86 protein-coding genes and 2 tRNA genes (1 of these 88 running past the window's edge) are annotated in these 115,343 nt (G+C 38.8%); 70 read left to right on the top strand and 18 right to left on the bottom strand.

The features are described from left to right. The 8 genes from ssb to H5S10_RS01310 all read left to right on the top strand — a co-directional run. Positions 1–161, top strand: the 3' end of a protein-coding gene (ssb, locus tag H5S10_RS01345; protein WP_004562487.1) for a single-stranded DNA-binding protein. The gene continues 403 nt to the left of window position 1, outside the view; only the last 161 of its 564 coding nucleotides appear in the window; the start codon falls outside the window, past its left edge; its stop codon occupies positions 159–161. Between the two features lie 33 nt (positions 162–194). Continuing rightward, the gene (gene rpsR, locus H5S10_RS01340) at positions 195–431 is read left to right on the top strand and encodes a 30S ribosomal protein S18 (RefSeq protein ID WP_003665240.1); all 237 of its coding nucleotides are present in this window, start codon (positions 195–197) and stop codon (positions 429–431) included. A 215-nt stretch (positions 432–646) separates the two neighbouring features. Next, positions 647–2,665, top strand: a complete 2,019-nt coding sequence (locus H5S10_RS01335; protein WP_182588464.1) for a DHH family phosphoesterase — start codon at positions 647–649, stop codon at positions 2,663–2,665. A 5-nt stretch (positions 2,666–2,670) separates the two neighbouring features. Beyond that, complete coding sequence (gene rplI, locus H5S10_RS01330; RefSeq protein ID WP_003665243.1) at positions 2,671–3,123, top strand: 50S ribosomal protein L9; 453 nt, start codon at positions 2,671–2,673, stop codon at positions 3,121–3,123. 33 nt (positions 3,124–3,156) lie between these two features. Next, positions 3,157–4,548 (top strand): replicative DNA helicase, encoded by a 1,392-nt coding sequence (gene dnaB / locus H5S10_RS01325; protein WP_035152014.1) that lies wholly within the window; start codon positions 3,157–3,159, stop codon positions 4,546–4,548. Between the two features lie 121 nt (positions 4,549–4,669). Beyond that, the gene (locus H5S10_RS01320; protein ID WP_182588463.1) at positions 4,670–5,872 is read left to right on the top strand and encodes an MDR family MFS transporter; all 1,203 of its coding nucleotides are present in this window, start codon (positions 4,670–4,672) and stop codon (positions 5,870–5,872) included. Positions 5,873–5,884: 12 nt separating this feature from the next. Next, a complete protein-coding gene (locus tag H5S10_RS01315) occupies positions 5,885–6,211 on the top strand; it encodes a hypothetical protein (RefSeq protein ID WP_182585935.1) in 327 nt (108 codons plus the stop codon). Positions 6,212–6,309: 98 nt separating this feature from the next. Beyond that, positions 6,310–7,194 (top strand): PPK2 family polyphosphate kinase, encoded by an 885-nt coding sequence (locus tag H5S10_RS01310; RefSeq protein WP_182588462.1) that lies wholly within the window; start codon positions 6,310–6,312, stop codon positions 7,192–7,194. A 94-nt stretch (positions 7,195–7,288) separates the two neighbouring features. On the opposite strand, the gene H5S10_RS01305 is transcribed toward H5S10_RS01310, so the two are convergent. After that, positions 7,289–7,361: transfer RNA gene (locus tag H5S10_RS01305), tRNA-Lys, on the bottom strand. 149 nt (positions 7,362–7,510) lie between these two features. Here H5S10_RS01305 and H5S10_RS01300 point away from each other — a divergent pair. After that, on the top strand, positions 7,511–7,945 hold the full coding sequence (locus H5S10_RS01300; protein WP_182588461.1) for a MarR family winged helix-turn-helix transcriptional regulator: 435 nt from the start codon (positions 7,511–7,513) through the stop codon (positions 7,943–7,945). Positions 7,946–8,032: 87 nt separating this feature from the next. Beyond that, entirely contained in the window at positions 8,033–9,754 is a 1,722-nt protein-coding gene (locus H5S10_RS01295; RefSeq protein WP_182588460.1) for an ABC transporter ATP-binding protein, read from the top strand. 94 nt (positions 9,755–9,848) lie between these two features. Here the strand turns inward: H5S10_RS01295 and H5S10_RS01290 are convergent. Continuing rightward, positions 9,849–9,921, bottom strand: a tRNA-Lys gene (locus H5S10_RS01290). 175 nt (positions 9,922–10,096) lie between these two features. Between H5S10_RS01290 and yycF the strand changes: the two genes are divergently transcribed. The 12 genes from yycF (at position 10,097) to H5S10_RS01230 (ending at position 21,356) form a co-directional block, all read left to right on the top strand. Next, entirely contained in the window at positions 10,097–10,804 is a 708-nt protein-coding gene (gene yycF, locus H5S10_RS01285) for a response regulator YycF (RefSeq protein ID WP_182588459.1), read from the top strand. A 13-nt stretch (positions 10,805–10,817) separates the two neighbouring features. After that, complete coding sequence (gene walK / locus H5S10_RS01280) at positions 10,818–12,683, top strand: cell wall metabolism sensor histidine kinase WalK (RefSeq protein ID WP_182585929.1); 1,866 nt, start codon at positions 10,818–10,820, stop codon at positions 12,681–12,683. Beyond that, the gene (locus H5S10_RS01275) at positions 12,661–13,956 is read left to right on the top strand and encodes a YycH family regulatory protein (RefSeq protein ID WP_182585928.1); all 1,296 of its coding nucleotides are present in this window, start codon (positions 12,661–12,663) and stop codon (positions 13,954–13,956) included. The genes walK and H5S10_RS01275 overlap by 23 nt, the downstream gene beginning before the upstream one ends. A 12-nt stretch (positions 13,957–13,968) precedes the next feature. Further along, positions 13,969–14,811, top strand: a complete 843-nt coding sequence (locus tag H5S10_RS01270; RefSeq protein WP_134907211.1) for a two-component system regulatory protein YycI — start codon at positions 13,969–13,971, stop codon at positions 14,809–14,811. Positions 14,812–14,828: 17 nt separating this feature from the next. Further along, positions 14,829–15,635, top strand: coding sequence for an MBL fold metallo-hydrolase (locus H5S10_RS01265; RefSeq protein ID WP_182585926.1), 807 nt, complete (start codon positions 14,829–14,831; stop codon positions 15,633–15,635). 103 nt (positions 15,636–15,738) lie between these two features. Continuing rightward, positions 15,739–17,025: a S1C family serine protease gene (locus tag H5S10_RS01260; protein ID WP_182588458.1), complete on the top strand. Its 1,287-nt coding sequence runs from the start codon at positions 15,739–15,741 to the stop codon at positions 17,023–17,025. A 102-nt stretch (positions 17,026–17,127) separates the two neighbouring features. After that, positions 17,128–17,625, top strand: a complete 498-nt coding sequence (locus H5S10_RS01255) for a phosphatidylglycerophosphatase A family protein (protein ID WP_375138882.1) — start codon at positions 17,128–17,130, stop codon at positions 17,623–17,625. 256 nt (positions 17,626–17,881) lie between these two features. Beyond that, positions 17,882–18,046 carry an ABC transporter substrate binding protein gene (locus tag H5S10_RS01250; RefSeq protein WP_225359314.1) on the top strand — a complete coding sequence of 55 codons (165 nt, stop codon included), beginning with the start codon at positions 17,882–17,884 and terminating at the stop codon, positions 18,044–18,046. Between the two features lie 468 nt (positions 18,047–18,514). Then, the gene (gene rlmH, locus H5S10_RS01245) at positions 18,515–18,994 is read left to right on the top strand and encodes a 23S rRNA (pseudouridine(1915)-N(3))-methyltransferase RlmH (RefSeq protein WP_011953354.1); all 480 of its coding nucleotides are present in this window, start codon (positions 18,515–18,517) and stop codon (positions 18,992–18,994) included. 143 nt (positions 18,995–19,137) lie between these two features. Beyond that, a complete protein-coding gene (locus tag H5S10_RS01240; protein WP_094501663.1) occupies positions 19,138–19,350 on the top strand; it encodes a hypothetical protein in 213 nt (70 codons plus the stop codon). 73 nt (positions 19,351–19,423) lie between these two features. Then, complete coding sequence (locus tag H5S10_RS01235) at positions 19,424–19,966, top strand: NADPH-dependent FMN reductase (protein ID WP_182588457.1); 543 nt, start codon at positions 19,424–19,426, stop codon at positions 19,964–19,966. A 217-nt stretch (positions 19,967–20,183) separates the two neighbouring features. After that, positions 20,184–21,356, top strand: coding sequence for an iron-containing alcohol dehydrogenase (locus tag H5S10_RS01230; RefSeq protein ID WP_182588456.1), 1,173 nt, complete (start codon positions 20,184–20,186; stop codon positions 21,354–21,356). A 72-nt stretch (positions 21,357–21,428) separates the two neighbouring features. Here H5S10_RS01230 and H5S10_RS01225 read toward each other — a convergent pair whose 3' ends face one another. Beyond that, positions 21,429–22,205: a VOC family protein gene (locus tag H5S10_RS01225; protein WP_182588455.1), complete on the bottom strand. Its 777-nt coding sequence runs from the start codon at positions 22,203–22,205 to the stop codon at positions 21,429–21,431. 1 nt (position 22,206) lies between these two features. Then, positions 22,207–23,019 (bottom strand): pyrroline-5-carboxylate reductase family protein, encoded by an 813-nt coding sequence (locus H5S10_RS01220; protein WP_182585920.1) that lies wholly within the window; start codon positions 23,017–23,019, stop codon positions 22,207–22,209. Positions 23,020–23,318: 299 nt separating this feature from the next. Between H5S10_RS01220 and H5S10_RS01215 the strand changes: the two genes are divergently transcribed. The 11 genes from H5S10_RS01215 (at position 23,319) to H5S10_RS01170 (ending at position 35,702) form a co-directional block, all read left to right on the top strand. Continuing rightward, positions 23,319–24,692, top strand: coding sequence for an NAD-dependent succinate-semialdehyde dehydrogenase (locus H5S10_RS01215; protein ID WP_182588454.1), 1,374 nt, complete (start codon positions 23,319–23,321; stop codon positions 24,690–24,692). 329 nt (positions 24,693–25,021) lie between these two features. Further along, complete coding sequence (locus H5S10_RS01210; protein ID WP_182588453.1) at positions 25,022–26,104, top strand: efflux RND transporter periplasmic adaptor subunit; 1,083 nt, start codon at positions 25,022–25,024, stop codon at positions 26,102–26,104. A 1-nt stretch (position 26,105) separates the two neighbouring features. Continuing rightward, complete coding sequence (locus tag H5S10_RS01205) at positions 26,106–26,804, top strand: ABC transporter ATP-binding protein (RefSeq protein ID WP_094501669.1); 699 nt, start codon at positions 26,106–26,108, stop codon at positions 26,802–26,804. Beyond that, positions 26,791–28,026 carry an ABC transporter permease gene (locus tag H5S10_RS01200; protein WP_182585917.1) on the top strand — a complete coding sequence of 412 codons (1,236 nt, stop codon included), beginning with the start codon at positions 26,791–26,793 and terminating at the stop codon, positions 28,024–28,026. Before H5S10_RS01205 ends, H5S10_RS01200 begins: the two co-directional genes overlap by 14 nt. Before the next feature lie 139 nt (positions 28,027–28,165). Continuing rightward, on the top strand, positions 28,166–28,825 hold the full coding sequence (locus tag H5S10_RS01195; RefSeq protein WP_182588452.1) for a hypothetical protein: 660 nt from the start codon (positions 28,166–28,168) through the stop codon (positions 28,823–28,825). Positions 28,826–29,015: 190 nt separating this feature from the next. After that, positions 29,016–30,410 carry a L,D-transpeptidase family protein gene (locus H5S10_RS01190; RefSeq protein ID WP_182588451.1) on the top strand — a complete coding sequence of 465 codons (1,395 nt, stop codon included), beginning with the start codon at positions 29,016–29,018 and terminating at the stop codon, positions 30,408–30,410. Between the two features lie 310 nt (positions 30,411–30,720). Continuing rightward, entirely contained in the window at positions 30,721–30,852 is a 132-nt protein-coding gene (locus H5S10_RS10380; RefSeq protein WP_267866487.1) for a hypothetical protein, read from the top strand. After that, positions 30,849–32,162, top strand: coding sequence for a GHKL domain-containing protein (locus H5S10_RS01185; protein WP_182588450.1), 1,314 nt, complete (start codon positions 30,849–30,851; stop codon positions 32,160–32,162). The genes H5S10_RS10380 and H5S10_RS01185 overlap by 4 nt, the downstream gene beginning before the upstream one ends. Before the next feature lie 7 nt (positions 32,163–32,169). Then, the gene (locus tag H5S10_RS01180; protein WP_182588449.1) at positions 32,170–32,940 is read left to right on the top strand and encodes a LytR/AlgR family response regulator transcription factor; all 771 of its coding nucleotides are present in this window, start codon (positions 32,170–32,172) and stop codon (positions 32,938–32,940) included. A 195-nt stretch (positions 32,941–33,135) separates the two neighbouring features. Further along, positions 33,136–33,294 (top strand): hypothetical protein, encoded by a 159-nt coding sequence (locus tag H5S10_RS01175; protein ID WP_182588448.1) that lies wholly within the window; start codon positions 33,136–33,138, stop codon positions 33,292–33,294. Positions 33,295–33,551: 257 nt separating this feature from the next. Further along, entirely contained in the window at positions 33,552–35,702 is a 2,151-nt protein-coding gene (locus tag H5S10_RS01170) for a peptide cleavage/export ABC transporter (RefSeq protein ID WP_182588447.1), read from the top strand. Between the two features lie 197 nt (positions 35,703–35,899). Here the strand turns inward: H5S10_RS01170 and H5S10_RS01165 are convergent, their stop codons facing one another. From H5S10_RS01165 to H5S10_RS01150, 4 genes are all read right to left on the bottom strand, one after another. Next, complete coding sequence (locus H5S10_RS01165; RefSeq protein ID WP_182586128.1) at positions 35,900–36,085, bottom strand: hypothetical protein; 186 nt, start codon at positions 36,083–36,085, stop codon at positions 35,900–35,902. 153 nt (positions 36,086–36,238) lie between these two features. Then, positions 36,239–36,667: an OsmC family protein gene (locus tag H5S10_RS01160; RefSeq protein WP_182588446.1), complete on the bottom strand. Its 429-nt coding sequence runs from the start codon at positions 36,665–36,667 to the stop codon at positions 36,239–36,241. Positions 36,668–36,734: 67 nt separating this feature from the next. Further along, a complete protein-coding gene (locus H5S10_RS01155) occupies positions 36,735–37,730 on the bottom strand; it encodes an NAD(P)-dependent oxidoreductase (protein ID WP_182588445.1) in 996 nt (331 codons plus the stop codon). Position 37,731: 1 nt separating this feature from the next. Further along, on the bottom strand, positions 37,732–38,919 hold the full coding sequence (locus H5S10_RS01150) for an aminotransferase class I/II-fold pyridoxal phosphate-dependent enzyme (protein ID WP_182588444.1): 1,188 nt from the start codon (positions 38,917–38,919) through the stop codon (positions 37,732–37,734). A 505-nt stretch (positions 38,920–39,424) separates the two neighbouring features. On the opposite strand from H5S10_RS01150, the gene H5S10_RS01145 reads away from it, so the two are divergent. Both H5S10_RS01145 and H5S10_RS01140 read left to right on the top strand, forming a co-directional pair. After that, complete coding sequence (locus H5S10_RS01145; RefSeq protein ID WP_003669553.1) at positions 39,425–39,646, top strand: hypothetical protein; 222 nt, start codon at positions 39,425–39,427, stop codon at positions 39,644–39,646. Positions 39,647–39,763: 117 nt separating this feature from the next. Then, a complete protein-coding gene (locus H5S10_RS01140) occupies positions 39,764–42,001 on the top strand; it encodes an ATP-dependent Clp protease ATP-binding subunit (protein WP_220480914.1) in 2,238 nt (745 codons plus the stop codon). A gap of 67 nt (positions 42,002–42,068) precedes the next feature. Here the strand turns inward: H5S10_RS01140 and menC are convergent, their stop codons facing one another. Further along, a complete protein-coding gene (menC, locus tag H5S10_RS01135; protein ID WP_182588443.1) occupies positions 42,069–43,172 on the bottom strand; it encodes an o-succinylbenzoate synthase in 1,104 nt (367 codons plus the stop codon). 810 nt (positions 43,173–43,982) lie between these two features. Between menC and H5S10_RS01130 the strand changes: the two genes are divergently transcribed. After that, positions 43,983–46,916: a hypothetical protein gene (locus tag H5S10_RS01130; protein ID WP_182588442.1), complete on the top strand. Its 2,934-nt coding sequence runs from the start codon at positions 43,983–43,985 to the stop codon at positions 46,914–46,916. Between the two features lie 59 nt (positions 46,917–46,975). Here H5S10_RS01130 and H5S10_RS01125 read toward each other — a convergent pair whose 3' ends face one another. Beyond that, positions 46,976–47,560: a GNAT family N-acetyltransferase gene (locus tag H5S10_RS01125; protein WP_231795636.1), complete on the bottom strand. Its 585-nt coding sequence runs from the start codon at positions 47,558–47,560 to the stop codon at positions 46,976–46,978. A 139-nt stretch (positions 47,561–47,699) separates the two neighbouring features. Here H5S10_RS01125 and cls point away from each other — a divergent pair, with 139 nt between their 5' ends. The 16 genes from cls (at position 47,700) to H5S10_RS01045 (ending at position 71,752) form a co-directional block, all read left to right on the top strand. After that, the gene (gene cls, locus H5S10_RS01120; RefSeq protein WP_182588440.1) at positions 47,700–49,163 is read left to right on the top strand and encodes a cardiolipin synthase; all 1,464 of its coding nucleotides are present in this window, start codon (positions 47,700–47,702) and stop codon (positions 49,161–49,163) included. 114 nt (positions 49,164–49,277) lie between these two features. After that, positions 49,278–53,060: a PD-(D/E)XK nuclease family protein gene (locus H5S10_RS01115; protein WP_182588439.1), complete on the top strand. Its 3,783-nt coding sequence runs from the start codon at positions 49,278–49,280 to the stop codon at positions 53,058–53,060. Continuing rightward, the gene (addA, locus tag H5S10_RS01110) at positions 53,060–57,238 is read left to right on the top strand and encodes a helicase-exonuclease AddAB subunit AddA (RefSeq protein ID WP_182588438.1); all 4,179 of its coding nucleotides are present in this window, start codon (positions 53,060–53,062) and stop codon (positions 57,236–57,238) included. The genes H5S10_RS01115 and addA overlap by 1 nt, the downstream gene beginning before the upstream one ends. Next, positions 57,239–58,174: a LacI family DNA-binding transcriptional regulator gene (locus tag H5S10_RS01105; protein WP_182586137.1), complete on the top strand. Its 936-nt coding sequence runs from the start codon at positions 57,239–57,241 to the stop codon at positions 58,172–58,174. Between the two features lie 63 nt (positions 58,175–58,237). Next, the gene (locus H5S10_RS01100; protein WP_182588437.1) at positions 58,238–59,416 is read left to right on the top strand and encodes an acetyl-CoA C-acetyltransferase; all 1,179 of its coding nucleotides are present in this window, start codon (positions 58,238–58,240) and stop codon (positions 59,414–59,416) included. A gap of 311 nt (positions 59,417–59,727) precedes the next feature. Beyond that, the gene (locus tag H5S10_RS01095; protein WP_182588436.1) at positions 59,728–61,077 is read left to right on the top strand and encodes an SLC45 family MFS transporter; all 1,350 of its coding nucleotides are present in this window, start codon (positions 59,728–59,730) and stop codon (positions 61,075–61,077) included. An 88-nt stretch (positions 61,078–61,165) separates the two neighbouring features. Further along, positions 61,166–63,418, top strand: coding sequence for a glycoside hydrolase family 65 protein (locus H5S10_RS01090; protein WP_182586140.1), 2,253 nt, complete (start codon positions 61,166–61,168; stop codon positions 63,416–63,418). Positions 63,419–63,436: 18 nt separating this feature from the next. Beyond that, on the top strand, positions 63,437–64,099 hold the full coding sequence (gene pgmB, locus H5S10_RS01085) for a beta-phosphoglucomutase (RefSeq protein ID WP_182586141.1): 663 nt from the start codon (positions 63,437–63,439) through the stop codon (positions 64,097–64,099). A gap of 76 nt (positions 64,100–64,175) precedes the next feature. Beyond that, positions 64,176–64,658, top strand: a complete 483-nt coding sequence (locus H5S10_RS01080; protein ID WP_182588435.1) for an Lreu_0056 family protein — start codon at positions 64,176–64,178, stop codon at positions 64,656–64,658. Between the two features lie 87 nt (positions 64,659–64,745). Further along, a complete protein-coding gene (locus H5S10_RS01075; RefSeq protein ID WP_182588434.1) occupies positions 64,746–65,366 on the top strand; it encodes a GTP pyrophosphokinase in 621 nt (206 codons plus the stop codon). Position 65,367: 1 nt separating this feature from the next. Next, positions 65,368–66,030 carry a response regulator transcription factor gene (locus H5S10_RS01070; RefSeq protein WP_182586144.1) on the top strand — a complete coding sequence of 221 codons (663 nt, stop codon included), beginning with the start codon at positions 65,368–65,370 and terminating at the stop codon, positions 66,028–66,030. Positions 66,031–66,044: 14 nt separating this feature from the next. After that, positions 66,045–67,292 (top strand): sensor histidine kinase, encoded by a 1,248-nt coding sequence (locus H5S10_RS01065; RefSeq protein ID WP_182588433.1) that lies wholly within the window; start codon positions 66,045–66,047, stop codon positions 67,290–67,292. 2 nt (positions 67,293–67,294) lie between these two features. Continuing rightward, positions 67,295–68,476, top strand: coding sequence for a chloride channel protein (locus H5S10_RS01060; RefSeq protein ID WP_182588432.1), 1,182 nt, complete (start codon positions 67,295–67,297; stop codon positions 68,474–68,476). A gap of 69 nt (positions 68,477–68,545) precedes the next feature. After that, the gene (locus tag H5S10_RS01055) at positions 68,546–69,412 is read left to right on the top strand and encodes an aldo/keto reductase (protein ID WP_182588431.1); all 867 of its coding nucleotides are present in this window, start codon (positions 68,546–68,548) and stop codon (positions 69,410–69,412) included. 11 nt (positions 69,413–69,423) lie between these two features. After that, positions 69,424–69,720 carry a cupin domain-containing protein gene (locus H5S10_RS01050; protein WP_182588430.1) on the top strand — a complete coding sequence of 99 codons (297 nt, stop codon included), beginning with the start codon at positions 69,424–69,426 and terminating at the stop codon, positions 69,718–69,720. Positions 69,721–69,964: 244 nt separating this feature from the next. Continuing rightward, complete coding sequence (locus H5S10_RS01045) at positions 69,965–71,752, top strand: glycerophosphoryl diester phosphodiesterase membrane domain-containing protein (RefSeq protein ID WP_182588429.1); 1,788 nt, start codon at positions 69,965–69,967, stop codon at positions 71,750–71,752. 52 nt (positions 71,753–71,804) lie between these two features. Here the strand turns inward: H5S10_RS01045 and H5S10_RS01040 are convergent, their stop codons facing one another. Further along, a complete protein-coding gene (locus H5S10_RS01040; protein ID WP_182586150.1) occupies positions 71,805–72,302 on the bottom strand; it encodes an ECF transporter S component in 498 nt (165 codons plus the stop codon). A 268-nt stretch (positions 72,303–72,570) separates the two neighbouring features. Between H5S10_RS01040 and H5S10_RS01035 the strand changes: the two genes are divergently transcribed. Then, positions 72,571–73,920 (top strand): FAD-dependent oxidoreductase, encoded by a 1,350-nt coding sequence (locus tag H5S10_RS01035; RefSeq protein WP_182588428.1) that lies wholly within the window; start codon positions 72,571–72,573, stop codon positions 73,918–73,920. Between the two features lie 206 nt (positions 73,921–74,126). On the opposite strand, the gene H5S10_RS01030 is transcribed toward H5S10_RS01035, so the two are convergent. Then, positions 74,127–75,101, bottom strand: a complete 975-nt coding sequence (locus tag H5S10_RS01030; RefSeq protein WP_182586152.1) for a GMP reductase — start codon at positions 75,099–75,101, stop codon at positions 74,127–74,129. Between the two features lie 195 nt (positions 75,102–75,296). On the opposite strand from H5S10_RS01030, the gene H5S10_RS01025 reads away from it, so the two are divergent. The 3 genes from H5S10_RS01025 to pyrR all read left to right on the top strand — a co-directional run bounded on the left by H5S10_RS01025 (position 75,297) and on the right by pyrR (position 78,199). Then, entirely contained in the window at positions 75,297–76,595 is a 1,299-nt protein-coding gene (locus H5S10_RS01025; protein ID WP_153704811.1) for an adenylosuccinate synthase, read from the top strand. Between the two features lie 110 nt (positions 76,596–76,705). After that, complete coding sequence (locus H5S10_RS01020; RefSeq protein WP_182588427.1) at positions 76,706–77,491, top strand: immunoglobulin-like domain-containing protein; 786 nt, start codon at positions 76,706–76,708, stop codon at positions 77,489–77,491. A gap of 171 nt (positions 77,492–77,662) precedes the next feature. Then, positions 77,663–78,199: a bifunctional pyr operon transcriptional regulator/uracil phosphoribosyltransferase PyrR gene (pyrR, locus tag H5S10_RS01015; protein WP_035151889.1), complete on the top strand. Its 537-nt coding sequence runs from the start codon at positions 77,663–77,665 to the stop codon at positions 78,197–78,199. A 99-nt stretch (positions 78,200–78,298) separates the two neighbouring features. Here the strand turns inward: pyrR and H5S10_RS01010 are convergent, their stop codons facing one another. Continuing rightward, positions 78,299–78,685, bottom strand: a complete 387-nt coding sequence (locus H5S10_RS01010) for a hypothetical protein (protein WP_182586155.1) — start codon at positions 78,683–78,685, stop codon at positions 78,299–78,301. Between the two features lie 138 nt (positions 78,686–78,823). Here H5S10_RS01010 and H5S10_RS01005 point away from each other — a divergent pair, with 138 nt between their 5' ends. The 3 genes from H5S10_RS01005 (at position 78,824) to H5S10_RS00995 (ending at position 82,068) form a co-directional block, all read left to right on the top strand. Further along, positions 78,824–79,555: a gamma-glutamyl-gamma-aminobutyrate hydrolase family protein gene (locus H5S10_RS01005; RefSeq protein WP_182588634.1), complete on the top strand. Its 732-nt coding sequence runs from the start codon at positions 78,824–78,826 to the stop codon at positions 79,553–79,555. A 5-nt stretch (positions 79,556–79,560) separates the two neighbouring features. After that, positions 79,561–80,955, top strand: a complete 1,395-nt coding sequence (locus H5S10_RS01000) for an APC family permease (protein WP_003669609.1) — start codon at positions 79,561–79,563, stop codon at positions 80,953–80,955. A 471-nt stretch (positions 80,956–81,426) separates the two neighbouring features. Continuing rightward, the gene (locus H5S10_RS00995) at positions 81,427–82,068 is read left to right on the top strand and encodes a TetR/AcrR family transcriptional regulator (protein WP_153707116.1); all 642 of its coding nucleotides are present in this window, start codon (positions 81,427–81,429) and stop codon (positions 82,066–82,068) included. A 65-nt stretch (positions 82,069–82,133) separates the two neighbouring features. Here the strand turns inward: H5S10_RS00995 and H5S10_RS00990 are convergent, their stop codons facing one another. After that, entirely contained in the window at positions 82,134–82,538 is a 405-nt protein-coding gene (locus tag H5S10_RS00990; RefSeq protein WP_094504370.1) for a hypothetical protein, read from the bottom strand. Positions 82,539–82,676: 138 nt separating this feature from the next. On the opposite strand from H5S10_RS00990, the gene asp1 reads away from it, so the two are divergent. The 5 genes from asp1 to H5S10_RS00965 all read left to right on the top strand — a co-directional run bounded on the left by asp1 (position 82,677) and on the right by H5S10_RS00965 (position 91,038). Beyond that, positions 82,677–84,218: an accessory Sec system glycosyltransferase Asp1 gene (gene asp1, locus H5S10_RS00985; protein ID WP_182588426.1), complete on the top strand. Its 1,542-nt coding sequence runs from the start codon at positions 82,677–82,679 to the stop codon at positions 84,216–84,218. Position 84,219: 1 nt separating this feature from the next. Further along, positions 84,220–85,722: a glycosyltransferase gene (locus H5S10_RS10470; RefSeq protein ID WP_182588425.1), complete on the top strand. Its 1,503-nt coding sequence runs from the start codon at positions 84,220–84,222 to the stop codon at positions 85,720–85,722. 111 nt (positions 85,723–85,833) lie between these two features. After that, complete coding sequence (locus tag H5S10_RS00975) at positions 85,834–87,771, top strand: fibrinogen-binding adhesin SdrG C-terminal domain-containing protein (RefSeq protein ID WP_182588424.1); 1,938 nt, start codon at positions 85,834–85,836, stop codon at positions 87,769–87,771. A gap of 181 nt (positions 87,772–87,952) precedes the next feature. Continuing rightward, entirely contained in the window at positions 87,953–89,635 is a 1,683-nt protein-coding gene (locus H5S10_RS00970; RefSeq protein ID WP_182588423.1) for an alpha-glucosidase, read from the top strand. Positions 89,636–89,652: 17 nt separating this feature from the next. Next, a complete protein-coding gene (locus H5S10_RS00965; protein WP_182588422.1) occupies positions 89,653–91,038 on the top strand; it encodes an SLC45 family MFS transporter in 1,386 nt (461 codons plus the stop codon). A gap of 398 nt (positions 91,039–91,436) precedes the next feature. Here the strand turns inward: H5S10_RS00965 and H5S10_RS00960 are convergent, their stop codons facing one another. The 3 genes from H5S10_RS00960 to H5S10_RS00950 form a co-directional block, all read right to left on the bottom strand. Continuing rightward, complete coding sequence (locus H5S10_RS00960; RefSeq protein WP_182588421.1) at positions 91,437–92,810, bottom strand: SLC45 family MFS transporter; 1,374 nt, start codon at positions 92,808–92,810, stop codon at positions 91,437–91,439. Between the two features lie 160 nt (positions 92,811–92,970). After that, a complete protein-coding gene (locus H5S10_RS00955; RefSeq protein WP_182586163.1) occupies positions 92,971–93,981 on the bottom strand; it encodes a LacI family DNA-binding transcriptional regulator in 1,011 nt (336 codons plus the stop codon). A gap of 88 nt (positions 93,982–94,069) precedes the next feature. Then, positions 94,070–94,978 carry a LysR family transcriptional regulator gene (locus tag H5S10_RS00950; RefSeq protein ID WP_182588420.1) on the bottom strand — a complete coding sequence of 303 codons (909 nt, stop codon included), beginning with the start codon at positions 94,976–94,978 and terminating at the stop codon, positions 94,070–94,072. A 114-nt stretch (positions 94,979–95,092) separates the two neighbouring features. Here H5S10_RS00950 and H5S10_RS00945 point away from each other — a divergent pair, with 114 nt between their 5' ends. Continuing rightward, the gene (locus tag H5S10_RS00945; protein WP_182588419.1) at positions 95,093–96,553 is read left to right on the top strand and encodes an FAD-dependent oxidoreductase; all 1,461 of its coding nucleotides are present in this window, start codon (positions 95,093–95,095) and stop codon (positions 96,551–96,553) included. Positions 96,554–96,588: 35 nt separating this feature from the next. Here the strand turns inward: H5S10_RS00945 and rlmD are convergent, their stop codons facing one another. Beyond that, on the bottom strand, positions 96,589–97,992 hold the full coding sequence (gene rlmD, locus H5S10_RS00940; RefSeq protein ID WP_182588418.1) for a 23S rRNA (uracil(1939)-C(5))-methyltransferase RlmD: 1,404 nt from the start codon (positions 97,990–97,992) through the stop codon (positions 96,589–96,591). 255 nt (positions 97,993–98,247) lie between these two features. Here rlmD and H5S10_RS00935 point away from each other — a divergent pair, with 255 nt between their 5' ends. The 5 genes from H5S10_RS00935 to H5S10_RS00915 all read left to right on the top strand — a co-directional run. After that, positions 98,248–98,820 carry an NADPH-dependent FMN reductase gene (locus tag H5S10_RS00935; RefSeq protein WP_182586165.1) on the top strand — a complete coding sequence of 191 codons (573 nt, stop codon included), beginning with the start codon at positions 98,248–98,250 and terminating at the stop codon, positions 98,818–98,820. After that, positions 98,820–100,070, top strand: coding sequence for an NAD(P)H-dependent oxidoreductase (locus H5S10_RS00930; RefSeq protein WP_182588417.1), 1,251 nt, complete (start codon positions 98,820–98,822; stop codon positions 100,068–100,070). The genes H5S10_RS00935 and H5S10_RS00930 overlap by 1 nt, the downstream gene beginning before the upstream one ends. A gap of 2 nt (positions 100,071–100,072) precedes the next feature. Next, complete coding sequence (locus tag H5S10_RS00925; protein WP_182588416.1) at positions 100,073–100,999, top strand: FAD:protein FMN transferase; 927 nt, start codon at positions 100,073–100,075, stop codon at positions 100,997–100,999. Between the two features lie 228 nt (positions 101,000–101,227). Further along, the gene (locus H5S10_RS00920; RefSeq protein ID WP_182588415.1) at positions 101,228–111,004 is read left to right on the top strand and encodes a Rib/alpha-like domain-containing protein; all 9,777 of its coding nucleotides are present in this window, start codon (positions 101,228–101,230) and stop codon (positions 111,002–111,004) included. Between the two features lie 371 nt (positions 111,005–111,375). After that, the coding region (locus H5S10_RS00915) for a Rib/alpha-like domain-containing protein (protein WP_182588414.1) at positions 111,376–115,343 on the top strand (3,968 nt) is incomplete at its 3' end.

Here is a 115,343-nt window from a genome sequence, read left to right as displayed (position 1 = left end):
GCAGTCAACCACAACCCGGAAATAATGCTCCTCAAAGTAATCCGTCACCAAGTATGGACAATGGTTTCGATCCCAATCAAAATGCTGGCAACCAGTTCCCTGGAAGCAGTGATGATGGTGGTCAATCCATTGATTTAGCTGATGACGAATTACCATTCTAAATAAATTTTTACTCAGAATAGGAGGGTAATTTCATGGCACAACAACGTCGAGGCGGACGTCGTCGTCGTAAGGTCGACTTCATCGCCGCAAACCACATCGAATACATCGATTACAAAGACACTGATTTATTACGTCGGTTCATTTCTGAACGTGGTAAGATCTTACCACGTCGGGTTACTGGTACTAGTGCTAAGAACCAACGTAAGTTAACTATCGCTATCAAGCGTGCACGGATCATGGGTCTTTTGCCATTCGTTGCAGAAGACTAGTTTCCGCAAGAATAAAAATAATAAAGAGGCCGAGGTTTACTCAGCCTCTTTATTATTTTAAATTATTGTTACCTTTTCTAGAGTTTTTCGACTGCTATATTAATATTCTTATGTATTAATAATCATTAGATGATATAATCTATTGACTAAGTACTTGATGTGATATGATAGATTTATCCAATTAATAATTTAAAGCTATTTTTAGGAGGACTAGCATGCGAAAAATTTTCAGTCGTGAGAACTGGGAGTTTTATTTTGAACACCCAGCCGTTCGCTGGAATGTCTGCTATATAGTGCTTTTAACAATTATTGGGCTTATTTTAGGGTTTATGGATAACTGGGTTATTGGACTAATTGTTTTAATAATCGCAGTTACTGGTGGAGCTATTAGTATTCGGCGGTTAAGAAAATTAGTAGTCGATGCTCATGAATATTTAAATGAATTAACGTATAAAGTCCAACGTGGGCAACAAGAAGCATTACTGGAAATGCCCATGGGAATGATTATGTTAAATAAGCGTCATGAAGTTGAATGGATTAATCCATATATGGCGCGTTATTTTAATCTTGAAATTGTTGTAGGAAAGCCGATTGCAGATGTTGATGCAAAATTAGCGGAATTAATAAAAAATCATGCGGATGATAAGCAAACGCAAGTAGTAACCTGGTGTGACCATCAATTTGAATTTTTGGTTCAGCATCACGGACAGGTAGTTTATTTATTAGATATTACAAAATATGAACAGATTAGTGCACAATATAAGGATGAACAAATCTTTATTGGTAATATTTACCTTGATAACTATGATGAACTGATTCAAGGAATGAGTGATTCTGATGTCTCTAATCTTCATAATTACGTAACTTCACAAATAAGCGATTGGGCAGTTGCTAATCACTTATTGATGAAGATCATTGATGATGATAACTACTTGATTATTGGTCATCAAGCTTCATTAAAAGAACTTGAAAAGCAGAAATTCAAGATTCTTGATGTTATCCGTGAAAATACATCTAAGCAAAATTCGCCAGTTACCCTTAGCGTAGGAATTGCTTATGGCGAAAATGATTTGATAAAACTTGCTGACACAGCGCAAAATAACCTTGACCTCGCATTAGGTCGTGGTGGAGACCAGGTTGTTGTTCGTGCTCAAGATCAAGAAGCACGTTTTTATGGTGGAAAGACTAACCCGATGGAGAAACGGACCCGGGTACGAGCACGGATGATTAGCCAAGCATTGCAAGAATTAATGGCCCAATCAGACCAATTGTTTGTGATGGGCCACACCAATCCAGATATGGATTCGATTGGTGCTTGTTTGGGGATTCGACGGATTGCGGAAATGAATGGTAAAGAATGTTGGATTGTGATTGATGACGAACATCCACACTCTGATATTCAACGTTTGATGCGTGAGATTGATAATTATCAGACAATTAAAGACCATATTATTTCACCGGTCGAAGCGTTAGAAAAAGCGACGAATAACAGTTTATTAGTGATGGTTGATCATGCTAAGCGGGGAATTACCATTGCCCCTGAATTATATGATAAAATGCAAAACAGACTTGTTATCATTGACCACCACCGTCGCGGCGAGGACTTTCCTGAAAATCCATTGCTTGTTTATATCGAACCATATGCGTCATCAACTTGTGAGTTAATTACGGAAATGTTTGAATACCAACCACGCGAAGGAAAGGGACTTAACAAGCTTGAAGCAACGGCAATGCTAACAGGGATTCAGGTTGACACAAAATCATTCACCAAGAGTGCTGGTACGCGAACTTTTGATGCAGCTAGTTACTTGCGTTCTGCTGGTGCCGATGGTTTAATGATTCAATCATTTATGAAAGAAAATCCAGAAACTTTCATGATGCGTAATCATTTGATTTCAAGAGCAGAAATAAATGATAAAATAGCATTATGTACGGGCGAAGAGGGACAGGTTTATGATCCTGTCACGGCTGCCCAGGCTGCTGATATGTTGCTCCAAATGAGTGGAATTGAAGCTTCATTTGTAATTTTTGAACGTGCTGATAACAAGATCGGAATTTCAGCACGCTCAATGGGAAACGTCAACGTCCAGGTAATCATGGAAAAAATGGGTGGTGGCGGTCACCTTGCAAATGCTGCTACACAAATCAGTGATAAAGATATTACGCAGGTCAAGCAAGAGTTAGTCGATATTCTAACTAAATCTGATAAAGAGCAAGACGATACAGAGGAGTGATCATAATGAAAGTTATTTTTACACAAGATGTACGGGGCCGTGGTCAACGTGGTCAAATTAAGGAAGTTCCAGATGGCTATGCTCAAAACTACTTAATTAAGCGTGGATTAGCAAAACAAGCTACTAAAGCGGCGATGAGCCAACTAAAGGGTCAACAGCGTGCTGAAGAAAAACATGCTGCTGAAGAATTAGCTGATGCCAAGCGGATGAAGAAGATTCTTGAAGATGATAATACAGTTGTTGAATTAAGCGGAAAAGCCGGTACAGATGGCCGGATGTTTGGTTCAATTTCAACAAAACAAATTGCAACTGCTTTACAAAAACAATTTGACCTAAAAATTGATAAGCGAAAGATTGAGCTGGCAGCCCCAATTAAGGCGCTTGGTTACGTAAATGTGCCAATCAAACTTCATCCAGAAGTAGAAGCTCAAATTCGTGTTCACATTGCTGAAAAGTAATGAGGGTTAATAGATTTAAGGAGCGGTATCGTCATGGATAATGCACCAGTGCAAGAAGAGCCACGCGATATTGAAGCAGAAAAAGCAGTTCTTGGAGCTGCTTTTTTAAGTAAAAACGCGTTGGCTGATGCGATGGAATATCTTGAGCCGCAAGATTTTTACCGGAAGGCTCATCAAATCATTTTTGAAAAGATGGTCCAACTAAATGATGCGGACCAGCCAATCGATCCGTTAACGATGAAAAATGTTCTTGATCAGGATAATCAAACGGAAAATGTTGGTGGAGTTGCTTATATTGCTGAACTTGCAACAGCGGTTCCGACGGCTGCTAATGTTGTCTATTACTCAAAGATTGTTCATGATAAGGCAATTTCACGACGGTTGATCAATACGGCAACCAAGATTATCAATGATAGCTATGCAGGAAATGACAAAATTGAAGATCAACTTGACCGGGCTGAGCAAGAAATTATGTCAGTTTCGGAAAATAGTCGTCAAACTGGTTTTAAAAGTATTAGTGACGTTTTACAAGAGTCGATTAATCATGTTAGTGAGCTCTCTAGTCAAGATTCAGAGATTACTGGACTTTCAACTGGGTATGCTCAATTAGATGAGATGACGACTGGTCTTCATAAAGACGAGTTGGTGATTATTGCGGCGCGGCCTGCTGTTGGAAAGACCGCCTTTGTTTTGAATATTGCCCAAAACGTTGCAACTAGAACCGATAATACGGTCGCAATTTTCAGTCTTGAAATGGGTGCGGAGTCCTTAGCAAACCGGATGCTCTGTGCTGAAGGAAACATTAACGCTAACCACTTACGAACTGGACAGCTTACGCAAGATGAATGGCAAAGTTTATTTATTGCTACTGGAGCCTTGAGTAATGCAAGTATCTATATTGACGATACACCGGGAATCAAGGTAGCAGAAATTCGGGCTCGTTGTCGACGCTTAGCAAAGGAAAAAGGTAACTTAGGATTGATCGTAATTGATTATCTTCAGTTGATTGAAGGGAGTAATCCTGATAACCGGCAGCAAGAAGTTTCAGAGATTTCTCGACAACTAAAGAAGCTGGCAAAGGAATTAGAAGTTCCGGTTATTGCCCTATCACAGTTGTCACGGGGAGTTGAACAACGACAAGACAAGCGCCCGGTTTTATCTGATATTCGTGAATCTGGATCGATTGAACAGGATGCAGATATTGTTAGTTTTCTTTATCGTGATGACTATTATGAGCACGATGAAGATTCAGATGATAATAATAACCAGGGAAATAATCAGGATGACGATGGATCAAATGCCAGTGAAGTTGAAGTCATTATCGAAAAGAATCGTAGTGGTCCACGGGGGACAGTTAAATTATTATTTGCAAAATCCTATAATAAGTTCACTTCGATTTCTTATATCCCTGAAGATAATAATTAAAAACTAAATTTCTAAGAGGGCATTTCAGTAAAAACTGAGGTAGCCCTTTTAGTGCGCTTAAGACATTAAAAATGTTTTTAAAAAAATAAACGGTATGATAGTAATTGAGGAGGCGTAAACAATGAACCGTCAAGGCGTAGAATTAAAATGGCTTTTATTCGGAATGTTCCTTGGAAGTATTGGGAATAGTTTTGTCTGGCCATTAACAACAATTTATATTCACGATCAGTTGCATGAGTCATTAACTGTATCAGGAATTGTTTTACTCTTTTATTCGGGAGCAAATGTTGTCGGAAGTTATATTAGCGGAATGTTATTTGACCGAGCTAACCCGCGGAAATTAATGATTGGCGGGACACTGCTAGCGACCATCGTAATGGCTATTATGATTTTCTTCAATGGCTGGCCGATATATGGAATTCTTTTAACAGTTATTGGATTTTTTAATGGTTGGATTATCACAATGGTTAATTCTTTTGCGACCCGTTCAGGCCGAGATGGACGTTATGTCTTTAATATGTTGTATTTTGCCAATAACTTGGGAATGGTAATTGGAACTACTATTGTCGGTCCGCTTTATCAGTATGCGGATGGCAATGTTTCACCAATGTTTTTGATTACCACAATCCTTTATACAATGTTCTCACTTGTTGTTATCTTTTTCTTTAAGGATAGTCAACAGACAGTTGCAAAGACGGAAGATGTAGAAGATAAAGAAGAGACCAAGACAGGTAATATTAAGATGCCTCAAGCTAACTTATGGATTAACTGGATCTTCTTCATTGCTTTAGTTGTAATCTGGACAATGTATGAACAATGGGCAAGTAACTTATCAGTTTTTATGACTGATCAAGGAATCTCAATGACGAAATATAGTCTTTTGTGGACATTAAATGGGATTTTAATTGTTGTTTTCCAATTAGGAATTACCTGGCTTAATCGCTGGGTTAATCGGCCATATGCGCAAGTGTTTATTGGGATGTTTACAATTGGTTTCTCCTTTGTTCTATTACTTTACGCCCACTCATATAGTTGGTTTGTGGCGGCAATGGTCGTTTTGACAATTGGTGAAGCCACTGCTCTGCCAACGATGCCTGCCATTGTAAACAGCCTTTCACCGGTTGCTGTTAAAGGAAAGTATCAGGGAATTTTGAACGCATTTTCTTCTTTGGGAAAGGCAATTGGTCCTCTATTTGGTGGATTGATGATTGAAGCGACCTCTTATCATATCCTCTTTATTATTTGTGCGATTTCGATTTTTGTAATGGAAATAATAGTAGTCTTTGTTATTAAGATAAAGCGTGCCAAAGCAGTTGAATATTAAAGAAGTGATCAGATGTTTTACAATAATTTTGATAATGTACATGGTGAAGACCGTTATGGAATGGTAGGAAAAACAGGAGATCCTTTTAGGGAAGAATGTGAACTAGGAATTTCTTGTTATCAGTGCCATGAACAGCCATTAGTAATTGCAGAAAGAAATTGGATGGATACGAATAATGATGACTCGCAACGGTACCAAATTGTGGTAGTTTGTGAGCATTGTGGGGCTGTTGATGAATTCATTGTTAATGATGGGCACGAGCATCAAATTAGCAAATTGAAATGTAGTAAATATCAGCCAACAGAAAAGAATATTATAAATAATGGAACTGTGGACTAAAATGTTCATGGTTCTTTTTTTAAATCCGTTTTTATTAACCAAAAACTGAGAGATTTGCTATGATGGTAGTTGAAATCAAATTAAAAGTAATGAGGTGAATGTTGATGAAAACTAAGAAATATCGTTATACTGGAAAAGACTTTGATATTAAGGCAGCACCAACTAAGGTAAAAGATTCTGCTGATGATCTTAAGAAGATTAAAAAGAAGATCAAGAAAAATGTAAAGTCAATCAAGAATGCACAAAAGATGATGTATGCTCGGCGCCATTATGGTGTTTTAGTAGTATTTCAAGCAATGGATGCGGCGGGAAAAGATAGTATGATTTCGCATATCTTTGCAGGTGTAAATCCAGTTGGGTTTAAGGTAGCTAATTTTAAACAACCAACAGGCCGTGAATTACGCCATGATTATCTTTGGCGAATTAATCGTGAATTGCCAATGCGTGGTGATATTGGTGTTTTCAACCGTTCATATTATGAAGATGTTCTTGTTTCACGCGTTCACCCGGCTTTAATTTTACAATCTAATATTCCAGGGATTGAGTCTATCCATGATGTTAATAACAAATTCTTTGATAGTCGCTATGAAGATATTCGCCAGTACGAAAACTATCTAACGCGGAACGGTTACTTAATTGTAAAGTTCTTCCTCCATGTATCAAAGGAAGAACAGAAGAAGCGGTTCTTAGCGCGGATTGATACGCCGGAAAAGAATTGGAAGTTCTCTGCAGCTGATATCCGTGAACGTCAATATTGGAACGATTACCAAAAGGCATATGAGAAGGCGATTAATGCTACCGCTACAAAGGAAAATCCATGGTATGTTATTCCGGCTGATGATAAGTGGTATTCGCGTTTAATTGTATCTGACATTTTGACAAAGAAGATTAATAGTTTGCCATTAGCTTATCCCGAAGTTTCACCAGAACAAGAAATGAGTTTACGACAGGCAAGAAAAGAACTAATAGCAGAAGACAAGTAAAAAAATCGTGTAATACAGCTCAGTCTGCATTACACGATTTTTATAAAATATACGAAAAAAGACCACCGATTACTCGATGGTCTTTTTAATATGATGGGCAGTCAGGGGATCGAACCCTGGACCCACGGATTAAGAGTCCGTTGCTCTGCCAGCTGAGCTAACTGCCCATGTCTTTGACAACATAAATAATAATATCAACTTCCGATCATTTTCGCAAGTGTTTTTCTAAATTTATTTAAGAAATTTTCAAATCCATATTTTAATTAGGTATCTAACTGTTATAATTAATAATAAAATTAAAATTGGGAGTAATTTCATGACATTAAAAAAAGATAAATTTGAGCAAATGAACCGTTTATTGCGGAACTATATGATTAACATGAAGCATTTTTATACTGAACTTGCCCCTGAATTAGACATAACTCCACAGCAAGCTCATACGCTTTTTTATATAGAAAAACACGCTGGTCTTATTCAACGAGAATTAGGTGACCATTTCCATTTACGGAATGCTAGTGTTACTAGTATGGTGAAAAATCTTGAACGCGACGGGTATATTATCCGGAAGGCGGATCAAGAGTCAGCACGAATTAAGCGGATTTTTCTTACCAAAAAAGGTGAAGAAAAGACTAATGAGGTTAAAGAAATATTTGATAAAGCTTATTTTCAGATTATTGCCCGCCTCAATGAAAGAGATATTGATGCAATAGTTAAAGGGATGACTAATATTAATAACAATCTAAAAGAATAACTTAGACTCTTGACAGTTAGACATCTATGTGTTTAAATATTCATCATCATTAAAAGTTAGATATTTAACTGTTAGGAGGCTTATGCTTTGAACAGAAATAAATTTAGTTTTCGAAGTTTCTTTAGTTTAATAAATCAATTACATCCGCAGTACATTAAGCTTTTTGTGGGAATTTTACTAGGCTTTATCTCCACAGGTGCTAACCTATTTGTTCCTCAACTAGCACAAAAGCTAATTAATAATTTTAAGAGTATTAGTCCAACGTTGGCAATTTTAACAGTTGTAATTTTTATAGCAGGATTAATTACAAGTGCGTTATCGGGATTATTATTAGGAATTTTTGGTGAAAATGTTGTTTCTAAATTACGGAAACAATTGTGGCAAAAACTACTAAAAATGCCTGTAAAATATTTTGATGATGTTAAAACAGGTGAAATTAGTTCACGATTAGTTAATGATACGTCACAGGTGAAGGATTTACTTGCTTCAACATTACCAAATGCAATGACATCGCTTTTACAATTCGTTGGTGCACTGGTTATTATGTTAGCAATGGATTGGCGGATGACATTGTTGATGTTTGTGGCAGTTCCTTTAGTGATCTTAGTTATGCTACCAGTGATGAATCAGTCGCGTAAGATTGGTCGGGTTCGACAAGATGAATTAGCAAAATTTGCTAGTGATTCAACCGATGTATTGGGTGAGGTCCGATTAGTTAAGTCTTCAAACGGTGAAGAACATGAACTGGCAAAGGGAAATCACCGTATCGACAATTTATATCATGTCGGTAGAAAAGAAGCGTTGATTAACTCAGTAACGCAACCAATTACAAACATGCTCATGATGATAATGTTTCTGGGAATTCTTGGCTACGGAGCAATTCGTGTTATGAATGGTGCAATGACTATGGGTGCCTTAGTCTCATTCTTAATGTATCTTTTCCAGATTATTAGTCCTGTTGTTGTAATTAGTCAGCTCTTCAATAATATGGCAAAGACTAGCGGAGCCACGGAACGTATCCAACAAATCTTAACTGAACCAGAAGAATTTGCTACTGACAAAGCAGAAAAAGATATTGCGAACGCACCATTGAGATTTGAGAATGTTGATTTTGCTTATGAGGAGGGTAAGTTCGTCTTACGAGATGTTAGTTTTGAAACCAAACCTAATGCAGTGGTAGCTTTTGCTGGTCCATCTGGTGGAGGAAAGTCAACTATTTTCTCGTTGATTGAACGATTCTATCAGCCAACAGGTGGGAAAATTTTAATCGGTGAAGAAAATATTGAAAATGTAGACTTAGCCAAGTGGCGTGCACAAATTGGTCTCGTAAGCCAAGATGCCGCGGTAATGCCAGGAACTATTCGTGATAATTTAACTTATGGGTTACGAAGAGAAGTCTCAGATGAGGAGCTTTGGGACGCATTAAGAATGGCTTATGCAGATGGCTTTGTCAGTAAAATGGAAGACCAGTTAGAAACCGAAATTGGTGAACGAGGGATCAAACTTTCTGGAGGACAACGACAACGAATCGCAATTGCTCGAGCTTTTCTCCGTGATCCAAAAATATTAATGCTTGATGAAGCCACTGCTAGCTTGGATGCTGAATCAGAGGCAATGGTTCAAAAAGCACTAGGAGACTTAATGCAAGGAAGAACAACGCTAGTAATTGCTCATCGCTTAAGTACGATTGTCGATGCCGATAAAATCTACTTTATCGAAAATGGAACAGTATCTGGCGCAGGAACCCATCAAGAATTATTAAAGACAACACCACTATATGCACAGTATGTAAAAGATCAATTTAAATAAAATAAGGACTGCGAAAAGATGAGATTTCCGCAGTCTTTATTTTAAGTATGAAAAAAGCGACTGAGATAAAATCTCAGTCGCTGTAAACCTCTGATGGGCAGTCAGGGGATCGAACCCTGGACCCACGGATTAAGAGTCCGTTGCTCTGCCAGCTGAGCTAACTGCCCATATCCTTTAACAGAATACTTAAACAGTTTAACTTGTTATTGATCAAATGTCAAATATTTTTCATAAGTTTTTAGAAAATATTTATGGAACTTTTCCCTGTGCTATAATAGAGGCACTGATATATAGCAGATTTAAAGTAATTAATCAATTAACCCAACGGAGGGAATCATTGATATGGCAAAGAAAATTTTAGTTGTTGATGATGAAAAACCAATTTCTGATATCATCAAATTTAATCTTGAAAAAGAAGGATATGAGGTTGTCGTAGCCTATGATGGCGAAGCAGCTTTAGAACAAGTTGCAACAGAAAATCCTGATTTAATTATTCTCGATCTGATGTTGCCGAAGATCGATGGACTTGAAGTAGCCAAGCGGGTGCGGGCTAAGCATACCATGCCGATTATTATGGTAACCGCTAAAGATTCTGAACTAGATAAGGTGCTAGGTCTTGAACTTGGGGCCGATGATTATGTTACTAAGCCATTCTCTAACCGCGAACTAGTGGCACGAGTCAAAGCTAATTTACGGCGTCAAGCAACTATAAAGGCACCAGCAGAAGAAGAAAATAATACTGATATCCAAATCGGTGACCTTACGATTCATCCTGAAGCCTACACAGTAACTAAGCGGGGCGAAAATATCAATTTAACGCATCGTGAATTTGAGCTTCTCCATTATCTAGCTCAACATATTGGACAAGTCATTAACCGTGAACACCTTCTTCAAACTGTATGGGGTTATGACTATTTTGGAGATGTACGGACAGTTGATGTGACCGTTCGCCGACTTCGTGAAAAGATTGAAGATAACCCGAGTCACCCACAATGGTTAATTACCCGGCGTGGTGTTGGCTATTACCTAGCAAATCCTGATCAGAATTAGAGGCTGAACCATTGTGAACAGCAAGTTAAAATTTTATCAATCGATTCGCTTTAAAATCGCTCTCGTATTCGTGTTAATTTTGATGTTAACACTTGAATGTGTTGGGGCGGTTTTTGTGCGTCAATTAGAGCATCAGAACCTTAATACGTTTAAGCAAACCATTGAGTTACCGTCTTATGTTGATAATTCTTTAGCAGAGCAGTTATCACGATCAAATACTAAAAAAGCAAACAAACAAATTAACCAAATTCTTTCAGAAGTTAATAATAATAATATTTCTGAAATTCGGGTGGTTGATAGTAAGAGTATTGTGCGGGGAACCAGTAACGCTGATAATCGGAGTGCAATCGGTCAAAAAACAACTGATCAAGCTATCAAAGCAACTTTATTAAATAATAGGTCACATACCGAAAATTTGTACGATAATTCAAATCACACGCGCTATTATGTAAATGTTATTCCCCTCGTGGATAACAGTAATAATAATGTTGTCGGAGCTGTTTACCTGCGAGCTAGTCTAGAAAGTGTCTACTCTAATATTAATAATATTACTTTGGTATACCTATCTGCGGCGATGATTACCATTGTCTTGAGCTTGATCTTGGCAATTATTATTTCCCAGGAAATTACCCGACCAATTGAAGAAATGAGGAAACAAACATTACGGATTGCGCGGGGAGATTACTCTGGCCAAGTAAAAGTATTGGGAAATGACGAGTTAGGACAATTAGCAGGGGCAGTTAATAATCTTTCTGTCCGGGTTGAAGAGGCACAGGAGTCGAGCGATTCTGAGCGACGGAGGCTTGATAGCATTTTGTCCCATATGTCAGATGGGGTTTTAGCTACTGATCGTCGAGGGAATGTGACAATTGTAAATAATATGGCGTTACAGTTATTAGGTGTCGAAAATGAAGATGATTTAATTGGTAAGTCAATCATTGATGTGTTGGATATTCGTCATGACTATACCGTTCGGCAACTAGTAAATGGGGAACAACGCGAGATGATTATTGATATGTCAAATTCTGGCAATAATTTGATCTTAAACGCATACTTCTCGCCAATTCAACGTGAATCTGGCTTTGTCAGTGGGCTTGTCTGTGTCCTTCATGACGTAACGAGCCAACAAAAAGAAGAACGTGAACGGAAGCAATTTGTTTCAAACGTCTCGCATGAATTGCGAACCCCATTAACAAGTGTCCGAAGCTATGTCGAAGCATTAAGTGATGGTGCTTGGCAAGATAAAGAAATTGCTCCCAAGTTCTTAAAAGTTGTCCAAGATGAAACAGACCGGATGATTCGGATGATCAATGACTTGTTAAGTTTATCGCGGATGGATGCAGGGACAACGAAACTCAATCTGGAATACGTAAATATTAATGAGTTATTTAACTACATTTTGGATCGTTTCGATATGATTATTAAAAAAGAAGAAGATCCCAAAAAGAAAAAATATACGATTGAACGATACTTTACTAAGAAAGATTTATGGGTTGAGATTGATACCGATAAGTTTACCCAGGTAATTGATAATATTATGAATAATGCGATTAAATATTCTCCAGACGGGGGTGTGATTACAACACGCTTACTGGAGACGCATAATCATGTGATTTTAAGTATTTCTGACCAAGGCCTAGGTATTCCACGAAAAGATCTTGGGCGTATCTTTGATCGGTTCTTCCGCGTTGATAAGGCAAGAAGCCGGAAGCAAGGAGGTACAGGTCTGGGATTAGCTATTTCCAAGGAAGTTATCAATATGCTTGGTGGACAAATTTGGGTTGATAGTGTAGAAGGCAAGGGTTCAACATTCTATATTTCCTTGCCATATGTACCTTATGAGGAGGAAGACTGGGATGATGAAGAAACTGAAAAGTAATTGGCAAGCAATCGCCTTAACGGTTGTTGTGCTTCTTAGTTTATTCATTTCATGGATTGTCTGGACCAACCCATTTCCTTTTGAGGGAGCACGACACGAAAATTTCAATAATAATCAATCTCAACAATATACGCCACAATCAATGGGAGATGTTTATCTTCCAACCAAAGCAGTTGAGACGAATAAAAAGGGAACTCAGAATCAACTTTATAGTCCTAAAGCTAATTTAATTCTGAGTGTGAAAAAAGAATTAGAGGATTGGAAATTAGGTCGGACAAATGTTGTCAAACAAAATAATAGTGATGTTTACTTGAGCTATTTGCGGCGACGGAACTCGTTAATGCTGACATATCCTGATGAGGTACCAAGTTCAGTTTTCAATGAAACCTTTTCTCAGTCAATTGATACTGACCGGGTTAATCAAATTAACCATATTGTTATCCCATTAAACGGGCAACATGAGATTTACTTACTTGGTGACCATCATTATAGTGTATACCGAGTACGGGTAGAGCAAGGAAAATTCAACCATATTCGGCAGCTCTTAAAGTCAATGGACCAGATCCCGGTTGACCATAAGATTATTAATGGGGTAGCAGTAATGATGTATCCGCGATCCTTTGAACTACCAGCACTAGGATATCAAATCACTACGCAAAATATTGATACCCTTAGTGCTAGTCTAATGAGTACTAACCAGCACACAACAATTACGGCAAATCGGAATGGCAACGAGACTACCTATACGGATGGAACCAATCGTCGGCTGATATTTAATCGTCAAGATGGAACTCTTAAATACGAAAACTATCTTAGTAAGGACGATCGAGAATCGACAAGCCAGATTTTTCCTCACTTCTATAATAAGTTGACGACAATTGGAATCCCGCTTGATAATTTACGCTATGATGAGGTAAGTGAGCATGGTCGACGGTTAAACTATCGTGCTTATGTTAATAGCTTTCCAATTTTTAATAGCGATGGTTATGGGGAAGTAACCCTTGAATCTACAAGCGGTGGTAATGAACGTTTCTGGCTAAGTCTTTATAGCCTTCAAGTGCCATTACCAATTGACCACCAGATGGTTAAACTCCCATCAAGCGCAGATGTGATTAACCAATTACATGCAACTAACCGGATGCGTGACATAAAGGACTTGCGTGTCGGATATATTTGGAAAACTGATAAAGATAGTCATGTTGTAAAGCTAGTACCAACATACTTTATTAAGTATCGCGGCCACTGGGTTGAATATACCGAGTTAGAAAAGTAGGAGGGTTAAAGAATGAATTTTAAACGTATTCAGTGGATCTTTATCCTTGCCTTTTTACTTTTTGATATCTTTGTTGGAAGTTCATTAATCTTAGAAACTAGATTTACAGTTTCTAATGGTCAGCAAAATCGCCAATCAACAGTGTTAAAAGAAATGCGCAATGACTCGATTAGTTATGGCGACCTTTCTAACAAGCAGCAAACCGGATATTATATTGCTGGGAAAAAATCATCTGATGGTGGAGTCCTAGAGCAGGAAACCGGAAAATTACGTAATCAAAACTTTCGCCTTTCTTCAGGAACATTGACTAGTGAGTTTGATAAGCCAATTAAAATCACTGAAAGTAATAATATTCGGCGGGTCGATCGCCTATTAAAAAATAAAAAAATGGTAAGCTTGGGAAATCATTATCGCTATAACAAGGAATTATCTGATAAAAATACCCTTGTTTATACGCAAATGCTAGAAGGAAAGCCACTATTTTCAAATGATGGGCAAATTCGTTTTCGAATAAACTCTGACCATGAGATAACAGGTTATACGCAGACTTACTTGCAAGATGTTGAAATCCTCCGGCAACGGTCAAATACGATTAGCCAGCGCCGAGCGATTACATGGTTGTATAAACATAATCAGATTCCTAATAACTCCCGCATTAGGTGGTCGGTACTAAGTTATTCTAAGCTCCTTAACACTACTACTGATGATAAAGCAGTTTATGTGCCAACGTGGACTGTTGAAATCAAGACTAAAAACTCAGGAGCAATTCAACAATTACAAGTTAACGCATTTAATAGTACAGTTATGAAGGAAACACCAGATAGTGTAAATACGAACTCGTTAAATAATAAGTAATTGAGGAGGAACTTTAAGTGACAGAAACGGATCCATTACGTTATAGTGTACTTGCGAGCGGAAGTACAGGGAATGTAACTTATTTGGAAACGCGCAACCACCGAATCTTAATTGATGCTGGTTTAAGTGGAAAGCGAATTGAAAATTTAATGAAGAAGATTGATCGATCATTAAAGGATGTCGATGCAATTTTTGTAACACATGAACACAGTGATCATACGCATGGTGTTGGTGTCTTGGCACGCCGTTATGGGATGGATGTTTATGCCAATGAAGGTACCTGGCAGGCAATGGCTAATAAAGTTGGTAAAATCCCATTAGCACAAAAGCATATTATCGCACCAAATACTGTTAAGGACTTGGGAGATATGGATATTGAAAGTTTTGCGGTATCCCATGACGCGGCGCAACCACAATTTTACCAAGTTCACCACAATAATAAGACTTTCTGTATTATTACGGATACTGGTTATGTTTCTGATCGAGTTGAGGGAACTATTCGAAATGCAGATGCTTATGTAATGGAATGCAATCATGATACAGAAATGCTGCGGATGGGTCCTTATTCATGGCCATTAAAACAGCGGATCTTGGGGGATGAGGGCCACCTTTCCAATGAAGAAGGTGCGGATGCATTGATGAGTGTTGTTGGCCGGCGAACCAAAGAGATTTTCCTTGGTCACCGTAGTCAACATAACAACATGCGCTCACTAGCCCATTTAACAGTTGCAAGTTTAATGGAGCAGCATGACTTTGGTGTTGATCATGATTTTAAATTGCAAGATGCTGAACCAGAAGAACCAAGCAAGCTAATGACGTTATAATAAAAGAGATATCACGGTTTTTATCGACTTTATTCAATGATTTTTCATATTTAAATTGTAATTTGAAGATAGTGATTCTTTAACTTAGTGGAGGGTTTAATTGATGAATAGGATAAAACAAGCTTTTAAAGATCGTTTGTGGCTAGGCGTAATTATTGTCGGCTTATTTGCTGGTCTTATTGGTGGTGGAATTGCCTTAGGAATTAATAACCTGGTACAACACCATGAAGAAGTAACAAGTACACGAGTTCCAGCTGGATCTAATAAGTCTGGTGGTACGAAGGTTAATAAGAATAAGGCCGACTTAAACGGAGAGGCATCCCAAGCTTATAAGTCCGTTCAAGGAGCCGTTGTTAGTGTTATTAATAAACAAAAAGTTCAGCAATCAAGTGGGACTCTAGGGATTTTTGGTTATGGCAACAGTAGTAACGGAAGCAGCAGCAGTGATTCTTCTAGCGATAATAAATTAGAAACAGCTAGTGAAGGATCAGGAGTTATTTACAAGAAGAGTGGAAATTCGGCTTATGTTGTAACTAATAACCACGTTGTCAAAGGTTCAAACGCGCTCCAAGTAATTCTAAGCAATGGTAAAAAAGTTAATGCTGATTTAGTTGGGGCTGATTCTGCAACTGACTTAGCTGTATTGAAGATTAACGCTACAAATGTTAAGGCAGTTGCATCCTTTGGTAATTCTAATTCGATTGTTCCTGGTCAGGATGTGCTAGCAATCGGTTCACCAATGGGAAGTGAATATGCTAATACAGTAACGAAGGGAATTATTTCTGCAAAAGATCGGACATTAAAAGCCGGTACTGATGGCACTTTGACATCGGTTATCCAAACAGACGCCGCTATTAACTCCGGTAATTCAGGTGGTCCATTAATTAATATGGCAGGTCAAGTTATCGGAATTAATTCAATGAAACTTGCTTCTGATACACAAGGCTCTTCAGTTGAGGGAATTGGTTTTGCCATTCCAAGTAATGAAGTTGTGACAATTATTAACCAGTTAATTAAAAATGGTAAAATAACCCGTCCATCACTCGGAATTAGTATGGTGGATCTTAGCAATGTTACTTCAGATCAACAGCAATCAGTCTTAAAACTACCAACAAGCGTAAGCAAAGGGGTAGTGATTATGGATGTAAATAGTGGTTCAGTTGCTGATACTGCTGGATTGAAAAAGTATGATGTCATTACAAAGCTTGGTGATACTCAAGTTACAGATGCGGGTTCATTAAAGGCGGCCTTGTATAAATACAAGGTTGGTCAAAATGCTAAAGTAACTTACTACCGTGATGGCCAGCAGCATACCGCAACATTGCATTTAACCAAGAGTGCTGATACAACATCAACTTCAACTGATGACTCGCAGCAAGATAATAATTAATGAATTAAGATCGGGATGAACATTCCTGATCTTTTTTCATTAAAAGCCTCTTAATTAAAAGGGGTATAATATTAGTTATCAATATAAAGGATGGTGGGTAAAATGAATAATCCACGGTTTAAATACCCAGATACAAAGGCATATGAATTTGTAGTACATCGTTTAGAAGAACGCGGAGTAAACTTAGAAGAGCTTGCGAAGATTGTGTATGAGACGCAAAAGAGCTTTGAGCCAGATTTGACGTTAGAAATATGTCAAAAGTTCTTAATTGATACGATGCATAAGCGGGAATTACTAAATAGTGCAATGGTAGCACTTGAACTTGATCGGTTAACCGAAGAAGGAAAAGTAGATGAACCTTTAGCAGGTATTATAAGAAATGATGCTGGGGTGTTTGGGGTAGATGAAACCCTCGCGTTACAAATTGCTAATATTTATGGAACAATTGGCACGACAAACTTCGGTTACTTTGACCGGGTTAAGAGTGGGATTATTGCCAAGTTTGACCATGATAAGGTTCATGTAAATACATTTATTGATGATATTCTTGCGGCGATTGTGGCGGCTGTTTGTGGAAAGATTGCCCACCAGTACGCTTGATTAAAAATTAAATACTTTTATCATTAAAAGGAACATAATTTGTTTAGAGGAGTAAAGCAAATGAGTTATCAAACTTTTCAATTAAATCATAGTTGGCAAAGCCGATAACTCAGGGAAGCTGTAGTACAGATATGGCCTGGATTTATTCACAGATTATATCTGTACTGGCTGCTTTATCATGTACAAATAAGGCCTGTACGGATTTCAAGTACAGGCTTTTTCTATTCCACTGGATAAATAGTGGAAGTACCGAAAAATGGCAGCCCGTATTTTGAAAGGTGAAAGACCAGGGCAGATGGCTGTTAATAATTACCATCAGGGAGAACCGGTTCTTAATTTAAAGCAGGCTTGTAAATTAGGGATAAAAGTTCCAGCAGATTTTCAACGAGAAGCAGAACAACACGGAACAGTCTTTAAGTAAGACAATGGGAAATTTCCGAATAATAAGAAAAATTAAAGAAGATAACATTCGCTAGGTAACATTCCGTTGTATATTTACCACAGATTGTGTTGTAAATAGTTAGAAATACGTTAAAATAGTAATGTGAAATTGCTTGTGGATAAGTCGGTGGATAACTACCAGTAAATTTAAAGTAATTTTATAAATGTTGGTATATCAATAAAATTTGTTGTTCAAAACTTATCCACAAGCTAAATGTTGGTTTGTGGATAAGTGGAATTCTTTGGATTTCTTAATCGGTGATGCCTACGGGCACAAGGGATAAAAGGATTGTGGCTGAACGGTTGTTCCTGTAGATAACTGTGGATAAGTAATTTTTAAGAAAACGCTTTTTCAATAAAAAATTAACCGAACATTCGGGAAAAGAGGAAAAAATAATACTGGCCTGTGGATAACTTTGTGGATAAACTGTGGAAGGTAGTGGATATCTTGAATATAAAAATTATTGGTGTGGGTAAGCTAAAAGAAAAGTATTTTAAAGCAGGAATTGCGGAATATGCTAAACGACTTGGACGTTATTGCAAATTTGAAATTGTTGAAGTTCCTGATGAAAAAGCACCTGAATCTTTAAGCCAGGCAGAAATGGATGAAGTAATGGCAAAAGAAGGGGAACGGATTCTTGATAAAATCAAAGATCGTGAATATGTATATGCTTTAGCGATTAAAGGTAAAGAGCGATCTTCTGAAGAGTTCGCAAAAGAGATCAATAAATTAACAACTTATGGTCACAGTGATATTACTTTTGTGATCGGGGGTTCGTTAGGCTTAAGTCCAGCAGTATTAAAACGAGCAGATGCACAAATCTCGTTTGGACGTTTTACCTTGCCTCATCAATTAATGCGTTTGGTTTTAAGCGAACAAATTTATCGTGCTTTTACCATTATTAACGGGCTTCCATATCATAAATAAAGAATTTCTTGAGTTTTGGCTAGATTATTATTTATTGTTGTTGGCGATGGTATAGTATTAATTATGAAGTGTAATGGCATAAGAATTAAAGGATTTGATTTAAGATAGGCATACGAGGTTCTCAAATAATTCTTTTAGTGGTAATAGCCAGCTTATGCATTTTTATGATGCAAGGAAAAGCAAGTGCAAGGATAGTGAATGAATCACGACTAACATTACCTAATGAAAAAAGAATTGAGCATGATGAATTTGAACGTTACCAGTTTCGTGCAAAACAATTACGAACTTGGTGGCAATTCAAGCGACCGAAATATAAAATTGATTGGTCATTTTATCATAAGAAACGAGGATACTGAGATTAGCTCAGGTCCTCGTTTTTCTTTCACCTTTACAAAAAAGCTATTAAAATGAAGGTATTAAAAGGAGGCAATGATAATGAAAAAAGTTGGAATTATTGTTGGCAGCGTTCGTCCAAATCGGCGGAGTATGCAAGTAGCAAATTGGTTAAAAGTTCAATTAAAGAAAAGTACAAAAGTGCAATTTGACATCATCGACCTAAAAGAAGTTAATTTACCAATGATGGATGAACCTAAAATTCCTTATTTGGGATTATATGTTCACGAAAAAACGCGTAAATGGAGTGAATTAGTCCAAAGCTATGATGGTTTTGTGTTTGTTTTTCCGCAATACAATTGGGGCTATCCAGCAGTTTTGAAGAATGCCATTGATTACTTAGGAAAAGAATGGCAAGGAAAGCTGGTTAGTTTAGTAACATTCGGTGGACATGGCGGCTCGCAAGCACAAATTGCAATGAAATTAGTTGTAACTGGTTTAAAGATGGCAGCTCTTCCTGTTAATTTACAAATCAACTTGTTGCCAGATGATTCAACTGCGACCGCTGACCGGAAGTTAAATACTTATAATACGCAAGCAGCATTGTTAAAGACTGCTTTTGAAAATGAGCTAAAGTAGTTTGTGTTAAAGTAGCAAATTATTGTGGAACACTAATAGAAAATTGGTTCAGTTTGTGAAAATCATGACAAACATCGTGATATTGCAGCAGATTAGGCAAGATTATTATTATAAATTAGGCGATAATGAATAAAAAATCAAAATGTTTCTATTGCAAAAATAAAACGCTTGCACGATAATGGAATCGTATTCAAATGCCATGAGGAGGGTGTTTTTAATGAATAGACAATTTGATTTCTTAATGCCAAGCGTTAACTTCTTTGGTCCTGGTGTTATTGCTAAAATTGGTGATCGTGCAAAGATGCTCAATATGCACAAGCCACTGATTGTTACTACTGAAGGTTTATCCAAGATTGATAATGGCCCTGTAAAACAAACCATTGCTTCATTGGAAAAGGCTGGCGTTGACTATGCCGTATTTACTGGCGCTGAACCTAACCCTAAGATCCGGAACGTTCAAGCTGGTAAAAAGATGTACCAAGATGAAAATTGTGACTCAATCATCACTGTTGGTGGGGGTTCTGCTCACGACTGTGGTAAGGGTATCGGTATTGTTTTAACTAACGGTGATGATATTTCTAAGCTTGCTGGAATTGAAACATTGAAGAATCCACTTCCACCATTAATGGCTGTTAATACTACTGCCGGAACTGGTTCTGAATTAACTCGTCACGCTGTTATTACTAACGAAAAGACTCATTTGAAGTTTGTTGTTGTTTCATGGCGTAACATTCCATTGGTATCATTCAACGATCCAATGCTGATGCTTGATATTCCAAAAAACATTACTGCTGCTACTGGTTGTGATGCTTTTGTTCAAGCTATTGAACCATACGTTTCTGTTGACCATAACCCAATTACTGATAGTCAATGTAAAGAGGCTATTCAATTAATTCAAACTGCTTTACCAGAAGTAGTTGCTAATGGTCACAATGTTGAAGCACGGACTAAGATGGTTGAAGCTGAAATGCTTGCCGGAATGGCCTTCAACAATGCTAACTTAGGTTATGTTCACGCAATGGCTCACCAACTCGGTGGTCAATATGATGCTCCTCATGGTGTTTGCTGTGCCTTGCTCTTGACCACTGTTGAAGAATATAACTTAATCGCATGTCCAGAACGGTTTGCTGAATTGGCTAAGGTAATGGGCTTTGACACTACTGGTCTTACCCTTTACGAAGCAGCTCAAAAGTCAATTGACGGTATGCGTGAAATGTGCCGGCTTGTTGGTATTCCATCATCAATCAAGGAAATCGGTGCTAAGCCAGAAGACTTTGAAATGATGGCCAAGAATGCCCTCAAGGATGGTAATGCCTTCTCTAACCCACGTAAGGGTACTGTTGAAGATGTTGTAAAGCTTTACCAAAAGGCTTACGATGGTATTTACTAATAAGGTAAGTAAATAATTTAAAACGAAAAATCCATGGAAAGATTCACCTAGATCTTTCCATGGATTTTTTGCTCACTCTTTATCGGTTAGTTCAAAACGAATTTGTCCAAGTTGGAGTTTTTCAGGTTGCTTTGCGCCGTGAAAGATAAGCTTAAATAATCGATTTTCAACGCCAGCCGTGAAGATAAGTTGCTTATTTCCAATATTGATTGTATAGGTATCACCCTCGCTAACTACTTCTGCTTGTAAGAGGGATGACCATTGCTTAGCTGCTTCTTCGGGGTCACTAACATTAAAGACAGCTTGTTTAACAAAGAGGTCGCCAGCTGGGTGGAAGTTGATTAATCCCTGTTTCTTTAGGTCTTCGCGACGTTTATCATCATCTTCACTCCATTGAATAAAGAATGGGGCCGGCAAATGATTAACAAGTTCGTCATCGACATAGAAAATCTTCCATTGAATGAGTTTGCCAGCAGGATCAATCCGTTTTCCATCGGTAATATCACCGACATTAAGGCCCAGTCCCTTTAATCGCCGGTGGGTTTCTTCGATGTTATCAGTTCGAATGGCAATTGTTGTGATTCGCTGAATACCAGCAAAATAATCTTCAACAGCATCATGAATTGCTGAGTTATTTTCATATGGAAATGCCTTAGCTTTTTCCTTATTAGCGACTGCTAAGAGTTCGATATAGTTAAGTCCAAAATAATCTAGTGCGTTTTTGGTTCCCCAATATTCATGATGTCCACCAGGGGTAAAGGCTAGCCCTTTAGAGTTAAAATAATCAATTGCATCTTGCAGATTAGTTACATCGACCATTGTATGATCCCAATTTAACGTTTCTGTCATTTTAATCACCCTTATTCTGTTTGCCTAATTCCTTTGTTCGTTTAACAGCAGCAAGGACAGCATTTTCGATTCCGGCTGAAAAAGAGCTTTTGTCTAACTCGTGCTGAGCTGTGATACCCACTCCGCCAGCAGAATTATTAATATCAAGTAATTCGGCAGGGTGTTTACCACTTTGTTCTACAAATGCAGCGGCTGCGCGTAGATTCTCAAGAGCAAGTTTGTTTGCTTGTTGGCGAGGCATTCCGGCAAGCACGCCTGCGTTTGTAAAACTAATTAAAAAGTTATAGATATAGTTTGGTCCAGCCACGCCATATCCAGTAAATACATCTAGCAAGGATTCATCAATGTAATCGACTTTTCCAAAACTATTTAGAAAGTCTTCAATGACAGTTTGATTAGCTCGATCGTTTTTAACGACGCCACTATAACCCATGGCAACATCAGTCAAGGTATTGGGGATGATTCGTGTAATTGCAAAAAGATCTTCCTGTGATGAAAGTTGCGTAACTGTTACGCCGGCAATAATTGAAAGCACGTCCTTTTGGTAGTGGTGGGCGACAAGTTCTTTCATGATCTCTTGCCAGTTATCTTGTGGACGCACGCCTAGAATAACAAGATCAGCATTCTCAACAGCAGTCCAATCAGGTTGTTGACTTGCTTGAATATGATAAGTATCCGTCAAATAATTAACTCGATCGATCGAAATATCTGTTACCCCAGCTGTTTCAGGAGTAATTACTTCTTTCTTCAGTGCAGCCCGCAGCATTGCTTCCACCATTTGACCACCACCAAATGAGTAAATCTTAAGTGTCATTGAAACATCATCCTTTCTATATGTACCTAACCTAATCGTAGCGTATTTCAAACTAAGACGCTAATTTAAACACTTCTTTCAAAAAATAAATTCACAAATTGGTATACTTGAAATCAAATTAACAAGAAAACGTTTGCTGTATAATTAAATTATTAGTTGGAGAGAGAATAAAACAGCTTTTATTTGTTAAAAAATAAACTTTTCAATATGCTGTAATTGGATTTTCGTAGAGTGATATTAGTTGAATTGGTCTATGAAACAGTTGTAAAATGTAAGCGTTTATTTAAGGAGGAACCATTATGGCATATCAAAGTATCAATCCATTTACTAACCAAGTAGAAAAAACGTTTGAAAATACAACTGATGAAGAATTAGAACAAACATTGACTACGGCACATCAATTATATTTAGATTGGCGGAAATATAATGACCTTGAAGAACGGGAACGTCAAATTTTAAAGTTAGGTCAAATATTACGTGAACGGCGTGTTGAATATGCAACTATTATGAGTAAGGAAATGGGGAAATTAATTAGCGAAGCAGAAGGCGAAGTTGACCTTTGTGCTTCTTTCTGTGATTATTATGCAGCCCATGCAGATGAATTTCTGCAACCAAAAATTATTGCGACAACGAGTGGACGCGCCAAAGTTTTGAAGCAATCATTAGGAATTTTAGTTGCAGTTGAACCTTGGAATTTCCCGTTTTATCAAATTGCCCGGGTATTTATTCCCAACTTTATTGCAGGAAACCCCATGATTTTGAAGGATGCATCGAATTGTCCAGCATCAGCCCAAGCATTTGCCGATGCCGTTAAGGAAGCTGGTGCGCCAGCTGGCAGTTTAACTAATTTATTCCTTTCATATGACCAAGTAAATAAGGCAATTGCTGATAAGCGGGTAGTCGGCGTTTGTCTTACTGGTTCTGAACGTGGTGGTGCAACCGTTGCTAAAGAGGCTGGTGCTAATTTGAAGAAGAGCACTTTGGAACTTGGTGGTAATGATGCCTTTATTATCTTAGACGATGCAGATTGGGACCTTGTCGAAAAAGTTGCCCCAGCAGCTCGCCTGTATAATGCCGGACAAGTATGTACATCATCAAAACGTTTTATTGTCCTTGAAAAGGATTATGATCGTTTCTTAAAGATGATGAAAGATGCGTTCTCGAAAGTTAAAATGGGTGATCCGCTTGATCCATTAACAACTCTGGCACCACTGTCATCCAAGAAGGCGAAAGAAAAGCTCCAACAGCAAGTCGCTACAGCTGTAGAAAATGGGGCCAAAGTTTACTATGGTAATAAGCCAGTTGACATGGAAGGACAATTCTTTATGCCAACGATCTTAACTGATATTACTCCAGATAACCCAATATTTGATACGGAAATGTTTGGGCCAGTGGCTTCGGTTTATAAGGTTAGTTCCGAAGAAGAAGCAATCGAACTGGCTAATAATTCAAGCTATGGGTTAGGAAACACTATCTTTAGCAATGATTCCGAACATGCGGAACGAGTAGCAGCGAAGATCGAAACTGGAATGAGTTGGATTAATGCCGGCTGGGCTTCATTACCAGAATTACCATTTGGCGGTGTTAAGAATTCAGGTTATGGTCGTGAACTCAGCAGTTACGGAATTGATGAATTTACTAATAAACATCTAATTTACGAAGCACGACAATAGAAGATTAGTTAAACGACATGATTAAAGAGGCTGGGAGAAAACTTTGTTTTCTCTCAGCCTCAACTGTTTTCGTGAACAATAGCAAGATAACGTGGAAAATAATCACAAGGCTCGAGTCTAAGTACGAATGATAATCAGCCCGTGCCGTGCTAATTATCGCTCTAGCTTAGCCCACCGCCTTGTCGAGGAGATTATTTCCCCCTCCCTTTAGTGTTACCTGGGAAATTATTGAATTCTTTTCAATACAATCTTGCAATATTGTCTTACTGCTTATATACTTAGTTGCATAAGTAATTAACTGCAAAATTGCTATTTGGAGGAACATTCATATGACTGCGAAAAGAAACAGCCATCATAAATCTCGATTACGACAATTATTTGCAACACGTCGACGTCGGTGGATTGGCATCGGTGGCCTAATTGTAATTATAATTCTTGTATTAGTTTCAATTCGACATGCAAGTGAGGAAAAAGCAACAGAAAAAAATGAATATAATATTCTACGAGTTACTGCGCAATCAGATTTTAATCTGACAGGAAAGATTGAACCAGTCCAGACGCAAACACTAACCTTGCCATCTGGTAATCTGCAAAATCTTAATGTGAAAAATGGGGATCACGTTGCGCAAGGAGAAGCACTTTTGACAGTGCATAATGATAGTACACAAGATAGTGTTACTGAACTGCAGGGGGACCTTAGTAAAAGTCAGCGTACAATGAATGCCCAACAACAGACGATCAATAATTTACGTCAACAGTTAAATGGGATGGGGCAAGGTGATGAAGGATACAATGACCTGCGCAATCAGCTTACCGAGGCACAAAATGCATATGCAGACGCACAAGCAAGTGTTGCTGCTACTCAACAACGGCTTAACACCGCTTCAAGCAAGGTTAATCAAACATTAACAGCACCTTTTGCTGGTTATGTTACGGTTGACCAATCAAAGCAAAATGCTCCTGTAATTACCCTTTACTCGGATACGCTTCAATTTGTCGGTCAAGTCTCGGAATATGATTATAGTAAACTTCATCAAAGTGTTGATCTAAAGGTGAAGGCCTTAGCAACGAACCGGACTGCTAATACTCAGGTAAGTTATCTTTCAACAATTCCAACTAAAAATAGTGGAAATAATACTAAATATGAAGTAACTGCTAATGTTAGTGCTAATAAATTTATGGCCGGGCAGACAGCAAAAGCTTCTATTAAACAAGATGGAGTCCAAATACCTAAATCTGCTGTTCGTCATGGAAAGGTATTTGTTGTTGATTCAGACAACCGAGTTCGCGAGACAGATGTTAGTGGCCGGGCAGTCAACAGTTCTTATATTGTGACTGATGGCGTTGATGCTGGTGATCGAATTGTGACTAACCCTAACAGTAAGTTGAAAAATAATGCAAAGGTTGATTAATATGATCAAGCTAAAGAACATTAATAAATATTATCGTCAAGGTAGCCAGCGTTTTCATGTTCTTCATGATATTAATGTTGACATTGAGCAAGGTGAATTAGTCGCAATTATTGGTGAATCTGGATCAGGGAAATCAACTTTGATTAATATTGTGGGCTTTCTTGATGATGATTTTGAGGGAACATACTTCTACCAAAATCACCCAATCCATGATTATTCGCGAAAGCAGTTTTCAAATTTGCGAAATCAAAATGTCGGTTTTGTTTTTCAAAATTTTAAACTGCTACGTGGATCAACCGTTGCCGATAATGTTGGATTACCCTTGCTATATGCAGGAAAACGACGCCGTGAAATTGGCAAACGGGTTTCTGAAGTCTTAGAGCAAGTTGGTTTAGCCGGATATGAAGATCAATTCCCTAAAAATATGTCTGGTGGTCAACAACAAAGAGTATCTATTGCCCGGGCAATATCAACGAACCCGAAATTTTTAATTGCTGACGAACCAACGGGAGCGCTCGATACGGAAACAAGCCAAGAAATTATGAATCTTTTTAAGCGATTGAATCATGAAGAAGGAACAACGATTATTATGGTTACCCACGATCCTCATGTCGCTGAACAATGTGACCGAGTAATTAAAATTATTGACGGTCGAATTGTGAGTGACAGCAAAGGCGGTGAATATCATGCAGACAATTGAGTTGGTAAAATCAGCTATCCAGTCATTAAAAGCAAATAAAAAGCGGAGTTTCCTAACGATTATTGGAATTATGATTGGTATTGCTGCGGTTATTGCTATCCTTGGAATTGGGGACGGGATTACGAAAACGATGTATGATAAGTTCGGTAATAATGCTAAGCAAGGCCAGCAAACGACCGAAATCGTCTATAATCCTGATAATGTTAATTCGACAGTCAATGGATTCACTCAAGAACAAGTTGCTGATATTAATACTCAATTTGGTGGTGAAATTAAAAAGGCTGAGATTGAGCAGGAATCAGATAATCTTTCAACACATGCAGATATTGGTGACACGACTAAATCAGTGACACTAAGCTTATTAAAGAAACCAACCCATACAGTAAAACTTATTGCTGGTCACAACTTTAGTAAACGAGCTTTTGAACTAGAGGAAGCTAATGTCCTAATGAGTGAAAAAGTAGCTAAGCGACAATATGGTTCAGCACAAAATGCGCTTGGCACAACTGTAATAATTAATAATGTCACCTATAAAGTTACGGGAGTATATAAGACGCAGGCACAATTTACTGATGATGGAAATCAAAACTCATACGGGGTTGATTTATTATTACCGAAAAAAGTTTACTATCAAGGAGATAGTGCTAAAGAAGGAAATACGCTTAAATTAACCTTTAGCCAAGGTGTAAATGCCAGCGCTATTTCCCGGAGAGTCGCAAAGTACTTAAAAAATAATAGTTCAGCAGCGACTCAAGGAACCTATGAATATCTAGACATGGAAAAAGCCCTTAAGCAATTCTCTTCTCAAATGAGTATTATTACTACTTTCATTAGTTTTATTGCGGCGATTTCTCTTTTTATTGCCGGAATTGGGGTAATGAACATGATGTATATTTCAGTTTCTGAGCGGACGCAAGAAATCGGAATTCGCTTAGCTGTGGGGGCCACACCATTTAACATTATGATGCAATTTTTAGTGGAAGCAGTAATTCTTACCATGACAGGTGGATTATTAGGCTTTTTAGGTGGCGCAGGATTAGCGCACTTACTAGCACCGCTTTTATCAAGTGTGATTGGTGGTGGTGGCATTCATATTCACGCTCATATTTCGCTTAATGCTTTCTTGTTGGCATTTGGAACATCGGCAGCTGTTGGTTTGATTTTTGGGATCTTGCCGGCTCGCCAAGCAGCCAATAAGAATTTGATTGATATCTTAAGATAAAAAAATCCTCAGTTTTTTGCTGAGGATTTTTAACGAATTCTGCAAAAAACACTACGAATTCTGCAAAATGTAAAAAATATCAAATTATCGAGTATAATAAAAAGATAAATTAAAATGAAATATTAGGAGATAGGAAAAGATGAGTAAAAATAGGGGTAAATTAACGGTTATTTCATTGCTAGTTGTAATTATTGTGGTATGTGGCGGATACATGTTACTACACCCATCTTCATCAAAGAAGGTTGCTAGTGAAAAGGCTACTAAGACAGAGACGATTACAAGTAGCTCATCTAAAAAACATAAAGCAGCCAAAGAAGATAGTTCAGATAAAGTTAAAGATGATGATTCTGATGATTCGTCTTCAGTAGCTGATACTAATGATAGTGAGGCAACTTCTGCATCTACCGCAGTAACTAGTGGTAATCAAACAGCTCAACCTGCACAAAGTCAAAAGACAACCCAAGCAACGGCGGTAAGTAATTCTGGTCAAACTACTAGTCCTAAAGCTGCCACGAATAATTACAAGGGAACCCGCAGTGTCGCCAACACAAACAATCGGCGGACAGGAAGCCGAAATACAACCCAAGCTGCATCAACACAACAACCTGTAATAGTGGAAGATGGGATGAACTTTAGCTACCGGGCTGCGCAAAAAGCGGGTGTGATTGATAACAAGACATCTGTTGAAGAGTTTTACAAAAATGCCAAGGAAGGTAATGGTTCTGTAACCTACAACGGTCAAACTATTTACTACAAAGCTAAGGGTAATAATCAATATCAAGTTACAACCGCTAAATAGTTTGGTTACTAAAAAAGTGTCCGGTATTTTTGCCAGACATTTTTTTAGTAAAAAATACTGTGAAAGATGTAAGATATACTAATTGTTTGCGCTTTAGTATATAATGAATGAGCGTGAAGAATATAGTTATTAAGTGATTATTCAATGTAGAAGCCTCACTTAAAGATTTGGATGTTATTGGAGTACTTTTATGCAAAAACTATCTATTAAACAACTAATAATAATCACATTGTGCTTATTAGTACTGGTGGTTGGCTGCATGACTATTCACCAGCGTCGTCATTTTAATAAGAACGTTAAGATTGATAATGTATCGGTTGGTGGATTGACTGCTAAGCAAGCATTAAAGAAGTTACAAGATAATCCACAATCACCAAAAATTTATGTTAACAATGAGTTAGTATTTACGGATAAGCAATCGGTAGCAAAGTTTAGTAGTGCTGACGAACAAAAAATTAAAAATGCATTACATAGTCAGTATACTTTCTTCCCATCATCTAAGGCAAAGAACATTGCAATTAAGCCTCAAAGCATTAACCAAAATGAAGTATCAAAGATTGATCAAGCAGTCAGTCAAAAGGTAACAGAATTAAATAATGGTCGAAAGGCTCCTGTTGATGCTTACGCTGTATACGAAAATGGCCGAGTGCAGATAAAACCAGCAGTTGGTGGTACTCAATACAGTTTAGATGGTTTGCATAATAAAGTTGAGAATGAGATTGCTGGCGGAACTATTTACTTGAAGCCAGTATACAAAGCTCCGCTTTCTGCAAATAGTAAAACTGTTCAGAATGAAAAAGCAAAGCTCGAAGAGTTATCAAAACGATCTGTAACATACCAAGTACAAAACAAAAAGTATCAGTTAAATTGTGGTGAGATTATTACCAGAGCAACCTATCAAAATGGAAAATACCACTTTGACACTGGAGCAGCTGATTCAAAGATTGATGAAATTAATAATACCCAAGCAACTCTTGGCAAATCATTTGAATTCAAAACCCATAATGGATCAGTGATCAAAACAACAGATGCTGGCTCGTATGGTTGGAAGATCAGTAAGAAACAAGCTGGAAAGACTCTTACGAATGCACTGGTTGCAAATAAGCAAACAGTAAATGCCAAAAATGATATCTATGGTAAGGGATATAATCAGCATGGAACAGGTTATGGAACTACAACTAATAATGGCATTGGTAATACCTATGCCGAAGTTTCGCTAGCCGACCAACATGCATGGTTCTATAAGAATGGTAAATGCGTTCTTAGCACTGACATTGTTAGTGGGACTAATAACAAAGATAATGAGACGCCAAAAGGAGTCTGGTATATCATGTACCAGCAAACACCGTCTGTTCTTCGAGGACTTAACGATGATGGTTCGAAATATGCAAGTAAGGTCCAATATTGGTCTCCTTTCACTGATAGTGGATGTGGATTTCATGATGCAAGTTGGCGTCATGACTGGTCGAAACAAGCCTATCTCGCTAAAGGTGGCGGATCGCATGGATGTATCAACATGCACCCAGATGTTGCTGGTCAAGCCTTTCATGACTTACAGAAAAATGAGCCTGTAATTATTTACTAAAGGAGAATTTATTATGCGCCCAAGTGCTGAACGCTCAATAATGATTGCGGTTGTTTGTTTCATATTAACAATTATTATTTCATTCGCCTTGTCTGAGGGATGGATAAAGTAAGGAATTTGACTATGGACTTAGAAAAGAAGAAAAATTTGGTAATCGTTAATCTGTTTTATGTTGGATTAATTTTGATTTACTGCATTTTGCATGCAGGGCCACTGAATTTAATGGTATTTTTGATAATGCTAATTATTGCGAATTTAGTAGGAATATTAAGTAATAATTAATTTTAAAATGTTATGGGAGGATTTAGTCATGTTAGAGAAAAAGTATAAAATTTTAACAAAAAAAGAGCTACTCAAACTATACGGTGGTTGGGGATATTCACTTGCTTTTAGAGATACTCGTTCATGGGAAAGAGCAGTTTTAAAATGGATTAAAAGATGATTAAATTAACTGTTGGGCAAGGATTAGCATCATCTATATCAAATATTATTGAAATTATTTTTATTTATCGATTGGTAACAAAAAGCTTATCATTGAAATTAATAACACTTGACTCTTTAGCTGTTTTGATGATGATATTCTTTTCGGTAATATTTATGATGCTAGGCTCCCTTTATCCAGTACTTATAGTATTTTATTTATGGTTAGTTGATAGAATAAAATCTAACTCCTGTATAGCTATAAATAGCATTCTTGCGATATGTACTAGTATCATAATGTCATCTTTATTTGATTTAGTGGATCATTATACTTATATATTTTTCGTACAAGGAAAGGCACATATATCACTTTTAGGTTGGTTAATTCCGTTGAATGATTGTATTTTAACATTTATAGTAAGCGTATTTGTAATCAAGATTATTTATCCTGAGATAAAGTGGGTTTATATTAAATTTCCCAACCCTATTCAATTATGGAAAATAACTGCTATCTATTTTGTACTTTATATTTGGTTAACTACTATTGCAGAAAAAGAAGAAATTGCTGATAAATACGCTTCATTACTGTTAATCATGTATTCTATAATCATAATAGTATCTGTTACCGGCTTCCTTACTTTTGTTAAAAATAATGAACAAACTCAACACCAACAGAGATTAATCAATGATTATCAATCGCAAATTGCTAATGCCCACAGAATAAATAAACATTATAATGAAATTCGGCGTGAACGTCACGATACACGTAATATGCTTCTCAGTATTCAAGGATATATTCGTGATCACAAAGATAAGGAAGCGGAGGAATTACTAGCAACGTTTCTTCAAAATGATACAGTTGAAAAGCATTATGGTGAAATTGATAATGCATTAGATAAGATTAAAATTTCAGGGTTGCATAATCTTATTAAGGAAAAGGCTTATAAAATAGTAGAAAAAGGTATTCCGTTTTCGTTTGAAGTTAATGCTGAGATCGACAAGTTACCAGGTTCCGAAATAAAAACTGCTAGAATTATCGGAATTTTAATGGACAATGCAATTGAAGCAACATTTAAGCAAGCTAAACCATATATCCAATTTGCGTTGCTTAAGCACAGTCCAGAAGTTTATGAATTGGTAATTGCTAATTCGATTGAGCAAAAACTTAATATTAATACTGCACTAAAATTTGAACATTCAACTAAAGAAGGGCATCAAGGAATTGGTCTTTCAAATATGACACAGTTGGTAGAAAATGATGACCATTATTCTTTTTCAGCGGAAGTTAAAGATAAGGTAATTATGATGACTTGTTTTATTCAGGGAAAGTGAGAATAAAATGTTAAAGGTAATTATTTTGGAAAATGATGATTATCAAGCTGATTATACAGAGCGCCTCGTTTCTCAGCGAAAATTGATTAATGCTACTCCAAATAGTTATGACATAGAATTATATTTGCGGACAAATGATCCGCAAAAAGTGATCAACAGTATCAAAGATGACGCTTATTTAGCGATTTTAGACATTGAGCTAGACAATCAACTTAGTGGGATCGATGTTGCTGAGCAGATCCGCAAAAAAGCTGAATTTGCCGAAATTATCTTTGTAACTGCTTATCAAGAATATTTACCTTATACTGTTTCGCGCCGAATTGAGCCATTCGACTATATATCAAAAGGGAAACAGATTGAATCGATTGCGGATCGACTCCGGATTGATATTGATGAAGCATATGCTCGCTATCAGAATTACATGAACAGTAATCAAAAACATCAAGAAAAGTTTACTTATGAACCGACTCATGGAGTAAAAAGGCAAGTTGATTTTGAAAACCTTTATTATATTGAATCAGTAAAAAATACAAATCGACGGTTACGGATTGTGGGAAAAGATATTCGGATTGAATATCATGGCGAGTTAGGTCAAGTTAATAACAAGCATTTGTTGAAAGTAAATCAAAGTACGCTGATTAATCCTAAAACAATCCAAGAATTTAATCGTAAAGAACGTATAGTTTACTTTGGTGCGAATCGAGAACTTAAAGTGACTGTTAGTTATCGAAAAATAAAATCATTAGTTGATTTTCTCGAAAAGGATAATAACGGTTGATAGAGTTCAAAAGAAACTGTGACCAAAAGTGGTCATAGTTTTTTTATTATCAGATATTTTTCAGTAAACGTTTTCAAAACTTTTACTACGAATTCTGCAGAAAGGCTTACGAATTTTGCAAAATGACACAGAGAGAATTTTTACTTATATACTAATGTTAAAATCCTAACTTTATCGTATTAGGAGGTAATTAAAATGACTTATCGTAAATTAAACTTCGATGAATTAAGCAAGGTTTCTGGTGGATGGAGTCTATCTTCACAGGTTAATGAACTAGTTAAAGATGTTGTTAATTCCTTGAACAAATGGGTTCAATCTTGCTACGCAGGCTATAAAGATAGTCCATTTCACTAATAGTTTATAACTTAATGATTATGAAATTTAACCACGATTTTTATATCTATATTATAGTTACATTCTTCTGGGTCTTAGCAATTCCCAAAGCAGGTAACATTTATGAAACAATTATATGTATAGCTTGCACAATCATTGGTATTTTTGCGGCTCTACGAATTTTATTTAAAAATAAATAGTATCTTATAAGAATATGAAGCCCAGAATCAATATTAATTTTGGACTTTATTTCTTTGTCTAATTAGAAAGCAAGGTGAATGAAAATCAATTATCCTCATTATGTAGCTCAAGTTGATGAGGCAGATTGCGGAGTCGCCGCTTTAGCAATGATTTTGCACAATTTTGGGTCTGTTTATCCAATCGCAAAATTACGTGACTTAGCACGGACGACTAAGCAAGGAACTACTGCCTTAGGACTTGTCAAAGCAGCAAAGCATCTTGGATTAGACGTTACTCCCATTCAAGCAGATATATCTTTGTTTGATGATCCTGAAATTACTTACCCGTTGATCGCGCATGTGATTAAGGATGATTTACTTCATTACTGTGTTGTCTTTAAGGCTGATCAAGATTACATCTATGTAGCTGATCCAGATCCTGCTACGAAAGTACAAAAAATGACTCGGGATGAATTTGGTCGTTTATGGTCAGGTGTAAGTTTACTTTTTTCGCCTGCTAAGGGATATACGCCACAAAAAGAATCGTTAGCTGGATTAATGACGATGTTTCGACAATTAACTAATTATAAAAAAGATATATCAGGAATTGTCATTGCGGCATTATTAATTACCTTCATCAGCATCGTCGGTTCATACTATCTTCAATTAATTATCGATCGGTTTATCCCCTCGAAAAGTATTAATGGCTTAGCGATTCTTGCTGGTAGTTTATTGGTAGTCTATGTGTTTAATTCTCTTTTTAATTATCTGCGAGATGTTCTCTTGACTAGGCTGGATCAAAAACTAACGTCACAAATAAGTCTTAGATATATTCACCATGTTTATCGTTTACCGATGAGATTTTTCTCCACAAGAAAAACGGGGGAAATAACTTCGCGGTTTAATGATATTAATAAGATTATTGATGCTTTATCAAGCACTATTATTTCAATGTTCTTAGATGTTGGCGTGATGGTGATTATTGGCATTGTTCTCTTCTTGTATGATCGGTCATTATTTTTAACTACAATTAGTACCATTCCGATTTATGTCATTATCATTTATGCCTTTAATAAGCGCTTTGCTAAACTTGATCAGGAACAGATGGAGAGTAACGCTCAATTAAGTTCTGCCATTATTGAGGATTTAAAAGGCGTAGAGACGTTGAAAGTGCTGCAACTTGAAAATATCCGTTATAAAAATGTTGAAAAACAATTTGCGAATTTCTTACGAAAGAATCTAACATATGTCAAAACTAAATCTTTTCAGGATGCAATTAAAATGTGGATTCAATACGGTTTAGTAACAATCATTCTTTTTCAAGGAGCGGTTTTAGTAATTCAGGGTTGCTTAAGTATTGGAATATTGATGGCCTTTAATGCATTATTGGCCTTTTTTATCAGTCCATTACAAAATATTATTAATCTTCAACCTAAACTCCAAGAAGCTAAAGTAGCGAATAATCGATTAAATGAAGTGCTGCAAGTTGACACCGAAAAGTCTGATACAAATTCTCAGGATCAAGCAGATTTGGTAGGTCCGATAAACATTCAACATGTTGATTATTCATATGAATATAGTCGTCCAATTTTACAGGACATCAATCTTCAAATTGGTCGTAATGATAAATTGGCAATTGTAGGATTGAGCGGTTCTGGTAAATCGACCTTGGCAAAGTTATTAGTTGGCTTTTATTTACCTACTCAAGGACAGATAGAATTTAATCAGCATAAGACAACAGAGATTAATCTTTGCGATATTAGACAATATGTGCATTACTTACCCCAATCGCCACAATTATTTTCGGGAACAATCAAAGATAACTTGCTAATGGGATTAGACCGTGAAGTATCTGCTGAAGAAATCGATAATGCATGTAAATTGGCATTAATTTATAACGATATTCAAGAGATGCCCTTAAAATATGAAACAAAACTAGATGAAGAAGCAACCGCATTATCTGGTGGTCAAAAACAACGCTTGACGATTGCACGAGCACTCCTAACTTCTGCGCGTGTTTTAATTTTCGATGAATCAACAAGTAGTTTAGATCCGATTACTGAAAAAAGAATCGTTGAGCATTTGCTAGAGATTGAAGACCGCACAATGATTTTTATTGCCCACCGTCTTTCAATTGCTAAAAAGGTCAACAAAGTAGTAGTAATGCGCGACGGAAAAATCATTGAACAGGGTACTCACCAAGAACTTTTGAATCATCATCAAGAATACTATGATTTATGGAATGCATAAAAGAGGCTGGGAGAAAACTTTTGTTTTCTCTCAGCCTCAACTACTTGTTATGAACAATAGAAAGATAACGTGGAACTAGCTTCGCGTCGCCACAAGGCTCGAGTCTAAGTACGAACGATAATCAGCCCGTGCCGTGCTAATCATCGTCCTAGCTTAGCCGACCGCCTTGTCGAGGAGGTTATTTCCCCCTCTTTTTTTCAGTCTTTATTAAACATAATTGCGAGCATCGAACCGATAGTAAAAATTATAAAGAAGATACATAGTAGTGACTCATCTAATGGCAGCGAACCATCTGAAAATGGTGCAATCCAGAGAAACAGGAGTAATAGGTACACATAAAAGAAACCATCCCGCCAAAAGTCCTTATTGAAATGAATTTTCATTAGTTCTCCCCCCCTAAGATAGTATGTGTATCTTATTATAAGGAAAGATCTAATTTAAAGAACACTTTGCAAAATTCGTTAAGTTTTTTGCAGAATTCGTATAGGTTGCCTATTTAGAAAAACGCCCTGGGAAATTCCAAGGCGTTTTTTCAACTAATCAACTTTTACAAATCCATCTTGAACAAATTTTGTTCCGTAGGTCAGGGTGTTTTCCACGGGACACTTTGCGGCAACGTCAGCGAGGAACTTCTTGATGTCTTCATCAGACTCGCTGCTGCGAAGGTGTGGTTGGTAACGGATCTCAGTAAACTTGCTGACATTTTTATCACCAGCAACATCTTCACGACCAAGATCACCCTCGATTGTTACCCAAAAAGCTCGTAAATCAAAGTTACGCTTTTTAGCTAATGCTTGGGCAGTGATTGCCTGGCAGGCACCAAATGATGCAAGGAGAATTTCGACTGGATTCATCCCCGTATTTGTACTTTCAGGTTCATCAAAGGTAATTTCAAAACCACGGGTACCGGCTGAAACTTGCATCCCTGTTGTTGTCTTAGTTGCTGTTACTTTATATTTACTCATAACCGTTCCCTCCTTTAATACCCATAGTGTAATCGAGACGATACTTTTGGTCAATGAGGGTGCTCAATTATAAGGTGATTTCATGTGGTGATTTTCCTCCATTAAGGATTGTCATCACATCATCAAGTGAAATATCCACCATATTTTTGACCGCTAAATTAGTAAAGAAGGCAATGTGAGGCGTAAGAATAACATTATCCATTTCGTGTAATTCTTTAACAAGGGGCTGATCATCAAGCCCTTTTTCTCGACGATTTGTGGCCGCCACCGTTTCTTCACCTTCAAAAGTATCAAGGGCGGCAGCTGCAATTGTTCCCTTTTTTAATGCATCAACGAGGTCTGCGGTATTAACAACCGAGCCACGACTAGCATTCACTAGTCCAGCGGTTGGTTTCATTAGGACAAAATCTTTAGTAGTAAGCAGTCCTTTTGAAGTCGGGTTTAAGTCAACATGTAGACTTACGATATCGGCACGTTTTAGCAGTTCATCTTTAGGAACGAATTGTACAATCCCATCTAAATCAGTTCGTGGGTTTGTGTCATACCCAAGCACGGTTGCGCCAAGTGCTTTTAATAATTTAGCAAGGGTCCCGCCGATTCGTCCGACACCAATAATACCAATTGTAGCGGTATGAATTTCAACTGATTGTTCGTCGCTAAACCAACGATAATCATTCTGTGCGACTTGGTGGTCAAACCGGTAAGATTTCCGCAGTAACCGAAAAATCTGCATCAACGCAAATTCAGCGACACTCCGCGGCGAGTAGGCTGGAACATTAGTCACTGTTAAACCATTGGCATTGGCTTCCTTAATATTGATCATGTCAAAACCGGCAGTCCGTGTGGCGATTTGTTTAAGACCATTTGCACGGAGCTTAGCGTAGATATCTTCGGGGAGTTTGCTGCGTTGCTGGATTACTAATCCATCGACATCGGTAGTGAGGTCAACAGCCTCATCGATCAATTTCGGTGTTGTAATGATTTCAATATTATTTTTCTGTGCGTAATCCTTAATGGCAGCTTGCTCATCATCCCGCACACTTGTCAGTAAAATTTTAGTCATTTTAGTCCTCCTTATTAATGAACTCAGCGATATTAATCATTGCCTGCTTTAATGTGTCCATGCTAGTAGCGTAACTAATTCGAACATAACCCTGACCGCCAGCACCGAAGAAGGAACCGGGAATCACAGCAACTTTTCCTTCATTGGCAAGATCGGTCGCAAATTTAAGGTCATCATTACCATATTGTGCAGGAATCTTAGCAAAAACGTAGAAAGCCCCTTGAGGATTAATCAGCCGGAACCCTAATTTTTGGAGGCTGTTCACAACAAAGTCTCGCCGTTGCTCATAGGCTTCTTTCATTTCTTGAGTAGCTGTTTTTCCTTCGTCAGTGTCAAATGCGGCGACTGCAGCGGCCATTGCTGGATTAGAAGCAGCGGTTACTAACATCGCGTGAATGGCACTGACCGATTTCATCAATTCTTGCGGACCAGCGATAAAACCAATTCGGTAACCAGTCATTGCATGTGACTTTGAGGCACCATTTAAAATTAGCGTTTGTTCGGGGATGTAATTGGCGATTGAAGTATGAGTAGCTCCGTAAACGAGTTCAGAGTAAATTTCATCGGCAATTACAATCAGGCTAGTTGATTTAACCGTATCAGCTAGTGCTTTAATTTGATCTTGGGTGTAAGTAACACCAGTTGGGTTAGAGGGGTAGTTAAGAACTAGTCCCTTGGCGTTAGGATGTTCTTCTAGTACGCTTTTGAGTCTTTCTGGTGTGAGGACAAAACCATCGCTGCTTGTATCAACTTCAATCGGGATTCCACCAAGAATCTTTGTGACAGCCATGTAGAAGGGGAAAGTTGGGGTTGGAATGATAATTTCGTCGCCAGGATTAATAATAGTCGAAAGAGAAGCGAAAATTCCTTCTGTTGCGCCAACTGTAACAGCAATTTCGTTTTCCGGATCGTAGTCAAGCTGGTAACGATCTTGCATGAAGTGAGCGATTGCTTGGCGGAGTGCTAAGGTCCCATTTCCCGGAGCATAGTGTGAATCATTGGCATTGATGCTATCGATTGCGGCCTGCTTCATCGCGGCTGGCACATTAAAGTCTGGTTCGCCTAATGTTAGTTTAATGATGCCAGGGATTGAGCTTACCTGATAATCAAATTCGCGGATTCCACCAGGAGTGAGTTTAGCAAAATTATTGTTAAGACGACTAAGGATTTCTTTTTTAGTAGCTGGCATGATAAATTCCTCCTATATAATATGTAGATTTAGAAATAAAAGAAGCCCTGAATGCTATAGAAATAACATCCAGGGCTTCTTGATCAGATTGGAATGAGTATAAAAGAGGCTCTCGGATGTTTGGGGGTCATCCGGGAACATCACAATGATAAAATCACTGCTGGTTAGCGGACGGTAATCGCGCTAAACCAGAAGACATACGCTTGATTCAAGTGAATTGTCGCGGTGATCATCATTGTGTCCTCCTTTTGATTAACTGATTATTAACAATTCTAATTGTTTTTTAATTTTTGTCAATGATAAATTGAGAAATTTTATTAATTATAAAAGTAATTATTAATTACAAATGTAGATATAATAAGAATTCCAAAAATTAAGAGTTATTAATTCAACCTTAATTAAGCGTTGTGTTTATATTCTACAATTTTTTTTATTTTTTAGCGCCTTTTTTGTTGTGTTACTCCACAAATGTGATATAATATTAATCGTAAAGGAAGTGGGTAGCATGCGGATCGACATTAAACATTATTTGGAAGTTAACCACTTGACCATTTATCAAGTTTCCAAGCGTTCCGGTTACGGCTACACGACTTTACACAAATCGTTTAACAAACCACAGTCTAGTTCGACCTCGCTTAACCTGCGTGACCTTGATGCCTTGGCTCGCGCTCAAGACAAGAGCATGTGGGAGGTCCTTAAAGAACTAGAAGAGCATTACCTCGAATGAGATTGTGGCATTGCTGTAGCCACAGGAGGTCAAATGCATTAACTTTTGACTTCTAGAATACTTAGACTACGAAACTTAGAAAACAAAATATTATATTTAATTGAGGAGGGATTGCATATGGCTCAAAACCCAATGAATCCATTTGACAACGACATGAATGACATCTTTAATCAATTAATGGGTGGCATGAATGGTTTCAATTCTGATAATCGGCGTTACCTAATCAATGGTCGTGAAGTAACACCAGAAGAATTTGCTGAATATCGTAGAACTGGTCAATTGCCAGGCGGTGCAAATCCTCAACAAGGTGGCCAACCTGGCCCTCAACCTAACGCTGGTAAGGATAGTATCTTACACAAGTTAGGTCGGAACTTAACTCAAGAAGCTCGTGAACATGAACTTGACCCTGTTATTGGTCGTAATAAGGAAATCCAAGAAACAGCTGAAATTTTAAGCCGGCGGACAAAGAACAACCCTGTATTAGTTGGGGACGCTGGTGTTGGTAAGACTGCTGTTGTTGAAGGATTAGCACAAGCAATTGTTTCCGGTGATGTACCAGCTGCAATCAAGGACAAGGAAATTATTAGTATTGATATTTCTGGCCTTGAAGCAGGTACTCAATATCGTGGTAGCTTTGAAGAAAACATGCAAAAGTTGGTTGATGAAGTCAAGAAGGCTGGAAACATCATCCTCTTCTTCGATGAAATTCACCAAATTATCGGTGCCGGTTCAACTGGCGATTCTAGTGGTTCTAAGGGTATGTCTGACATCATTAAGCCAGCATTATCCCGTGGTGAACTTACAGTTATCGGTGCAACTACTCAAGATGAATACCGGAACACGATTATGAAGGATGCTGCATTGGCACGGCGGTTCAATTCTGTTACTGTTAATGCTCCAAGCAAGGCTGATACAGTGGCCATCCTTAAAGGCATCCGTGACTTGTACGAACGTCACCACAATGTAAAGTTACCAGATGACGTTCTCCAAGCTGCTGTTGATTACTCTGTTCAATACATGCCACAACGTGCATTACCTGACAAGGCTATCGACTTAATCGATATGACCGCTGCTCACTTAGCAGCAAAGCACCCAGCACGGGACGCTAAGGCAATTGAAAAAGATATCGAAGCAGAAGAAAAGAAGCAAAAAGCTGCTGCTAAGAAAGAAGATTACAAGGCTGCTCAAGATGCCAAGGAAAAGATCGCTGACTTGAAGAAGCAATTGAGCGAAAACTCTGAATCTGAAAAGGTTACTGCTACTCCAGAAGACGTTGCTAAGGCTGTAGAACAAATGACTGGTATTCCAGTTTCTAAGATTGGTGCTAGTGACGTTGAACGTCTAAAGGACATGGACAAGCGGCTTGAAGGCAAGGTTATTGGCCAAGATAAAGCTGTTGAAGCAGTTGCTCGTGCTATTCGTCGTAACCGTGCCGGATTTGACGAAGGTGATTCACCAATTGGTAGCTTCCTCTTTGTTGGACCTACTGGTGTTGGTAAGACTGAACTTGCTAAGCAATTAGCCCTTGATATGTTTGGCAGCAAGGATGACATCATTCGGTTAGATATGTCTGAATACTCTGACCGAACAGCCGTATCTAAGATGATCGGTGCTACTGCTGGTTATGTTGGTTATGAAGACAACGGTAATACCTTGACTGAAAAGGTTCGTCGTCACCCTTATTCAATTATTCTTCTTGATGAAATTGAAAAGGCTAACCCACAAGTTATCACCCTCTTGCTTCAAGTACTTGATGACGGTCGGTTAACTGATGGACAAGGTAACACTATTGACTTTAAGAATACTGTTATTATTGCTACATCAAATGCCGGCTACTCCAACGATGCTCCAGTCAAGATGGGTCGGAATGAAGATGAAGAAGACTTAATTAAGAAGTTGACTACTTACTTCCGTCCTGAATTCTTGAACCGGTTTAACGCTATTGTTGAATTCCACAGCTTGACTAAGGAAGACTTGAAGCAAATCGTTGACTTAATGCTTGCTGAAGTTAACCGGACATTGGCTAAGAAGGGCATGGATGTTAAGGTTACTGATACTGCAAAGCAATACCTTATTGATGAAGGGTACGATGAAGCCATGGGTGCTCGTCCTCTTCGTCGGGTTATCGAACGTGAAATCCGTGATAAAGTAACTGATTACTACCTTGACCACCTCGATGTAAAGAATCTTGTTGCTGAAATGAAGGATGGCCAACTTGTAATTGTTGATGCTAAGGACGCCTCAAAAGACGATAGTAAAGAATATACTTCACCATCTGAAAAGAAGGATGAAGAAAAAGACGATAAGAAGGAAGAAGACAAGAAGTCTAACGAAGATAAGAAAGACGAAAAGTAATTTTCCTTCATTAATAAAGAATAAAAAGCATGAATTAACTTATAGGGTTAGTTCGTGCTTTTTTTGGTTAAAGTTTGTTTTCTTTGATGGTATAGCGAGAAATAGTGTCCCAATCTAATTTGAATCCAAGACCTGGGATAGTGGGAACTTTTACTTTTCCGTTACTTAAATTAATCTCGGGTTTAATAATATCATGAGCAAAGTACCGTTGAGAGGCAGAGATATCATTGGGGAGCGTGTAACCAGGTAAAGTAGCAGCTGCAATATCGACAGCGCGAGCAACTCCTGAGCCTAGCATTCCACCACACCAGCAATCTATATGATGCCTTTGGGCGAATGCTTGAATTTCTTTTGCTATGGATAAACCACCGACTTTACTAACTTTAATATTAATTATTTGTCCACTGCCGAGTTGGTACATTGCTTGGGCATCTTTAAGGCTATTAATGCTTTCATCTAAACAAATTGGGGTGGCTAATTGTTGTTGAAGTTGGGCGTGATTGAGCAGGTCACCACTTTCTAAGGGCTGCTCAATCATTAGTAACCCAAGTTTATCAAACTGTTTTAAATGGTCAGCATCTTTTAATTGGTAAGCAGAATTAGCATCAGCCATTAGCATGAGCTGTGGGAATACATTGCGCACTGCTTTAAGGTATTGATAATCGGCGCCTGGTTTGATTTTTACTTTGACTCGCTGATAACCAGCTTTTACTGCCTGCTGAACCTTTTGAACTAATACTGTTGGGGAAGGCTGAATCCCAATACTAATACCTGCTAGCACTTCTTTTTTATTGCCTCCAATTGCCTCTGCAAGTGATCGGTGGCTTTTTTGAGCATATAGGTCCCACATTGCAGTATCAATTGCTGCTTTAGCCATGTTATTCCTTTTAATTGCGCAAAAAAGATTTGTTAGTTGGGCGGGAGTAGTTATTTCTTGCCTGAGCAATAGCGGAATGAGGATATCTTTTAATAAGAGATAGGCACTATTTCTGAATTCCTCAGTATAAAAGGGGACACTAAAAGCAGAACATTCACCGTAACCAGTGCGACCATCTTCATCGTGGAGGGCAACTAGTATGAAGTCCTTTGTTCTCATTTGCCCAAAACTCGTCTTAAAAGCTGATTGAAGAGGAAGATTAATCATATAAAGATTTGCAGACGTAATTTTCACCAAATATCAACTCCTTAAGTAATCATTCAGTTTTAGTTTGCGATAAATAGTGAAGATTGTAAATGATAATATGCATAAAATGATTGATGATTGGTGAGAAGTTACCGTTAAAAAATGACTAAAAAAGTGGCAAAAATAGGTGAAAATGAGGGTGAATTTAAGCTGAATCTAGTGTTGACTTATCAACTCATTTGCTTAACCGTAAAAAAGATATGATAAAAATCACTTTTTATAAAACAGAAGTTGAATAAGCCTTTATTTATTGGTGCTTATAGGGATTAACACGTGTTAAATAAGAGGTTGGGATCAGCAAAAATAATGAAAAAAACAACTATATCTTTAGTCGATAATCGTCCAATAATAAGACAAAATTGAATGAGTGTAAGAGCTGAATTAACTAATTTTTGTGTTAAATAATGAGTGGTTTAATGGTCTATAATTATCACGGGAATGGTTTTAAATTTTTTTAACTTTTTTTTGAATGTAAATATTATTAAAAAAATGAAAATTTGGTTTTATAATATTACTCTTTCACTAATCGTGTAATTAGTTTACGAATATTGAAAAATTAACTTCTAAGCCATAAATTGAAATTTGTTCACACGATTAATAAATGGGGATTTGGCTTATAAGGATGAACACTTAACAGGTGAATAGCAAAACTTTGAAAACGAGCGTTTGGAAATTCGCCTCTCTTGTAATCCTTCAAAACCTTGATATAGTAGGAACTGTTAAGTCATTAAGCAATAAACCTTGCATGAATAATTTATTTTCTTTTGAATATTTTTTCATAAACGGGGGTTTATTAAAATGAGAAATTCGAATACTAATAATTGGCGTTCAACTGCTTTGGTTGCGGGGGCAATCTTAACAGCAGGTGTCGTTACTACCACTTCAACGACAGATGTACACGCTGATAATAGTCAAAATAATGCACAAGTAAGTAATGACCAAGTTACTTACGACCAAGTTCGGGCAACTGCTGATCAGCAACTTGCACAATTGCAATCAGCAAATGATAGTAAAGAAGCTCAACAAGCTACGGCCAATGAGCAATCAAATGCTGCGGATCTTGCACAAACCAACGCACAAATTGATCAATTAAAAGCTAGTCATGCTGCCTTAGAACAAGAACAAGCTGGTGCTATTGCACAAGCACAAGCTTCCACTGCTGCTTCTATTGAAGCACAAACTTCAGCTGCTAATGCTGAATACCAACAACTAATTAACGCACAACAACAAAATGAAGCCACTCAACGTGTAGCTAATGACCAACAGTACGCACAAGCTGTTAGTCAAGCTGCTGCAAGTCAACAAGCTGTGTCTGATATAGAAGCACAATATCAGAAGTCAGTAAATGAAGCCGCTAGTGTCCAAACAAGTCAAAGCCAGGCAGCTTCAGATGATTACAATGCCGCTGTTGCTAAAGAAAATGATACTTACCAAGGTAAAGTATCTGCACAACAAGCTACTAATGCTGAAAATATTAAAAATGCTGAAGCATCTCTTGCAACCGCAGCTGCTAATGCTAACAAGCCTTATGAAGTCGCAACTACTAGTGATGTTGCTGTTACTGGTCGAGTTGCTAAGCCACAAATAGATGTTAAAGTTCCTGATTATGTAACAAAATATGGGATTCATTTAGAAGTTCGTGGTTATAATGGTGCTATTCCTGTATCTGATTATACTTATCCTGAATTTGCTAATACTTACTATGGGGAATATCCTGATGGTTCGGTAATCACCAACAAGGCTGCTGAGTCAACTCCACACGATATTTCAGAAATGCCATTAGATTTTCAACCGGGTCTATTAAGTTATGATGCTAAAAATGATCATTCTGAAAAAGTTTCCGCTGATGGATTAACAGCTGATCAAATCCAAGTGTTACGGGCATTAGCTCTTTCGTGGGAAAATGGTTTCCGGAATAATGTTTTCCAAAATTACCGTGAATTTTACAATGCGGTAAACAAGAATAATGGCTTTGCTAACGTTGCTCCAACAGATATTGTAAGTACTGATATTACTGACCAAATTGCTGATCAAGTTGTAGCAAATCGGACAAAGTATAACGTAGATAACAATAGCCATACAATTCAACAAAATGGTATGCCAAAGGATGCTACTTATTCTAGTGTAATTAACAATACAATTAGCGGTTTACAAAATAGCTTAACAAAGGAATTTAGTGGTAAGGTAATTTACACTGATACCAATGAAAACCTAACTACTATGCAAGCTGGAAATCCTACTCTTCTTAACTATGCTATTAATCTTTACAACTCTATGCAGGGTATGTACTATGGTGAATTAGTAAATCTAACTCATATCGGCGGACACGCAAATAACCTTCTTCGGGCTGGCGTTCATATTGTTGGTATTGGTTTCCAAAAGCTAACTGATGCAATGACTTTCAAACAAGGCTCCGGAGTATCAGATCATCAGAACCCTTCGTACGCTGTAACATTTGACCACACTGGTTTTAACATTGATCATGATGTTAACTTAACAAAGGAAGTTCAGAACCGTAATGTTTGGGGAACTTCAACAGTTGATACACAATTAAATGCTATTAAGTCTGCTCAATATCATGTTAATAAAGTGTCAGGTACAAAGACCATTACACCAACAGCTGCTGATGTTCAAAAAGCTACTGCAGGTGAACAACAAAACTTAGCTAATGTTAAAGCACAAGCACAACAAGCCCTTGATACGTTGGCTAGTGAACACCAAGCTAACTTGAACAAGCTTGAAAAACAATATAATGATGCTAAGGCTCAAGTAAAGGCTAACTACGATAATGCAGTTGCCAAGGCTGAAAACGTTCGTGAAGAGGCTCTTAAAGCTACTGGAACTGTTGATCTTCAAGCTTACAAAGCTCAATTAGATGAAGCTTACCAAAACATGGTAAAGGCTGACCAAGCAGCTGCTCAAAAATTTGCTGCTGATCGCGATGCCAAGGTTGCTAATATCAAAGCAACTGAAAATGCAAAACTTAATGCAAAGCTTGCTGCATTAGTACCAAGTGTTGAACCACAAATTCAACAATTAGAAGCACAGCACCAAGCAGTTGTTGCTCATGGGGATGAAGTTCTTGCAACATTGAAGGCTGAAAATAAGGCTGCTTACGACAAACTTGCAGAAAAATTCAATACTAAATTAGCTGCACTTCAACAACGTGAAGATATTGAAAAAGCTAATAAAGTACGCCTAGGTAATAATACTGTTGTCCTTCCATCACCTGTTAAAACGGCAAATAATACTGATGTTACACCAGTTGCTTTCCCTACAGCTACTAGTCGTTCACAAGTACGAACAGTTTCAGCTCCAACAATTGTACGGACAGCTACTCAAACACCAGTCGCTTCTGCACCAGTTGTTGCTACAATGAATCGTGGTGCTGGAAATACTGTTAATAATAGTAGTGCAAGTGCAACACAAGCTCCAGTAGTAACTCAAACAGCTGCTGATACTGCAACTAATAACAATGGAACTCCAGTAACAAACAATGCTGCCGTTCAAACACCGATTGCTGCTACCGCTGATAAAGCCACTAAAGCGGATAACAGTAAAAAATCAGCTACAAAGGCTGATACAACTGTTGCTAAGAAGCATGCATCTGCTAAGAAGAGTGATTCAGCACAAAAGGTAAATCAATCTTCTATGTCAATTGTTGCTTTAGCCGCCACTGCATTACTTGGTACCCTTGGTATCACTTACAGTTCAAAGAAGCGCCACAACTAATCCGAAACGGTTAATAAATAAAAAAAGAGATTGGAATTATCCAATCTCTTTTTTGCATCCTATAGTTTATCGATAAGGGGTTGCATAAAATTATTATTGATCCGCGTAAGCTTATGGTGGCGACCTAAGTTTAATTCATATGCTAATCGTTCAGGATCATTTCGATCGTTAATTTTAATGATTCCTCGTTTCTTAAAGTTAAAACTTTCAACAATATGCTGCATTGCTTTATTGCTACGGTGAGTATCAACCCGAAAGTTCTTAATTCCTTGCATTTGACCAACAGTTAGCAAGTTAGAAAATAGCAACTTACTAAGTCCTTGTCCCCGATAATTACTGCTGATGGCGACCCGGTGGATGGTAGCATAAGGCTCATCTGGTTGTTGCCACTGTCCTTGTGTAATATTACGGTAGGTCAGTTCTGGTGTAAGCTGAAGAGTAGCAGTTGCCGCTACTTGATTACCATTAATTAATATCCAGTTTGTTTGCATCGCAATGTCTTGAGCAAAAGTTTTCTGATCTGGATAACCGTTTTGCCATTGTGGACTCCCGTTTTTCTTTAGAAGATCCTTTGCATCATCAATTATTTTAATGATCGTCGCTAAATCTTGAGTCTGAGCGCGGCGTAAATATATTTCTGTCATTAGTATCCTCCCCTGATTAATAACATTTCTATTGTACGACATTTAGCTTTATTCAGCGGATAAAATAGGCGAGATTATATTTCAGAAAGAAGTAGTTTGCGTTAGAATGAAAAGCAATGATATGAATGGAGGATAAGCGATGGCATTAACATGGACAATTATTTGGTGGTGTTTGCTACTGGTTATTCTCGTCAATGAAATTGCTGCTATTTATACCGTTTTCCGTGAAAAGCGAGATATTGCTGCAACTTGGGCATGGCTGTTGGTGTTAATGCTGATTCCTGGTTTTGGTTTTATTCTGTATGCTTTCTTTGGGAGGAAATTACCGCATAAACAATTAGCTCGAATAAAATCGCAAACGCAACTAAAATTAAAACAAGCATTAGAAAAGCAGAAGCAACAATTCATCAATATGCCGAAGCCCCAAGACCAAACTGTCCAGATTTATCGACGAACCATCATGCTTTTTCAAAGTATTGATGACTCGTTTTTGACGCGGCACAATACCGTTAATATTTTTACAAATGGTAATGTGCTTTTTAAGAAAATATTTGATGATATTGCAGCAGCGAAAAAGAGCATCCATATTGAGTTTTATACTATTTATAATGATCAAATTGGTAATGAATTACGGACTTTGCTTGAACAAAAGGCTGCTGAGGGAGTAGAAGTGCGAGTTCTCTACGATTCATGGGGATCGATGGGGGTTTGGCCAAGTTTCTATGATCATTTACGTGAAGTCGGTGGTTATGCGGCTCCGTTCCTGATGTCACGAAGTAATTTTTTTGATTTTCGGATAAATTACCGGGATCACCGGAAAATCGTTGTTATTGATGGTGAGATTGGTTATGTTGGTGGCTTTAATATTGGGGATCAATACCTAGGGCGTGTTCCTAAATTTGGTCCATGGCGTGATACCCACCTTCGAATTATCGGCGGTGGCGTTTATGGGCTTCAGCGACGGTTTATCGGCGACTGGAATGCATCGATGAAAAAGGATAAAGATAAGATTATTCATTATCATCCTTACTTCCAACCAATTAGAGTTCATGGGGATGCTGCGTTGCAGACTGTTTCTAGTGGTCCTGAAGCGCCATTGGAAAAAATTAAAATGGGGTATTTACGTTTAATTAATGCAGCGCAGGATCATATTTGGATTCAAACTCCTTACTTGATCCCCGACGATAGTATTTTGGATGCGTTAAAAGTAGCGGCTCATTCAGGAATCGATGTACGGATAATGATTCCTTCAATGCCTGACCATGCCTTTGTATATCGGGCAACGCAATATTATGCTCGTGAGCTTGCTAATCATGGTGTAACAATTTATTACTATCAAAAGGGTTTCCTTCACGCTAAGACAATGATGATTGACGGTCGAATGGCTTCAGTCGGCTCTGCTAACCTTGACTTTCGGAGTTTTAAATTAAACTTCGAAATTAATGCCTTTATTTATAATCAAAATACGGTAGACGATCTTGAGCAGATTTTTGTTAATGATATTCGCGACTGTCGCGTAATTACACCTGCAATGTTTGCAGAGCAACCGCGCTGGTTAAGAGTTAAGCAAACAGTGTCACGTCTGCTGTCCCCAATTTTATAATGATAAAACGAGTAGGAATGAAATACATGCCTACTCGTTTTTAGCTAAAGAATATATGTTCGTTTTATGATAAAATTAGAGGAGCAATTTAAGTGATAGAAAGGATTAAAGATTATGGGAACACTGGGATTTGTTTTAGGAACAGCAGCGATGGATCATCAGCAAGTGTTGATTGATCAATTAGTTGACCAGATAAAGAATGCATCTGCTGATGAGAGCTTTTATTATTTGGTGCCTAACCATATTAAGTTTGAAACTGAAATTAATGTCCTTGCTGGTCTTCGTGATCGTCAAGGACTTAGCGGAAGTGACCGGTTTGCCTCTTCACGCGTACAGGTACTTTCGTTTAGCCGGCTTGCTTGGTACCTTTTACGAGATACTCCAGCATTTCAAAAACAACACCTTTCTAAAATTGGGATGGCGATGCTAACTTCCCAAGTTGTTCAAGAACAGGCAAGTGAGCTCCGTTTATATGCGAGCGAAGTAAAACAAGCTGGATTTATTCAAAAGATGACAGCCCAGCTTGAAGAATTAAAAAATGCCAACATAACCGCTGACGACTTAACCGATATTATTTCCCGGGTGAAGTCAGCGAATGATCCAGCAGCTAATCAGGCGTGGCTAGCTAAAATGCATGATGTTGAAATTATATATCATGCCTATGAAGAGCGGTTGCGTGACCGATACATTGGTAATAGCGAGTTGTACCGGCAATTAGTGTCTTACCTTCAAAAATCACCAGAAGTTGCTAAGATGCACTTCTTTATTGACCGTTTTGCTCAGTTTACTGCAAATGAACAACAGGTAGTGGATGCATTAATTACGAATGCCGCATCGACAACTATTTCTTTAACTCTTGATCGTGGCTACCCAGACCAGAATCATCCAAATCCCCAGGAACTTCCTCCTAAAAATAATTTATTCTATTCCTCCGCGATGCAATTTCACCGTTTATGGAAATTTGGCCAAATGCATCAAAAAGAAGTGAAGGTTTTGCAAAATGTAGCGTTTGCGACGACTCCTCGCGTTGATGTGGAATTACAACAAGTTGATTCGTATTTTAAGCGTTATGCAAGCGAACCAATTGGCCCCGGCGAGCGGGAAGAACTTTCTTGTCCCCAAAATCTTCAATTTATGACAACCACCAATCGGATGACTGAATTGAATAATGTGGCTACCCAGATTCGCCAATTAGTTGCTAGCGGTAAATATCGTTATCGTGACTTCCTTATCCTTAGTCGCCACCTTGACGGCTATCAGCCAATGATTGAACCGGTTTTTGCGGCACATAATATTCCAGTTTTTAATGACCATGAACGCTTGATGGATAATCATCCGCTAGTAACGCTCCTCACAACATTATTAGAATTACCGCAACGAGGCTATCGAACAGCAGACATCATCCAATTGCTTAAGACATGGTTACTTGTTCCACGGACAGGCACTGGTGATCTGATGGGACTAAGTGATTTCCAAGCAGCAGTTTTCGCTACTGAGAATTGGTGCCTTAAGCAGGCAATTGAAGGAAAAAATGCTTGGACAACTAATGATCCAGAAAAGATTAAGCAATTATGGCAGGCGTCAGGAACGAACCTGACAGATCTAAAATATGAACAGTCACGTTTAAAAAAATTAAATGACCAGTTAGCTCTTGTAAAAGATTTTGTTGCAAACCACTTACTGCCAGTTTTCGACCAGTTTAAACAAGCACAAACAGGACAAGAACTTGCGACTGCGTTATACCAATTCTTAGCTGCTATGGGAGTTACAGACCGGTTATACGCTTGGCAGCAATACCAAAGTACTCGGGATTTAGACCTCGCGCGCCAACCACAACAAGTCTGGGCTACCTTTTGCCAAATTCTCCAAGAATATGTAGAAATTTTAGGCCAACAGGAACTGCGGAACGGAACTAGTGAGGTTCTTGCAGATTTTAGTGAATTGCTCCAGGCAGGGTTTGCGGCGGCCCAGTATTCCCAGATCCCGGCAACGTTAGACCAAGTAGTAGTCTCTGAAACTGGAATTGTCCAAAGTGAAAACCGAAAAGTAGTTTTTATGATTGGGTCAACTGATGATGTGATGCCAGAGATGCAAGAAAGTGATAGTTTGCTAACGGACCAAGATAAGGATATTTTGAGTGCTTATCTTGATGAAGATTTCCAATACCTTCCTGGAACGGCAATTGACCAACTGATTGACGAGCCATTTGTTCACTATACTGGTTTTATGAATGCTAAGGAACAGTTGATTTTCTCGGCACCGCAAACTGATAGTGATGATAAGGAACTCGGTATATCGCCATATATGCACGATATGGCTCGCTACTTTGATCAACCGGTTCGTGAATATCCATTAGCTACTAGTAAGGCCGGACAAGAGAATGCTATTGATTTTGTTAGTGCTCCGCTTGCAACAATAAACCGGTTAGTTGAAGTTAGCCGGCAAATTCGTGATGAGCAAGGGGTTGGCATTGATCGTCAACCAGTCATGCCCGTTGGGTGGCAAACAGTTGCTGAATCGTTGGTTAAGTTAGCTAAGCAATGGCAACAATCAGCGGATGCTAAGGTTCAAGCAGAAGGAATATTACTAGGTCAGCGTCTATCTTTAGTTGCTGCTGGTTTCCATTATCAAAATAAGATTGATTCCCTGGGAAATAAATTGGCTCAGGCACTTTATCTCCGGGCAACTCCAGATGATGAGCACGGGCGGGTATTATATGCCTCGATTTCGCAGTTACAAGATTTTTATATCAATCAGTACGAATATTTCCTTAAGTATGGCTTGCGGTTGCAAAAACGAGATGAGTTAACCCTATCTAATGACCGTATCGGTACCTTCTTCCATAAAGCAATGGAGACTTTTGTTACAACAATTCGAGAAAATAATTTGTCATTTGCAAACCTTGCCAACAAAGATAATCAGATACAACGTGACCAGCTGATTGATCATGCATTAGTTGCAGCTCAAGAGAATCAGCCAACTTTATTGCGTCTCATTAATTCTTCAGCCCAAGCCCAATTCCAATATCAGCAATTAACCGCAATTGTTAAAACAATGTTGATTACATTATGCCGTCAAGCTGAATATACCGGCTCACAGCCAGTTAAAACCGAAGTTCAGTTTGGACGAATTGGTAACCAACAGCCGGGCAACCTTGGTTCTCTTGATTATCCGCTTAAAGATAATCATCATATTTATCTGCGGGGACGAATTGACCGAATCGATAATCTTAAGCAAGGAAACGATAATTTCTTGACGGTCGTTGACTATAAGTCGAGTAATCATCTTTTTGACCTCACTTCGGCTTATTATGGACTCTCTCTCCAACTTTTAACCTACCTTAACGGGTTACAGGCAAACTTAACTGAATTGGAAACGAGTAACCCACGACTGGCAGGGGCATTATATCTTCGTTTGAATAATCCGACAATTAAGGCTGCCGAGTTAAAGAAAAGTTCCCTCGATGATTTGAAATTAAAAGAGCACCAATACAAGGGAATCCTCTTGAATGATCCACAATTATTGCGGGAGTTAGATAAGAGCTTAGATAAACAAGCATTTTTATACCCACTTAAGGAATATAAGAATGGAAAAATCAAAGCTAATAAAGAAGCGCTTCTCGTTACGCCGCAACAACTTGATTGGCTGCAAAACATGAATAAGGAACTTGTAATTAATGCGGGTAATCAAATCTTGAGTGGTGACTTGAAACTAAATCCTTACCGGTTATTAACTGGAAGCAACCGCCGTACAGGACTTGATTATAGTGACTTTTTAGACGTATTTCAGTTTGATAATATGCTTGACCAGCAAAACTACCGCGACCTAAACCCTAATTTAGCAAAAGAAGCATTTGATAATGTAGTCCAAAACGATGATGAGGAGGATAAGAAGTAATGGCTGGATTTAAACCAACGCCTGCTCAATCCAAGGCGATTAATGACCGTGGCGAAAATATTCTAGTTTCAGCTTCCGCGGGATCAGGAAAAACGGCTGTGCTAGTAAATCGGACAATTGAATTAATTAAAGAAGGGCAAAGCATTGATCGAATGCTGCTCGTAACATTTACAGACGCGGCAGCAAAGAATATGCGGGATAAAATCAGGACAGCCTTGCAGAAAATAGTACAAGATTCCGCTAATCCCAAAGATTTACGTGACCGGATGAGTAATCAAATTAATCGGCTTGCGGCTGCAGATATCAGTACAATTCATGCTTTTTGTTTAAAGTTAATAAAACGCTACTACTACTTGATTGACCTTGATCCACAATTTCGGCTCTTAACTGATGAAACGGAGCGATTGTTACTTCAAGAAGATGTCTGGCATGAAGTTAGCGAAGAACTCTATAAAAATGCTGAAGAAAAAGTTCCAGGAAGAGCTTCCTTTAGCGAACTAGTTCTCAACTTTTCTAGTGACCGTGATGACCAAGGACTCGATGACTTGATTTTACGGTTATATGAAATTGCTAATGCCCAGCCTGACCCCGAAAAGTGGCTCCAAAAATTACCAGATAATTATGATTTGGGGTCTGGCTCACTATTAGAATCTAGTTTTTATCAACAACAGCTAAAGCCCCTGGTCATCGAAAAACTCAATCAGTTCATTCAAGATTATCGTGAATTAGCAACAAGAGCTAACGATAACGGACTGGACCAAGCAGCCGAGGTTATTAAGAGTGATGAAGAGTTGATGCACCAACTTCTTTCTTCACTAGGGGGTATTACCGTCAGTGATGTTTGCCAAATGATGGTGCAACAAAAGTTTGGTAGTTTTCGGGGACGACCAGCGGCAGATGATCCACGGATTAATGTATTTAAAGATATTCAGAAGCAGCGTAATCAGCTAAAGAAGCAGTGGGAACAAACAGTTAGTACTTACTTGGGAAAGCAGGAAGCACAGGAACCAATCGCAAAAGAAGAATTGTTAACTGAGCTAACGACTTTCCGTGATCAATTTACAGCCCTGTTAAGCAAAGCAACTAAAAGTCAATTAGACGCTAAAACTGTTGCTTCATTGCAAAAAGACCAGCAGATGATGCAGGAGCTTTTAGACTTATTGCGACCACCTACCTGGAATACTATTCGGGACTTATTTGCTAATGCTAAATTTGCACGAATGGGTGGCAAACCGAAAGACGATGAGCTAGCTGAAGAAGTATATAAATCACTGGGAAGTGCTCGAACCGGGATAAAAAAGCAATTTGATCAGTTAGTCGATCGCTTCTTTAATTATCGTGAAGACCAATTTCGATTAATTTCAACGCATGCTCAGGAACTTTTATGCGAATTGAGTGCGGTAACGATTAATTTCCGTCGGCGGTATCAACAAACCAAGTTAAATCGGCATGTTCTTGAATTTAGTGACTTGGAGCACTACGCGTACGCTATTTTAACGCCACCAGACGACCAGCCAAACTGGCAAACCCTCGTCAAAGATCTGCAAAATCATTATCAGGAAATTATGATTGATGAATACCAGGATACGAACCGCCTTCAGGAAAGTATTTTGATGAAATTGACATCTCCTGAACGCAAGAACCTATTTATGGTGGGGGATGTTAAGCAATCGATTTACCGGTTCCGTGAAGCTGATCCAACATTATTTCTTGGGAAATATCAAAACTATCGTCAAGGTAACGACGGGGAAGCGATTGTTTTAGGGGAAAATTTCCGGTCGATGACTAATGTGACAAGCTTTACTAATGTCCTTTTCGAACAACTGATGGATAGGGGAGTTGGTGAAATTGATTACGACGAAGATGCCCATTTAAAATATGCGGCAACTTATTACGAAGAAAATCAAGATAATAAGGTTCAACCAACGGAAGTGTTGTTGTATGACGCCAATGCTCTTGATCCAGAAAAGGAAAATATTGAACACGAGGATGATAAGTTAGCTGGAGAATTTCGGATGATCGGGATGCGAATTAAGCAGATGGTCGAAAATCAGGAGTTAATTTTTCATCCAGAAGATGGGCAGATGCATCCGATTCAGTATGGTGATATTGTTTTGCTTGAACGGACAAAGGCAATCAATAATTCATTGATGGAAGAGTTTAATAAACTTAATATTCCATTGACGGTTCACGATGTTGAAAGCTATTTCCAAGCTACCGAAGTGCGAGTAATGATGTCCTTGTTGAAGATAATTGATAATCCACAACAGGATATTCCATTAGCTGCGGTTTTACGGTCACCGATTGTCGGGTTAACTAACCAAGAATTAGCTTTTATCCGTCTTCAGAATCGATCTGCCGATTACTACGCCGCCTTGCAAACATTCATGAGTAATTACCAGCGAAAGGCTCTTCGCCATCAATCGCTCCTTACTTCTGAACAGGTAAATGCCCTTTATGAAAAAGCAGATCACTTCTTAGGTTTGCTTCGTGTCTTTCGACAAACAGCTCAGCAACAAACCCTTGTTGACTTGATTTGGCAGATCTATGACCAAACAGGTTACCTTGATTATGTCGGAGCAATGCCAGGAGGCCACCAACGGCAAGCAAACCTCCATGCCCTTTACCAACGTGCTCATTCCTATGAACAAAGCAGTTTTAAGGGCCTTTACCAATTTATTCGCTTTATTGAGAAAATGCAGGAACATGATAAAGATTTAGGAGTAGCACCGACACAGTTAACTGCAAATACGGTTAATGTTATGACAATTCACGGAAGCAAAGGTCTTCAATTCCCCGTGGTCTTTCTAATTGATGCCACGCATGGTTTTAATAAAGGAGCAGCTCGTGAGAATGCAGTTGTTGATGCCGTTGCCGGAGTAGGAATTCGTTACATGGATGATCAACGGGTCATTTATGATACGCCACAACGACAAGCAGTGATTGAAGAGATTCAGCGCGGAGAACGGGCAGAAGATCTTCGAGTTCTCTATGTTGCATTGACTCGGGCGGAACAGCGATTAGTTATTACGGGATCCTTTAATGAAGAAATGCGGACACAAAGTCTTGCTGGTTCATGGCAGCGATGGCAGAAAGCTTATCAGAGTAAGAATTTACTAATTGGCCCGCAGCCACGGATTACTGCAAATTCATTTATGGACTGGGTTGGCCTTGCCTTGGCTCGTTATCCAGGATTCAATGCGCAACAATTGAGTCGTGGAAATGTCAGACTAGAAGACAGTACTCTTGCGGATACTAAAGTCACTGGCTTAGCGCTTAATCCTCACTTTATCGCAAAGACATATACCGCACTTGATGTTAGTGATGGCTTGACAAAAATTGGACAAAATGCAAGTACTAATGTAACGGAAAAGAATAATATGGTAGCAACTGATGCGTCTGAACAAAAGATTGGTCAAATTTTGCGCTATCGTTACCCCCATCTTGTCGCTACTCAAACAACTGCTTACCAATCCGTTACAGATGTTAAACGAGTCTTTGAAGATCCTGACACGCGTGATATGGCGCGGTGGGATTATGATCAACAACAAAAGGTCAAGACGCAAGGGATTTATTTAAATAATAACTTTGATGTTCCAGCTTTCATTCAGCAGACTACTCATGAACCAGCGGCAACAGAAATCGGAACAGCAACTCACCTGGTTTTCCAAAAACTACCACTTAATGAAGGCCCAATTAATGTTGAGTTTGTTGATCAGGAAATTCAAAAATTAGTAGGAGAAAAATTGATTAATCCGGTTGTGGCAGCGCAGATCAATCGTAAAGGAATAATGGCCTTTTATCAGACTGCTGTTGGTCAGAAGATCTTAAAGCATCCGGCAGACTATCATCGTGAAGTACCATTTTCGATGATTATGAATGGTCACGAACTATTTAAGGGAGTAAATGTTAGTGATGATGAACGTATTTTAATTCATGGAATCATTGATGGTTACTTAAAAACTAACGAGGGAATTATTCTAGTTGACTATAAGACTGATCACCTTAACAAAGATTACCGCGACTTTGATTTGGCACGGATAAAGGACCGGTATCGGGGACAATTAGAGCTCTATAAAGAAGCTTTGAACTTAATGGAAGGGATTCCAGTTGTCCAAATGGGACTTTACCTGTTAGAATTAGGAGAGTTTGTGTTATTTACAAAAGAGGGTGATTAGTTGGCGACAATTAAAGATATTGCACAAAAAGCCGGGGTATCGGTTTCAACTGCTTCTCGAGCTTTAAACCATAATCCACGAATTAGTGAAAAAACACGGCAACGAATAGCAATGATTGCTAAAGAGTTGGGATATCAACCAAATTACAATGCACAGAACCTAACACGGGGCGAATCAAACATGGTCGGAATAGTTTTTCCGGTAACCAGTGATACTGCTCCTGCCAATCCTTTTCATATTGATTTATTACGGGGAATCAGCGTGGCATTAAAGCCGATTCACTATGAAATGGTTGTGGCAATTGCGCCAACTACGACCGACCTTTTACAAAGTGTAAAATCAATGGTCGAACAGTCAAAGGTGCATAACTTTTTAGTGCTTTATACTGTTAAAGATGATCCAATTACTAATTACCTGCGCCAAAATAACCTTAATTTTGTGGTAATCGGTCATCCAGATAAAGCCCAAGATCGTTTTGTCGACAATGATAACGTAGCAGCAGGACAAGCGGCAACTGATTATTTAATGGATCATCAGCGGGTCAGTCATCCCATATTTCTTCAATCTGCAAGCAATTGGGTATTTGAACAGGATAGATATCAAGGTTATGAGCAGAGTATGCAAAATCATCAACTTCCTGCTCTAAGTTGGCGATATTCACCAACCGGGATCACTGTTAAAGATTTTATTAAACAACATCCGCAAATCGATTCAATTGTTTGTGCTGATGACTTGTTGCTGGTACGATTAATACGGCAACTACAAGAATTTAATTTACCAACTATTTGTTTTAACAATAGTCGGTTGATGGGGATGTTAATTAATCAAGAAGAAAAGGTTGACTTACAACCCCGCAAATTAGGTCAGCAAGCGGTCGAATTGCTTTTTAATCCAGAAGAGCAATTCCGAATCGTTGATTTTAAAATAAATAGTTGATAGAAAGGACCACGGAATTACTTGCCACGGTCCTCTCTTATTTTTACATGGAGGGAAATCGGAATGGAGAAGGTTTACATTGTTGCTGCTCAGCGAACACCAATCGGTAAGTTTAATGGTCAGTTAGCTTCAAAGTCTGCGGTTGAATTAGGAGCGATTGCAATTAAAGCGGCTGTTGAAAAGGCAAAGCTCAGTGGAAATGATATTGACCAAGTATTAATGGGGAATGTTATTCAAGCAGGAGCTGGACAAAATCCAGCTCGTCAGGCATCGATGGCGGCTGGATTAGGTGAGCAGGTTCCGGCAATAACGATTAATGATGTCTGTGCATCAGGAATGTCCAGTGTTGACTTAGCAGCAAGTTTGATTCGCGCAGGGCAGGCTAATGTAATTGTTGCCGGAGGGATGGAAAGTATGTCCCAAGCTCCTTATGTTCTTCCCAAAGCGCGGAATGGTTATCGGTTTGGGAATGGGACCTTGCTTGATGCAATGCAAAGTGATGCTTTAAATGATGTTTACGGCGGTTATCCGATGGGAATTACTGCTGAAAATATTAATGAGAAGTACCAGATTACTCGTCACCAACAAGATGAATTTGCTTTGATGAGCCACCAACGTACAGTAAAGGCTCAAAAAGCAGGCTATTTTGATTCAGAAATTGTACCAGTTGAAGTTAAGCAGAAACGAACAACCGTGACTGTAACTGTTGACGAAGCTCCACGGCCAGATACTTCACTAGCGGCTTTAGCGAAATTAAAACCAGCTTTTAAATCTGACGGAAGTGTGACTGCGGGGAATGCCTCGGGAATTAATGATGGTGGAGCTGCCTTGGTTCTTACTTCTGAAAGTGCAGTTAACCGATTAGGATTAACTCCATTGGCTGAGTGGCAAGGATCTGCAGTTATTGGTCTTGATCCAGCATTGATGGGTTTGGGACCATATTATGCAATCAATAAACTCTTAGAAAATCAGCAGATGTCGGCAGATGATGTAGATACTTACGAAATTAATGAGGCGTTTGCGACCCAGGCCCTTGTCTGTCAGAACTTGCTTCATCTTGATCCTAGTGCTGTCAATCCTTGGGGTGGGGCAATTGCATTAGGCCATCCTGTTGGGTGTTCAGGAGCACGAATTATCGTCACGATGATTAATGAAATGCATAGGGATAATCATGAACTCGGCATTGCTTCGCTGTGTGTCGGAGGCGGAATGGGTGAAGCGGTTCTGCTTAAGAAAATTTAGTACCAAGAATAACTTTCATCGTAAAAGGCAAGTACTTGAGGAAACTTGAAGTTTTTCTCTATTACTTGCCTTCTTTATTTTATTAAGCTGAGTATGTTTTAAATAATTAATTATAATAATCCCACTTCTAAGTTTAGTCATGGTAATAACTTTAAATTGCAAAAATCTGCAACCGTTTTCTAAAATTTTGCGCAAGCGGTTGCACAAAATTTCCAAATTTGATATTATTAATATTGCAATAATGTATGAAGCGCTTACAATAATCATAAGTGTCTTTTAGAACTATTTTATAAGTTAAGGAGTTGTTAGCAATGAGTCAAGAAAAGTCCACGGGGGCTGGATTACCTACTCTCTCAAAGAGTACCATCTGGATGATCAACTTTGGATTCCTTGGTGTTCAGACAGCTTTTACTCTGCAGAGTTCTCAAATGAGTCGGATTTTCCAAACTATTGGGGCCGACCCTAACAACCTTGGCTGGTTCTTCATCTTACCACCATTAGCTGGTTTGATTGTTCAACCAATCATTGGTTATTATTCAGACCGTACATGGGCACCAAAATTAGGTGGTCGGCGGTTACCATACTTACTATTGGGAATGATTGTTGCTGTTATCGTTATGATTTTACTTCCTAATTCAGGAAGTTTCGGTTTCGGGTATGGTTCGCTTGCTGCGCTTTGGTTCGGTGCAATTACTGTTGCTTTGCTTGACCTTTCATCAAATGTGGCAATGCAGCCATTTAAGATGATGGTTGGTGACATGGTTAATGATGATCAAAAGAGTTATGCCTATGGGATTCAAAGTTTCTTATCTAACACAGGTGCGGTGTTGGCTGCTGTTTTCCCATTTATCTTAACTGCTTGGTTTGGAGTTCGTAACACTGCTAAACGAGGAGTTGTTCCAGATTCCGTTATTATTGCCTTCTACGTTGGAGCAGCATTGTTAGTTGTTACTAGTTTGTTTACAGTTTTCCGGGTTCATGAATATGATCCAGCAACTTACGCAAAGTACCATGGTATTACTGAAGATGATAACAAAGAAGGTGGAAACTGGCTTACGCTTTTGAAGCACGCTCCAAAAGCATTCTGGACAGTTACCCTTGTTCAATTCTTCTGTTGGTTTGCCTTCCAATACCTCTGGACATACTCAGCTGGTGCTATTGCCAAAAATGTTTGGAATACTGTTGATGCTACTTCTGCTGGTTACCAAGCTGCTGGTAACTGGTACGGTGTTCTTGCTGCTGTTCAATCAATCGCTGCGGTTATCTGGTCATATGTTTTAGCTAAGGTACCAAACAAATACCACAAGCTCGGTTATGGTGGTAGCCTTCTTCTCGGGGCCCTTGGATTTATTTCCGTCTTCTTTATTCACAACCAATGGGTATTAATCATTTCTTACACATTAGTTGGTATTGCTTGGGCTGCGATGAACACTTATCCATTAACAATCGTCACAAACGCATTGACTGGTAAGCACATGGGTACATACCTTGGATTATTCAACGGTTCAATTTGTTTACCACAGATTGTTGCTTCATTATTGAGTTTTGCTTTATTCCCATTATTTGGACACTCACAAGTTCACATGTTTATCCTTGCTGGTATTGTAATGGCTCTTGGTGCTCTTTCAGTAGCTACCATCAAGGAAACTTATGCTGAATAGGAGTTATTTAATAAAACAAATTAATTAAGTTATAATAAAGGCAGGTTAAAGACTACCTTTATTTCAGATGAAAGGAATTGAGATTTCAATGAAACGAACATTTGATATTGCCCCTTGGCATGTTGCTACTCACAAATGGGACCCACAAGACAAGCGTTTACAAGAATCAATGACTAGTTTAGCCAATGAAAATCTTGGTATGCGTGGCTTCTTTGAAGAAGGTTACAGTGGTGACCACATGGAAGGTATCTACCTCGGTGGAGTTTGGTTCCCTGACAAGACTCGTGTTGGTTGGTGGAAGAATGGTTATCCTAAGTACTTTGGTAAGATGATCAACGCTGTCAACTTCATGAAGTTAATCATTAAGGTTAATGGTGAACAACTCGACTTAGCAAAGCAAACACCAAAAGACTTTAAGCTTGATCTTGACATGAAGCGTGGTGTCTTAGAACGGCGCTTTACTGTTGAAATTGGTGGTACTGAAATGTACTTCAATTTTGAACGTTTTGTTAGTGTTACCCAAAAAGAATTAGTTGGTCAACGTCTCCACATTAAGAACCGTGGCAACAGTGATGCTAAGGTTGAAATTACTAGCATGATTGATGCTGATGTATACAACGAAGACGCTAACTACGATGAACAATTCTGGAACGTTTTAGGCAAGTCTGCTGATGGCGAACATGCTGAATTAACTTCTATGACTAAGAAGAATGATTTTGGTACTCCACAATTCATCGTTGGAATGAAGACTACTTCAAAGACTAACCTTGACCACGTGGGTGACGGCACTGACGAAAAGCACGCTTACAACACATTTGCTGGTACTGTAGCTGCTGGTAAAGAAGTTAACTTTGAAAAGCGTAGTATCGTAATGACTTCTCGTGATTACGATTCCCAAGCAGATATTGAAAAGAACTTGGAAGTATTGAGCGACCAACTTGATAATCAAAGTTTTGACGATTTACTTGATCCACATATTAAAGAATGGGCAGATCGTTGGGTTAAGTCTGACGTTGAAATTGAAGGTGATGAAGGAGCTCAACAGGGTATTCGTTTCAACCTCTTCCAACTCTTCTCCACCTACTATGGTCAAGATTACCGTCTTAACATCAGTCCAAAGGGATTCACTGGTGAAAAGTACGGTGGTGCTACTTACTGGGATACTGAAGCTTACTGTATTCCAGTTTATCTTGGGGTTGCAGATCCAGAAGTTGCTCGGAACTTATTAATGTACCGTTACAAGCAATTAGACGGTGCCTTTGTTAACGCTAAGGAACAAGGACTTGATGGTGCATTATTCCCAATGGTTACCTTCAACGGTATTGAATGTCACAACGAATGGGAAATTACCTTTGAAGAAATCCACCGTAACGGAGACATTGCCTTTGCTATTTACCTTTACACTAAGTACACTGGCGACAAGTCATACGTTCTTAACGAAGGGGCAGAAGTTCTTACTGAAATTTCTCGTTTCTGGGCAGACCGTGTTCACTACTCCCAAAACAAGAACAAGTACATGCTTCATGCCGTAACTGGTCCTGACGAATACGACAACAACGTAAACAATGACTGGTACACTAACCTTCTTTGTCGTTGGACTCTTCAATACACCCTTGACATCTTAGACCAAGTAGATGAAAAGGTAGCCAAGAAGCTTAATGTTTCAGAAGACGAAAAGCGTAAGTGGAAGGGTATTGTAGACAACATGTACCTTCCTTACGACAAGGAAAAGGACATCTTCCCAGAAAACGATGGCTTCATGGACAAGGACTTGACTCCAGTTTCTGAAATTCCAAGTGACCAATTACCACTTAACCAACACTGGTCATGGGATAAGATCTTACGTTCACCATACGTAAAACAAGGTGATGTTATCCAAGGTCTCTGGGACTTTATTGATGACTTTACTAAGGAAGAAAAGAAGAATAACTTCGACTTCTACGAACAATTTACTGTTCACGAATCAAGTCTTTCTGCTTCAGTTTACTCAATTATCGCTGCTGATATTGGTTACGAAGATAAGGCCGTTGAATTGTATGAACGTTCAGCACGTCTTGACCTTGATAACTACAACAACGATACTTCTGATGGACTTCACATCACTTCAATGACTGGTTCATGGCTTGATATCGTTCAAGGATTTGCTGGTATGCGGGTTCGCGATGGTCAATTGCATTATGCACCATTCTTACCTAAGAAGTGGGATTCATACCAATTCCGTCAAATGTTCCGTGGTCGGATCTTGAAGGTTAAGGTTGATAAGCATGGTACTAAGATCGATCTTGTATCAGGTGATCCAATTACTATCGATCTTGACGGTAAGAAACTGGAATTAAAATAATTCTTGGAGGCATTTGAGATGAAGTTTGAAGATTTGAAAGGTTTTGCATTTGACCTTGATGGTGTTATTGCTGACACTGCTCGTTTTCATGGTCAAGCATGGCACCAATTAGCTGACAAGGTTGGGACTAAATGGACTCCAGAATTGGCTGATGCATTAAAAGGTGTTAGTCGAATGGATTCTTTGGAATTAATCTTGAAGGCTGGTGGCCATGAAAATGACTATACTCAAGAAGAAAAAGAAGCTTTGGCAACTGAAAAGAATGATAACTATATTAAATTAGTTGAAACGCTAACACCTGCCGATATTCTTCCAGGAATGAAAGACTTCTTAGATGAATTGAAAGCTAACGGTTACCATATTGTATTAGCTTCTGCTTCGAAAAATGCGCCAAAGGTTCTTAAGTATTTGCAATTAACTGATTACTTTGAAGGAATCGTTAATCCAGCAAACTTAAGCCATGGTAAGCCAGATCCAGAAATTTACCAAGAAGCAGCTAAATTAATGGATCTTCCAGCTGACCAAGTAGCGGGACTTGAAGATGCCCAAGCCGGAATTGAATCAATTAACCGTGCTGGTGAATTATCAATTGGTTTTGGTGCTGATTTGCAGGATGCTGATGTTAAGTTCGATAAGACTGGCGACGTATCCTTAGCTGCTATTAAAGCGCAAATGAATTAAGATCCAATTTCTCTCTTTTAACAATCCGTAAAGACGTACTTAGAATAATCTAGGTGCGCCTTTTTTATGTGAAATTATGAAAAGAAAAGTAATTATAACAATCATTATTTTAATTAGTTGCTTATGGGTAGTAGTTACAATTAACTTTAATCGGCCTTCCCCTCAGCAAGTTCAGGATGAAACACAGTCAAGTCAACAGCTGCGGCCAAAATTTACCGACCAGCAAATTGGTGTTTTAGCGGGCTTAGCAATATCTCCCGAGTGGCTAAAACAAAATATTGTTGCAAATCAACTCGTTTATGGAATTGTTAAGCCATCTGACACCGTTCCAGCGGGGGTAGATGACTATAGCTATCTAGTAGCAGCTGATGACCAAGATGGGACGGTGATTTTCTTTAAAGAGGAAGACCAAACCGTAATCATAAAATACACTTCTCAGCACAATACAAAACTAAAAACAAAGAACTTAACCTTGACTCAATTAAGCAAAGAATTCTACCAAACTGGACCACAAAAAAAGCAAGTAGATGACTATGTGGAAAGATTGCGGACTGAGTAAAATTTAAGTCATCTTAAAAATGCTATTCTTAGGGTATTCTTTAGTAGTAAGTACTGTATAATATTCAAATTAAAGGAGGAAAATGTGATGTCAATTTATGGCCCATATGAGCAGATTTTGTCAAATATTCTTTCCCTCACAACTGACCGAATCAAGGAGCTAAATCAGCAAACAATACAGGATAAGCAACCGAAACTTTATGAACATCTAATTGCCAGGGTAAAGACTTCCGAGAGTATGGAAGAAAAATGCCAACGAAAAGGTTATCCGGTCTCTACTGAATCAGCTTTACGAAAGTGTCGCGATGCGGTGGGAATCAGAGTTGTTTGTAACTTTATCGATGATATCAACCGTTGCCTTTACCAATTACGGCAAGCTGATTGGTGTGAGGTTATTAAGGAAAAAGATTATATTACAAATGCAAAGCCAAATGGATATCGGAGCTATCATGTCATTATTGATGAAACAGTTCCATATCAAGATATTGAAGGAAATAATCCTGGACATTTTTATGTTGAAATTCAGTTACGGACGATCGCAATGGATTCATGGGCAAGTCTTGAACATGAGATGAAATATAAACATAATATTAAAAATCCAGAGCGAATTGGCCGCGAACTTAAACGTTGTGCTGATCAATTGGCATCATGCGACGTTCAAATGCAAACAATTCGGCAATTAATTAATTCTAGTGAGGAAGGCGATTAAGATGCGAATCCTTGTAGCAGAAGATGAACAACAGCTATCTCATGTATTGAGTTCAGCAATGACGGCGAGTGGTTATCAAGTTGATATTGCTAATAATGGTCAAGAAGCCGTTGATCAGGCGAAAGAAAATGCTTATGATGTCATAATTTTAGACATTATGATGCCTGTTAAATCAGGATTGGAAGCATTAAAGGAAATCAGAGCGACTGGTAATCGAACTTATATTATGATGTTAACAGCAATGGGTGAAGAAGATGATAAGGTCACTGGTCTTGATGCCGGTGCTGACGATTACTTGACTAAGCCATTTTCCTTAAAAGAACTACTCGCCCGTTTGCGTTCCCGTCAACGGCGAGATGATTCTTACCAAGTAGATGTTCTTGAGTTTGGTGACTTGACCCTTAATGGTAATGATCAATCACTTGAAAGTCATAATTCGATTAGTTTAACAAATCGGGAAAATCGCTTACTTCAGTACTTTATCTTGAATGCTAATAAAGAATTATCGACGAATGAACTTATCAATCATGTTTGGGATGAGAATGAAACTGCTGATCAAGAAGATCTCTGGATTAATATCTGTTATTTACGACAAAAATTACAGGCAATTCAATCTCAGGTAACAATTAGTGGTGAAAAAACTGGACCGTTTATGATTGCGTGATAGGGGGTCAAGGAATGATTCAACGTTTTCGCTATAAATTTATTGCAATCGCAACCGCTGCGTTATTATTTGTAATTTTGACAATTGTTGGCAGTATTTGTACCCTTACTTACTATCAGTCACACCAAGAAATTGAACGGGTATTAACGATTTTGGTAAATAACGATGGCCAAATTCCCCGAAAAGGGATCAGTACTGCTGACGATAATCAACCTCAATTTTCACGTGAAGGCCTTCATCAATATCGTTATTTTGCTGTACTGGTCGATAGTAAAAATCAAGTAACGGAAGTGCAGGATGATCATATTGCAACCGTTACGCCGCAGGATGCACGGGCAATGACAGACCGTCTTATAAGAAGAAAGGTCCATAGCGGACAGTTATTGTATCACGGGGTCAATTATGCTTATAAGATTCGTAATAAAAACGGCGAAAAAGTAATTGTCTTTCTTGATGAATCACTTCTTATGGCTCGGACGCGATCACTAATGCATACGGGGTTGATCTTGAGTATAATTGTTTTAGTTCTATATACCATTGTTTTAACCCTTTACTCGCGTCGGGCAATTCGACCGATCATTGAAGCAGAGCAGCGACAAAAAGAATTTATAACTAATGCGAGTCACGAACTAAAAACGCCATTGACCGTTATTTCAGCGAACAATGAAATGCAAGAGATTATAAATGGTGAAAATGAATGGACGGCAAGTACCAAACAACAGGTTACCCGTCTGACAAAGTTAATTAATAATTTAGTATCACTTGCGCGCATGCAAGAACAACCGACATTAATGGTGGTACCGGTAAATGTAAGCCAAATTGCCCAGAATGTGGCTAGCAGTTTCAAGAGTGTAATTTCAACTGAGCAGAAACAGTTCAATGTGCAGATTGATGAAGGTTTGGTAGCAAATGCTGATGAAAATTTAGTACGGGAACTGTTAAATATTCTTCTTGATAATGCAAATAAGTATTGTGATCCACAGGGCGAAATTGACTTTACAGTGGCCTCACCTAATCATAGTAAAAATATAATTATTACAGTTGCGAATAGCTATAAAGATGGTAAAAGTCTTGATGTTAAAAAGTTTTTTAACCGCTTTTACCGGGTTGATGAATCGCACACTCAAGGACAAAAAGCTGGTTTTGGAATTGGGCTTTCCATGGCGCAATATATCGTTAAACAATTGAAAGGGAAAATTACAGCGAAGTATACAAATGGTAAACTAGCTTTTATCTTAACGTTAAAAGAAGTAGGGAAGTAAGAATGAGATTTTGGCGACTTAATATTGGGATATATGCTGTGGTTTGGAGCCTAATAATTGGCATGCTGACAGCGGCATATTTAAACTTAGTTAACTGGGTAATTGATTTAGTTTGGCATCAATACCTTGATATGACAGTTGGTAGTAAATGGTATCCGTTTTTAGTGTGTATTCCATTAGGATTTTTGATTGGTTTTTTGAATAAACGATGGGGTAATTACCCATTAACGATTGAACAAGTGCTGACTCAAGTAAGGATGAAGGGGTATTTAAATTATCATAATTGGTGGAAGTCTTTTATTCTTGGTTTATTAGTCCTCGGAGCTGGCGGAAGCATCGGACCAGAAGCTTCTACAACAGTCTTAACTAGTAGCATGATTAATTGGCTTGGTGATCGTTTGCGCTGGGCAGTTTCAACGCGCCAGAAGGTTTATCTTTGGCATGGTAAAATGCAAACGCAAGATTTAGTCCGTGCTCCTAGGTTTGGTCAGCTTTTTAAAAATAAATATCAACGAATTTTTGTTATTTCAGGATTGGTTGGGATTGGAATAATAGGCGCGGCAATTGTGTTTAAACTTTTTCCTGAAGAAGGCGTTTTTGGGATTCACCATCGGGTTATTAATTGGGAATGGATCAATGTATTAACGAGTATTCCGACATTTATCATCGGGATTGCTTTTGGGTGGCTGTTTGTTCACTTAGAAAATTGGGCTGCACTAATAATTAACACAAAAATAAGCAAAGTTTGGCAAGGTGGGATTTTTGGGCTGATTTTGGCGGTTAGCTCGTTAATTACAAGCGATATTTTGTTTTCCGGGGAGTTTAGAATAGTTCCTTTTACCCACGAAGCCTTTAATCGTTCAATCACCTTCCTATTAGTTGTAGCGCTTGTAAAAGCCGTAATGAGTAATCTGGGGTTTGCAATGGGATGGCGGGGAGGAACTATTTTCCCGGCTATTTTTTCGAGCGTCGCAGTAGGAGCTGCCTGTGCGATGATGTTGCCAGGAGATGTACGGGTAAATGCGATTGTTGTGATCACAGCCAGCCTTACCTTTATTTTAGAAAAACCGTTATTGACAATTATCCTATTGTTATTATTAGTTCCGATTGAACTAGTGCCAGTTATAATCGTAGTTGCGCTTTTAGTAGGTCAATTAGTTAAACGCTTTCCTAAATTTGATTGATTATATTGTTCTAGTGAGTTATCCAATCTGAAAAAAGATATAATAGAAAATGAAGGAAGGGATACAAAGATGCTTGAATTAACTAATATTAACTCAACATTCAACTTAAATAATGGGGTCAAGATTCCTTGTGTGGGATATGGTACATTTAGGACTCCAGCAGATATAGCTGAGCAGGCCGTGAAAGAAGCAATTGAAACTGGTTATCGACACATTGATACTGCTGCTGTTTATGGAAACGAAGAAGCAGTAGGTAAGGGTATTAAGGATTCGGGAATTAAGCGTGAAGACCTTTTTGTGACTAGCAAGCTATGGAATACTAATCGTGGCTATGAACAAACGAAGAAGGCTTTTCAAGAAACGCTTGATCGTTTACAGATGGATTATTTAGACCTTTATTTAATTCACTGGCCGGCTAATGAAAAGCAGTTTGGTGATGAGGCTGCCAAGATTAATGCTGAAACGTGGCGTGCAATGGAAGACCTTTACAATGAAGGTAAAATTCGGGCAATTGGGGTAAGTAATTTTATGCCTCACCATATTGCAGAATTGATGAAAACAGCCAAGGTAGCACCAGCAGTTGATCAAATAGAAGTTCATCCGGGATGGCCACATACAGAAGAAGTTAAATACTTACAAGCACACAATATCTTAGTAGAGGCATGGGCTCCCTTAGGTGGTCAAGGTGCTAAAGTATTAACTAATCCAACAATGATTCAAATCGCTGATAAGTATCAAAAAACGCCAGCACAAGTCTGCTTACGTTGGGTTCTCCAACAAGGGATTCTTCCATTACCGAAGTCTGTCCATAAAGAACGGATGATAAGCAACCAAAATATATTTGATTTCGAATTAACGGATGAGGATATGCGCAAGATTAGTTTATTACCAAATCTTGGTGGACAATGTGCTGACCCGGATGAGGTTGATTATTGAGGATTAGAGACATGAAATTTATTAAAACTGATACAGATATTAACCTTTTTGAAAATATTATTGAAACAGAATCCCAAGTGGTAACTCATCTAGTGGTTCCTGCTGGAAAAGATGTTCCGGAACACTTCGTTGATTATGATGTAATTGTGGTTCCAATTAAGGGTAAGGCTATCTTTGGGGATGTTGCCGAGAAACGTGAAGAAGTGGTAGTACCAGGTGATATTGTCCAACTTCATCCTAATGAACATCATTATTTAAAAGCAATCGAAGATACCGAGGTCATGGTAATTAAATCAAAGTTAAAATAGCAAAGTTAACTGAAGAGGCTGGGAGAAAACTTTTGTTTTCTCTCAGCCTCAACTACTTTTATGAACAATAGAAAGATAACGTGGAAAATAACCACGAGGCTCGAGTCTAAGTACGAACGATAATCAGCCCGTGCCGTGCTAATCATCGTCCTAGCTTAGCCAACCGCCTTGTCGAGGAGGTTATTTCCCACTCTCTTTTTTGGTATAATCTTCTTAACTAGTTTCGGTGGGAGAGTTAAAAAAGATGAAGAATGCTTATCGTGCGTTTATACAATATTCACGTCAATTCAGGAAAAATTGGTTGGAATACTTAATATTATTTGGTGGCCTTGATATTGTAAATCAATTTGCAGTGATTCCTTTTTTTCGCTGGATAACAACCTTTGTGTTACAAGCCGGAGAAATTCCGTTTGTGTCATGTCAAAATTTAATAACTATTTTGATGAAGCACCCATTAGTTGTTATTAGTTTGTTGATTGAATTAGGATGTTTACTAATTATTATCTATGGGGAATTTATGCTCTTGTTGACGGGATTTCGCGAAATAGGCTTGCCTAATTTTCGATGGCAACGAATATTTAAGCAGACTCGTGAAACGTTATCCTTACTAAATCTTGGATCACTAATTTTATTATTAGGGTACTTTCTGCTAGTAATTCCATTCGCGGATATTATTTTTCGTACGCCGTTATTAGCAAAGATTCAGATTCCACAATTTATTATTGATTATTTGACGCGTAATGGATGGTTAATTAGCGGTCTATTGTTGTTCTATGTGTTGATGACGGTGCTCGGAATTCGCTTAATTTTAACAATGCCGTTGATGGCTTATCAACACCTTCACTTAAGGACTGCAATGCATCGCAGTTGGCAAATGACAAGTAAGTTCAAATGGGCAACGCTTTTTGAACAAATAATTTTTGTAACAATCCTTACCAGTATCTTTACAGTTTGTTTCTATGTATTAATCTATCTGTTTCAATTAGGATTAGATTTATTACCCGGGAAATTACCTCTTCTTACTGCAATTTTTAACCTATCTTTCTTACAGTTAGGTGGCGAATTACTTGCAATCTGGGCCGGGACGATTATTTTATTGGTGGTTGTTAACCCGCTAGTTAAAATAAGTGAGCTTTCAGTTGCTCCGGAGCATGTGTCACGGGGCTTAATAGAAATTTTCACTTTGATATTACTTGTAATTGGGCTAACGACAATTGCCAATAATACTTTTTACTTGTTGGGCCACGGAATAAGACGACCAGTTACGATTTCGCACCGTGGAGTAGCCGAAGAAAATGGCGTCCAGAATACAATTCCGGCGATGGAAAAAACGAGTAAACTTAGGCCTGATTATGTTGAAATGGATTTGCATGAAACAAAGGACCACCAGTTTGTTGTGATACATGATGAAAATTTGAAAAAACTTACTGGAGTTGATAAAACACCGCATGAATTAACGCTTAACCAATTAACCCAGCTAACAGCACATGAAAATGGCTATCGTGCTAAGGTAGCGAGTTTCGACCAATATCTTGCAGCTGCTGAAAAACGTCATCAAAAATTATTAATTGAAATAAAATCCACTCCCCGTGATTCTAAAGAAATGCTTCGAAACTTTAATGCGCGTTATGGAAAACGAATCTTGCGTGACCATGATCAAATTCATTCGCTTGACTATAGTGTAGTGACCAGCTTGAAGAAAATTAATCCAAAGTTAAAAGTTTTATATATTCAGCCTTATAATTTTGGGAATCCACAGGGAGCAGCAGATGGGTATTCGATGGAATATTCTACTTTAAACCAAGATTTCATCACCCAGGCTCACTGGCAGCGGCAGCCGGTATATACGTGGACCGTTAATGAAGAAGGTATTATGAAACAAGCAATGTATAATCATACTGATGGAATTATTACTGATAACCTTAGGGAATTAAATGCAGCCATTAAAGATTTTACTGGTAAGCAAAGTTATGCTAATCGAATTTTAAACTATATTATTGTTATTCCTACAAGTGGAGGAATTGAACCATAAAAAACACTCGAGAACAGATAAGCCGTTAAGGCGATTAGTTCTCGAGTGTTTTTTATTCAACATGATGCTTCTTCAATTGTCTAATAACAATTAACGCTACTATTCCACCGATCATTCCTTGGATAAAGTTTGAACCTAAACTCAAAAAACCGGTAATTACGTGGTACATAACGGTATTGCAGATAAAGTAGATGGCGATCATTATAATTGTTCCTGCTACGATTGCGGTCCATTTGCCCCAGGTGGTGTTGCCGTATTTCTTATAAATCCAACCGCTGATAAATCCTTCTAAACCGTGGGCTGCAAATGAAAATAAGGCATCCTGTGGAAAGCCGGAAATAAGATCGAGAAACATTCCGCCAAAGCCCCCAACAATTGTTCCAGCTCCTGGACCTAAAAGCATAGCTGCGATGAACACCCCGGCATCACACAAGTTGACGTTACCGTGTGTCCATGGAATAGGGATAAGAAAGAACCGGCCGAGGACAAGTGTTAGTGCTAGTAACATTGCAGCAACAATTGAGCGCCGTAACCGAAAAGTAGATTCCATATTAAAACTCCTAACATAGTCAATTGTGAGTAATTTTACAATAATTTTTAAAAAATTTCAGAAGAAAAATGTGGCGTTATTTATCTGTCGATATAAATAAAAATCAACTTAATATCTTATACGATAATAACTGTATTGGAATTTTATGTAATAAAGGCGATAATTGATTATCAATTGAAAATCAATATTCCTATTTTATATATTGATTAAATAGGAATTGTGCGTATAATAAATTGTGAAAATTGGAACATGATATGAGGTGTGTTTTATGAAGGTTATTATCGTTGGTTGTACACACGCGGGAACGATTACCGCTACCCAAATTTTGCAAAATCATCCAGAAACAGAAGTCACAATTTATGAACGGAATGATAACGTTTCATTCCTCTCGTGTGGGATTGCTGTTTACTTGAGCGGTGATGTGGGTGATCCAGATGCGATGTTTTACTCCAGTCCTGAACAACTTGCTGCTATGGGGGCAACAGTCCATATGCAACATAATGTAACTGATATTGACCCTAAGACTAAGACGGTCACAGTGACGGACCTTGTGACAGGCGAAACAAAGACTGATCATTACGACAAATTAGTAGATACTACTGGTTCATGGCCAGTAATTCCACCAATTGAAGGTGTAGATGGTCCTCATGTTTATTTATGTAAGAATTACCACCACGCTAAAGAATTATTCAACGTTGCTAAAGATGCGCAACGAATTGTTATAATTGGTGGAGGCTATATTGGGGTTGAATTAGTAGAAGCTTACACTCGTCAAAACAAGGATGTAACACTGATTGATGGTTCGCCACGGATGCTCCATAAATACTTTGATCGCGAGTACACTGAGCGGATTCAACAAGAATTTGTTGATCACGGAGCTAATTTTGCCTTTGACCAACGTGTAACCGGATTTGAAAACCACGAAAATAGTGTAACCGTTAAGACGGATAAGGGCAACTACGAGGCAGATATTGCTATTCTCTGTGTTGGATTCCGTCCTAATACTGATCTCTTAAAAGGTAAAGTTAAGATGCATGATAACGGGGCAATTATTACGAACGAATACATGCAATCATCTGATCCAGATATTTACGCTGCCGGAGATTCAACGGCTGTTCACTATAACCCAACTGGCAAGGATGCATACATTCCATTAGCTACTAACGCTATTCGCCAGGGGACGATCGTAGGGACCAATCTTTTTGGTAATACGATGCGCGATATGGGAACCCAATCTAGTTCTGGCTTAAACTTATATGGAACAACGATGGTATCATCTGGCTTAACTTTGGAGAATGCAAAAGAAGCGGGCTTTGATGCAGCTGCGGTGACAGTTGAGGACAACTACCGTCCAGAATTTATGCCGACAACAACACCCGTATTAATGACATTAGTGTGGGATAAGAAGACTCGGCAAATTCTTGGTGGACAGTTTATGAGTAAGCATGATGTTTCTCAATCTGCTAACATCATTTCCTTATGTATCCAAGATAAGCACACGATTGATTATTTAGCGTTTGTTGATATGCTTTTCCAACCACACTTTGATCGGCCATTTAACTATGTAAATATTCTTGGTCAAGCGGCCGTAAAGAAGCAAGCTGAATTAGAAAAATAATCATAAAAAACCGAGGAGGCTGGGAGAAAACTTTGTTTTCTCCCAGCCTCCTCGGTTTTCGCGAACAATAGCAATATAACGTGGAAAATAATCACAAGGCTCGAGTCTAAGTGCGAACGATAATCAGCCCGTGCCGTGCTAATTATCGCTCTAGCTTAGCCCACCGCCTTGTCGAGGAGATTATTTCCCACTCCTTTCCATTATTTTTAAAAATCGCCGTTCATAATTGAATCTTTTACAATCATATAATCGACCTTCCGAATAGCCTCAAGGTCACGACCACCGGAGTAAGAAATAGAAGATTGTAAATCTTCCTGCATTTCATTTAAGGTGTCTTTGATGGAACCGCGATAAGGAACAAGCATCTGCTTTCCTTCAACATTTCGATAAGCCCCTTTTTGAACTTCAGATGCAGAACCCCAGTATTGTTTGTATTGTTTTCCATCAATGTTAATAACATGTCCTGGTGATTCGAGATGACCGGCAAGCATTGAGCCAATCATTACCATTGAAGCGCCAAAACGAACAGACTTAGCAATATCGCCATTATGTCTGATGCCGCCGTCAGCAATGATTGGTTTCCGCGCAGCTTTAGCACACCAACGAATAGCGGATAATTGCCAGCCGCCAGTACCGAAACCAGTCTTTAGCTTAGTGATGCAGGCTTTACCGGGACCAACCCCAACCTTAGTAGCATCTGCCCCTGCATTTTCGAGGTCGCGAACAGCTTCGGGAGTTGCAACGTTCCCCGCGGTTACAAAGGTATCTGGGAGCTTTTCTTTGATGTATTCGATCATTTTGATCACAAAATCAGAATGACCGTGGGCAACATCAATCGTAATATACTCAGGATTTAATTGTTCGGATTTTAGTTGATCAATAAACTTATACTCATTATCTTTAATTCCGACTGAAATCGAAGCAAATAATCCTTTTTCATGCATCATTTTAATGAAAGCTGCTCGTGTCGCTGGATTAAAGCGGTGCATCACGTAGTAATAGTCATTTTGGGCAAGCCAAATCGCTAAACCTTCATCGATGACACTTTCCATGTTTGCAGGTACAACGGGAATCTTGAATGTGCGCGGTCCAAACTTGACGCTTGTATCTGCCTCCTTGCGGCTCTTGATCACACATTTATTTGGGACCAATTGAATATCATCATAATCGAATGTTTTCATTAGGGCAGCTCCTTTTTAAAAATTTACCGTCATTATTATGCGCTAAAATAGATGAAGCGTCAATGAAAATAGCGTACATTTGCTGAATGATACCAAAAAATAGTTCGATAAACTGTTGACGACAAGAAATTAATCCGGTAAAATGGCGAAGTAAAAACGTTAATTTTAGAAAATATAACTATGAGGTGAAAATAAATGTCATCAGTTGTTATTGTTGGTAGTCAATGGGGCGATGAAGGAAAGGGTAAGATGACCGATTACCTAAGCCAAGAAGCGGACGTTGTTGTTCGTTCACAAGGTGGTAATAATGCCGGTCATACAATTGCGTTTGATGGTAAGAAGTTTGCCCTCCGTTTAGTACCATCGGGGATTTTTGCTAAAGACAAGTTAGCAGTGATTGGTAATGGAGTAGTTATTAATCCACCAGCATTATTAAAAGAATTGCATTATCTTCAAGACAACGGAATCGACATTTCTGGTTTACGAATTTCAAGTCGTTCACACATTACATTCCCATACCATATTCTTCTTGATAAATGTCAAGAAGAGGCAAAAGGTGATCACAAGGTGGGAACAACCAAGAATGGGATTGGCCCTACTTACATGGATAAGGTTTCCCGAGTTGGTATCCGGATGTGTGACTTGCTTGAAAAAGATACCTTTAAGGAAAAACTTGAACGTAACCTCGCTGAAAAGAACGAATTATTCACTAAGTTATACCATGTTGACCCAATTAGCTTTGACGATATTTTTGAAAGTTACTACGAATATGGTCAAGAATTAAAGCAATACGTTACTGATACAGCTCAAATTGTCAATGATGCCCTTGATCAAGATAAGAAGGTCCTCTTTGAAGGGGCACAAGGGGTTATGCTTGATGTTGACCAAGGAACCTATCCATATGTTACTGCCTCTAACCCAATCGCGGGGGGAGTATGTACTGGTGTTGGCGTTGGCCCTAATAAGATCGAAACAGTTGTTGGAATTTGCAAGGCTTACTCTACGCGTGTTGGTGCTGGTCCATTCCCAACTGAATTAACTGATGAGATTGGTGATCAGATTCGTGAAACAGGTCATGAATACGGAACTGTTACTGGTCGACCACGGCGCGTTGGTTGGTTTGATAGCGTTGCAATGCGTCACGCACGACGGGTTTCTGGAATTAGCTGCCTTAGTCTTAACTTGCTTGATGTCTTGACTGGTTTGAAGACCGTTAAGATTTGTACCTCATACAAACTTGATGGTAAGCAAATTGATTACTACCCAGCTAGTTTGAAGGAACTTGAGCGTTGTGAACCAGTTTATGAAGAACTTCCGGGATGGGACGAAGATATTACTGGTGCGAAGAAGTTTGAAGACTTACCAATCAATGCTCAAAATTACTTGAAGCGGGTAAGTGAATTGTCGGAATCACCACTTGCAACTGTTTCTGTTGGTGCTGACCGGATTCAAACGATTATTGTTAAAGACCCTTGGGAATTAGCACATAAATAAAATAGATGAAAGCTTCTAATGTTTGAATAATATTTAAGCATGGGGAGCTTTTTATTTTCCTTGTCTCCTCTATGGTATAATCGAGGCAAATAAACGTTATAGGAGGCAAGATGATGACACAGCCAACACTAACAGTAGAAAAACATTATTTAAATTGGCCACTTAACCGTCCTTTAAATCAAACTGACATAATGCATGAGTTGGGTGTGCATGCATCCGATGAAAAAGGCCAAGATTTAACGAGTAAGGTGATGATGAACCTAACTCAAGTAGATGTTAACAAAGCAGGAGAATACCCTGTGATGTTAAGTGTAATGGATAATAACGGACAAAGTACTCAGGTAAGTATCAATTTAAATATTCAACCGATGCGGACACAGAATGCATCTCAAGGAACTGCAACGCCTCAAAAATCAAGACGGGGATGGCTATGGGTCATTATCGCAATTGTTGTTATCTTATGTGCATGGTGGGCAATTAGTTCTCATAACCGTCAAGCGGCCAACCAAGCGGCCACTGATAGCCAGCAAAGTAGTCAAATAAGCAATAATTCAAGCAGTATCAGCGATTTAACAAAAGATAATCAACGTCTCGCTAACCAAGTGGCAGAACTTAAAGGGGCAACTCAACAATATCAAAAGGACCATGACCAACAAGCACTAGAAAGTCGCCTTGATAAGATTCAAAGTCAAATTCAAGATTTGCAAAATCAAGTTCAAAGTAACAACGTGAAGCAAGATTTAAACCAAGTTAACGAAACGGTTAATGAAGTACGGGAAAACCCAGCGAATGGGACGAAAATTGTTAACAACCTAAAGAATAAGGGTGATTTTCAAGAAATCTGGGGAAATATTAGCCAAGAAGTGCAGAAGTGGCTAGATGAGTTTGCCAATTAGTGAGTTTGACAGCGACAAGATAGACCCTTAAAATGGTAATAATAATTAGCGAGCTTTCCCGTTAAATGTTAGGGATGAGGGAAAGACTCAAGTAAATGCTGGATCCTTCCTTAGATTAGCGGAGGGTCTTATTCTTTTGAAAGATTTTAAATTAATTAAGGAAGTGACATGATGGCTCATGAGATCTTAGACGGCTCAAGTATGCAACGTGCATTGACCCGGATTACTTATGAGATTATCGAACAAAATAAGGGTGTCGATAACTTAGTATTTGTTGGAATTAAGACGCGGGGAGTATATTTAGCAAAGCGCCTCGCCAAGCGACTAAATCAGTTGGAAAATGTAGAAATTCCTGTGGCAGCACTTGACGTCTCTCTTTACCGTGATGACCGTCATGTACCAGATCATACTCAAGAACCAACCGTAAAAACTGATCAATTAGATATTGATATTACTAACAAACATGTTATTTTAGTTGATGATGTGCTCTTCACTGGACGGACAGTTCGGGCGGCCTTAGATGCTTTAATGGATATGGGTCGGCCAAACCGAATTTCATTAGCGGTCCTTGTTGATCGGGGACACCGTGAATTACCAATTCGACCAGATTTTGTTGGAAAGAATATTCCAACAGCAATGAATGAGACTGTTCATGTAGCCGTTGAAGAATATGATGGCCATGAAGATGTAACAATCGAGCATAACTAAAAGGGGAACGGGGCAAAAGCTCCCATACAACAATAGGCCTCCATCGTTCGGTTTTACCGAGCGGTGGAGGCCATTAATTACTCATTATGGAATCCCCTTTTATCTTATCTTACGCCACCAATCCACCGTTGAATGTTCATTAAATACCCGGGTACCAAATTTTTTTTGAAACCACCGGACTTGTTTGGGAGTAAATCCCCGGAATACTAATGGTAAGTTTTTCCAATGAGAATAAAGGGCATAGAGAAGAAGAATGTATTGTTCTTTACTAATCTCATCTATTGAAATCTCACTAACCATAGTCATTGAAATGCCTGTTCCTAGGGCGGGAAAAGTATCAAGGCTAATCTTGTAGATTGGGTTATTGCTGATGTTAGTAGTAAATACTATTAACGCTTGTTTCTGTCGCGGACGATAAACTTTTTCGATCCGCTTATTAATCTTATGGACTTGGCGTTTAGTTGGATTAAGAATTATATTCCGCATATGAAAGCCTCTGATCGAACATCTGTTTAGGAAATAGTATATCATATCAGTAAATGGGATCAATTAAAAAACGTTATTTACTTATTTTTTATAAACATTTATCATAAATCTTATGAAAATTAGGGAAGGAGAAAAATGATGACAAAACCGATTATTGGAATATCAGGCTCACGGATTATTGATCAACAAGGGCCATTTCCTGGTTATCGCCGGAGCTATGTAAATGAAGATTATGTTAATGCAGTGATTCAAAATGGCGGAATTCCTTATATTATTCCATTTAATGAAGATCCAGAAGTGACAATTGCACAAGTTACAACCGTTGACGGGCTTATCTTGTCTGGTGGCCATGATATCGATCCACGTCTATATGGCGAGGAATCATTGCCTCAGATTGGCGAGATTTGGCCACAACGGGATGCGTTTGACCTCTTATTGCTTAAAGAAGCGGAAAAACGCCATAAGCCAGTTCTAGGAATTTGCCGAGGAGCACAGTTGCTCAATGTCGCTCATGGTGGTTCGCTTTATCAGGATATTAGTTACCGTGACGAACCAACACTTAAGCATAGTCAGGGACACACTACTAACCTTGAAACCCAGACAATCATCCTTGCTTCTGACAGTTACCTTGCAAGCTTATTTGGTGAAGAGCAGCTGAGCGTTAATTCTTTCCACCACCAATTAATTAAAACAGTGGGGAAAGATCTTTATCCAGTTGCCAAAGCAAAGGATGGAGTAATTGAAGCAATTGAAAATGGGGATGGGTCAGTGCTTGGCGTTCAGTGGCATCCAGAAATGCTTCATTCTAGTGATCAGCAAATGAATAAATTATTTAGTGATTTAATAACTAAATCGATGAAAGAAGGTTAACAAGCATGACAAAAACTAAATTAGGTTTTTGGTCAATCGTATTATTAGCGATCAATTCAATCATTGGGTCGGGGATTTTTCTGACACCGGGCTCGGTTGTTTCAATGGTTGGAACTAAGGCGCCACTTGCTTACTTTTTTGCGGCAATTTTTGCTTCAATCTTAGCCATCACGTTTGCGGCGGCAGCAAAATATGTAAATAAAAGCGGGGCGGCCTATTCTTATGCAAAGGCTGCATATGGTGAAAATATGGGCTTTTACATGGGAGTGGTGCGATTCTTCTCAGCATCTGTTGCGTGGGGAGTAATGGCTGTTGGGGTTATCCGGACTACCTTTTCAATTTTTGGCTGGAATCAATCGTTTGGCAATATCACCTTAGGATTTGTGGTGTTAATGCTGATTATCATGGTAATTAATATGATGGGAAGACGGATTTTTACAATCATCAATGACCTATCGACAGTCGGGAAATTAGGAGCTTTGGCATTAATTATTATTGCTGGAGTTATTATCCTTCTTAAGACTGGTGAAAATCATTTTAACGAACTTAATCATTTAACTGATAGTACGGGAAAGTCCTTGATTCCTGCGTTTACAACGTCTGGATTCGTTATGGCCGTTATTTCAGCATTCTATGCTTTTACTGGATTTGAAGCGGTAGCAACTGGTTCTGAAGATATGAAAGATCCAGAAAAAAACCTTCCACGAGCTATTCCTCTTGCTATCCTAGTCATTGCAATTGTCTATATTTGTACGATTGCAGTAGCGATGATGGTTAATCCTGCTGCAATGGTAACGACGAAGCAGGTAGTTGCCCTTGTTGCAATTTTTCATAATAAAGTTTTGCAAGATGTGATTTTAGTTGGTGCCATTATTTCAATGTTTGGAATTAACGTGGCATCATCCTTCCATACTCCCCGAGTTTTGGAAGCGATGGCTAACGAAAATCAAGTCCCCCAATTTATTGCGCGACGGACAAAACGGAACTTTCCGCTAGTATCCTTTATCATTACTTTAGTATTAGCGGTTGGAATCCCAATGGCTTTTCAATATAACTTGCCAACAATCATTGTGATTAGTGCAACGGTGCGGTTTTTTGAATTTATTGTTATTCCACTTGGGGTGATCCGATTTTATCGGGGAACAAATCGTGAGAAAATTTTACCAGCTCATAAAAATTTCTTTACTGATGTAATTTTGCCAATCCTTTCCGTTGTAATTACACTATTCTTATTAATGCGGTATGATTGGATTAGTGAGTTTAGTATTAATCGTGCAGGACATCTAATGCCAAATTGGTTTGCAATTTTTGGAATGGTTTTTGGATTTGTGATTTTACCGTTAATCTTATTCTGGTTAACGCGTCGTGAGCGAGCTGAAAATGATGAACGAGTAAAATAGAAGAATAGAAAAAACGCTCAATGACTGCACAAATCATTGAACGTATTATTTTAGGGAATAATAGTAGCCGATATCGCACATTATCTGCTACTAGTAAAATGTTAAGTCTAATTGAGGCGAATAACTAAAAACAATTATTGGCACCACCCTAGAAGAAAGAACAATTTAATCTTGGGAGTTTATTCGATTCTTGTCCTTTAGTAAAATGAGAAAAAGTTAAGGACATTCTAGAAGTCATTAAGCAATAAAATTGATCTCTTCATGTAATTGTTTTTGGTGTTACAGCTTCAATTCATTGATATTTTACCAAGTAATTTATCAATAGTTAATAGTTTTACGAGATTATGCACTCACTGTGTACAAGTAACACCAAGAATATACTTTGTTCTAATAAGAGTGTTATTTTACTATATTTTTACTAATTGTTTATACTAAGATAATATAGTTTGGAGTTTATATAGGAGAAAAAAGATGGATATTCGTAAAATTAATACGTTAAATAGAATTAAGGAAGGATTTATTACTGTTTTAGATACTAAAAAGTTATCAGAATGTACTACTAATGATATTGTAGATAGCGCTGAAATTAGTAAGAAAACTTTCTATAATTATTACCAAAATAAACAAGATCTTCTTCATGAAATTGAAAATGATCTCTTGGAAGGTCTGAAAGAAGCTCTCGTAATTGATCGGGAGAAACTAAAAGATGTCAAGCATTTACCAGGTGCAGATGAAATTAAGGAATTAGCAGAAGTTGCGTTTAATCATACGTTGGCTTTTTGTAATGAGAATAAGCATGCGTTATCAAACTTGCTTTCTTCAAATGGCGATATGCAGTTTTATCAAATGATTGTTGAATTAGCAAATGCAGAGTTTGATGTGCGAGTTCCATATTTATTTGGTGATATAAATATTAAAGAAGCTAATGTAAAGTCACCATTGCCATTTTCATTTATTAAAACCCTCTATATCAATACAATTGTTAATTTGTTAATGCTTTGGGGTGCCGCACCAGATTCTTTAAGCATTAACGAAATTAAGTCAATTGCTGGTCTCGTGCAAACGAAATCACCAGTAGAATTGATTCAAATTTATAAATCATATTTAAACTAGAAAATGAGGAGCCGAAAAAATTTTCTCGGTCTCCTCATTTTTCATTATTAAAAATTATTTTTAAATTAATTACCTTTCCAATAACGGGCCCGGGTAAGCAGTTCCCGTGAACGTTGGTCAGCTGGTCGATATCCCTTATTAAATAGGTGTCGGAAGTACATCATATTATAGAAAAAGCCAAAGAAAACAGAAGGCCATGGGAATTGGAGCAGGCTGTTAAATCCAAAAAAAAGAGCTACCAAAGCATAATCGAGGGTTAATACAATCATTAAAATGAAATTATAGTAATCCGCGCGAAAAAGTGCTGGCAGGGGCCCAAACCAAAGAGTTGTCCAAGAAAAGCCGACTTTGGCGATTCGGATATCCCCCTGGTCATTAACGATTTTAGCGTAGTTTGGTGGGAGGGGGAGATTATTTAAGTTAAACGGATTTTGGTTATCATTATTGTTATTACCAAATGGGTTTTGCATATCTCGTCCACTTCTTTCTATAAATATTAATATTAACACATTGAGTAGGTGTTAGGAAATGCCTCTATTATGCTTTCAAGGAATATTAACAATTATATGGTAAACTCAAAGTGATAACCATGAAAGGGGAAATAGAGAATGCTTTTTTTCCTAAACGATAATATTCAACGAAATAAATCAGGAATTGAGCATGCGCAAATTAAGCGTCTGCATCTGTTTGAAAAATATCATCAACCGGCGAAGATTGTTACTCGGCAATATTCCAATGAATTACACTTGGTAACAGCAGAAGCAGGGATTGATGATCGTAACTTTATTAACTTGTTTGATTATTTTCAGGAGGCTTGTGAGGTTCCGCAAAAGGATATTCGGATTAAAGATATTCCGGTTAACCCCCACTGGGAACGCAAGGTTGACGGGATTAATTATAATTATTATCAAAATGGCAAACGTGTTCTCTATATTCGTCGGCGCAGTGATGCTGATCGGCGGGTAATTAATATTCAATATTTTGACCATTATGGAAAATTGCTAAAGGTTAGTTGGTTTGATAGTCGCGGTTTTATCTCGGTCGAACAACTTTATGACTGGGATGGGAAAATGGCAACGGAAAACTATTACCGACCAGATGGTACCTTAGCAATCCAGCTAGCCCACCAGCAAGATAAGCGCGGCAAGGAACTTAAAACTTATCATCTCTTTAATTACCATGGTCATGACTACCAATTTAGTGACTTTGACCAGTTAACCCGCTTCTTTCTTGATGAGTTGGTCACTGACAAGCAAATCTGTGGTGAAGGTCCGGTTGGTTTTATCGTTGACCGGGTTTATGAATTAGGCTGGGCAGTTCTGCACATGAATCACCGGGTTTTTCGTATCCTTCAATTACATAATGACCATGTCAATAATCCTGATGATATGCTTCATTCTACCCTTAATTATAACTATGATTGGGGACTTAAGCATCTTCAAAATTGGGATGGGATCATTGCCTTAACTCCGCAACAACAAAAAGATCTTCAAGACCGGTTTGGCAAGTTTGGCGTAAAAATCTATCGGATCCCTGGCCCGATTGTTCCTGCAGCAGTTATTAATAAGCGTCATGTTCCATTTAAAAAACGAACGAAAAAGCAGGTTGTCATGGTCGCCCGCTTGTCTCCTGAAAAGCAGCAAGATCATCTATTGAAAGCATGGCCACAAGTCCTAGCGATGGTTCCAGACGCCAAACTCGATTTTTGGGGTTATGCTAATGATGATTTTGACAAGACGCTTAATAAGATTGTAAAGGATGAACAAATCAGTAACTCAGTAACCTTCCATGGGTATACGGATGATGTCAATTCGGTTTACGAAGATGCGCAATTACTCATTTTACCGAGTCGAGCTGAAGGATTACCGCTATCCTTAGTGGAGGCCCAGTCTCATGGGTTGCCAATTATTGCTAATGACATAAAATATGGGCCATCAGATGTGGTGATTGATCAACAGGATGGGTTGCTGACTAAGAACGGCGATATTGATGGATTAGCTCAAGCGATCGTTCGCTTATTGCAAGATCAAAAGCAATTAGCACAGATGAGCGAAAATGCTTATGCTGATAGTGAGCGTTATTCTGAACCAAATGTGATGAAGCTATGGAATGAATTAGTTGCTGACATGAAGGAAAAGGGGGAAGAGTAAAGTGTACTTTTTTGTAAATCAATACTTATTAAGCAGCAATTCCAGTGTTGAACATGCTGAATTAAAACGACTAGCCCTATTTAAAAAGCATGGCGGAAAAGCTAAGTTAGTGACTCGTGACTTTGACCTCGTTCTTCATGATACAATTAAAAAATTTGGTCTAACTGACGAGCAGGTTGTTAATATGTATGATTTTTTTGCGAATACGACTGATTACCAAGGCAAAAAGCTCCATACTGAGGATTTGTCTTTACCGATTGACTATCAAGTTGGAACCGGAAATAACTATCGCGAAGTAAAGGACGGTGACCGCCTCGTTTGCGAAATCCACTTTGCAGCGGGAACGATTGGGCAAGTTAACCATGTTGATTACTTTGATATTGCCGGTAATATGACTCTTCGCCAACAATATGATATTCGTGGCTTTAAGGCAGCTGACGAATTCTTTGGTGAAGACGGACAGGAATACTATGTTCGTTATTATCGTCCCAATGGTGAAGTATATCTTGAACGTTATTTTGTAAAATCAGTTGAAAACACCCCAATTAATTCTCTAAACGTCTTACGTAATTATCAGGGGCAGGATCGCTTCTTTGACTCTTTAGAAGATCTCTTTATTTTCTTTTTAGATGAATTGAATAAGGCGAATGGTGAGAACAATGTGTTTATTGCTGATCGACCAGCTGTTGCGATCAAACCGGTTCAATCAATGATGACAAAAGCAAAGAAGTTCTTGTGGCTGCCGATGAATCAGGTTAATGATGGTCAGGACTTAATAAATGGTCCCTTAAACTCTATGCTACAAGGTCCTGTTACTACGGATGCAGATAAGTGGGATGGCATAATCGTCATGACTGTTAAACAAGCTGAGATCCTTCAGCAACAAATTCACAACGCCGTGCCAATTTATGTAATTAACGGGACCCCAGTTCTTGCTAATTATGCACGAATTAATGAAACTGATCGGACCCCAGGACAGTTGATTTACGTTGGGAGATTGGCAGAAGATAAGCAAACTAGTCAATTAATTAATATGTTTGCGCAGATTCATCAACAAGTCCCTGAAAGTAAACTGACTTTCTATGGCTATGGCACTAGCGAAGATATGGATAGCTATAAAAAGCAGGTTAAGGATCTCAACTTAGCGGGCACAATTGAATTTGCCGGATATCAGGTGTCATTAGATGAGGCATATGATCAAGCTCAACTGTTTGTCGATGCAAGTCGAATCGATGCACAGCCATTAGCGATGGGCGAGGCCTTAAACCATGGTGTCCCAGTTGTTTCTTATGATTACCTTTATGGACCACGTGAAATGGTAACTTCAGGCGAAAATGGCGAGATCATTCCTTTAAATAACCAACCTCAGTTTATTCAAACCGTCATCAAATTATTACAAGATCAAGATGAACTACAACGATTGAGCACTGGTACCTATGACAATCTAGATCAATTGGCAGAAGAAAAAACTTGGAAGCAATGGCAACAACTATCAGCTATTTAGTTAAAATTGGTTATAATATATTCAGAAGACGAAAATTAGAAAAGAATCAAATGTTTTTGAAGCCTTTGGTCGTTATCTTTTGATAATCTAAAGACGGAAAATGAGGGCGGAATGATGGATAATTATCAAGCAATGAATTTTTACTATGGACTTCTTAATTTGCGTGCTGGTTTCTTTAAGGCTAACTTATGTGAAATACTAATGGCGGTTGCACAAAACGTACCTGATGAAAATCAACAATCAGCAACGGCATATCATACGGTGGAAGAAGATTTAAGCCAAGGCCATAAGCAGTTAAATCGCAATCAAGTTGAATTTGGGTCATTTTATGAAGATGGTCATATTTTACATAATGTCAAAATTAATACACAATCAGACTTTTTCCTCGATCCGACCCGGGAAGATACTGTCGAGTGGCATGTTAGTTTTACGGTTGCTAAAGATGTCCGACCAGCCGACCAATTTACTGTTCAACTGTCATCAAATTTGATGGTTGCTCCTAATGGTCATCCTGAAAAGCCAATTCCTGATTTTAGTGATCAAGATGGGATTGTTATTGCAATGGGGGCCTATGACCGTGATAAGCACGAACTTATCTATACCTTTACTAATTATGTAACCGAGCATCGTCAAATAATTGGTGAATTAGAGGGAGAACTAGCAATTGATCCCCTAACAACTCCAGAGAACGAATTTGGCTTGGAATGTTTTATAAGTGTTGATGATTACCGGAAGGACTTTACCATTGATATCGACTATCCAGATCTTGCTAACGACATGTTTCTTGGGATTTCTAGCCGGATGATGCATTTTGATAAGGATCAACAGCTTTTTGAGGACATTATCTATGTTAATCCAGCACAAAAAGATCTTAAGCATGCCTATATTGTCTTTAATACGAGTGATCTAGTGGAAGAATTATCGAATGCCATCGTCAAACCGTCGACAATGCGGATTGAGATTTATCGTAATTCACGGGGATTAAAATTGCCTCAATCATATGGGGTAAACCTTCAGCGACTACGGGATATTACTAATCGATTCCCGATAGTGGAAGGCGATCACCTTGTCGAGACACCATATACGATGTCCTTTGCTGATAACAAGATGCGCTTGAATTTTGGTATAGATCAGACTAATGACTCCTATATTATTAGGGTGGTCAGCCAATATAATAATGAACTTGATGGAACAGTACGATTGCGAGCGCGCTTATTTGGAATGGACCAGCAAAATGTTTATATGAGTAATTCTACGGCAGCAACAGCCACTGGAACTTCGATGGTCGCAAGTGGTCATGCTATTTCTAAGAAGGAATTAGCGGAGTCGGTAGTGCGCACAACAGAAGAATTGAAACAAGACGAACATTTTGTCAATGTGGAAGAACCTCTTGAATTTTCATCAGTTGAAGGAGCAAAAGAAGAAGTTGATATTCCATTTGCTTCTGATAGTCAAGAACAGGTATCTAGTTCTCAATTGGCAGAAAAGGAAACACCGGTCGAAGAAAATTTGGAGGATATCCCGTTTAATGATGCTGAGGAAGAAAAGCAAGTTGAACCGCAAGATGATTTCGCCCAAAGTACAGTTTCGGACGATGCAGCCGTTGAAGAAGAATCTGATTCGTCAGCTTATATAATTTCCTTTGCCTCAGATGATGAAGAAAAGTCAGTAGCTACTACTGAACAAGAAGAAAATCAGGCGGAAGCTCCTGCAGTCAGTGCAGCAGTCGGCGGGGATGAATTATCAATCTCCTTTGACGTCACCCCTCAAGCGGCACCAACAGAGACTAACGAAGATCTTACGGAAGAAACTGAATCTTCAGATGAGAAAGAGGAACTTACTTCATCTGAGGAATTAGGAGCAGAACCTGCTCAATTATTATCTGAAGAAGTTGTAGTCCCTGAGCCTGCTGTTGAAATTAAAGTTAGTGAAGAGGAGACAAGCGCAGCACCATTGCCAATGCCAGGACGACGACCACCCCGCCGGCACAGTCGTTTTCAAAATACAACCCGGTCGAATCATTCGTTGCGTCATTTGCGGAGATTCTAATAGCAAAATAAAGTGTCAGGAGAGATTATCCTGGCATTTTATTTTTACTAAAATGTAATCGTTTACATGAAATGCTTGCAATTAAAAATGTAGGTGTTAATATTTAATTGAAGTTAAGTAAACGTTTACATTAATAACCAAAGGAAAAATATAGTAGTTTTATGGAGAGAGGTTTTATTTTATGGAAAATAATCATTGGTGGAATAAATCCGTTGTTTATCAAATTTATCCCAAAAGTTTTCAAGATACCAATCATGATGGGGTTGGTGACCTTCGTGGAATAATTGATCGTCTTGATTACATTAAAAAATTAGGCGTTGATGTTATTTGGCTAAACCCTATTTATGAGTCGCCACAAGTTGATAATGGTTATGATATTAGTAACTATGAAGCAATTAACCCAACTCTTGGTAACATGGAAGATTTTCAAGAATTGATTGATGGCATTCATGAACGTGGAATGAAATTAGTCATGGATTTAGTTGTTAACCACACATCTGACCAACATGACTGGTTTAAGGAATCACGAAAAGGCAAAGACAATCCATACCGTGATTATTATATTTGGCGTGACGGTAAGGATGGTGAAGAGCCCAATAATTGGGGGTCGTATTTCTCTGGAGCTGCTTGGAAATATGATGATGAATCCGGCCAATATTACCTTCATTTGTTTGCTCCAGAACAACCAGATTTGAATTGGGAAAATCCTAAAGTTCGGCACTCTGTTTATGACATGATGAACTGGTGGGCTGCCAAAGGTGTCGATGGCTTTCGGATGGATGTTATTAACCTCATTTCTAAGCCAGATGGATTGCCGGATGCTAAAAAGAACGAAGATGAAAAATACGCCAATGTTGAACCATTAGTATCAAACGGTCACCGCATTCATGAGTTCTTACAAGAAATGAACAAGAATGTTATGAGTAAGCATAAAATGGTGACAGTTGGTGAAACGCCCGGTGCTACACCAGAAGATGCCGAGAAATATGCCAGCCTTGATAATAAAGAATTAAATATGATTTTTCAATTTGAACATATGGGCCTTGATAGTAACCCTAATCCAGCCCTTGGTAAGTGGGATGATCGCAAGACGAGCCTCAAAGATTTACGGGCGAACTTAACGAAGTGGCAAGAAAAATTGTATGGTAAGGCGTGGAATTCGCTTTATTGGAATAACCATGATCAACCACGCGTTGTATCAAGATTTGGTAATGACCAGACCGAAGATTATCGAGTTAAATCTGCCAAGATGTTAGCAACCATGACCCACATGATGCAAGGAACGCCATATATCTATGAAGGGGAAGAAATTGGCATGACTAACGCCTATTTCCCAAAGCTTGAAGATTACGTCGATCTTGAATCAATTAATGCCTATCACCAACTTGTTGATGACCAGCATTTACTTGATGGCAAGACGATGATGAAGTACATTGCGATCCATTCACGTGACAATGCGCGGACGCCAATGCAATGGGATGATAGCGAGTATGCAGGATTTTCCGACCATACCCCGTGGGAAAAGGTTAACCCAAATTACAAGCAGATTAATGTCAAAAACGCATTAGCCGATAAGAATTCGATTTTCTATTACTATCAAAAATTGATTGAACTACGACACACGATGCCAGTAATTACTAATGGAAAGTATGCATTAGTTCCTGGTAATGAAGATGATGAGCAGATCTTTGCATATACACGACAAGATGATGATACTACTTTGTTGGTAATCTTGAATTATACTGATGAGACTGTCAATCGCCATTATAGTGTGCCATCCGATGCGAAGTTACTAATTAACAATTATGAGGATGATCAAAACGATACTATCCGACCATACGAAGCTAAGGTTTATCAATATTAGAGTGGGGATGAATAATCATGGATAAATCACTTTCTAATTCGAAACAAAAAGTTGAAACGAAACAGGTTGATCTGGATACAGGGATGCCAGATTTACCAAAGAAAGAGCTATTTGCGATTACATTTGCTTTTCTGGGAATAAACATGGCTTTCTCACTGCAGAGTTCCCAGATGAGTCGGATCTGTCAAACGATTGGGGCCAATCCTAATAACTTAGGCTTCTTCTTCATTTTTCCACCATTGATGGGGATGATTGTACAACCGATTATGGGAAAGATGTCAGATCGGACCTGGAATCGTTTTGGTCGCCGATTGCCCTACCTATTATTTGGGACACCAATTGCGGCATTGGTTTTGATCATGTTACCGTTCTCCGGTTCCCTCGGCTTCGGCTATGGTTCAATGGCCGCGATGATTTATGCTGCGACGGCGGTATGTTTGATGGACTTATTTAGTAATATTTGTATGCAGCCATCACGGATGATTGTCGGTGACATGGTTAATAACAAGCAGAAGAACTTTGCTTGGTCATGGCAACAAGTCTTTTCCAATGGCGGGGGAATTTTAGCAACGATCTTACCATTTATCTTTACGATGTTTGGAATGTCCAATACTGCTAAACGAGGAGTAGTACCAAATACAGTTATCTGGTCATACCTTTGTGCAGCTGCGGTTCTCCTGTTCACTGGATTATGGACGGTCTTTAATGTTAAGGAATATGATCCGGAAACATATGCAAAATACCACCACATTGATCCTGAAGAACAAAACAAGTCAGTCAGCCTTTGGAAATTGATCAAGAAGGCACCGCGCGCTTTCTGGGAAATTAACCTAGTTCAATTATTTAGTTGGTTTGCGATCATGTATGTTTGGACATACACAACTGGCACCTGTGCTCGTAATATTTGGCATACGTCTGATGTAACTTCTGCTGGTTATCAGGCTGCTGGTAACTGGTACGGGATTTTAACTGCCGTTTACAGCATTGCCGGTATTGTCTGGGGCTTGATTTATGCCCATGCCAAGGCTGGTTCACGGAAGAAGTGGTACACGTTTGGAATGATTGTTGGCGGCTTAGGATTAATCTGGATGACTTTTGTAACAACTAAGACTACCTCAATTATCGCAATGATTATGTTTGGGATTGGTAACTTTAGCATCAACACGATTCCATTTACCCTTCTTACTTCATCTTTGAATGGTAAAAATGAAGGTGCCTACCTTGGACTCTTCAATGTTGGGATCTGTGTTCCACAAATTGTTGCCTCGTTATGTAGTTTCTTCCTCTTTCCCCTTGTTGGTCATAATCAACCAATGATGCTTTTGCTTGGTGGGATTTCCCTTCTTATTGGGGCTTTAGCTGTCCAAGCAATTCATGAAGGGGTAACGGTTAAAGAAGCATAACACTAATTAAATCTCCCCTTAAATATAGAATAGTTGAAAAGCGGGACTGGAAATCTATCCGGTCTCGCTTTTAATGATTATTTGATTGTTAAAAAGAAGGCAGTTATTATTTATGCCATTCTTCATCCCGCACAATATACTATATTAACGGAGCTCCAATGTATCAATTCCTTTGATCACAAAAAACGGACTATGTCAATAAGTCGGTTACTTCCATAAGAGGCGAATAACGCAGTACAAAATAATGACCTCCATTGCCCGGTAAAATAAATCGAACACTGAAGGTCTATTATTGCTTATGGAGGCTTAACTGAAGTCGCGGATTACTTTGTTTGAACTCCCATCAAAAAGTGGATATTAGATTAGAAATGCTGGAATAGATATTTTGTTGGTCATAATTAAGCTTGGTAAGTTTCCTTGATAAAGAGAACTGAAATTGCACCTAAGAGGGCAGAAATCCCAGTAATAAGCATCATGTTGACTTGGGAACTACCAAGTAATGGGAAGAGACCAAAACTAAGTAGGGAGGCAACCATTTGTGGTACACAGATTGAACCATTAAATAGGCCAAGGTAGGTACCCATGTGTTTACCAGACAAGGCATTTGTAACCATCGTTAATGGGTAGGTGTTCATTGAAGCCCAAGCAATTCCGATCAAAACGAAGGAGAAGATAAGGGCGTTTTGTGAATGGATAAAGAAGATTGATGTGTACCCAATAGCCCCGAGTAAAAGACTGAAAGCATAGCCAGCTTTGTGGTGGTTATTAGGAACTTTAGCTAAAACATATGACCATACAACGGCCGCAATTGATTGAACCGCAGTCATAACACCGTACCAGTTACCGGCAGCTTGGTAGGCAGCTGAAGAAGCATCAGTTGTTAACCAAACATTCTTAGCGATGGCCCCAACTGCATAAGTTGAAAGATATTGGAAAGAGAACCAGCAGAAGAATTGAACTAATGCGACATTCCAAAATACCCGTGGAGCGTGCTTTAAGAGAGTAAACCAGTTTCCGCCTTTTTTATTATCTTCCTCTGAAATGCCATGGTAACGAGCATATGTTGCGGGATCATATTCGTGAACCCGGAAGATAGTAAAGAGACAGGTGATAACTAGAATAACAGCTCCAACATAGAACGAAATTACAACTGATTGAGGAACAACACCCTTTTTAGCAGTATTTGATACACCCCACCATGTTAAGAGGAATGGGAAAATAGCTGCTAAAACGGCACCGGTATTACAGATTAAACTTTGAATCCCATATGCGTAACTCTTTTGGTCATCGTTAACCATATCACCAACCATCATCTTAAATGGCTGCATCGCCATATTTGATGAAAGATCAAGGAAGGCAACGGTAATAGCACCAAACCAGAGAGCCGCTAACGAACCGTATCCAAATCCGAAACTTCCGGAATTAGGCAGTAAAATCATAACGATAACGGCAATGACCATCCCGATTAACAGGTAAGGAAGACGTCGACCACCAAGCTTGGGCGCCCATGTTCGGTCAGAATAATAACCGATGATTGGTTGCACGATTAATCCTGCAAGCGGTGGCAGTAGGAAGAACCATCCTAAATTATTAGGATTAGCACCAATTGTTTGGAAAATCCGGCTCATTTGCGAACCTTGTAATGTAAAGGCGATTTGAACACCAAGGAAACCAAAGTTAATCATCCAGATGGTACTCTTTGGTAAGATTGGTAATCCACTCGTCGAAGTTTCTTGGTCTTGGTTAAGTACAACAGACTCATCTTGACTCATGAACAACAACTCCTAACGAAAAATGTATAAAATAATTGCAGTTTGAGCTAATGTAAGCTCTTACATGAATAATATAACAAACTTCTTATTTTTGTGCAACCGCTTGCAAAAAAATAAGAATAAAAAGTCGCAATCTGATTTAATGAAAGATAGCGACTTTTTAACGTTCTAATGATTTTTTGCCGAGGAGCCTTACACTATTTCGTGGTGTGATATGAACTGGGATAAATTGGGAGTCGTCATCGTTCAAGAGGCTCCTAACCGCGATTAGCCCCATTTGATAAAAGTCCTGAGTTACGCTTGTAATGGTTGGGATGGTGATATCACAGAGAAAGGTTCCGTCGATACTAATAAACGATAGGTCTTTCGGAATATTGAGTCCTAGTAAATGAGCCTCTCTGATCATCCCCACGGCCACCATATCGCTAGCGGTGATAATCGCATCAAGATCCTTGTTCATTAGTGTTTTGAGCATATTTTGTTGAGGGCCAAAACTGTAATCGCCATATTCAACCCAGTCCATCCGCGGTATCAATCCGTGTTCAGTCATTGACCGTTGGTAGCCGTGGAGTCGCTGCTTTCCAGTTGAGGAACGATCAATACCCGCTAACCCAATTCGGGAATGACCACGTTCAATTAAATAGTTAGTGGCTAAATAACCAATTTCCTCGTTATTTGAACTTGTAAATTTAAATCCAGTATACCGGGGATCAGCTTCGTCATAGACCGATACTAATCGGCAAGGGGTACTGCTTTCGCGTAAGGTACGAGCAGCTTGTTCATCGAGGGAGGTTGCAACCAACAGAATGCCGGCAACATGTCGTTCGAGGGCAACGCTAATTGCTTGATTAAGCAATCGAGCGTCATGATTCCCAGCGTAAAGGATGAACATTTGGTACCCCGCTTTGTCCGTTTCTGCTTGGATAGCGGCGATAATATCATTTGAAAAATTCGTTTGAGTATTATTTAAGATAACGGCAATTAACATACTACTGTTAGCAGCTAGTTCCGCCGCTGCAAGGTTTTTCTTGTATCCTAAGTCTTTAGCGATTGCTTCAATCTTAGCCGCAGTTTCGGGACGGTAGGATTTCGCCTTTTTGGATAAAACACGAGAAACAGTGGCCGTTGAAACATGGGCCCGTTGAGCAATATCTTTAATTGTTGGCTTCATAATCGGGCTTCCTTTATTATTTTCCTTATTAAATCTATTATAAGAAAACAACAACTTTTTGTAAACGTTTTCAAACAGGGCTTAATTATTATTTAAGCATATTAATCAAGAATGTTCGATAATATTGAAGACCGTTAATGTTGTTATCAGACCGATATATTAATCGAATAACGTATTTCTGTGACGAGATATTTTTAGAACTATGGAGACGACGAAATACAATCCACTCATTTGAAAATAGAGGAAGATTTTGTGGATAAAAAGCGATTGCTTGACCGAGTGCAACGAGGGTTTGCATTTGTTCAATAGTTCCGACTCGTTGAACGTTATATGCGTGGTTATGAGGAAGGGTGGCTAAAAAGGCGGATTGCAAATAAGTAGAACTTTCATTGCTATAGTAAAGAATTGCTTGTCCTAAAAGATCTTCAGGAGATATGTCTTCTTTTACTGCAAGAGGATGATCTTTACTCATTCCTAATACCATTTCTCCTTCTATTAAACTAATGTTATTCAATTCAGTATTAAGGAGATGTTCATGTGTTCCGTAATCGAGAATATAAGCACAATCAAGGATTCCCATTGTGACGTCGGCAATCAAATGTTCGACGCTTGCTTCTGTAACATGGAAATTGATTGGCTTATTTTTTGCTAATTTTTGGTACTTCTTGAGATGACTCGTGAGCAACCGTCCTTCAAAAGGAGAGAAGTACCCAATACGCAAATGCTGGAGATTGTTATTCGTTATGTCGTGCAGCTTGCCAATGCTATCGTTTAATTGATTAATAAGTTCGTTTGATCGTTGGGCAAAATAAATTCCTGCTTGGGTAAGCAAAATCTTGTTGCTTCCACGAAAGAAGAGTTTAATCCCAAGTTCATTTTCTAAATTAGTCATTTGTTTCGATACTGTTCGCTGTGAAATAAACTTTTGATCTGCTGCTTTTTGAAAACTCCCTAGTTGCGAAACGGCTAAAAAGGTTTCAAGTTGCTCGATCTCCATTTGCAAGGCCTCCTACCCGAAATATTATTGCGGCTATCATCTATATTACTCATATTAACATTTTCACAAAGGTTTTATAATAAAAATATAAAACAAAGTAAGAGGATGAAAACAATGCGAAATAAGAAAAAAGATTATGATGTTGTAATTGTCGGGTCAGGAGCAGCAGGAATGGCAGCCGGACTGACAGCAGTTCAAGACGGCCACTCAGCACTTTTACTCGAAAAAGGGAAGACAACTGGTGGAAGTACAAATTATACTGAAGGATTATTTGCGATTAACTCCTATTTACAACAAGAAAAGGGAATTAATATCAAAGCAACTGATGTATTAAGTGAAGAAGTAAACTATTCAAAATATAAGGCTGATTCCCGAATTTGGCGTAATTACATCAATAATAGTGCTGAAAATGTCCAATGGCTCCATGATCAAGGGGTTGAATATGAGGGAGTCCAAGCGATGGGTGCGGGTGAAGCAACTTGGCACATCTATAAGGGAATGGGCTTCGGCGTAATTCACGATGTTCTCCAACCTAAATTTGAACAAAACGGGGGCGAAGTACTTACTCTTGCACGCGCTGTTAACTTAGCTAAGAAGAACAATGGTGAATTTGAAGTAACCATTAGAGATAATAAAGCCAAGGAACGGTATAGGGTTAATGCCCGGGCAGTTGTTTTGGCTTCTGGTGGATATCTCAATAATTCACGTTTGATTAAAGAAGAAACTAGCTATGACATTAATCGACTTGTTCCAGTAAGTTCCGGTAAAGGCACTGGTGACGGACTAGAAATGGCTTGGCACATCGGGGCTCAGAAAAGCGGTCTTGGAATGGCAATGTTGTTTGGGGGTTACTTGAAAGATAAAGATGAACCTTCCTACAAGATGATGCCTTCACAGATGAATACCGCTGCTGGACAACAACCATTATTATGGGTTAACGAAAATGGGGAACGGTTTGTCAATGAAGAAGTTGTTTATAACTTCTCATTAGCAGGAAACGCCCTGTATACTCAAGCAAAAGTATTTAGCATTTTAGATCAGGCCGTCATCGATAAAATGGTTAATAATGGTAATTTTATGGGTCTTGGAATTTATGTGCGGCGTGGTCAAAAGATGGATAAACTTCAGGCAGAATTAGATAAAGCAGTTGCTGCAAACAAGTCATTTGTTTACAAGGCTGATACAATTGAAGAATTAGCAATAAAAATGGGTGTTCCAGTTGATAACCTTCAAAAGACAATCGCTCAATATAATGAATTTGCAGATAAAAGAACTGACGAAGATTTCGGAAAAGATCCACAATACATCCAAAAAGTGGCAACTGGTCCTTTTTATGGCTTTGAGTTAAACGTTGGTGCTTTCTGTACAATGGGTGGATTAAGAGTAACACCTGCTAATGAAGTGCTCGATACCAATTACAAACCAATTAAGGGCCTTTATGCGGCCGGTAATGATGCTTCAGGGCTAGTCGGCGATACTTATGGTCCCAATATGCCTGGAACTTGTGTTGGTTATGCATTCTACTCTGGTCGTAACGCAGCTCACCATATCAACGACTATTTAAAACAAAAATAGACCGAAAGAAAAATTCCTTTCAGCCTACCTAGCTACTATTTATTTCCGTTTCGTAAGGATAATTTTACAACTGCTTCACAACGAGCCGTTTGGGGCATCATGTCAATTGGTTGAATGTAGTCAACGTGATAGACACTAGTTAACCGCCGTAAGTTACGAGCGAGAGAAGCCATACCACATGAGACGTAGGCAAACTTTCGCGGCTTAACTTTTAAGATTTGCTTGATTAATTGGTCATCCAACCCTGTTCGTGGAGGATCAACAACAAGGGCATCAAAGTTGAGTCCTTCTTTTTGCCAGCGAGGAAGAACTTCTTCTGCTTTGCCAACTTCATATTTAGCATTAGTAATATTATTTAGCTTGGCATTTTCGTTAGCGTCAGCGACTGCCTCGGGGATGATTTCCATTCCGCGAACAGCTTTTACCCGCGATGCAAGGGAAAGACCGATTGTCCCGATTCCAGCATATGCATCGATTAAGGTATCGTCTTTGTCTAATTCAAGAGCTTTAGAAGCTTCTTCGTATAGTACCTCTGTTTGCTCAGGATTTAGCTGGAGGAATGAACGGGCTGAGAGTTTAAAATCAAGTCCCATCAAGCTTTCCAGAATTGAATCTTTCCCAGCAAGGTGGATCATTTTCTCACCCCAAACTAAAGGTGTATCACCAGAGTTAACGTTTTGCATAACTGAAACAACTGCTGGTAATTCTTTTTCAATGCGTTCAAGCAGTTCGCGTTTGTGCGGAAGTTTAGCAGAATTAGTAATGAAGGTTAATTGGACTTCCCCGGTTGACCATGATTCCCGAACGGCTAAGGTTTTGATGATACCGCTATTGTGCTTTTCATCATAAACTGGAATCTGCAAGTCTTCGATCATCTTCGTAACGGCTCGGACCGTCTCCATTGTCCGGGGCATTTGAACAGCACAAGTCTCCATATCAACAAGGGTATGACTGTTTGGCTGGTAAAGACCGGCCGCTACTTTGCCATTAACCATCCGCACCTGGAACTGGGCCTTGTTACGGTAACCGTATTCTTCAGGGGCTGCAATAGTTGGGCGAACATCGTAATTACGGTAGCCGTATGGTTGAAATTTTTCGAGACTATCGATGATTACTTGCCGTTTAAACTTTAATTGTTGTTGGTAAGCGAGGTTTTCAAGTTCGAAACCACCAGCGATATCAGCGTACTCATCTCGTGGCGTTACTCGATCCCGACTCTTCTTCCGGATCCGGTGAATTTTAGCTTCAAGATAGCGTGGGAGAACGCGTGTAACTTCCGCGACTACGACTTCATTTGGCAGGGCACCAGGGACAAAACATACCTTATGCTTATAGTAGCCGATCCCGTGCCCGTTAACGCCTAGGCGACGAATTGTGAGGGGGAAGCGTTTCCCAACCCATACATCAACATCTTGTTCATGTTGTTTAGTTTGTGTCATATTATTTCTCCGTTCTATTAATTCAATGTGTTTAATATTTTAGCACATCTCCAAATACTACTGGATAAATATGTCGGGGGTGAAGAATCGCGTAATTAATTCTCAGAATGATAACTTAGCCCAACTTATAATCAATTGTTATGGAAATAGTCAATTAAGTGTGCGTATTACTAATAATATGTTTTTTGAACGAGTAAAATATAGTAGAATAACAATGTGAAATGTTGCATAAATAACTTAAAGGAAGTGACACGTTTGAAAATTGCTGCAATTGCCGGATCAAATGCTAATCATTCATACAACCGGATGTTATTAGAATTTATTGCCCGTCATTTTAGTGATGATGATATTGATGTGATTGATATTCGTCAAGTGCCAATGTTTAATGAAAATTATAAAGGAAAGATTCCTGAGGTTGTTGCTGATATTGATCGTCGTGTTTCAAGCGCCGACGCTGTTATTATTGCTAGCCCAGAGTATAACCACTCCGTTACCTCTGCTTTAAAGAGTGTAGTTGAATGGCTTTCCTATGAAGTTCATCCGTTAGAAGATAAGCCTGTCATGATTATCGGTGCTTCTACCCATGCCCAAGGAGCATCCCGTTCCCAAGTTCAATTACGAGATATTTTGATCTCACCAGGTGTCAATGCTTATATTTTCCAAAATGAAGAGTTCTTTATGAGCGATGCCGCTCATATCATTGATAATGATGGCAACATTACTAATGAAACAACTATTCATTTCTTAGAAAAATGTATGCGTGAATTCAAACACTACGCTAAGGCAATCAATCAAATGGTTGCTGAAAAGAAGGAGGCGAACAAGTAATGAAAATCCTTGCTTTAGTCGGAACTAATGCCAATTTCTCATATAATCGGATTTTGCTTAAATACATGAAAAAGCACTTCCGTCAAATGGCTGATATTGAGATCGCTGAAATAAGCCAATTGCCAGCATTTAGCGTTGATACCCCTCTTTCTGAACAAACAGAGGTATGGAAGTTAAAGCAAAAGGTTAAAGCTGCTGATGGGGTTATCTTCTCTACTCCTGAATATGACCATGGTATTCCGGCAGCCTTGAAGAGTACGGTTGAATGGCTTTCCTACAAGACCGATGTGTTAAAGCACAAGCCCGTTATGGTTGTCGGTGTATCTTATGGACGGCAAGCTTCTGCAAGATCCCAAGTTCAAATGCGTCAGATTCTGGTTTCTCCTGATTGTGATGCTAACTTGTTGCCAGGAAATGAAGTTTTGATTGGTAATGCTAGCCATTCCTTCTCAAAAGATGGCCGGTTAATTAATGCGGAAGCCCGTGATAACCTTGAAAACTGCTTTACCCATTTTGTGGAATACATTCAAATTTTTGAAAATGTAAATAAGGAGGGACTGGATATGTCCATTAAACAACCAACGATCAGTGAAGCCTACATTAACTTCCCTACTGGTCGGTTGACATTAAAAGAAGTTCAACAAATCTTCAGTACAATCCCATTTGAAATTGATTTAATTGACAGTACCGACCATTTCGCATGGTTCTCTGACAAGCCAAATCGGGAACACGTTCGGAATGTAGCTTCTCTCGGGGAAACTGTTCAAGAATGTCATCCACCGTTGGCTGTTCCGGCTGTTATGAAGATTATTAACAGTTTCCGAAATGGTGAAAAAGACGTTGTTACCCGTCCATTATGGATGAATGGTCACCGTTCATTGATTCAATACTACGCTTTACGTGATGTTAATGGTCATTACCTTGGAACCATCGAATTTACTGGTAGTGTGGAATACATTCTTAACCTCTTCGAAAATGGTGCATGGAGTACTGATGGTAACACTGGTGCTTCTAAGCATGAAGATGCTAATGACAACAGTGAAGAAGCTGACAGTGTTGACGCATCAACTGGCGCTTCAGAATCAAGCGATGATGATAACACTGACAATGCTAGTGAAGTGGTTGCAACCCCAGCACCAGCAGCAAATAACGATACTGATGCGGACGCTACAACAGGCGCATCCGATGCGGGCAGCGTAGACGCAAATGATGATGAGGCAGATGCTACAACAGGTGCATCCGAGAACTAATTATGAATAATGAATTGATGGCGCAACGGCATGTGATGACTCATCACGCTCTCGGAACTCGTATAAATTTAACGATTTTTGGTAACGAATATTTTTCATTGTTAAAGAAATCGATGGACTTAATTGACCGCTATGAGGACCAATTAACAGTTAACCGTAATGAATCAGAAGTGATGTCGGTAAATCATGGTGCAGGGAAAACCCCGAAAATGGTATCGCCAACTACTTTTGACCTTATTGAGCTGGCAGTGAAATATAGTCGTGAAAACTTTGGCTTTAACGCTTTAATTGGCCCGTTAGTAAAACTATGGAAAATCGGTTTTGCGGGAGCACACGTGCCAAGTGATGCCGAGATTAAGGAGCGGTTAAAGTTGATCGATCCTTATAAAGTATTGCTAAACCGAGATGCGCGGACGGTATATTTAGAAGAGCCGGGGATGGAATTAGACCTTGGCGGGATTGCAAAGGGCTATATTGCTGACCGTATTCGTGATCTTTGGATTGAAGTTGGAGTTCCCGCGGGAATTATCGACTTAGGGGGTAACCTCTTATTTGTTGGTAAGTCGCCACGGCGGGATGATGGGCAGTGGATCATTGGTGTGCAGGATCCGCAATTACACCGTGGTGAAAACCTAGCAACTGTCCGTGAGCCTGCTTGTTCGGCAGTTACATCTGGAATTTATGAACGATTTTTGATCAAAAATGGTCGTCGTTATCACCATTTACTTGATCCTCGAACTGGGTACCCGTTAGAGACTGATTTGAGCAGCGTGACTGTTTTTACTGATCAATCAGTAATGGGTGAAATCGAGGCGAAGCGGCTTTTCTTCAATGGCGAACCAATCACAGATTGGGAAGCGCGTCCTGGCAACCGTGGCGCTATCTTTATTCATAATGATGAATCAATGGTAAATGTTGGTTTTGAATAAAATTTAATTTCATTTAAGCGTGGCTAAGCGAAATGCTTAGTCACGCTTTTTTGTTTATTTCATGATTAGTTTTTCATGCAATGGAATATTTTTGAAATTTCTCCTTCTTACTCTCACAATAGTTCTATAAATACCTGCGAGGCTTGCTGATTAAAAAAAAAAACGCATATAATTCATGGCGTAAACTAATAAATTAAGTTATAGGTTATTATTAGGAGGGGTAATTGTATGTTATCGAAGAATAATCGAAAAGAACAACTCCGGAAACAAGAGCCGAAAAAGCAACGTTTTGCTATTAAGAAGCTCACTGTCGGAGTTGCTTCAGTTCTTATTGGTTTTACATTTATGGGAATGAATGCTTCTGCTGATACAACTGCAGAAGCAAATAGTGAAGCTGGTAGTCAGCCAGTAGCAGAAGCGCAGAATAGTGCTTCTAATCAGACTAACAGTCAAGCAACATTGACTACCCCAAACTCACAGGGTACTCAATCAAGCGATAATCAAGCTGCTTCTGCTACACCTGCTTCAGAAACAGCGGCACAAAAGTATGAAAATGCTGTTTCTGATGCAATTGATCAAGCTACTAAGGCTGCAGCCGCAAAGATTGGTGACGCTTCAGTAACAACGCCAGCTTCATCTTCTGCTGCTTCAGTAAGTTCGGCAAATGATCAGCAGACGACTAGTTTTAATGTTAAAGCTAATGCGGACAATGTTAACGAACAAAACCAAGCTTCATTATTAAATGCTTCTTTTGCTCAAACGACATCTGCAGCAGCTCCTGCAGCTAATACGCAAGAAACTCAAAAGACTTTGCGGGGTACACAAACTCAAGATGTATCAGATTGGCAAGGCTTTGTTAACGCTATGAACGATTCTAGCGTTGGTACCATTAACTTAACTGGTGATATTACCGTTGCTAACAAGGGCACTAATGTTAATGGCCTTTCGCGTCCTAATCCTGTTGTTAACAGCGGAAAAATGAACTTAAACGGTTCTAACATTTCTGGTGGATTAATTATTGATGGGCAAAACCATACCATTAACTTCGGTACTAACTACCTTAGCTTTGACACAAATAATCAAAAAGATAGCACTCCATGGGATATTACTTTTAAGGATGTGACTATCAATGCCGATGGTTACGACAATTCCTGGAGCACTTATGGTGGAGCATTTAGTCCGATTTATATGGGCGGGGATGACATTAGCACAGATCTTCTTGCTAAGAATAAAGTTACTTTTGAAAATGTAACTGCTGATGTTAAGAATGGTGCGTTTTATAACACTACCATGGCAAAATTAACTGGAGATAATCCATATACTACAGTAACTTTCAAAGGTAACAATACAATTACGACTGAGGCTGTGAACGTTGATGGTAATCAACTTTATAATTATTCTAGTGCTATTTCAGCTTCACATATCATCTTTGCAGATGGCACTAATACTGTCTTTAATGTAAGTAGTGCTAAAACCAACAATGATCAAAATGCTGGTGGAAATATTTTACGAGCTAAAGTTGAAGACGATACAGATACTGCACCAGCAATTGATGTTCAACAAGGTGCAACTGTTACCCTAAATGGTAAATCTACTGATGTTAAAGGTATGCTTGTAAATAGTGCTATTACCGGTACCGTTCAAGTTGACGGTAATTTAAATGCCAATATGGCAGATGGTCACTCAATAGCTATTTGGGCTGGTAACTTAAACATTGGTAAGACTGGTGCTGTTACCATTAACACTAAGCAGAGCAATGATGGTAGTGGTTCAAACGGTGTAACTAATTATAATGGTTACCACTTTGCACCAATTTCGCTAGGTGTTGGTTTTGCTGCAAATGTCACTAATGCTGCTTCGAATTTATTAGATAATGCAGGTAAGTTGACAATTATTAGAACTGGAAATGGTAAATCTACATCCCCATTAATTTCATTTGGATCTGGAAATGGTACAGGTTCTATCTTTACTCTAAATGTTCAAGATGGAGCTACTTTAGATTTACAAGATGATGCTACTTCATCAATTTCAGGAGATTTTACTAATACTCCTAATATCGGTGAAATAACTATGTGGGGAAGCGGTAATGGTAGTGCAAATAGTTCTAATACAATTAACATTACTAATCCAGCCTATGTAAACTTGCAACGGACAGGTAGTCAAACTGGTACCTTGTTACGTCTTGAAAACCAAGTAAACCACGTTAATATTCAAAGCAATGGTAGCAATAATCCATTACCACTAGCTCAATGGGATGAAGGAAATTACAATAATCCATCATACTATTGGTATATTAATAATCTTGAAACTCAAAATAACTGGGGTAACAACTCAATCAGTGGTTTTGCTGGACAAGGACAAACACTTGGTGAAAACAAAAATGGTGAGATTAAGTTTCTTCACTCAAACGGTACTGTTACCATGGGTGGTAGCCAAGCTGGATTGAATCAATATCAATACACTAACGGTACCATTACTCAAGGTCAACCAAATCCAGGTGTAGATTATGAGACACCATACTTGAATCGTTTCTTAAATAATTTTAATTGGTGGACTCCACAACGAGTTTCTATGGGTACTAATCTAGAAACTAAAGTAACACCAACTGATGCCGAAAAATACCAACCAGTAGTTCAAACTATTGATGGTAATACTAACCAAACTTTAAGTGATTTAATTGCTAAAGATGGTATTAAAGGCTTACTTTCTAGTGATGGTACTGTAACTACTGATCTTTCTTCTGTTAAGAACGTAAGCTGGTATGATGCAGCTACTGATGCTACTGAATGGAAGACTGTCATGGGCGATGAAGCAGAACCAACTAACCCAACGGGTGATTTAAAGACTACTGATAAGTCAGCTTGGGCAAAAGTAACCTATACTGATGGATCCATTGACTTTGCAAATATTCCATTGAATATTACTGAACCAATGGCAAATCTTTACACTCCATCATATAAACCAGTAACTGTTGAACAAGGTCAGACTGCAACTGGTGACCCATCATTTACGGATCAAGATGGTAAGGATGTCACTGCTCCAGCTGGAACCACCTTTACTACAGGTACTGCTACGCCAGATTGGGCAACTATTGACCCATCAAATGGTACTGTAACTGTTAAACCAAGTACCGATGTAACTCCAGGTGCTTACAATATTCCAGTAACTGTAACTTACCCAGACAAGAGTACTGATGAGACTACTGTACCAGTCATTGTTACTAAGGCTGGTCAAACAGTAACTTGGGGTGATAAAGGTGCAATTATAACTACAGTTGATACTTCTGGGCTTAATGCTCATGAAACTACTGAAAATTCAGAAGTTCTTTCTGCTGGTGGCGTTGTAACTGCAGAAGGCTATACTTTAACTGACGGTAAGCTTTCAACTACTGCTACGCCAATTACGATTGATCCATCAACTGTTAGCTGGACTACAACTCCAGATACTAATGTTGATAAAGCAACTGCAGCTGGTAAGGAAATCACTACTAGTGTTAATGTTGACCTTACTAACAATGATGCCGCTAATAACATCTTAGGTTCAAAGAATGGTGTTGTAACTACTAACCCATTTACTATTGATGCAAAGGGTGCTGGTGCTAATAATGTCGCTACTCCAGTTAATGTGGCACTTGGCTCAGCCTTAACTAATGAACAATTTAATCAATTAGTAGATAACAAAATCCCAACTGACGAAATTGCAACTACTACTTGGGCAACTAAACCTGATGAACAAGGTCAAGGCGGCGTAATCAAGATTACTTTTAATGATAAGGATGCTAATGGCAATCCAACTTACTTGAACGTTGACATTCCAGCAAATTCAATCGAGGTAACTACTGATGCAGAAACCAATACTCCACAAGGGCAAGATGTTTCAACTAAGGTTGGAGAAGTTCCTGATGCTAAAAAGGGCATTAAGAATGCAGATACTTTACCAAATGGTACAACTTATACTTGGCAAAACACTCCAGATACAACTACTCCAGGTAAGAAGCCAGCTGTCATTGTCGTAACTTACCCAGATGGTTCTAAGGACGAGGTTCCAACTAATGTAGTTGTTAATGCTAAGCCAGAGATTAAATCAATTACTACTACTGTTGGCGGTGATCCAGTTGCTACTGAAGGTATCGCTAACTTGAATAATGGTGGTACTACTCCAGTTGACGGTTATCCATTAGCTGCAACTTGGACGATTAAGCCAGATACTTCAAAGCCGGGTGCAACTACTGGTACGGCGACTGTAACTTATCCAGATGGTACTACTGAAACAGTAACAATTCCGGTTGCTGTAAATGGTCAAGGAGATGTTACTGTTATCGATAATGGTCATGTCTTCAGCCTTCATGCCAATAATGTTGTAACTCACAAGACCTCAGATAAGAACATTATCGGTGAACCAGTAATTGAAAACTTCAAGTTAAGTTATTACCAAGGTGGTCAAAATTACAGCAAGCCATACATTTACACTTTGAATACCGACAAGACTGCATATGTTCTTACCCAAACTGGTGATAATCCAGCTGGTGTAACTGTTGATGCTCCACAATCTATTAATGCTAGTGACATTAAGATTAGTTGGACTGCCGATGGAACTGTTCTATTCAATAATGCATTAGGTGCAATCAAAGGTAATGGTCAACCATCAAGCTTAGCCTCAGACAACAATGGTGGTACTAAGACAATTGAATACACTAACTTGACGAATGATCAATTTGGTTATCCTAAGTATTCAGCTGTTGTTGACAGTTCAAGTGTAAACTGGCCAATTTATGGTAAAGGCCCAGTGTCAACTTACCCATTCCCATCAGTTTACATTTATGGTGCAGAAGCTAACGGTACTATTCCAAGTGTTAACTCCGATGTTACTGATTTGAAGGTTGCTTTAGGGGACGCTTCAAAGCTTGTAAATACTAATGATTTAACTGCTGATCATAATTCTGAAATTAGTTCAGTTAACTGGCAAACTTTACCAAGTCTTGCTGAAGCTAATGCTAAGGCTCCTGCAACAGTACGAATTAACTTCACTGATGGTAGTTACCTTGATGTTCCAGTAGCTGTAAATGTAATCAAGGTTGATCAAGGTGTTGATAACAAGACTAACCACGACATTTATCGTGATATTACTCGGACGATTACAGTGGAAGGTGAAAGTGCCCCATTTGTTCAACACGTAATTTACAGTCGCGCTAAGATAACTGATCTTTCTAAGCCAGCAGACCAACAAGTAACTTACACTAACTGGGTAGCTGCTAAGAATAGTGAAGGTCAACCAGTAACTAACTTCCCACAATATGAAGTAACTAAACCTGGCTACACTGCTACTGCAACTGGTGCAACTATTGAAACTGTTGATGGTCAACAATATGTTCCAGCTTCAGGAACTATTACTGAAAATTCACAAAATGAAACTGTTAATGTAACTTACACTGCTAACGAACATACTTTAGTAATTAATTATGTTGACGGTAATGGCACTGTGATAGGTACTTACAATGTTTCTGGTAAGACTGGCGAAGCTGTTAATGTTGATGTACCTGGAAATGTTCCAACTAACTGGAAACTAGTTCCACATCAACAAGTTATCGGATCTTACACGTTCGGTTCAGATGATCCACAACCTGTAAACTACAAAGTTGAACACGGTACTGAAAATGTTCCAGTTGATAAGAATAACAAAGACACTTACCGTGAAGTAACTCAAACTATCCAAGAAGTACCAGCTGGACAAACTGAAACTAATACGGTAAGAAGCGTTACTATTCCATTCCAACGTACTGGTGTGAAGGACTTGGTAACTGGTGATATTACTTGGAATGCATGGCAAGGTCCAGAAGGTACAGTAGATAAGAATGGTGTACCTACCTACACTATTTCTGCATATACTATTACACCACAAAAGGGTTATGACACTTACGTAAATGGTATTAAGAATACTGACAATCAAATTCCAGCTGTTGATGTAACTGCTGATTCTGCAAACATCACTGATACCATTACTTATGTAAAGCAAAACTCAACTCCAGTACCATATGATCCTTCAAGCAAGGATATGAACATGTCAGTAACTCGTACTATTAACTATGAAGTACCAGCCGGACATGATGCCATTGCTCCAGTAACGCAAACCGTAGAATACACTCGTGATGTTAACGGTGTAGCTGGTTATCAAGACCCAGTCAATGGTGATATTACTTGGAACGCATGGCATGTGAAGGGTGGGGACGGTCAATTCCCATCAACTGGTGTTACCCAAATCGCCGGCTATGATTCATATGTAGATGGTGCAAAAGCAACGGAAGTACCAGCAGCTCAAGTAACTGAAAAAGATGGAGTACCACAAAATGGCGCTACTGTGAATGTTAGCTACAAGAAGACTACGCCTAGTCAAACTGATGCTGACAAGTACACCCCAGAAGGTCAAACTGTTAATACTACAGTTGGTGTTGTTCCAGAAGCTGAAAAGGGAATTAGTAATACTAGTGACCTTCCTGCTGACACTAAGTACACTTGGACAAACCCAGATCAAGTAGCACAGGATGTCAAGAAGGCAGGCACTTACCCTGAAACCATTACCGTAACTTATCCAGATAACTCAACTGATACAGTTACTGTAAATGTCAATGTTACTGATAATCGGACCGATGCCGACAAGTACACTCCAGCAGGCCAAGATGTTCATACGACAGTTGGTAATGTCCCAGATGCTGGTGAAGGTATTAGCAACACTGGTGATTTACCAGAAGGCACTACCTACACTTGGAAGACTAACCCAGATGTAAGCAAGCCAGGTACAGTCGATGGTACAGTTATTGTAACCTACCCTGATAAGTCAACTGACGAAGTACCTGTTAAGGTTATTGTTACTGAAAGCACAACGCCAGTTCCTTACACCCCAGGTAAGGAAGGGATCAACGATGAAATGAACCGTTACGTAACTCGGACTATCATCGTTGAAAATCCTGATGGTACTAAGATGCCAGTAACCCAAACTGTCCACTTTACTAATGAAGATAAGGATGGCAACAGTGGTTACGAGGATGTGGCAACTGGCAAGATTACTTACAATACGGAATGGCATGTTGCTGGTGACCTGAACGCTACAACTGGTACTTGGGCTAAGTACGATGCACCAGCAGTAAAGGGCTACACCGCAAATCCAGCAAATGTTGCTGCTGAGACTGTAAATGCTAATACACCAAATCAAAGTGTAACTATCGTTTATCACAAGGATGGCAGTACCCCAATCAAGTGGAACGGCACAAATGATAACATGTATCGTGAAGTTAGCCGGACGATTGTGGCAAACATTCCTAATGCTGATTCAGAATCACAAACGCAAACAGTTAAGTTTACTCGTGAAGATAAGGATGGCAATGCGGGTTACCAAGACCCTGCAACGGGCAAGATCACTTGGAACGCATGGCATGTAGTTGATAGTGATGCTGCAACTGGTACATGGGCCCGATACAATGCACCAGTAGTAAAGGGCTACACAGCTAACCCAGCAAGTGTTGCTGCTGAAACTGTTAACCCAGATACCAAGAGCACTACTGTTGAAATTAACTACACTACAAACTCAACTGACGCAGATAAGTACACGCCAGAAGGCCAAGATGTGAACACTAAGGCCGGCGTAGTACCAGATCCAGCCGATGGGATTAAGAACAAGGGCGACTTGCCAGCCGACACAAAGTACACCTGGAAAGATACGCCTGATGTAACAACTGAAGGTAATAAGCCAGCCACGGTTGTTGTAACTTATCCAGACGGTTCTAAAGATGAAGTTCCAGTAACGATCCACGTAACTAACCCAACAACCGATGCTGATAAGTACACTGCTGATGGTGGAAACATCACTGTTGACAAGGGCCATGTATTGACACCAACCGATGCAGAGAATGCGATTGTAAATCACTCTGATTTGCCAGAAGGGACTACTTACACTTGGAAGTATGCTCCTAATACCAATACTGTTGGTAACAAGAATGGTATTGTAACTGTCACTTATCCAGATGGCTCTGTTGATGAGGTTCCAGTAATGGTTCACGTAACTGATGATGCTGATAAGTATGCACCGGAAGGTCAAACCATCACTATTAAGAAGGGTGATCCCGTTCCATCAGCTGAACAAGGAATTAAGAATGCTTCTGAATTACCAAGCGGTACCAAGTACACTTGGGATGTTGCCCCAGATCCAGCTAAGGTTGGCTCGCAGCCAGTAATTATTACTGTTAACTACCCAGATGGTTCACAAGACCAAGTTACAACAACAGTTATCGTTACTGATACGACAACGCCAAGTGAAACAGATGCTGATAAATATAATCCACAAGGCCAAGTAGTTAACGTTGATCGTGGTGCTAAACTTCCAGATGCTAGCGAGGGGATTGCTAATAAGGATACTTTGCCAGATGGTACTAAATACACTTGGAAGAATGCGCCAGATACTTCAACTACTGGTGACAAGCCGGCTGTAATTACAGTAACTTATCCAGATGGCTCAAGTGAAGATGTTCCTACAATTGTTCATGTCAACCCAACTGATGCGGATAAGTACACTCCACAGGGTCAAAACATCACAGTTGATAAGGGTGCAAAGGTTCCAGATGCTGCCGCTGCAATTACTAACAAGAGTGAATTGCCAGCTGGTACCAAGTACACTTGGGAAACAACTCCAGATACTAATAAAGTTGGTGTTCAACCAGCAGTTGTTGTTGTTACCTACCCAGACGGTTCACAAGATAATGTACCAGTCATTATTACGGTTAAGAATTCAGAAGCTCCTCAACCAGGAACTACGACTGATGCTGAGAAGTACAATCCAGAGGGTGGCACAATTGTTGCAAAGCTTGGTGAAGACTTAGCTAACGACGCACCACAAGGTATTGTTAACAAGAACATCTTACCAACTGGCACTAAGTACACTTGGACAAATGGCACGCCATCTACAAGTCAAGCTGGCTTGAGCATGCATTACGTAACGGTAACTTACCCGGATGACTCAAGTGAAGTTGTTCCGGTATATGTAAATGTTACTAGTGATGCCGATAAGTACAGCCCAGAGCTGCAAACGGTTACTGTCAAGAAAGGCGAAACTCCAAATCCTGCAGATGGCATCAAGAATAAGGGAGACTTACCAGGTGACACCAAGTATACTTGGAAGACTCCTGTTGATACAACAACTCCAGGTGATAAGCCAGCAGTTATCGTTGTAACCTACCCAGATGGCTCAAAGGACGAAATTCCAGTAACCATCCACGTAACCAACCCAACAACCGATGCAGATAAGTACACACCAGAACCGCAACCAATTACTACTCCGGAAGGTAAGGTTCCAGATCCAGCAGACGGGATTAAGAACAAGGCTGATCTCCCTGATGGCACCAAGTACACTTGGACAAACCCAGACCAAGTAGCACAAGATGTCAAGAAGCCTGGTTCACATACTGAAACAATTACTGTTCGTTATCCAGACGGTTCAGAAGATACGGTTACAGTAACTGTTAATGTTCCCGCACCTGAGGGACAAAATATTACAACTGATCAAGGTAAACTCCCTAACCCTGCAGATGCAATTAAGAACAAAGATCAGATGCCAGATGGAACAACTTACACTTGGAAGCAAGAGCCTGATGTTTCTACTCCTGGTGATCACACTGGTGTAGTTGAAGTTCACTTCCCAGACGGAACTACCTATGAAGTAACTGTTAATGTTCATGTAGATGCTATAAACCCCGATAATGGCGGAAACACGAACTTCGGTAATGGTTCAATTGATCATCAAAACGGTACTGAAATTAATAACGGTTCAGTAATCGAAAACGTAACTGGTCAAACACAAAATAGTGCAACTAACAGTACTAGCCAGCAATCAGCGAAGACATTGCCACAAACTGGTAATGATTCTTCTAAGTTCAGTGCATTAGCCGGCTTGAGTCTTGCTGCTGTTGCAAGTCTCTTCGGCTTCGCGGGTCACGATAAGAAACGCAAAGCTGATAAATAATTAAGATAACATCATTTCTCTCCCCCCTGAAAGATATAACTTAATTAAAAGTGCTGAACTAAAGAAGTGCGAACGCTCATCAAAATGGTGAGTGTCCGCACTTTTTTGTTTTTCGTCAAGAGACCCTATGTTATCCTCTGACGAATAGAAAGTTGGAACGCCTTGGCCTAATAACTATGTCCAAGACGCTCCGACTTATGTTTATAATGTTGATTCTTTATAAATATTTTATTGATATGTTTATTTTGCTTTAAGGTGTATACAACATATGCTGATAAGTGTTAATAATTTAAAAAATACAACAAAAGAATTAAGATTAATAGTGTTAATGGTTTATATATTAGTACGACATTTTTTAGGAGGGGTAAATTATGTTGTCAAAGAATAATCGAAAAGAGCGGTTTTGGAAACAAGAACCAAAAAAACAGCGATTTACAATTAAGAAACTTACAGTTGGCGTTGCATCGGTACTTATAGGATTAACATTTATAAGAATAAATGCTTCTGCTAACACAACTACAGAGACGCATAGTAACACTATTAATCAAGAAGTGGTTCAAACAAATATTGATTCAAAGGCATTAAGTATATCAAATAACGGAGAAACTAACCCAGCCGACTTAGTTACAAATAATACGGTGTCAAATGCTGCCAATAATCAAAATTTGGTAACGAGTCAGGGAATTGATCAAAATAAAATTGCACAAAATACGACTACAGAGCCTGCGCAAAATAGTCAAGTTCAATCAGTCAGTGACTATTCTCAATTCTTGACCGCTTTACAAAATAAAAATATAAGTACAATTACCTTAGATAAGAATATTGATTTCAGTAATGCTAATTTAAATAATGGTAGCTATCAGGATATAAACAACTATGGGATTGCTCGTACAGTAACAATTGATGGTCAAAACCAATATGCTTTAAATATGGGGAATAACTACATTGATCTTGACAGTAATACTTACTATGAGCCCAATGCAAGTAACCCTACCCGCAATTGGAATGTTATTTTAAAGGATTTAAATCTTCAAACAACTAGTGGATATGGTCCATTTTGGTTTAACAGTGCTACTTCTAACGACAGTACATTGACCTTTAATGGAGTTACAACCAGTGAAGATTCAGGCCAATTACTTAATAATTCAACTGCTTCCTCATATCCCAATGTCAATGTTAATTTTGAGGGACAGAATAAATTACAAGGCAGTCTAAATAATTCAAATATTACTAGCTCAGCTTTAATTCAAGCAAATAATGTTAACTTTAGTAATGGCTCTACTGTATTTACTGCAAATAATGATAGTTCAAGTGATTTAGCTAATATTCAAGCTTCAGGTAATGTTGTAATAGAGAATGGTGCCAATGTTGATTTCAACAGTGCAGCTACTTCAAACATGGCCGGCATTTCGTTTTCTGTTGGTGGCGCTGGCAGTCAAACTATTGATAATGCAACATCAGGCGTATTACGGTTAATGCCTAATGGCCAAGTAACAATGGAGTTAGGTTCTGGAGCTTCGATGGGGGTAAATAATGCAAGTAATCTTGATTTGCAAGATAATGCATCATTAAAAATTATTACTAGTAAAATGAGTAATACAGGTTTTCGTTCTGCTGGTGTGGTTGGCTTAGATTATGATGGAGATACGGAGAATAGTACAGTAAGAATTAGCCCTAATGCCTTACTTTCTATCATTAGGACTAATGTAAGTGATTCTGATTCGCCATTGCTTGCGATGGGACCGAATAGTGGAACTGGTCAAATTTATCATCTAGAAGTAAATGGTGGTAGTTTGAATTTGCAAGATTCTGCTTACTCTTCTTATTTACCATCTTCTTATACACTCTCTAAAGATGATTATAGTGACGGTTGGCCAGCTATTTTAACGATGTGGGGAACAAGTAGTCAGAACTATCTTAACTTCAATAATGCAAAATTAGTTAATTTACAACGAACTACGCCTAACAAACCAGGATATTTAATTAAAACTGAAGGCGCAGGAGATGTTGCTTCTCACCAAACCCACATTGTAATCAACTCAGCTAATAGTACGTATAATACTCCATTAACTATAATTCCTGCTGGTGAAACTGAGCCGGTAACTTGGAATATTAAATACTTAAATAATACTAGTCAGGGTGGAGACTACGCTTATGCCTTTCGTTCATATCGCGACTTTGGCGACTGGAATAATGAAGGCTCTGAATATATGAATGGATCGGTCAATGATGATACTCCAGCTAAAGGTGTTAATGAGGTTGTATTAACACCGGATGTTTCTGATCCAGGTTCAAATAGCTTCTCTAATGGCGCGGTTGTACCTGAAGGCAATGAAACTGAAGCCTCAAAAGCATTAAATAGTTTTATTAATCACTTTAGTTGGTGGAATACTTCAGGTGTTAAATTTGGTTCAAGTTTGGAGGAAAATAATCAATACACTCCATCATATAAGCCGGTGAACGTTGAACAAGGTCAAACTGCAACTGAGGACCCAACATTTACTGATCAAGATGGCAAGGATGTCACTGCTCCAACTGGAACTACCTTTACCACTAGCACTGATACACCAGATTGGGCTACGATTGATCCGTCAACTGGTGCTCTCACTGTTAAACCAGGTGCTGAGGTAACCCCAGGTGCTTACAATATTCCCGTGACTGTAACTTACCCTGACAAGAGCACTGATGAAACGACTGTGCCGGTAATTGTTACTAAAGCAGGTCAAACAGTAACTTGGGGTGATAAGGGTGCAGTTGTAACCACAGTTGATGCTTCTAACCTTAACGCTCATGAAACTACTGCCAATTCACAAGTTTTATCTGCTGCTAGCGTTGTAACTGCAGAAGGCTATACTTTAACTAACGGTAAGCTTTCAACTACTGCTACGCCAATTACGATTGATCCATCAACTGTTAGCTGGGCTACAACTCCAGATACTAATGTTGATACAGCAACGGTAATGGGTAAGAAAATCACTACTAGTGTTAAGGTTGACTTTACTAACAATGCGACAGCAAAGAACATCTTAGGTGCAAAGAATGGTACTGTTACTACTAAATCATTCACGATTGATGCGAAGGGAGCAGGTGCTAAGAATGTAACTGCGCCAGTTAATGTTGTCCTTGGTTCAGACCTGACGAACGAACAATTTGATCAATTAGTAGATAACAATATTCCGACAAAGGAAATTGCAAGTACTACTTGGGTAACTAAGCCAAATGAAAATGGTCAAGGCGGCGTAATTAAGATTACCTTTACTGATAAGGGTGCAAATGGTCAACCAACTTACTTAAACGTTAATATTCCAGCAAGTTCAATTAAAGTAACCGTTCCTACTGAAGTGGTTCCGGTTGATAAAAATAATAAAGATACTTACCGCGAAGTAACGCAAACTATTTACAAAATCCCAGCAGGTAAGCCTGAAGCTGATAAGATTACTGTCAGAACTATTACTGTGCCATTTCAACGTACAGGTGTGAAGGACTTAGCAACTGGTCATATTACTTGGAATGCATGGCAAGGTCCAGAAGGCACGGTAGATAAGAATGGTGTTCCGACTTACCTTATTCCTGCATATACTATTACTCCACAAAAGGGATACAACACCTATGTAAATGGTGTAAAGGATGACGCTAACCAAATTCCAGCTATTGAAGTGACTGCTGCTTCACAAAATATTAATGATACCATTACTTATGTAAAAGAAGGCGCAACTCCAGTACCATACGACTCTTTAAACAAGGATATGAATCTGGCAGTAATTCGTACTATTAACTACGAAGTTCCGGCAGAACATGCAGCGATTGCTCCAGTAACGCAAACTGTAGAATACACTCGTGATGTTAACGGTGTTGCAGGTTATCAAGATCCCGTAACTGGTGAAATTACTTGGAATCCATGGCATGCTAAGAACGGTGAAGCACAATTCCCAACAATCGAAGTACAACAAATTAATGGTTACGATTCTTACATTAATGGTATGAAAGCAACCGAAGTTCCAGCAGCTCAAGTAACTGAAAAAGGTGGTATTCCACAAAATGGCGCTACTGTAACTGTAAGTTACAAGAAGACTACTCCTTCACAAACTGATGCGGATAAGTACACACCAGAAGGTCAAACAATCAATACGAAGGCTGGTGTAGTTCCAGATCCAGCTGACGGGATCAAGAACAAGGGCGAGTTACCAGCCGGTACAAAGTACACGTGGAAGGATACGCCAAATGTAAGTACCGAAGGAAATAAGCCGGCAACGGTTGTGGTAACATACCCAGATGGTTCCAGGGACGAAGTGCCAGTCACAGTTCATGTTACAAAGCCAAGCACGGCAAGTGATGCGGA

The organism is Limosilactobacillus balticus (assembly GCF_014145615.1).
Taxonomy (GTDB): Bacteria; Bacillota; Bacilli; order Lactobacillales; family Lactobacillaceae; genus Limosilactobacillus; species Limosilactobacillus balticus.
The sequence above is the reverse complement of the archived record's forward strand: the minus strand, read 5'-3'. Positions and strand labels throughout refer to the sequence as shown.

Excerpts from the sequence above, each read along its gene's own strand:
- rpsR (WP_003665240.1), top strand. The coding sequence starts at position 195 with ATGGCACAACAACGTCGAGGCGGACGTCGTCGTCGTAAGGTCGACTTC.
- H5S10_RS00920 (WP_182588415.1), top strand. The coding sequence starts at position 101,228 with ATGTTATCGAAGAATAATCGAAAAGAACAACTCCGGAAACAAGAGCCG.
- H5S10_RS01065 (WP_182588433.1), top strand. The coding sequence starts at position 66,045 with ATGATTCAACGTTTTCGCTATAAATTTATTGCAATCGCAACCGCTGCG.
- H5S10_RS01225 (WP_182588455.1), bottom strand. The coding sequence starts at position 22,205 with ATGACAGAAACGTTAAATTGGGATCATACAATGGTCGATGTAACTAAT.
- H5S10_RS01255 (WP_375138882.1), top strand. The coding sequence starts at position 17,128 with ATGAATAATCCACGGTTTAAATACCCAGATACAAAGGCATATGAATTT.
- H5S10_RS01130 (WP_182588442.1), top strand. The coding sequence starts at position 43,983 with ATGAGAAATTCGAATACTAATAATTGGCGTTCAACTGCTTTGGTTGCG.
- H5S10_RS01215 (WP_182588454.1), top strand. The coding sequence starts at position 23,319 with ATGGCATATCAAAGTATCAATCCATTTACTAACCAAGTAGAAAAAACG.
- H5S10_RS01060 (WP_182588432.1), top strand. The coding sequence starts at position 67,295 with ATGAGATTTTGGCGACTTAATATTGGGATATATGCTGTGGTTTGGAGC.
- rplI (WP_003665243.1), top strand. The coding sequence starts at position 2,671 with ATGAAAGTTATTTTTACACAAGATGTACGGGGCCGTGGTCAACGTGGT.
- H5S10_RS01190 (WP_182588451.1), top strand. The coding sequence starts at position 29,016 with ATGCAAAAACTATCTATTAAACAACTAATAATAATCACATTGTGCTTA.
- H5S10_RS01000 (WP_003669609.1), top strand. The coding sequence starts at position 79,561 with ATGACAAAAACTAAATTAGGTTTTTGGTCAATCGTATTATTAGCGATC.
- H5S10_RS01260 (WP_182588458.1), top strand. The coding sequence starts at position 15,739 with ATGAATAGGATAAAACAAGCTTTTAAAGATCGTTTGTGGCTAGGCGTA.
- H5S10_RS01080 (WP_182588435.1), top strand. The coding sequence starts at position 64,176 with ATGAAAAGAAAAGTAATTATAACAATCATTATTTTAATTAGTTGCTTA.
- H5S10_RS01035 (WP_182588428.1), top strand. The coding sequence starts at position 72,571 with ATGAAGGTTATTATCGTTGGTTGTACACACGCGGGAACGATTACCGCT.
- H5S10_RS01025 (WP_153704811.1), top strand. The coding sequence starts at position 75,297 with ATGTCATCAGTTGTTATTGTTGGTAGTCAATGGGGCGATGAAGGAAAG.
- H5S10_RS01010 (WP_182586155.1), bottom strand. The coding sequence starts at position 78,685 with ATGCGGAATATAATTCTTAATCCAACTAAACGCCAAGTCCATAAGATT.
- addA (WP_182588438.1), top strand. The coding sequence starts at position 53,060 with ATGGCTGGATTTAAACCAACGCCTGCTCAATCCAAGGCGATTAATGAC.
- H5S10_RS01040 (WP_182586150.1), bottom strand. The coding sequence starts at position 72,302 with ATGGAATCTACTTTTCGGTTACGGCGCTCAATTGTTGCTGCAATGTTA.
- H5S10_RS01115 (WP_182588439.1), top strand. The coding sequence starts at position 49,278 with ATGGGAACACTGGGATTTGTTTTAGGAACAGCAGCGATGGATCATCAG.
- dnaB (WP_035152014.1), top strand. The coding sequence starts at position 3,157 with ATGGATAATGCACCAGTGCAAGAAGAGCCACGCGATATTGAAGCAGAA.
- H5S10_RS01075 (WP_182588434.1), top strand. The coding sequence starts at position 64,746 with ATGTCAATTTATGGCCCATATGAGCAGATTTTGTCAAATATTCTTTCC.
- H5S10_RS01310 (WP_182588462.1), top strand. The coding sequence starts at position 6,310 with ATGTTGATGAAAACTAAGAAATATCGTTATACTGGAAAAGACTTTGAT.
- H5S10_RS01250 (WP_225359314.1), top strand. The coding sequence starts at position 17,882 with ATGGCAGCCCGTATTTTGAAAGGTGAAAGACCAGGGCAGATGGCTGTT.
- H5S10_RS01155 (WP_182588445.1), bottom strand. The coding sequence starts at position 37,730 with ATGACTAAAATTTTACTGACAAGTGTGCGGGATGATGAGCAAGCTGCC.
- H5S10_RS00925 (WP_182588416.1), top strand. The coding sequence starts at position 100,073 with ATGAATAATGAATTGATGGCGCAACGGCATGTGATGACTCATCACGCT.
- H5S10_RS00990 (WP_094504370.1), bottom strand. The coding sequence starts at position 82,538 with ATGCAAAACCCATTTGGTAATAACAATAATGATAACCAAAATCCGTTT.
- H5S10_RS01270 (WP_134907211.1), top strand. The coding sequence starts at position 13,969 with ATGAATTTTAAACGTATTCAGTGGATCTTTATCCTTGCCTTTTTACTT.
- H5S10_RS01275 (WP_182585928.1), top strand. The coding sequence starts at position 12,661 with ATGATGAAGAAACTGAAAAGTAATTGGCAAGCAATCGCCTTAACGGTT.
- H5S10_RS01095 (WP_182588436.1), top strand. The coding sequence starts at position 59,728 with ATGAGTCAAGAAAAGTCCACGGGGGCTGGATTACCTACTCTCTCAAAG.
- H5S10_RS01235 (WP_182588457.1), top strand. The coding sequence starts at position 19,424 with ATGATAATGAAAAAAGTTGGAATTATTGTTGGCAGCGTTCGTCCAAAT.
- H5S10_RS01100 (WP_182588437.1), top strand. The coding sequence starts at position 58,238 with ATGGAGAAGGTTTACATTGTTGCTGCTCAGCGAACACCAATCGGTAAG.
- H5S10_RS00930 (WP_182588417.1), top strand. The coding sequence starts at position 98,820 with ATGAAAATCCTTGCTTTAGTCGGAACTAATGCCAATTTCTCATATAAT.
- H5S10_RS01045 (WP_182588429.1), top strand. The coding sequence starts at position 69,965 with ATGAAGAATGCTTATCGTGCGTTTATACAATATTCACGTCAATTCAGG.
- H5S10_RS00950 (WP_182588420.1), bottom strand. The coding sequence starts at position 94,978 with ATGGAGATCGAGCAACTTGAAACCTTTTTAGCCGTTTCGCAACTAGGG.
- H5S10_RS01210 (WP_182588453.1), top strand. The coding sequence starts at position 25,022 with ATGACTGCGAAAAGAAACAGCCATCATAAATCTCGATTACGACAATTA.
- H5S10_RS01140 (WP_220480914.1), top strand. The coding sequence starts at position 39,764 with ATGGCTCAAAACCCAATGAATCCATTTGACAACGACATGAATGACATC.
- H5S10_RS01320 (WP_182588463.1), top strand. The coding sequence starts at position 4,670 with ATGAACCGTCAAGGCGTAGAATTAAAATGGCTTTTATTCGGAATGTTC.
- H5S10_RS01220 (WP_182585920.1), bottom strand. The coding sequence starts at position 23,019 with ATGACACTTAAGATTTACTCATTTGGTGGTGGTCAAATGGTGGAAGCA.
- H5S10_RS00960 (WP_182588421.1), bottom strand. The coding sequence starts at position 92,810 with ATGAGTCAAGATGAGTCTGTTGTACTTAACCAAGACCAAGAAACTTCG.
- H5S10_RS01200 (WP_182585917.1), top strand. The coding sequence starts at position 26,791 with ATGCAGACAATTGAGTTGGTAAAATCAGCTATCCAGTCATTAAAAGCA.
- H5S10_RS01195 (WP_182588452.1), top strand. The coding sequence starts at position 28,166 with ATGAGTAAAAATAGGGGTAAATTAACGGTTATTTCATTGCTAGTTGTA.
- H5S10_RS00945 (WP_182588419.1), top strand. The coding sequence starts at position 95,093 with ATGCGAAATAAGAAAAAAGATTATGATGTTGTAATTGTCGGGTCAGGA.
- H5S10_RS01125 (WP_231795636.1), bottom strand. The coding sequence starts at position 47,560 with ATGACAGAAATATATTTACGCCGCGCTCAGACTCAAGATTTAGCGACG.
- H5S10_RS01180 (WP_182588449.1), top strand. The coding sequence starts at position 32,170 with ATGTTAAAGGTAATTATTTTGGAAAATGATGATTATCAAGCTGATTAT.
- cls (WP_182588440.1), top strand. The coding sequence starts at position 47,700 with ATGGCATTAACATGGACAATTATTTGGTGGTGTTTGCTACTGGTTATT.
- H5S10_RS01160 (WP_182588446.1), bottom strand. The coding sequence starts at position 36,667 with ATGAGTAAATATAAAGTAACAGCAACTAAGACAACAACAGGGATGCAA.
- H5S10_RS01315 (WP_182585935.1), top strand. The coding sequence starts at position 5,885 with ATGTTTTACAATAATTTTGATAATGTACATGGTGAAGACCGTTATGGA.
- H5S10_RS01070 (WP_182586144.1), top strand. The coding sequence starts at position 65,368 with ATGCGAATCCTTGTAGCAGAAGATGAACAACAGCTATCTCATGTATTG.
- yycF (WP_182588459.1), top strand. The coding sequence starts at position 10,097 with ATGGCAAAGAAAATTTTAGTTGTTGATGATGAAAAACCAATTTCTGAT.
- H5S10_RS01165 (WP_182586128.1), bottom strand. The coding sequence starts at position 36,085 with ATGAAAATTCATTTCAATAAGGACTTTTGGCGGGATGGTTTCTTTTAT.
- rlmD (WP_182588418.1), bottom strand. The coding sequence starts at position 97,992 with ATGACACAAACTAAACAACATGAACAAGATGTTGATGTATGGGTTGGG.
- H5S10_RS01090 (WP_182586140.1), top strand. The coding sequence starts at position 61,166 with ATGAAACGAACATTTGATATTGCCCCTTGGCATGTTGCTACTCACAAA.
- H5S10_RS00995 (WP_153707116.1), top strand. The coding sequence starts at position 81,427 with ATGGATATTCGTAAAATTAATACGTTAAATAGAATTAAGGAAGGATTT.
- H5S10_RS01230 (WP_182588456.1), top strand. The coding sequence starts at position 20,184 with ATGAATAGACAATTTGATTTCTTAATGCCAAGCGTTAACTTCTTTGGT.
- H5S10_RS01050 (WP_182588430.1), top strand. The coding sequence starts at position 69,424 with ATGAAATTTATTAAAACTGATACAGATATTAACCTTTTTGAAAATATT.
- H5S10_RS01185 (WP_182588450.1), top strand. The coding sequence starts at position 30,849 with ATGATTAAATTAACTGTTGGGCAAGGATTAGCATCATCTATATCAAAT.
- H5S10_RS10380 (WP_267866487.1), top strand. The coding sequence starts at position 30,721 with ATGTTAGAGAAAAAGTATAAAATTTTAACAAAAAAAGAGCTACTCAAA.
- H5S10_RS00965 (WP_182588422.1), top strand. The coding sequence starts at position 89,653 with ATGGATAAATCACTTTCTAATTCGAAACAAAAAGTTGAAACGAAACAG.
- H5S10_RS01055 (WP_182588431.1), top strand. The coding sequence starts at position 68,546 with ATGCTTGAATTAACTAATATTAACTCAACATTCAACTTAAATAATGGG.
- H5S10_RS01030 (WP_182586152.1), bottom strand. The coding sequence starts at position 75,101 with ATGAAAACATTCGATTATGATGATATTCAATTGGTCCCAAATAAATGT.
- H5S10_RS01205 (WP_094501669.1), top strand. The coding sequence starts at position 26,106 with ATGATCAAGCTAAAGAACATTAATAAATATTATCGTCAAGGTAGCCAG.
- H5S10_RS00970 (WP_182588423.1), top strand. The coding sequence starts at position 87,953 with ATGGAAAATAATCATTGGTGGAATAAATCCGTTGTTTATCAAATTTAT.
- H5S10_RS01005 (WP_182588634.1), top strand. The coding sequence starts at position 78,824 with ATGACAAAACCGATTATTGGAATATCAGGCTCACGGATTATTGATCAA.
- asp1 (WP_182588426.1), top strand. The coding sequence starts at position 82,677 with ATGCTTTTTTTCCTAAACGATAATATTCAACGAAATAAATCAGGAATT.
- H5S10_RS00955 (WP_182586163.1), bottom strand. The coding sequence starts at position 93,981 with ATGAAGCCAACAATTAAAGATATTGCTCAACGGGCCCATGTTTCAACG.
- H5S10_RS01145 (WP_003669553.1), top strand. The coding sequence starts at position 39,425 with ATGCGGATCGACATTAAACATTATTTGGAAGTTAACCACTTGACCATT.
- H5S10_RS01335 (WP_182588464.1), top strand. The coding sequence starts at position 647 with ATGCGAAAAATTTTCAGTCGTGAGAACTGGGAGTTTTATTTTGAACAC.
- H5S10_RS01020 (WP_182588427.1), top strand. The coding sequence starts at position 76,706 with ATGATGACACAGCCAACACTAACAGTAGAAAAACATTATTTAAATTGG.
- pyrR (WP_035151889.1), top strand. The coding sequence starts at position 77,663 with ATGGCTCATGAGATCTTAGACGGCTCAAGTATGCAACGTGCATTGACC.
- H5S10_RS00975 (WP_182588424.1), top strand. The coding sequence starts at position 85,834 with ATGATGGATAATTATCAAGCAATGAATTTTTACTATGGACTTCTTAAT.
- H5S10_RS01150 (WP_182588444.1), bottom strand. The coding sequence starts at position 38,919 with ATGCCAGCTACTAAAAAAGAAATCCTTAGTCGTCTTAACAATAATTTT.
- H5S10_RS01300 (WP_182588461.1), top strand. The coding sequence starts at position 7,511 with ATGACATTAAAAAAAGATAAATTTGAGCAAATGAACCGTTTATTGCGG.
- pgmB (WP_182586141.1), top strand. The coding sequence starts at position 63,437 with ATGAAGTTTGAAGATTTGAAAGGTTTTGCATTTGACCTTGATGGTGTT.
- H5S10_RS01170 (WP_182588447.1), top strand. The coding sequence starts at position 33,552 with ATGAAAATCAATTATCCTCATTATGTAGCTCAAGTTGATGAGGCAGAT.
- H5S10_RS01175 (WP_182588448.1), top strand. The coding sequence starts at position 33,136 with ATGACTTATCGTAAATTAAACTTCGATGAATTAAGCAAGGTTTCTGGT.